79 protein-coding genes and 2 tRNA genes (1 of these 81 running past the window's edge) are annotated in these 115,343 nt (G+C 63.6%); 29 read left to right on the forward strand and 52 right to left on the reverse strand.

All coding sequences use genetic code 11. The features are described 5' to 3' along the window. From CGL56_RS18355 to CGL56_RS12335, 3 genes are all read right to left on the reverse strand, one after another. On the reverse strand, nucleotides 1–239 hold a 239-nt coding region (locus CGL56_RS18355), incomplete at its 3' end, for a hypothetical protein (protein WP_222837672.1). 284 nt (nucleotides 240–523) lie between these two features. Beyond that, nucleotides 524–1,558 (reverse strand): sugar phosphate isomerase/epimerase family protein, encoded by a 1,035-nt coding sequence (locus CGL56_RS12330; protein ID WP_099106873.1) that lies wholly within the window; start codon nucleotides 1,556–1,558, stop codon nucleotides 524–526. Nucleotides 1,559–1,589: 31 nt separating this feature from the next. Next, nucleotides 1,590–4,469: a PQQ-dependent sugar dehydrogenase gene (locus tag CGL56_RS12335; protein ID WP_099106874.1), complete on the reverse strand. Its 2,880-nt coding sequence runs from the start codon at nucleotides 4,467–4,469 to the stop codon at nucleotides 1,590–1,592. A 262-nt stretch (nucleotides 4,470–4,731) separates the two neighbouring features. Between CGL56_RS12335 and CGL56_RS12340 the strand changes: the two genes are divergently transcribed. The 3 genes from CGL56_RS12340 to CGL56_RS18085 all read left to right on the forward strand — a co-directional run bounded on the left by CGL56_RS12340 (nucleotide 4,732) and on the right by CGL56_RS18085 (nucleotide 11,818). Beyond that, nucleotides 4,732–5,478, forward strand: coding sequence for a hypothetical protein (locus tag CGL56_RS12340; RefSeq protein WP_099106875.1), 747 nt, complete (start codon nucleotides 4,732–4,734; stop codon nucleotides 5,476–5,478). A 310-nt stretch (nucleotides 5,479–5,788) separates the two neighbouring features. Beyond that, nucleotides 5,789–7,822 (forward strand): sulfatase-like hydrolase/transferase, encoded by a 2,034-nt coding sequence (locus tag CGL56_RS12345; protein WP_099106876.1) that lies wholly within the window; start codon nucleotides 5,789–5,791, stop codon nucleotides 7,820–7,822. A 15-nt stretch (nucleotides 7,823–7,837) separates the two neighbouring features. After that, a complete protein-coding gene (locus CGL56_RS18085; protein ID WP_143470707.1) occupies nucleotides 7,838–11,818 on the forward strand; it encodes a sulfatase-like hydrolase/transferase in 3,981 nt (1,326 codons plus the stop codon). A gap of 50 nt (nucleotides 11,819–11,868) precedes the next feature. Here CGL56_RS18085 and CGL56_RS12355 read toward each other — a convergent pair whose 3' ends face one another. The 18 genes from CGL56_RS12355 to CGL56_RS12440 form a co-directional block, all read right to left on the reverse strand. After that, entirely contained in the window at nucleotides 11,869–15,783 is a 3,915-nt protein-coding gene (locus CGL56_RS12355; RefSeq protein WP_099106877.1) for a hybrid sensor histidine kinase/response regulator transcription factor, read from the reverse strand. 139 nt (nucleotides 15,784–15,922) lie between these two features. Beyond that, nucleotides 15,923–17,350: an arylsulfatase gene (locus CGL56_RS12360; RefSeq protein WP_209280323.1), complete on the reverse strand. Its 1,428-nt coding sequence runs from the start codon at nucleotides 17,348–17,350 to the stop codon at nucleotides 15,923–15,925. Between the two features lie 90 nt (nucleotides 17,351–17,440). Next, nucleotides 17,441–18,913, reverse strand: a complete 1,473-nt coding sequence (locus CGL56_RS12365; RefSeq protein ID WP_099106879.1) for an arylsulfatase — start codon at nucleotides 18,911–18,913, stop codon at nucleotides 17,441–17,443. A 147-nt stretch (nucleotides 18,914–19,060) separates the two neighbouring features. Next, nucleotides 19,061–20,623: a RagB/SusD family nutrient uptake outer membrane protein gene (locus CGL56_RS12370; protein WP_099106880.1), complete on the reverse strand. Its 1,563-nt coding sequence runs from the start codon at nucleotides 20,621–20,623 to the stop codon at nucleotides 19,061–19,063. 19 nt (nucleotides 20,624–20,642) lie between these two features. Continuing rightward, the gene (locus CGL56_RS12375; RefSeq protein ID WP_099106881.1) at nucleotides 20,643–23,678 is read right to left on the reverse strand and encodes a SusC/RagA family TonB-linked outer membrane protein; all 3,036 of its coding nucleotides are present in this window, start codon (nucleotides 23,676–23,678) and stop codon (nucleotides 20,643–20,645) included. Nucleotides 23,679–23,927: 249 nt separating this feature from the next. Further along, complete coding sequence (gene mfd, locus CGL56_RS12380; RefSeq protein WP_099106882.1) at nucleotides 23,928–27,338, reverse strand: transcription-repair coupling factor; 3,411 nt, start codon at nucleotides 27,336–27,338, stop codon at nucleotides 23,928–23,930. A gap of 166 nt (nucleotides 27,339–27,504) precedes the next feature. After that, entirely contained in the window at nucleotides 27,505–28,410 is a 906-nt protein-coding gene (gene porN / locus CGL56_RS12385; protein ID WP_099106883.1) for a type IX secretion system ring subunit PorN/GldN, read from the reverse strand. A 150-nt stretch (nucleotides 28,411–28,560) separates the two neighbouring features. Beyond that, nucleotides 28,561–30,228, reverse strand: a complete 1,668-nt coding sequence (gene porM / locus CGL56_RS12390; protein ID WP_099106884.1) for a type IX secretion system motor protein PorM/GldM — start codon at nucleotides 30,226–30,228, stop codon at nucleotides 28,561–28,563. 58 nt (nucleotides 30,229–30,286) lie between these two features. Continuing rightward, entirely contained in the window at nucleotides 30,287–30,904 is a 618-nt protein-coding gene (locus CGL56_RS12395) for a GldL-related protein (protein WP_099106885.1), read from the reverse strand. 105 nt (nucleotides 30,905–31,009) lie between these two features. Continuing rightward, on the reverse strand, nucleotides 31,010–31,510 hold the full coding sequence (locus CGL56_RS12400; protein WP_099106886.1) for a peptide-methionine (S)-S-oxide reductase: 501 nt from the start codon (nucleotides 31,508–31,510) through the stop codon (nucleotides 31,010–31,012). Between the two features lie 33 nt (nucleotides 31,511–31,543). Next, nucleotides 31,544–32,281 carry a hypothetical protein gene (locus tag CGL56_RS12405; protein WP_099106887.1) on the reverse strand — a complete coding sequence of 246 codons (738 nt, stop codon included), beginning with the start codon at nucleotides 32,279–32,281 and terminating at the stop codon, nucleotides 31,544–31,546. Between the two features lie 113 nt (nucleotides 32,282–32,394). Next, nucleotides 32,395–32,901 carry a pyridoxamine 5'-phosphate oxidase family protein gene (locus CGL56_RS12410; protein WP_167641591.1) on the reverse strand — a complete coding sequence of 169 codons (507 nt, stop codon included), beginning with the start codon at nucleotides 32,899–32,901 and terminating at the stop codon, nucleotides 32,395–32,397. Between the two features lie 82 nt (nucleotides 32,902–32,983). Next, nucleotides 32,984–33,940, reverse strand: coding sequence for a DUF3089 domain-containing protein (locus CGL56_RS12415; RefSeq protein ID WP_167641590.1), 957 nt, complete (start codon nucleotides 33,938–33,940; stop codon nucleotides 32,984–32,986). Between the two features lie 194 nt (nucleotides 33,941–34,134). Continuing rightward, nucleotides 34,135–35,373 (reverse strand): kynureninase, encoded by a 1,239-nt coding sequence (gene kynU, locus CGL56_RS12420; RefSeq protein WP_099106890.1) that lies wholly within the window; start codon nucleotides 35,371–35,373, stop codon nucleotides 34,135–34,137. A 5-nt stretch (nucleotides 35,374–35,378) separates the two neighbouring features. Next, nucleotides 35,379–36,617, reverse strand: a complete 1,239-nt coding sequence (locus CGL56_RS12425; protein WP_167641589.1) for an NAD(P)/FAD-dependent oxidoreductase — start codon at nucleotides 36,615–36,617, stop codon at nucleotides 35,379–35,381. 32 nt (nucleotides 36,618–36,649) lie between these two features. Beyond that, nucleotides 36,650–37,435, reverse strand: a complete 786-nt coding sequence (locus tag CGL56_RS12430) for a glycosyltransferase family 2 protein (protein ID WP_099106892.1) — start codon at nucleotides 37,433–37,435, stop codon at nucleotides 36,650–36,652. Continuing rightward, nucleotides 37,435–38,226, reverse strand: a complete 792-nt coding sequence (gene cysQ, locus CGL56_RS12435) for a 3'(2'),5'-bisphosphate nucleotidase CysQ (RefSeq protein WP_099106893.1) — start codon at nucleotides 38,224–38,226, stop codon at nucleotides 37,435–37,437. Before cysQ ends, CGL56_RS12430 begins: the two co-directional genes overlap by 1 nt. Nucleotides 38,227–38,265: 39 nt before the next feature. Continuing rightward, complete coding sequence (locus CGL56_RS12440; protein WP_099106894.1) at nucleotides 38,266–39,108, reverse strand: alpha/beta hydrolase; 843 nt, start codon at nucleotides 39,106–39,108, stop codon at nucleotides 38,266–38,268. A gap of 62 nt (nucleotides 39,109–39,170) precedes the next feature. Between CGL56_RS12440 and CGL56_RS12445 the strand changes: the two genes are divergently transcribed. Then, nucleotides 39,171–39,872, forward strand: coding sequence for an alpha/beta hydrolase-fold protein (locus tag CGL56_RS12445; RefSeq protein WP_099106895.1), 702 nt, complete (start codon nucleotides 39,171–39,173; stop codon nucleotides 39,870–39,872). A 48-nt stretch (nucleotides 39,873–39,920) separates the two neighbouring features. Further along, nucleotides 39,921–40,472, forward strand: a complete 552-nt coding sequence (locus CGL56_RS12450; protein WP_099106896.1) for a DinB family protein — start codon at nucleotides 39,921–39,923, stop codon at nucleotides 40,470–40,472. Nucleotides 40,473–40,479: 7 nt separating this feature from the next. Here the strand turns inward: CGL56_RS12450 and CGL56_RS12455 are convergent, their stop codons facing one another. Continuing rightward, a complete protein-coding gene (locus CGL56_RS12455; protein ID WP_245184059.1) occupies nucleotides 40,480–41,268 on the reverse strand; it encodes an SAM hydrolase/SAM-dependent halogenase family protein in 789 nt (262 codons plus the stop codon). Between the two features lie 203 nt (nucleotides 41,269–41,471). Here CGL56_RS12455 and CGL56_RS12460 point away from each other — a divergent pair, with 203 nt between their 5' ends. Then, complete coding sequence (locus CGL56_RS12460; RefSeq protein ID WP_099106897.1) at nucleotides 41,472–42,518, forward strand: hypothetical protein; 1,047 nt, start codon at nucleotides 41,472–41,474, stop codon at nucleotides 42,516–42,518. 58 nt (nucleotides 42,519–42,576) lie between these two features. Here the strand turns inward: CGL56_RS12460 and CGL56_RS12465 are convergent, their stop codons facing one another. Beyond that, on the reverse strand, nucleotides 42,577–44,190 hold the full coding sequence (locus tag CGL56_RS12465) for a T9SS type A sorting domain-containing protein (RefSeq protein WP_099106898.1): 1,614 nt from the start codon (nucleotides 44,188–44,190) through the stop codon (nucleotides 42,577–42,579). 26 nt (nucleotides 44,191–44,216) lie between these two features. Beyond that, nucleotides 44,217–47,015: a TonB-dependent receptor domain-containing protein gene (locus CGL56_RS12470; protein WP_099106899.1), complete on the reverse strand. Its 2,799-nt coding sequence runs from the start codon at nucleotides 47,013–47,015 to the stop codon at nucleotides 44,217–44,219. 180 nt (nucleotides 47,016–47,195) lie between these two features. Between CGL56_RS12470 and CGL56_RS12475 the strand changes: the two genes are divergently transcribed. The 6 genes from CGL56_RS12475 (at nucleotide 47,196) to CGL56_RS12500 (ending at nucleotide 56,556) form a co-directional block, all read left to right on the forward strand. Next, nucleotides 47,196–47,954, forward strand: a complete 759-nt coding sequence (locus CGL56_RS12475; protein WP_099106900.1) for an isoprenyl transferase — start codon at nucleotides 47,196–47,198, stop codon at nucleotides 47,952–47,954. A 58-nt stretch (nucleotides 47,955–48,012) separates the two neighbouring features. Continuing rightward, nucleotides 48,013–50,553: an outer membrane protein assembly factor BamA gene (gene bamA, locus CGL56_RS12480; protein ID WP_099106901.1), complete on the forward strand. Its 2,541-nt coding sequence runs from the start codon at nucleotides 48,013–48,015 to the stop codon at nucleotides 50,551–50,553. Nucleotides 50,554–50,739: 186 nt separating this feature from the next. Beyond that, nucleotides 50,740–51,867 carry a 4-hydroxyphenylpyruvate dioxygenase gene (hppD, locus tag CGL56_RS12485; protein ID WP_099106902.1) on the forward strand — a complete coding sequence of 376 codons (1,128 nt, stop codon included), beginning with the start codon at nucleotides 50,740–50,742 and terminating at the stop codon, nucleotides 51,865–51,867. Nucleotides 51,868–52,281: 414 nt separating this feature from the next. Next, nucleotides 52,282–53,016, forward strand: coding sequence for a DNA repair protein RecO (recO, locus tag CGL56_RS12490; RefSeq protein ID WP_099106903.1), 735 nt, complete (start codon nucleotides 52,282–52,284; stop codon nucleotides 53,014–53,016). Between the two features lie 16 nt (nucleotides 53,017–53,032). After that, the gene (gene lnt, locus CGL56_RS12495; protein ID WP_099106904.1) at nucleotides 53,033–54,796 is read left to right on the forward strand and encodes an apolipoprotein N-acyltransferase; all 1,764 of its coding nucleotides are present in this window, start codon (nucleotides 53,033–53,035) and stop codon (nucleotides 54,794–54,796) included. Then, entirely contained in the window at nucleotides 54,796–56,556 is a 1,761-nt protein-coding gene (locus CGL56_RS12500) for a BamA/TamA family outer membrane protein (protein WP_099106905.1), read from the forward strand. The genes lnt and CGL56_RS12500 overlap by 1 nt, the downstream gene beginning before the upstream one ends. A 2-nt stretch (nucleotides 56,557–56,558) precedes the next feature. Here CGL56_RS12500 and CGL56_RS12505 read toward each other — a convergent pair whose 3' ends face one another. Next, complete coding sequence (locus tag CGL56_RS12505; protein ID WP_099106906.1) at nucleotides 56,559–57,917, reverse strand: Gfo/Idh/MocA family protein; 1,359 nt, start codon at nucleotides 57,915–57,917, stop codon at nucleotides 56,559–56,561. Nucleotides 57,918–58,112: 195 nt separating this feature from the next. Beyond that, nucleotides 58,113–59,891 carry a signal peptide peptidase SppA gene (sppA, locus tag CGL56_RS12510; RefSeq protein WP_099106907.1) on the reverse strand — a complete coding sequence of 593 codons (1,779 nt, stop codon included), beginning with the start codon at nucleotides 59,889–59,891 and terminating at the stop codon, nucleotides 58,113–58,115. A gap of 163 nt (nucleotides 59,892–60,054) precedes the next feature. On the opposite strand from sppA, the gene CGL56_RS12515 reads away from it, so the two are divergent. After that, nucleotides 60,055–61,299 (forward strand): S-adenosylmethionine:tRNA ribosyltransferase-isomerase, encoded by a 1,245-nt coding sequence (locus tag CGL56_RS12515; protein ID WP_099106908.1) that lies wholly within the window; start codon nucleotides 60,055–60,057, stop codon nucleotides 61,297–61,299. Here CGL56_RS12515 and CGL56_RS12520 read toward each other — a convergent pair. Together CGL56_RS12520 and nhaD are read right to left on the reverse strand one after the other, a co-directional pair. Next, nucleotides 61,267–61,665 carry a lipocalin-like domain-containing protein gene (locus CGL56_RS12520; protein ID WP_099106909.1) on the reverse strand — a complete coding sequence of 133 codons (399 nt, stop codon included), beginning with the start codon at nucleotides 61,663–61,665 and terminating at the stop codon, nucleotides 61,267–61,269. The two genes, CGL56_RS12515 and CGL56_RS12520, sit on opposite strands and share 33 nt — an antisense overlap. Continuing rightward, nucleotides 61,665–63,089, reverse strand: coding sequence for a sodium:proton antiporter NhaD (gene nhaD, locus CGL56_RS12525; RefSeq protein ID WP_099106910.1), 1,425 nt, complete (start codon nucleotides 63,087–63,089; stop codon nucleotides 61,665–61,667). The genes CGL56_RS12520 and nhaD overlap by 1 nt, the downstream gene beginning before the upstream one ends. A gap of 91 nt (nucleotides 63,090–63,180) precedes the next feature. Here nhaD and CGL56_RS12530 point away from each other — a divergent pair, with 91 nt between their 5' ends. The 3 genes from CGL56_RS12530 to CGL56_RS12540 all read left to right on the forward strand — a co-directional run bounded on the left by CGL56_RS12530 (nucleotide 63,181) and on the right by CGL56_RS12540 (nucleotide 64,257). Further along, nucleotides 63,181–63,903, forward strand: a complete 723-nt coding sequence (locus tag CGL56_RS12530; protein ID WP_099106911.1) for a hypothetical protein — start codon at nucleotides 63,181–63,183, stop codon at nucleotides 63,901–63,903. A 126-nt stretch (nucleotides 63,904–64,029) separates the two neighbouring features. Further along, a tRNA-Glu gene (locus CGL56_RS12535) sits at nucleotides 64,030–64,101 on the forward strand. A gap of 84 nt (nucleotides 64,102–64,185) precedes the next feature. After that, nucleotides 64,186–64,257, forward strand: a tRNA-Glu gene (locus tag CGL56_RS12540). A 258-nt stretch (nucleotides 64,258–64,515) separates the two neighbouring features. On the opposite strand, the gene CGL56_RS12545 is transcribed toward CGL56_RS12540, so the two are convergent. Continuing rightward, complete coding sequence (locus tag CGL56_RS12545; RefSeq protein ID WP_099106912.1) at nucleotides 64,516–65,367, reverse strand: histidinol-phosphatase; 852 nt, start codon at nucleotides 65,365–65,367, stop codon at nucleotides 64,516–64,518. Nucleotides 65,368–65,563: 196 nt separating this feature from the next. Between CGL56_RS12545 and CGL56_RS18090 the strand changes: the two genes are divergently transcribed. Then, on the forward strand, nucleotides 65,564–67,213 hold the full coding sequence (locus CGL56_RS18090; protein ID WP_143470709.1) for a M43 family zinc metalloprotease: 1,650 nt from the start codon (nucleotides 65,564–65,566) through the stop codon (nucleotides 67,211–67,213). Nucleotides 67,214–67,299: 86 nt separating this feature from the next. On the opposite strand, the gene CGL56_RS12555 is transcribed toward CGL56_RS18090, so the two are convergent. Both CGL56_RS12555 and CGL56_RS12560 read right to left on the reverse strand, forming a co-directional pair. Then, nucleotides 67,300–69,498, reverse strand: a complete 2,199-nt coding sequence (locus CGL56_RS12555) for a molybdopterin cofactor-binding domain-containing protein (protein WP_099106913.1) — start codon at nucleotides 69,496–69,498, stop codon at nucleotides 67,300–67,302. Between the two features lies 1 nt (nucleotide 69,499). Beyond that, the gene (locus CGL56_RS12560) at nucleotides 69,500–69,961 is read right to left on the reverse strand and encodes a (2Fe-2S)-binding protein (protein WP_099106914.1); all 462 of its coding nucleotides are present in this window, start codon (nucleotides 69,959–69,961) and stop codon (nucleotides 69,500–69,502) included. Between the two features lie 108 nt (nucleotides 69,962–70,069). Between CGL56_RS12560 and CGL56_RS12565 the strand changes: the two genes are divergently transcribed. Beyond that, entirely contained in the window at nucleotides 70,070–71,218 is a 1,149-nt protein-coding gene (locus tag CGL56_RS12565; protein WP_099106915.1) for a M23 family metallopeptidase, read from the forward strand. A gap of 157 nt (nucleotides 71,219–71,375) precedes the next feature. Here CGL56_RS12565 and CGL56_RS12570 read toward each other — a convergent pair whose 3' ends face one another. The 4 genes from CGL56_RS12570 to CGL56_RS12585 form a co-directional block, all read right to left on the reverse strand. Next, the gene (locus CGL56_RS12570; protein WP_099106916.1) at nucleotides 71,376–71,954 is read right to left on the reverse strand and encodes a Crp/Fnr family transcriptional regulator; all 579 of its coding nucleotides are present in this window, start codon (nucleotides 71,952–71,954) and stop codon (nucleotides 71,376–71,378) included. 36 nt (nucleotides 71,955–71,990) lie between these two features. Beyond that, nucleotides 71,991–73,430 carry a 23S rRNA (uracil(1939)-C(5))-methyltransferase RlmD gene (rlmD, locus tag CGL56_RS12575; RefSeq protein WP_099106917.1) on the reverse strand — a complete coding sequence of 480 codons (1,440 nt, stop codon included), beginning with the start codon at nucleotides 73,428–73,430 and terminating at the stop codon, nucleotides 71,991–71,993. A 113-nt stretch (nucleotides 73,431–73,543) separates the two neighbouring features. Beyond that, nucleotides 73,544–74,458, reverse strand: coding sequence for a sugar phosphate isomerase/epimerase family protein (locus tag CGL56_RS12580; protein WP_099106918.1), 915 nt, complete (start codon nucleotides 74,456–74,458; stop codon nucleotides 73,544–73,546). A gap of 5 nt (nucleotides 74,459–74,463) precedes the next feature. Continuing rightward, nucleotides 74,464–76,962: a PIG-L family deacetylase gene (locus CGL56_RS12585; protein ID WP_099106919.1), complete on the reverse strand. Its 2,499-nt coding sequence runs from the start codon at nucleotides 76,960–76,962 to the stop codon at nucleotides 74,464–74,466. A gap of 57 nt (nucleotides 76,963–77,019) precedes the next feature. On the opposite strand from CGL56_RS12585, the gene CGL56_RS12590 reads away from it, so the two are divergent. Further along, entirely contained in the window at nucleotides 77,020–77,859 is an 840-nt protein-coding gene (locus CGL56_RS12590; protein WP_099106920.1) for an alpha/beta hydrolase, read from the forward strand. On the opposite strand, the gene CGL56_RS12595 is transcribed toward CGL56_RS12590, so the two are convergent. Continuing rightward, complete coding sequence (locus CGL56_RS12595; protein WP_099106921.1) at nucleotides 77,807–78,811, reverse strand: tetratricopeptide repeat protein; 1,005 nt, start codon at nucleotides 78,809–78,811, stop codon at nucleotides 77,807–77,809. The genes CGL56_RS12590 and CGL56_RS12595 overlap by 53 nt on opposite strands. A 46-nt stretch (nucleotides 78,812–78,857) precedes the next feature. Here CGL56_RS12595 and ftcD point away from each other — a divergent pair, with 46 nt between their 5' ends. Then, nucleotides 78,858–79,868: a glutamate formimidoyltransferase gene (ftcD, locus tag CGL56_RS12600; protein WP_099106922.1), complete on the forward strand. Its 1,011-nt coding sequence runs from the start codon at nucleotides 78,858–78,860 to the stop codon at nucleotides 79,866–79,868. Here the strand turns inward: ftcD and CGL56_RS12605 are convergent. Together CGL56_RS12605 and CGL56_RS12610 are read right to left on the reverse strand one after the other, a co-directional pair. Beyond that, entirely contained in the window at nucleotides 79,798–80,292 is a 495-nt protein-coding gene (locus tag CGL56_RS12605; RefSeq protein WP_099106923.1) for a hypothetical protein, read from the reverse strand. The two genes, ftcD and CGL56_RS12605, sit on opposite strands and share 71 nt — an antisense overlap. 83 nt (nucleotides 80,293–80,375) lie before the next feature. Further along, nucleotides 80,376–81,785, reverse strand: a complete 1,410-nt coding sequence (locus CGL56_RS12610) for a T9SS type A sorting domain-containing protein (protein WP_143470711.1) — start codon at nucleotides 81,783–81,785, stop codon at nucleotides 80,376–80,378. A gap of 178 nt (nucleotides 81,786–81,963) precedes the next feature. On the opposite strand from CGL56_RS12610, the gene CGL56_RS12615 reads away from it, so the two are divergent. After that, nucleotides 81,964–83,097 carry a glycoside hydrolase family 130 protein gene (locus tag CGL56_RS12615; protein ID WP_099106925.1) on the forward strand — a complete coding sequence of 378 codons (1,134 nt, stop codon included), beginning with the start codon at nucleotides 81,964–81,966 and terminating at the stop codon, nucleotides 83,095–83,097. On the opposite strand, the gene CGL56_RS12620 is transcribed toward CGL56_RS12615, so the two are convergent. The 8 genes from CGL56_RS12620 to CGL56_RS12655 form a co-directional block, all read right to left on the reverse strand. Beyond that, a complete protein-coding gene (locus CGL56_RS12620; RefSeq protein ID WP_099106926.1) occupies nucleotides 83,094–83,363 on the reverse strand; it encodes a KTSC domain-containing protein in 270 nt (89 codons plus the stop codon). The genes CGL56_RS12615 and CGL56_RS12620 overlap by 4 nt on opposite strands. Nucleotides 83,364–83,459: 96 nt before the next feature. Next, on the reverse strand, nucleotides 83,460–84,611 hold the full coding sequence (locus CGL56_RS12625) for a DegT/DnrJ/EryC1/StrS family aminotransferase (RefSeq protein ID WP_099106927.1): 1,152 nt from the start codon (nucleotides 84,609–84,611) through the stop codon (nucleotides 83,460–83,462). A gap of 156 nt (nucleotides 84,612–84,767) precedes the next feature. Beyond that, nucleotides 84,768–85,538: a DUF4412 domain-containing protein gene (locus tag CGL56_RS12630; protein ID WP_167641588.1), complete on the reverse strand. Its 771-nt coding sequence runs from the start codon at nucleotides 85,536–85,538 to the stop codon at nucleotides 84,768–84,770. A gap of 294 nt (nucleotides 85,539–85,832) precedes the next feature. After that, nucleotides 85,833–86,741: a site-specific tyrosine recombinase XerD gene (gene xerD / locus CGL56_RS12635; protein ID WP_099106929.1), complete on the reverse strand. Its 909-nt coding sequence runs from the start codon at nucleotides 86,739–86,741 to the stop codon at nucleotides 85,833–85,835. 63 nt (nucleotides 86,742–86,804) lie between these two features. Continuing rightward, complete coding sequence (locus CGL56_RS12640) at nucleotides 86,805–87,491, reverse strand: HAD family hydrolase (RefSeq protein WP_099106930.1); 687 nt, start codon at nucleotides 87,489–87,491, stop codon at nucleotides 86,805–86,807. A gap of 185 nt (nucleotides 87,492–87,676) precedes the next feature. Continuing rightward, nucleotides 87,677–88,426, reverse strand: coding sequence for a glycosyltransferase family 2 protein (locus CGL56_RS12645; protein WP_099106931.1), 750 nt, complete (start codon nucleotides 88,424–88,426; stop codon nucleotides 87,677–87,679). Nucleotides 88,427–88,451: 25 nt separating this feature from the next. Continuing rightward, nucleotides 88,452–89,195, reverse strand: a complete 744-nt coding sequence (locus CGL56_RS12650; protein WP_099106932.1) for an SDR family oxidoreductase — start codon at nucleotides 89,193–89,195, stop codon at nucleotides 88,452–88,454. A gap of 78 nt (nucleotides 89,196–89,273) precedes the next feature. Beyond that, complete coding sequence (locus tag CGL56_RS12655) at nucleotides 89,274–89,876, reverse strand: hypothetical protein (protein ID WP_099106933.1); 603 nt, start codon at nucleotides 89,874–89,876, stop codon at nucleotides 89,274–89,276. Between the two features lie 80 nt (nucleotides 89,877–89,956). Here CGL56_RS12655 and mtaB point away from each other — a divergent pair, with 80 nt between their 5' ends. Together mtaB and CGL56_RS12665 are read left to right on the forward strand one after the other, a co-directional pair. Then, complete coding sequence (gene mtaB, locus CGL56_RS12660; RefSeq protein WP_099106934.1) at nucleotides 89,957–91,315, forward strand: tRNA (N(6)-L-threonylcarbamoyladenosine(37)-C(2))-methylthiotransferase MtaB; 1,359 nt, start codon at nucleotides 89,957–89,959, stop codon at nucleotides 91,313–91,315. 660 nt (nucleotides 91,316–91,975) lie between these two features. Next, nucleotides 91,976–92,716, forward strand: a complete 741-nt coding sequence (locus CGL56_RS12665) for a DUF6503 family protein (RefSeq protein ID WP_099106935.1) — start codon at nucleotides 91,976–91,978, stop codon at nucleotides 92,714–92,716. Nucleotide 92,717: 1 nt separating this feature from the next. Here the strand turns inward: CGL56_RS12665 and CGL56_RS12670 are convergent, their stop codons facing one another. The 6 genes from CGL56_RS12670 to CGL56_RS12695 all read right to left on the reverse strand — a co-directional run bounded on the left by CGL56_RS12670 (nucleotide 92,718) and on the right by CGL56_RS12695 (nucleotide 104,870). Then, a complete protein-coding gene (locus CGL56_RS12670) occupies nucleotides 92,718–93,257 on the reverse strand; it encodes a hypothetical protein (RefSeq protein ID WP_099106936.1) in 540 nt (179 codons plus the stop codon). A 205-nt stretch (nucleotides 93,258–93,462) separates the two neighbouring features. After that, on the reverse strand, nucleotides 93,463–95,730 hold the full coding sequence (locus tag CGL56_RS12675) for an aconitate hydratase (RefSeq protein ID WP_099106937.1): 2,268 nt from the start codon (nucleotides 95,728–95,730) through the stop codon (nucleotides 93,463–93,465). A 214-nt stretch (nucleotides 95,731–95,944) separates the two neighbouring features. After that, nucleotides 95,945–96,613 (reverse strand): 4'-phosphopantetheinyl transferase family protein, encoded by a 669-nt coding sequence (locus tag CGL56_RS12680; RefSeq protein WP_099106938.1) that lies wholly within the window; start codon nucleotides 96,611–96,613, stop codon nucleotides 95,945–95,947. Further along, complete coding sequence (locus CGL56_RS12685; protein ID WP_099106939.1) at nucleotides 96,610–99,015, reverse strand: condensation domain-containing protein; 2,406 nt, start codon at nucleotides 99,013–99,015, stop codon at nucleotides 96,610–96,612. Before CGL56_RS12685 ends, CGL56_RS12680 begins: the two co-directional genes overlap by 4 nt. A 2-nt stretch (nucleotides 99,016–99,017) precedes the next feature. Then, on the reverse strand, nucleotides 99,018–103,574 hold the full coding sequence (locus CGL56_RS12690; protein ID WP_099106940.1) for a non-ribosomal peptide synthetase: 4,557 nt from the start codon (nucleotides 103,572–103,574) through the stop codon (nucleotides 99,018–99,020). A gap of 9 nt (nucleotides 103,575–103,583) precedes the next feature. Beyond that, nucleotides 103,584–104,870, reverse strand: a complete 1,287-nt coding sequence (locus tag CGL56_RS12695; RefSeq protein ID WP_099106941.1) for a HupE/UreJ family protein — start codon at nucleotides 104,868–104,870, stop codon at nucleotides 103,584–103,586. 240 nt (nucleotides 104,871–105,110) lie between these two features. On the opposite strand from CGL56_RS12695, the gene CGL56_RS12700 reads away from it, so the two are divergent. The 6 genes in view from CGL56_RS12700 to CGL56_RS12725 are tightly spaced (at most 6 nt apart) and all read left to right on the forward strand, a layout consistent with a single transcriptional unit that may run on beyond the window. Further along, the gene (locus tag CGL56_RS12700; protein WP_143470713.1) at nucleotides 105,111–106,229 is read left to right on the forward strand and encodes an ornithine cyclodeaminase family protein; all 1,119 of its coding nucleotides are present in this window, start codon (nucleotides 105,111–105,113) and stop codon (nucleotides 106,227–106,229) included. Then, a complete protein-coding gene (locus CGL56_RS12705; RefSeq protein WP_099106943.1) occupies nucleotides 106,213–107,388 on the forward strand; it encodes an acyl-CoA dehydrogenase family protein in 1,176 nt (391 codons plus the stop codon). The genes CGL56_RS12700 and CGL56_RS12705 overlap by 17 nt, the downstream gene beginning before the upstream one ends. Nucleotides 107,389–107,394: 6 nt before the next feature. Beyond that, nucleotides 107,395–108,960: an amino acid adenylation domain-containing protein gene (locus CGL56_RS12710; protein ID WP_099106944.1), complete on the forward strand. Its 1,566-nt coding sequence runs from the start codon at nucleotides 107,395–107,397 to the stop codon at nucleotides 108,958–108,960. Nucleotides 108,961–108,963: 3 nt separating this feature from the next. Beyond that, nucleotides 108,964–109,212 (forward strand): acyl carrier protein, encoded by a 249-nt coding sequence (locus CGL56_RS12715; RefSeq protein WP_099106945.1) that lies wholly within the window; start codon nucleotides 108,964–108,966, stop codon nucleotides 109,210–109,212. Beyond that, nucleotides 109,209–113,366 carry a non-ribosomal peptide synthetase gene (locus tag CGL56_RS12720; RefSeq protein WP_099106946.1) on the forward strand — a complete coding sequence of 1,386 codons (4,158 nt, stop codon included), beginning with the start codon at nucleotides 109,209–109,211 and terminating at the stop codon, nucleotides 113,364–113,366. The genes CGL56_RS12715 and CGL56_RS12720 overlap by 4 nt, the downstream gene beginning before the upstream one ends. Beyond that, nucleotides 113,363–115,343: the 5' portion of a TonB-dependent receptor gene (locus CGL56_RS12725; protein ID WP_099106947.1), read on the forward strand. Its footprint extends 236 nt past the window's final position; 1,981 of the gene's 2,217 nt are visible here — the first part of the coding sequence; its start codon is at nucleotides 113,363–113,365; its stop codon lies beyond the right edge, outside the window. Before CGL56_RS12720 ends, CGL56_RS12725 begins: the two co-directional genes overlap by 4 nt.

The raw sequence follows: 115,343 nt of genomic DNA on the forward strand, positions 1-115,343 counted from the left end.
GCTCCACCCGTTAGGTCATTCAACTGCAGGGCACCTCCGGACTGTCCCTGGCCGGGTGCAAAAGAGGCACCGGAATTAAGGGTCGCATTGTAATTCCCAGCCCTATCATTCGCGGTCGTACCTGAGGTTTCGTCAAATTTCCAGTAGGCGATGAGTCCATCGGTGGAAGGGGCCTGGGCCAGAACGGCCAGGGGGAGAGCCCACAAAAGCAGGCTCACACGGATTGCGTGAATGTTCATGTATGTGTCTTATAACCTGTGAAAAACCATAACACTTGCCCGCTGCCCCGCATCAAGTGGGGCAAGAGCAATTAGTAGCTGCCCGCCAAGCGGCGGAACAACTCCTCTCCCCCAACCGCTACTTAGCCTCATAACCGCCGGGGACACCACTATAACCTGTGTAACAACCTAAAATTTTCCGTTAAGAAAATTTTTTTCAGGTTTCCCACAATAAAAAACACCCCGCTCCAAGTACAGGAGCGGGGTGTTGCTCCGGCCATGCCGGATGAAGTTGGTAATCCAGCCTACGCCAGGCTCTTGCGGCAGTACTCCAGGCAGCGGGCCACTTCCTGTACGGCGTTGGACCCGGCAGGAATGTCGTACTCGAGTTCGATGGTGGCGGGGAAGTTCATCCGGCTGCGGCTCATCATCGACAGCACTTCCGCGATGGGCGTATCGCCCTCGCCCCACACCAGGTTCTTCTGGCCGTTGGCGGGGGTGGTGCGGTCCTTGGTGTGCATGCTGGCAATACTGGCGTGTTTGCTGCGAATAATTTCCCGGGGGTCATAGCCCGCCGCCACGTAGTGACCGATGTCGAGGTTCAGGGCGTTACCGGCACTTTGTCGCAGGGCGGTATCCCAGAAGTCAGGGGTTTGCTGGGTATGGCCGTGGTAGGCTACCCGGACGCCGTGCTTGCGGCCCATCTCTCCCAGTTTTGCCGTGTGGGCGTCGTCACCGGGGTGTTCCAGGGTGACGTGGTTTGCGCCGAGGGCCTTGGCGGCTTCCATGCCCCAGTTGATTTCCGCGTCGGTGTTGTCCTGGCCAAAGGCCGCGGGTTTGAAGGCGTAAATGTCGACGCCAGCATCTTCATACATCCGCCGCAGCTGGCGGAACTTCTCCATGCCGACCTTGCCACGCCAATCGGCGATTTCCTTGCGGTAGCTCTGCAGCTGGGCCTGCAGGTCGGCCAGCTCCCCTTCCTCGTCGGCGGTCAGGGTTTCATTACGCTGTTTCCCCCGCAGGGTCCACATCTTGCGCATGCTGACCGGGTTGGCCGGGGCGCCGGCGAAGGTTTCGGCGGGGTCGCCCATCAGCTCCACGGCACTGATGCCGGCGTCGGTGATGTAGCCCAAGGTAGCTTCGGCGCTCTGGTCGGGCATGGTGCGGAAGGAATAGGTAATGGTACCGATCTGCACCCCGTTGATGCGGGAATCGGGCTTGTTGTACCGCCGCAGGATGGCGGGGGCCGCCTGCACGGCCGGGCCGGCGAGGAGGAGTCCGCCGGCGAGGGCGGTGGAAGTCCGCAGGAAGTTGCGGCGGTTGAGTGCTTTGTCTTGCATGACTGAAGGGTTGGTGCCGAAACGGTAGCGGTTACCGCGACAGGCGATTGGAATTCTTGAATTCGATGCTTTGGAGCTGGACCAGGATCTGGCCGGGTTTCACTTCCGGGTTACGGACGACGAAATACAGGTCGTGCAGGCCACCCTGTCCGTCGATCGGTACGGTATACCGCGGCTGGAACTTCTCGCGTACGGTACCCCAGCCGGGTTCCGGGCCCTTCTTGCCGCCGGCTTCCCATTCGGCCTTCAGCTTGCCCAGTTCCGCCCCGAAATCGATGTTCTGGACAGTGATTTGCCCGGTGGAGCCGATCAGCTCACCTTCCGGTCCGCCGGAGCGCACTTCGATGACGCCGCCCGCCGCGCCGGAGCGACCGCTGGCCTCGGCCTTGATTTCAATTTCGGAAATGCCGGTCAGGTCCAGCTTGCGGTAGGCCACGTAGCCGCCGTCTTCCACCACGTTGAAGGAGCGGCCCGGGGTGGTGAGCAGCTGGGTGCCTTCGGTTTCGTCCGACTTCTCGACGTCCAGCACCGGATTGCGCAGGGCGATGATCTTCTCGGCCGTCAGCGGCTTCAGCTTGCCGGTGCCCCGGTCGGTGTAGGCCGCGCGCAGCAGGTAACCGCCCTTGCCGTTTTGCCGTTCGGGCACCTCGGTCACGTAGGTACCGGCCAGGGGTACGGTCCGCGCATCGGGGGCGGGGTTGTTCAGGCTCAGGATGTAATCCACCATCATGCCGGCGTCCCGCTCCGACAGGTCGGGGTGGGCGCTCATGGCGTGGTCGCCCCATAGGCCGACGCTGCCTTCAATGATGCGCTTAACGATGACGGGCTTCATGCTGGGGTCGCCGGCGTACTTCTCAGCCACGGCCTGGTAGCTGGGCCCGACGGAGGATACGTCCACCCGGTGGCAGGAGAGACAGTCGCTTTCGTTGATCAGCTCCTTGCCGCGGGCGTAGATCACCCACTCGTCGCTGCTCACGTGGTTCTGGGCAATCTCGATGGGATCATAGCCTTCGGGGGCGTAGTCGAAGTTTACGGCTACGGCCTCGGCGGGAATCTGTCCGCCCTCCAGCGACCCATCCTCCGGGTCCGCCACGCGGATGTCGTACTTCAGTTTGCTGCCGGGAAAGAAGAAGGAGCGGTTGCCCTCCTCGATGACGATGTCCACTTCGGGCGGGGCGTTACCGGCCAGGATTTCAAAGCTCTGTTGGTCGGAATTGCCCGCCGCGTCGGTGACCGACAGGGTAGCCGTATAGGTTCCTTCCTTGTCCAGGGTAACGGTGGGGTTCGCTTCGTCGAAGGATTCGGAGTAGCCGTTGTCGGAGGTGACCGTCCACCGGTATTCCAGCTCATCCTCGTCGTAGTCCACCGTCCCGTCGGCGGAGAGCTGCACCGTCAGCGGCAGGGCGCCGGCGGTCTGGTCGGCGCTGGCGGCTACTACGGGCGGACGGTTGCCGCCGTTGTACTCGATGCGCTTGATCTGAGCGTTTTCGTTGCCCCGGAACCAGGCCGAGCCGTATTCCAGTACGTACAACCGCCCGTCGGGGCTGAACTGCATATCGATCGCACTGGAAAAGTTCTCTTCGGGCAGGAAGGGTTCCATGCCTGCGTAGTTGCCGTCCTCGTCCATTTCGATGGCCATGATCCAGCCGCGCATGAACTCCACGGCCAGCCACTTGCCCTCGTAGTAGCTGGGGAAGCGGTAGTCGGAGGCCGGGAAGTCGGCCTGGCGGTAGACGGGTCCGCCGGTGGCGCTGCGGCCCGAGCTGCCCATCAGGGGGAATTCCTCGGAGTAGCTGTAGGGGTACCAGATGAAGGCCGGTACGGGTTCCGGCAGTTCGGTCAGTCCCGTGTTGTTCGGGGAGTTGTTGACGACATGGTTGACGTCGAAGTTTCCGCTGACCGAATCGGTGGCGTAGTCGTAGTCGCCGTAGGGCTTGTTATCGCCGATGAAGTAGGGCCAGCCGTGGAAGCCGGCGGATTTGGCCTGGTTGAACTCGTCGTAGCCGCGCGGGCCGTAACGGGTATCTTCGGAGGCGTCGGGGCCCACTTCGCCCCAGTAGATGTAGCCGGTCTTGCTGTCCACGCTCACCCGCCAGGGGTTGCGGTGGCCCATGGTGTAGATCTCGGGGCGGGCGCCCTCGGTGCCTTCGGGGAAGAGGTTCCCCTCCGGGATGGTGTAGCTGCCGTCGGCTTCGGGGTGGATGCGCAGGATCTTGCCGCGCAGGTCGTTGGTGTTGCCGGCGGTGCGCTGGTCGTCGGAGGTTTCGTGACCGGGGCGCTCGTCCAGGTTGGAGGTGCCGATGGGCGGATTGGCCGTGTTGTTGCCGGTGGTCAGGTAAAGGTTGCCGGCCGCGTCAAAGGTGATGCCGCCGCCGGTGTGGCAGCAGACTTCCCGCTGGGCGGGGTACTCCAGGACGACCTTCTCGGAGCCCATCAACAGGGAATCCCCATTGAACTCGTAGCGCGACAGCACGTGCTTGGGCTCGGCGGGGTCAGCGTAGAGCATATATACCCAACTGTTTTCCGCGAAATTGGGGTCGGCGGCTACGCCCATCAGTCCCTCCTCGGCGGGGCGCGACTGCCCCTCCTTGTTGGTGTACATGATGTTGACGGGTACGTGGCCCACGGTCCGCATCTCCCGCTCGGCCACGTTAAAGGTCTTCACGCCACCCTTGCGCTCCACGACCATTACTTCCTCCTCGCTCAGAAAAGTAAAGGCCATCGGCTCATCGAGCGACCCCGGATCGGTCAGCACCGTGGTGGTGAAGCGGTTTTCTTCGGGCTTGCTGCCGTCGTCGGTGGCGGCAGCCGGACCATCGGCATCACAGGAAAAAAGGCCGGCCGCCAACAGGGTGGCAACGAGCAGCCCGCGCAACGGTACGCCTTGGCAATGGATTGCGGAAAAAGTCATAATAGCTGGATCAACGGTTATTGGGGAGGGGGGCGACGGGCGCCGTACAGCCGACCAAGATACTCATTGACGCCCGATTGTCACCGCTTTCCCCCGGCACCCGCGCGCCGCCGTCCCAAAAAGTAAATTAAATAATCCTTAAAGCTTGTCATAACAACTATGCTTAGTTGCGCCGTATGCCCAATACCGGTATCTTAGGAAGGAACACGGCACCGGCTTTCCACCCCGGCGTCTCTTGCCTTAAACCTTCAATCGATCTGCTATGAACGCGTATACTTTTACTCCCTGCTTCGTCCTGTTTCTTCTACTCTGCGGCGGCTGGCCGGGGGCGGTATTCGCCCAGACCGACCTACCAGACATGACCATGGACCTGGAGGAAGAGGAGCAAATGAAGCTGAAACAGGGGGCCCTGCTGAGCTTCCAGTTCATCAAACCCGACGAGGAGCCTTCCTTCCAGGACCTGCAGCCCACCGACAACAGCCAGGTGCACTACCTGAAGGGCGAGCGGGGCGTCCACGAGAAGCGTGACCTGCTGCTCCGCCTGAGCTACGACACCTCGGCCACCTTCAATCCTTCCGACCGGGTGGATGAGGAAATCTCGGCCGACTACGTCATCATCGAAACCGGCAAACCCATCCAGGACAACTGGTTGAAGCCGGGTACCATCTTCGGCTTTCACCACATCCTGCTGAAGCCCGAAGTGGACCGGGAAGAATTCGAGGAGTTCATCCACGAGATCTGGTCCCCCACCCGCTCCGACGCCCTGCCCGATTCAAAGCTCATCTTCCTGAAGGCCGTCAGCGGCGCCCGGGAGGGGGAGTACGGCTACATCTGGCTGATCGATTCGGAGGAAACCCGCGACTTCTACTTTCCCGAATCCGAGGTACCCTCCAAGATGTACACCGAATTCGAAAAGGGGTGGAACTGGATCAACGACGACGAAAACCTGGGCCGCTTCCTGGCCGGACCCGAAGACCAGGAGTTCACCGATTACCTGGTGATCAAGTAGGCCCTCACCTTCCGCGACGGCACCACCGGATTGCAGCAGTACCCACGGGACTGACGCCCTCCGCGTGCCCTGACCCGACCGCGGGAGGGACCAAAGCTCTCAATCAGGGTAGAGGCAGGGTTCAATGTAGGATATACGCTTGATCGGCAGCGGCCCGGGGATTATCCTTATCCCATCGTGGGTTGCTCACCTGTGCCCTGCCGGGGGGCAACCCGCGACGATTATTCTACTAGTTTTTCCATGTGAACCGCATGGCCAGCACCGGTGAACAGTCCGCGGGATTGGGCACCGGTGTTTTCACCTCCCCTGCATGCTCCTCCGCCACCGTTTCTGGTTCTTCGTTCTCTTCCTGATCAGCGGCCGCGCCCTGACCGCCCAGCAGGTTCCGCCCAACATCATCTTCATCCTGACCGACGACCTCGGCTACGGAGACCTGGGGAGCTTTTACCAGCGAGAACGTGGCGGCGCGCGCCGGTTCCATACCCCCCGGCTGGACCAACTGGCGGCAACCGGCATGATGCTGACCGACCACTACGTCAGCGGCCCGGTTTGTGCCCCGTCGCGGGCCTCCTTCCTGCTGGGGCTGCACCAGGGCCACGCCCCGATCCGGAACAACCAGTTTGACAAGGCGCTCCCCGCCGGACTCAACGTAGCCTCCTTGCTGCGCCGCGCCGGCTACCGGACCATCCACGTCGGGAAGTACGGACTGGCGGGGAAGCGTGGATCGGAACTGCCGGGGCACCCCCTGCGCCGCGGGTTTACCGACTTCTACGGCTTCCTCCACCACGTAGACGGCCACGAGCACTACCCCCGCAACGGAACGACGGAGAAGCATTCCCTGGTGGTAGACGGCTATGACCCCATCACCACAGGCACGGAAAAGACCTACACCACCGACCTCTTCACCGCCCGCGCCAAAGCCTACCTGATCGAGCAGCGGCAGAACCATCCCGACCAGCCACTCTTCCTCTACCTGGCCTACGACACCCCCCACAGCAAGTTGCAGTTGCCCACCGGCCCCTACCCCGCCGGCTACGGGCTGGAGGGCGGACTCGTGTACACCGGCCCCGACGATCCCCGCACGCCCCACGTGAATACGGCCCGGGGGGAGATCGACAGCTACGTACACCCCGATTACCGGGACCAGGACTGGCCCCACGAAGAGAAGGTGTTTGCCACCATGGTGCGCCGGATCGACACCGCGGTGGGCGACCTGATGCAGCTGCTGGTGGACCTCGACATAGACGAGAATACCCTGGTGGTCTTCAGCTCCGATAACGGCCCCCACAACGTCAATGGGCAGGATCCGACCTGGTTCCGCTCCTATGGCCCCTTCACGGGGATCAAGCGCGACCTGTACGAGGGCGGCATTCGGGTACCGACCATCGCCCGCTGGCCCGGCCACATTGCGCCGGGGTCGGTATCCGCCGCACCGGTGGGCAACTGGGACTGGCTGTCCACCTTCGCCGAAGTGGCCGGAGCGGCGGTACCGGCGTACACCGATGGCGCGTCCCTGCTGCCCATCCTTTCCGGTGAGGGGGCGGGCCTGGGCCGGGAATACCTCTACTGGGAGTACTTCCACGGGGGCAAGACGCCGGACTATGCGGATTTCGCGCCCCCGGCCCGCGACCGGCGGAGGGGAGAGATGCAGTCGGTCCGCATCGGCAACTTCAAGGGCGTACGCTTCAACGTTACCGAGGCCGATGCCCCCTTTGAAATTTACCACCTGGGCGCCGACTCCACGGAAGCCACCGATCTGGCCCGGCAAAAACCGGCCCTCCAGGCCTGGATGCAGGCCATCAGCCGCCGTTCCCGCATCGCCGACCCCGCGGCTGCGCGCCCCTACGACGCCGCGCTGGTACCGGCCCTGCCCCCGCCTCCGGGCCTGCTAGCCGGGGCCACCCGCCGGGAATACGACACCAGCGGTTACTGGATACCCGGGCAGCCAGCCTACACGAAGCAGGGCCACCTCCCCAGTGCCGGCCCCACGGAGGATGCCCGGGCCGGGCTGCCAGTTGACCGGGGGCAGGAGTGGGCCGCCTACCTCCGCGTCCCGGAGGACGGCACCTACACCTTCGAGCTGACCGCAAACGGTTCCACTTACGTGCGGCTGCACGACATCCACCTGCTGCACCAGGCGGAGGCGTCCCGGTCGCGCCGCGACACCGCCACCGTACACCTCGCGGCGGGCCTCCACCCGATCACCATCCGCCACGAAGCGCCCCCGGGCGGACAGCCGGTACTGGATTTACGCTGGACCCTCCCTGACGGACATTCGGAGCCCTTGCCCGGTGAGCGCCTGTACCGTACGCCCGACCTGATTGACCCCCGACATTTTCGCTGATTGAACCCCAAACCCATGTATTTGCTGCGCCTTTGTCTCTCCCTGTTCGTATGTGCCCTCCTGACGGGCTGTGTGCCCCGGGTCACCGGCAGTGCTCCGCCTCCCGCCGCCCGGGCAACTCCACCGAACGTAGTGCTCATCGTGGCTGATGACCTGGGCTGGGCTGACCTCGGGTTCATGGGAAACGATCTTTACCACACGCCTAACCTGGACCGCCTGAGCGAACAAAGCGTGGCCTTCACCGACGCCTACGCCGCAGCATCAAACTGCGCACCGAGCCGGGCCGCCATGATGACGGGGCGCTACGCCGTCTATAACGGAGTGTACACCGTGAGTCCCTCGGACCGGGGCGACGAGCGTACCCGGCGGCTCATCCCGGTGACCAATCAGGACTTTCCGGCCGACTCCCTGGAACTGCTGCCCGCCTACCTGAAGCGCCACGGCTACCGCACGGCCAACCTCGGCAAGTGGCACCTGGGGCAGGACCCTACTACCCAGGGTTTCGACGTCAACGTGGCGGGCGGAGCCATGGGCAACCCCCAGGGTTCTTACTTCAGCCCCTATCGCCTGCCCTCCATTGAGCAGGGGCCCGAAGGGGAGTACCTCACCAACCGGCTGGGGGACGAGGCCATCCGGTTCCTCCGAGAGAGCAGCACTGCCCCCTTCTTCCTGTACCTCCCCTTCTACTCCGTCCATACCCCCATCCAGGCCCCGGACACCACCGTGGCCCGTTACCTGGCCCGGGGTGACCTGGCGGACAAACAGCAGGCGACCTACGCCGCCATGGTGGAGACGCTGGACCGTAACGTGGGCCACCTCCTCGACGAGATCGACCGACTCGGGGTAGCCGAAAATACCATTGTGATCTTCACCTCCGACAATGGGGGGGTAGACAAGATCAGCGACCAGGCCCCGCTGCGGGCGGGCAAGGGCGCCTACTACGAGGGAGGCACCCGGGTGCCCCTGCTGGTCCGCTGGCCGGGCAAGATTCAACCGCGAAGGGACACCACCCCGGTAGTGAACCTCGACTTCTACCCCACCCTGGCTTCCCTCACCGGCCTGCCCCAACCACGGCAGCGGCTCGACGGCAGCGACCTGAGCGACCTGCTGCTGCACGGCAAGCCCCTGGCCGACCGTACCCTCTACTGGCACTTCCCGATCTACCTGCAGCGCTACCGGAAAACGGGGGCCGAAAGTCGCGACCCGCTGTTCCGGACACGGCCGGGTACTACCCTGCGGCGGGGCAAGTGGAAGCTCCACGAATACTTTGAGGACGGCGGAGTGGAGCTGTACGACCTTGAAGCCGATCCCGGGGAGGCCCATAACCTCGCCGGACAACAGCCCGAGGTGACGGAACGGCTATTGGCGGATATGCGCGACTGGCGCCGCCGCACGGCCGCACCGGTACCCCGGCAGGCGAACGCGGCCTACGATCCGGCCTACGAGCGGGAAGCCTTGCGGGAATCGACGGAGGTCACCGTGGCCATCAATACCGACCGGGGCCACGCGCTGGATCGGGGCAGCAGCGGATTCAACGTCCGCATTGCCGACAAGGTCTGGAGCTACACCCACCCCGACTTCCGCGAGGCGGTACGGCAGATGCAGCCCGGCTGGCTGCGGTTCTTCAGCGGCACCATGGGCGACGCCTTCAACGCCGCCACCGGCTTGTACGACAAGGATTACGCCCTGATGATGGACAAACAGAAGCAGTACTTCACGGGCTACACCTACACCGCCATGAAGGGACCCCACCTGATCTCCGACCTGAACGACCTGCTGGGGGAAAGCGGCGCCAAACTGGTGGTGACGATCAATGGCTTTACCGAAAGCCCGGAGGTGACGCGGGAACTGGCCCGATTCTGCAAGAACCACCACATCGAGGTGGTCGCCTGGCAATTCTGCAACGAACCCTACTTCTACGTGCCGGCCCGCGACCGCTACTGGTGGAACGACGGCTACGACTACGCCCGCAAGATGAAGCCCCACGCCGACGCCATCCGCGAGGTATTTCCCGAGGCCCAGATCGCCCTGAATTTCACCTGGGACGGTATCTGGGATTTCGCCAAGCAGATCAACCGCTACCAGCGCGAGCACGGTGCCTACTGGAACGTCTTCAGCAAACACTCCTACGCCCCCCACGTCGGCAAAACGGAAGACTTCCCCGCCGCCTACCGCCGCGCGAACACCGTGCTGCCCAAAGTTACCTCCCCCGCGGCAATGCAGGAGATCGAAGCCTATACCGAACCCGGCATCCCCCTGCTCATCACCGAATTCGGCGTGTGGAACCGGGGACTGGGCGGCGTACAGTCCGCCGTCTACGTGGCGGAATACACCCTGCGACAGCTCGCCCACCCCAACGCCTGGTACATAGGCAGCCACGAAATCAGCAGCCGCGCCCGCCCCGCCAACGACCGCAAGGAAGAATTGCTGGCCGCCTGGGCCGCCGGCCGCGCCATCGAAACCGATTCCCTGCGCACCGGGGTACACCTTACGCCCCACGGGAAAGCCCTGCGGCTGGTCCACGAAGCCACCAACCGGACGGACTTCACCTGGGAAACCGCCCTGGACAACGCTCCCGTCGTGCCGGGCATGGACGGAACTACCGAAACCGGATCCTTCGCGCGGGCCTTCCGCGGTACCGGCGACCTTGATTTCGTGCTGGTCACCAACCGCTCCTCCGACCGCCGCCCCCTGACCATACTGATCGACGGCCGACCCCTTTCGGGTACCGTGCAGCGCCGGTACTTCAGCAGCCAGGAGGCGTCTGCGAACGACATCTCGGTAGTGGATGATCAACTCCCCGCGGCGGAGCTCGACCTCCTGCCCAACAGCGTAGCCCTGATTTCGTGGTCAAACGACCGGGCTACTCCCCCACCCCCGACCCGCATCTACCGGATCGCGCACGGAAAAGGACAGGTGGAGCTGTCCTGGGCCCCGGTAGAGGAAGCCACCGCCTACCGGATCACCTATGGTCCGGCCGGCGGTGAGCCCACCACGGTAGAGGCGGCCGCTCCCCGCACCACCCTTACCCTGGATGGCCTGGAAGCGGACAAAAGCTACACTTTCACCGCGACCGCCCGGAATGCGCACGGCACGGCACCCGCGTCCCCGCCCGCCACCAACCGCCAGGAACGGCCGGGGCAACCCTCCTTCTTCCTGACGACTACCCGGGATACGACCATCACCCTGCAGTGGCGCAGCGTGGCCAACGCCGACGGGTACCGGGTAGACATCACCGACTTGGACACCGGCACCACCGAATCCGTGGACGCCGGACGGGCATTCGGCTACCGCTTCGATCGCGGGGTGTACGACCGGGCCTACCGCATCACCGTAACCGCCTACAACGGCTGGGGCGCCGGAAAGGCCTCCGCGCCGGTAACGCTCACCCCCTGCCGCGACCTGCCGCTGCCCGCCCGCAACATCTCGGCTACCGAGCGGGCGGACGGCTCGGTACTCCTGCGCTGGATCAGTCAGGACACCAACGCCCGCTTTCGGGTGTACCGGGGCCAACAACCCTACGATTACCAACCGCTGGCCGAGGGAATCACCGACACCACCTACGTGGACCGGTCCCGGGAACCCGGGCGGGAATACTTCTACACCGTGAAGGCCTACAACCAGGCCGGTGAATCCAACCATTTCCCCAACGTAGCCACCGTGATCGAGTACAACACCGAGGTGAACCTGTCGGTAGCGGAAGTGCAGGAGTCAGACAGCGGAGCCACCACCCTGACCGTGGCGGTGGAGGGCCTCGTCATCGACGGGAAGTCACCCGCCGGAGTGGCCCTGAGCGACGTCTCCTACCTCAACGTGGAAGAAACACTCTTCCCGGCCACCACCCGCCAACCGGAGCGGGGGCAGTTTACCGTCCAGCTCCCGGCCGCCAGCCTCAAGCCGGGTAAAACCTACGCCCTGCGCGCCTACATCGACGGCCCCAACGGGCGGGTGTACAGCGATCCGCCCTACCGCACCCTTACGGTGGGCCGGCGATAGGCAAATTTTGGGGCGCGTACGCGGGTGCCGAGGGGGAAGCCTGAGAGCCCCTACCCCGCCACCTGGTCCAGCCCGGCTACGTACTGGGAGGGGGTATGGCCGAACTCCTTCTGGAAACACTTCGAAAAGTATTTCGGGGTGTTGAAGCCGGTCATGTAAGCCACTTCCGACACCTGGAACTTGCGCTGCTGGAGGAGCAGGGCCGCCTTCTTGAGCCGGAAGCGCTTGATGAAGTTGGCGGGCGCTTCCTGCAGCAACCGTTCCATATGGCGGTAGAGGGTGGGCCGGCTCATGGACAACTCCGCGGCCAGGAACTCAACGCTCAGGTCACTGGAGGCGTAGTGCTCCTCCATCAGCTGGTTGAGGCGCTGGAGAAACTGCTCGTCGGCGGAGAGGCAGTCGTCCGGCTCGCTGGGTTCGATGGTGTAGACCCGCGGCTGATCGTCGGTCAAGGCAGCGAGCTTCCGGCGTTCGGCGACGAGGCTTTTGATCCGCCACCGGAGCAACTCGCCGCTGAAGGGCTTTTCAATGATGTCGGTTACTCCCGCCTGCAGGGCATCCAGCCGCAGGTTCACGCTGGTGCGGCCAGTCAGGATCAGGAAGGGGGTGGTACCCGTCCGGGCATCTCCGCGTACGGCGGTGAGCAACTCCAGTCCGCTGAGTCCCGGCATATGGAGGTCGCTCAGGATCAGATCGGGCTGGGCTTCGAGGGCGAGTTCCAGGCCCCGCTGCCCGTTGGGGGCTTCCAATACCTGAAAGGACTCGCAGAGGGTTTCCCGGATCAGCTCCCGTATCCCGGCATTGTCCTCCACCACCAGCACGGTACCCAGCGGTTCGCGGTCGGATCCGGTGGGCGCCGCGACCAGGGATTCCACGGGGGAAATGCCGTCGAGGTGCCCCATGGAGGCGTAAAACTGCCTACCGACGGGCAGGGCCACGCTCACCTCGGTGAATTTCCCTTCCTCGCTTTCCAGTTGGATGGTGCCGTGGTGCAGGTTCACCAGCCGGGCCACCAGTTCCAACCCGATGCCGGTCCCTTCGATGGACGAAGCATTGGCGTGCTCGGATCGGTAGAAGCGGTCGAAAATCCGTTGCAGTTCCTCCCGGGCGATGCCGATGCCTGAATCCCGGACGGACAACAGAAGCTTGGGGGCGACTTCGGTCGACAGGCCGACCTTCAGCTCCACGGAACCCCCTTCGGGGGTATACTTGATGGCGTTGTTGAGCAGGTTCAACAGGATGATTTCGAGCACATTGCTATCGAAGTAGATTTCACCCGTGCCTTCCGGGAAATGCCGGCGCAGGTCGATGCCCCGGATCTGGGCCAGGTCGTGCACCCGGTCGAAGACACTCTCAAGGAAGGGCCCGGGGGCGTGTGCCCTGACCCAAAGCTGGAACCCGCCGTCCTCGGTGCGCCGCATTTTCATCACCCGGTCGGACAGCTGCTTGAGGCGGACCGCATTCTGGTAGATCCGCTGGACGGCCACCTGGTCCACCTCCTTACCCTGCATCACCCTTTCCAGGGGCCCGAGGATGAGGGTGAGCCGGTTGCGCATCTCGTGGGAGATGTCCGACAGGTAGATCATCTGCCGGTTCTGCCGGCGGATGGTGGCGAGGTTGCGGGCCAGCTTGCGCCGCAGCCGCATCCAGTTGTTCCAGATCAGCCAGCCGGCCACGAGCAGCAACAGGACTACGGCGGCATACACCGTGAGCGCGGTCTGGGTCAGCAGGGGGTGACTGAGCACGCGGAAGGAGAAGCGGGCGGGCTCGTCGTTCCAGTAGCCATCGGCGTCGCTGTTGCGGACCTCGAGGACATAATCCCCCGCGGGCAATTGGTGGTAGGTGATCGTCCGGATTCCGGGATCGCCGATGTTCCAGTCGTCTTCCAGGCCGGCGATGCGGTAGGCAAAGCGGATCTGGTCGGGTGCGGCCAGGTCCAGGGAGGTGACCGCAACCTCAAATCCGTTGTGGCGGTGGTCGAGGCGGGCGGGAAAGTGGCTGAGGACCTCCGTTTCCTCCTCCGGGTCGCCGATCGACCGGAAGCCGGCCAGCCGCACGGGGTTGAAGGCGCGGGCCTCGGCGGTGGGCCCGGAGCTCACCTCGGTGATGCCTACCTGGTTGCCGAAGAACAGGTGCCCCCGGCCATCGGTGCCTACACTCTGGAAGGAGAATTCCCGGTTGATGAACTGGTCTTCCGAGCTGTAGGCCCAGAAGGGGACCAGCTCGCCGGGCAGGTGATGGGCCAGGCCGGAGCTGGTGCTGAGCCACAGTTCCCCGTTCCCGGTTTCGCCGATGGAGCAAACCGTCAGGTCCGGAAGGCCGGATTCCCTTCCGTAGGACAAAAACCGGTCATTCTCTTCGTCGAAGCGGGCTACGCCGCCGCCCCGGGTGGCCGCCCAGATGACGCCGTTGCGGTCTTCGTAGAGTTGCAGGATCCCATCCGAGCGCAGTCCTGACCCCCGGCGCTTGTCGTAGGTTACAATGGGTCCCGCGGGTAAGGTTACCCGCTTGATACCCCCGCCCCGGGTGCCGATCCAGATGCGGTTGCCGCGGTCCCGGATCATACTGAAAATGGGGTCCCTGCCCAGCTCCTGCGTGAGTTGCTCGAAGGCGGGCGGGGAGGCCGAAGCCCCTGGGGCAGAGATCCGGTGCAGCCCGTCCTGCCAGGTCCCCACCCACCATTCCCCGTCGGTCACCTCTACCATGGAGGTCGCGTAGGACCCCACGCGCAACCATTCCCGCAGGGAATCTCCGAGCAGTTCCCCCCTTTCCAGGTCAAGGGAAACCACGGCGTTGCTCGCGGCCACCCATAGTGCGGTATCGGCCGTCCGGAGCCCGAGGATAGTGGTGGTGGGCAACTGCCCCGGGAACGTTTGCCGCTCGAAGCTTCCCGCCGCGGGGTTGAAGGCAAAAAGCCCGCCATTGTTGGTGGTAACCCACAGGGGTTGCCCCCCGCCGGCGGACCGGATGGCGGTAACCTGATTGGATTCCGGGCCGCCCGGAGTGGCGGCAATCATGTGGTGGCCGAACCGCCCCCGGGGGCTGGTAATCTTCCCTACGCCCCGCAGGCTGCCTACCCACAGGCACCCCTGCCGGTCGGCCAGGAGGGCGGTGAGCTGGTTGTTCTCGAAAAATTCGTGGCCGGGGCGGAAGGCCGCGAATTCCGCTTTGCTTCCCCTGCCCCGGTGGTAGAGGCGTTGGGCCGTGGCTACCCATTCCTCCCCGGATTTCCCTTTCACCGCCGCGATCACCGGGGCGCCCTCCATCCGCTGCGGCGTGGGCGATTGGCGCTCGCCCCCCCCGCCCCGGGACAACAGTTGCAGGCTTTCCCGGTCGAAGGTGGCGGTCGCGTTCCCGGTGAGGATCACCCGGTCGTCAAGGGTATCAAACCCGATGGAAACGGACTGGGGATCGGCAAATCCGAGAAAGCCGATATCGATGGGGGCCACCGCCTCCGGCAGGCTGTCGAAAGGGGCGTCGCCGGGGAAATGCAGCAGTCCCAGGGTACCGATCACCGCCCAGGCGCGGCCCCGCTCGTCGAAGGAAACTTTGCGGACATAGTTGCGGTGAAAGAAGGACCGGAAGACCCCGGTCAGCGGATCGAAAAGGGAAATGCCGCTTTCGGTAGTGACCCAGATCCTGCCGCGTGGCCCCTCCGCGATGCTGCTGATGGTGTTGTTGATCAGGGCCGTGGAGTCGGTCTGGTCGGCTACGTAGTGGACGGCCTCGTAGCCGTCGTAGCGGAACAAGCCGCTGCGGGTCCCGACCCAGAGGTAGCCCTGCTGGTCCTGGTGCAGGGCCGTCACGACCTGTTTTGGCAGCTCCGGAACCGCCGTAATAGTGGCCGTCGGCTGGGCGGCCAGGGTAACGGTCAGAATGGCGGCTACCGCACCCAGCAGCCACTGCCGCCAGTTTCGCCCGCTCCAACCGCGTGGACTATCGCCAGACTCCCGGGAATTATGCATTCAGATCGACATTCAATTGGCCCCCTGCTCCGGGCAGACCCCGCTGACAGCGTGGGACGGTAACAGGCTAAAGATAAAAAACCATTAGCCGGGGAGAAACCCCAGGGCGTACCAAACAGCCTTCCGTCGCGGTTTCCGACTACGGCTTGAGCGGCCAGAGGGGGTGGAGGGTGCGGGCTTCGCGCATGATGTCCTCCATTTCCGCTACTACGGCGGGGTGTTGGGCACTCACGTCTTCCGACTCTCCTAGATCATCGGGCAGGTGGTAGAGTTCTACTGGGCCTTCCGGTTTCATCCGTACGGCCTTCCATTCCCCCTTGCGCACGGCCTGGTTCGAGCTTTCCCGCTCGTGGAATTCCCAGTACAGGAAATCGTGCTTCTGCTGATTGCTGGTATCGCCGGTCAGCAGGGGGGCCAGGGAGAGTCCGTCGGTGGAATAGTCTCCGAGGTCGGCATCCGCCAGGTCGGCCACCGTGGGCAGAATGTCCCAGAAAGAAGACAAGTGATCGCTCACCGCCGGCTGCCGGATGCCCCGGGGCCAGTAGGCGATAAAGGGCACACGGATCCCCCCTTCGTAGAGGTCGCGCTTCTGCCCCCGCAGTGGTCCGGCGCTGGCAAATCGCTCGGGTACCGCGCCGCCCTCGGCGTGGGGGCCGTTGTCGCTGCTGAAGAGGATGAGGGTGTTCTCCGCCAGCCCCCGCGCTTCGAGGGCCTCGCGGATGCGGCGGACGTCGCGGTCCATGCGGACCACCATACTTGCGTAGGCGGCAAAGGGGTGTTCCTGGCTGGCGTAGGCGCCGTAGCCGGGCCCGTATTCGGCCGAGTAGCCGCCCCCCTGGGTGCCCTTCGTAAAGGGGCTTTTCTCAAATTGGCCGGCAAACCGCTGGAACAGGCTGTCCTCCGGCACCAGCATTTCCGCGTGGGGGGTGGTGTAGGCCAGATAAACAAAGAAAGGTTCGTCGTCCGCGGAATTGGTGATGAACCTGATGGCCTCCTCGGTATAGAGGTCCCCGCTGAAGGCCCCGCGGGCACCCCCCTGGTTGCCGGGTACGGCCGTCCGGCGACCGTTGACGTATACGCTATCGGGGTACTGGTAGTGGGCGTAGGCTTGGTTGAGCACTCCGTAGCTGTAGTCGAAGCCCTTTTTGAGGGGCTCCCCCGTGGTTCCGTCCATTCCCATGCCCCACTTGCCGATGGCTGCCGTGCGGTAACCGGCGCCCTGGAGTACCTCCCCGAGGGTGAGGTCATCGGGGCGCAAAGGTAGTTCAGCCCCGAAGCCCCGCGGTCCGGTTTCGTAGTTGCCGCGGACGTAAGAGGTGCCCGTATGGCGGCCGGTCATGAGGGATACCCGCGACGGCGCGCAGACCGTACTGCCGGCGTAGTGCTGGGTAAACCGGATGCCGCCCGCTGCCAGTTCGTCCAGGGTAGGCGTTTGAAAGTGGGTCTGCCCGTAGCTGCTCAGGTCACCGTAGCCCAGGTCATCCGCCAGGATGTACATGATATTCGGTGGCGTGGCGGCGGGCGGGGCATCCGAAGTAGCATGACAGCCCGCCAGCAGCAATACCACGGGTAAAAAGTAAAAACAACGCCGGAACGGGAGGGGGAGGAAAGTCACGAAATCTGCGGTTGGGGTGAAAGCTGGACGGACGATCGCCCCTTATTTGCCCTGGTAAGCCTCCTGGGCGAAGGTGAACACGGAGGAGGGGTAGCGGGCCTCGCGCAGGCGCTCCTTCATGTCCGCGACTACCTCGGGGTGCTGGCTGGCCAGGTCGGTAGTCTCCCCGGGGTCCACCGACAGGTCATACAGTTCCACCGGTCCATCCATACCCATCTCATTTACGTTATACCGCACGGCCTTCCACTTGCCACTACGGATGGCCTGACGGCCGTTGCGCTCGTGGAATTCCCAGTAGAGTTGCTCATGTTGGGGCTGTTCCCCCTCCCCGAGTAGGGTCGGCACCATGGAAATGCCATCGGTCTGCAGCGGGCGGGGCGCGCCGGTGAGCTCGGAGAAGGTTGGGAAGAAATCCCAGAAAGCGGATACGTGGTCGTTGTCGACTCCGGCGGCGATGTGGCCCGGCCAGACGGCGATCATGGGTACCCGGATACCGCCTTCGTAGAGGTCGCGCTTGTACCCGCGCAGGGGTCCGTTGCTGTCGAAGAAGTCGGGGTCAGCCCCGCCTTCCCGGTGGGGTCCGTTGTCGGAGGTGAAAATGATGATGGTGTTTTCGGCGATGCCCAGCTCTTCCACCTTACGGGTAATTTCTCCCACCTGGCGGTCGAGGATATCCATCATGGCCACGAAGGCGGCGTGGGGAGTTTCCTGGGAGGAATAGGGCCCCTCGCGGTAGGCCTCGTCGCCGGGCTCCGCGCCTTCGTAGGGCTCGGACTCCTCGATCTGTCCCCGGAACCTGGCCAGGATGGAATCGGGAGCGATGAGCTCCGCGTGGGGGATGATGCTGGGGACGAAAAGGAAGAAAGAGGTATCGGCGTGGTCTTCCAGGAAGGCCATGGTCTGGTCATGGATCAGGTCCGGGGCGTAGCTGCCCTCCATTTCGCCCGCATTCTGAGGCAGGGCAATGGTGTCCCGGTTGTGCCACAGGTGGCGGGGATAGTAGTTGTGGCCGAGCCGCTGGCAGTTGTACCCCATGAATTCATTGAACCCCTGGAAGACCGGGTCGCCCTCGGATCCGGGGAAACCAAGTCCCCACTTGCCGAAAGCCCCGGTCACGTACGCCGCCTGCTGGAGGGATTCTGCCAGGGTGAAGATGCTGTCGGGCAGGGGGTACTGCCCCTCGGGCTTTATTTCGTGGTTCCCGCGGATGAAGGTGTGGCCGGTATGCTGCCCCGTCATCAGGGCCGACCGGGAAGGGGCGCAGACCGTCGCTCCCGAATAGTGCTGGGTGAACCGCATGCCCCGCGCCGCCAGCCGGTCGATATTGGGGGTGGAGAAGTGCTGTTGTCCGTAGCTGCTCAGGTCGCCGTAGCCCAGGTCGTCGGCCAGGATGAAGATGATGTTGGGGCGCTGGGGCTTATTCGCCGCGGCGGCCGATGGGCCACCGTCGCGGCCGCAGCCCATCCCCAGCATCAGGATGAGGGTAGCAAGGCAGACGTGTTGTAGCAGGGTCATAATTGGTCTTTTCATAGGACAGGCCGGGGCCATGCGGACCCACCGCCGTAGCGGCCCCGGGCGGCGGCAGCGACAGCTGCTCACCGGCCAGGGCCCGGGCGGAAAGGTCGTTTATTGGGGCGTATTGGGAAAATCAGCTCAGGTTCCCTAGCGGTAACCGTTGTTGGTGGGGTCGGTTTCCAGCAGGTTGGGGTTCAGCTGGATTTCCTCCAGGGGGATGGGCAGGAGGACGTGTTTCGGCATGATGTTGTCGCCCGGGTTGTTCCAGGGGCGGTGTTCGGTGGACTTGACGGTCTCCAGCAGGATGCCCCAGCGGATGAGGTCCATGCGGCGGTGACCTTCGGCGGCCAGTTCCCACTTGCGCTCGTCGTACATGGCCTTGCGGAACTCATCCTGGCTCATGCCGCTCCATGGCTTGTCGGGCTCGAAGGCCCGGGCGCGCACGGCGTTGACGTACTCGTAGGCGCCTTCCGGACCGTTGAGTTCGTTCTCGGCTTCGGCGGCCATCAGGTAGATGTCGGCCAGGCGGAAGACGATGTAGTTCTCGGGGTGGTTGCCCCGGGGGGAGTTCTCCTGGTCGAGGTTCCAGTTCTTGCGGTAGTAGGGGAAGCTCAGTTCGTATCCCCGGTACTCGGTAACGATGGTGGCAGTGTACCGCATATCACCCTCCTCCCAGTTCGTGGAGTCGGCGATTTCGGGCAGGGGGACGGCCCAGCCGTAGCCGGTCATGCCCTCGCCGTAGGAGGCCAGCAGGTCGCTGTACAGCTCCACGCGGGTGGGCGTTCCGGGGCCATCGGGGCGGTCGTTGCGGTTGGCGGGTTCATCCCGGATCCGGGGGTTGTAGTCGTCGGTACGGGAGGTATTGCCGTCGCCGAATACCGGATCCTTGGTGAAGTCGACAGCGAAGATGTGCTCATCGTTGTACTGGTTGGCGGGGTCGCTCTGGTCAAATACGTCAGCGAAGTTGTCCAGCAGCCGGTGGGGGGAATTCTCGATGATGTCGCGCGATTCCTCCAGGGCGGCCTGCCACTCCTGGTCAAAGAGGTGGTACTTGGCCTTCAGGGCCGCGGCGGCCCACTTGCTGGCGCGGCCCAGGTCGCCCCCGGAGTAGGAGGCGGGCAGCAACCCGTAGGCCCGCTCCAGGTCGGCCTTCATCTCGCTGCGGATCAGCTCGCGGTCGGTGCGGGTAATGGCGGACAGCTCCTCGGTGGAGGGCAGCTCGCGGAAGTAGGGCACGTCACCCCACAGGTTGGTCAGGTGATAGTAGGCCAGGGCACGCAGGAACAGCAGTTCCCCCAGGGCCTGGTCGCGGGCTCCCTCCGTCAGGTTCTCGCTGCTTTCGATGCTGTTGATGAACAGCGCCGTGTTGCGGGCCATCTCGTAGAGGGAGTTCCAGGTGTCCTGCCCGTCGGCTACCCCCTCGTCGATGAGGTAGTTGTGGATCAGGCCGTTGACGTTCCGGCTGGGCCCTACCACGTCCGCGCCGTTTACGTAGTAGTTGTCCAGGCCACGGGTACGGTACAGGCTTGTCCGGTAGAGGATGCGGTACACCCCGTTTACGGCCAGCTCCGCTTCGGCGTCGTTGTTGAAGAAATTATCGGTGGTGATGCCGTCGCGGAATTCCTCGTTGAGGAACTCGGTGCAGCCGGCCAGCGGGATCAGGATAACCGCCAGCAACAGGGAAAGGGAAAAGGGGATATGACGTTTCATGATTTTCTGTTGTCTTGGGTTAGAAGGAGGTGTTCAGGCCGACGGTGAAGGACCGGGCGTAGGGGTATTCTCCGGTGGAGACGCCCTGCTCCAGTCCCGAGCCGTAGTTGCTCACCTCGGGATCGCCGAACGACCAGTTCGTGATCAGGAAGAGGTTGTTGCCGGTCACGTACACCTTGAGGTCGCGGACCACGCTGCCGATGCCCATATCGGCTACGGGAAGGTCGTAGGTCAGGCTTACCGTTTTTAACCGCAGGAAGGAGGCATCCTCGATTCCCAGGGTATTGTTGGGGTTGAACAGGCTGGTGGAGGTGCCGGCCCGCGGAATGTCGCTGTCTTCGTTCACCCCTTCGCGCCAGCGATTGACCACCGCGGGAAGGAGGGTCTGGTCGCCCCGCCCGAACAGGCCGGTCTGGGCCACGCCGTTGTAGCCGTCGTTGCCGTAGGAACCCTGGAAGAAGACGTCCAGGGTAAGGTCGTTGAACTGGAAGGTATTCCGGATGCCGCCGTAGAAGTCGGGCTGGGGATTACCGATCACCACGTAGTCGAGGTCGTTGATCACGCCGTTGCCGTCCTGGTCCAGGTAGCGGGGACCGCCGATGAAGGCGCGCCCCTCGAAGCCGTCGGCCGCGATGGTTTCCGCGTCCTTGTAGGTGCCCAGGTAAACGGCGCCCACGTAAACGGGGGCGGGCTGCCCGGGAATGAGGCGAATACCCGCTCCGCCCTGGTTGGTGGGCTGCCGCAGGTTGATGAACTCATCGCCCCCCAGGTCAAGCACCTCGTTGCGGTTGGCTGATAGGGAAAGCTGAGTTTCCCAACTGAAGTTGCGGTTGGAGACGTTGAAGCTGCGCACCGCCAGTTCTACCCCCCGGTTGCGGATGGAGCCGACGTTCTGCAGCTGGCTGCCGCCGGCCGTACCGGGCAGGTCGCGATTCAGCAGCAGGTCCTCGGTGGTCTTGTTGTAGTAGTCCGCTTCCACGAACACCCGGTCTTCCCACAGGCCCAGCTCAAAGCCGAGGTCGAACTGACGGGTGGTCTCCCAGGTCAGGTTCCGGCTCGGCAGGCTGCCGATCAGGACCCCGTTGACCAGGGTCTCGTTGAAGTAGGCGTTGACGTTGTTGAAGCGGGCGATGGAGTTGTAGATGGGTACCCCCTGCTCGCCCACCTCGCCGAAGCTGCCGCGGATTTTCAGCCGCGAGACGAGGTTCGATTCACTCAGGAAATCTTCGTTGTGGACGTTCCAGGCCGCGCCCACCGAGGGGAAAAAGGCGTACTTGTTGCCCGGCTCGAAGACCGACGAGCCGTCGCGGCGGCCGGTCAGCGAGATCAGGTACTTGCTGCTAAAGCTGTAGTTCAGGCGGGCGAAATAGGACACGAAGGTGCGCCGCGAATAGCCGGAGCTCAGCTGGTAGGTGGCCGGGTCGGAGCCGAACGACAGGTTGTTGAACTGCACAACGTCGTTGGGGAAGCGCTCGGCGCTGGCGTTGAAGCCCTCGCTTTCGTTGCGCTGCAGGGAGAAGCCACCCAGCAGGTTGAAGCCGTGGTTGCCGACGTCGAAGGAGTAGGTAGCCGTGTTCTCATTCAGCAGGTCGTTGCTCTGCACCGTATTGATGCTGGCGTAGCCGCCTCGGTTGTCGATGAGTCGCTCCGGCAGGGCGCCGGGCAGGTAGAAGTTGCGCTTGTAGGAGCTGATCTCGGCCCCCAGGCTCGTCTTCAGCAGCAGTCCCTCCAGGGGCTCCACCTGCAGGTAGGCGTTGGCCAGGAGGTCGTTGTCGTAGCGGCCGTCAACGCGCAGTTCCTGGTCCGCTACGGGGTTGCGCTGCAGGGAGGCACTAACGGGGTTGACGGCGGTGTACTCCCCGTTCTCGTCGTACACCTCCCGCGTGGGCAGCACGTGGCCGACAATGTCCGAGTAGTTGATCTTGTTGTTGTCGCGGTTGGTGCGCGAGAGGTTCACCCGCACCCCGGTGGTGAATTTCTCGCCGATGCTGAAGTCGAGGTTCGTGCGCAGGGAGTAGCGCTGGAAGCCTGAGCTTTTGATGACGCCGTCCTGGTCAAAGCGGTTCATCGACACGTAGTAGTTCGTCTTGCCGGTATTGCCGCGGATCGACAGGTCGGTGTTCACGATCTGCCCGGGCTGGGTCACCAGGCCCAGCCAGTCGGTGCTGGGCGCGCTGGCCGGATCGTCGAAGATCAACGGCAGGGTCGGGTCGGTCGCTCCGAAGCCGTCGGGCCCGGGAACGAACTGGGCGGCTTCGTTGACGTAGTTGGCGTACTCCTCACCGGTGAGCAGCTCGACCTGGTTGGTCACGTGCTGGGAGGTGTAGTACTGGTTTACGGATACCACTGGCCGCTCCGTTTGCAGGCCGGCTCCGGTCTTGGTCGTCACCAGCACAACGCCGGAGGCACCCCGCGTTCCGTAGATCGCCAGAGCGGTGGCGTCCTTGAGCACCTCGATGGAGGCAATGTCGTTGACGTTCAGTGTATTCAAATCGAAGTCCGACCCGGCAATGAAGCCGTCGATCACGAAGAGGGGGTTGTTGTTGCCGTTCACCGAGTTCGTACCCCGGATGCGGATGGTAGTCCCGTTGCCCGGAGCTCCGTTATTGGAGGTAATGGCCACCCCCGTAGCCCGCCCCTGCAGGGCCTGGTCGAGGCGGGAGACGGGCTGGTTCTCCAGGATGTCCCCCTTGATCTGGGAAACGGAAGACACGAGGTCCCGCTTTTTGGTTACCCCGTAGCCAACGACGACCACCTCATCGATCAGTTGGGCGTTTTCCGACATCGTTACGTCGATGCGCGTCTGGTTGCCTACGGGAATCCGCTGGGTGGAGAATCCGAGAAAGGAAAACACCAGGGTATCCCCGGACGTGGCGTTTACCGAAAATTCGCCGTCCAGGCCGGTAACGGTTCCGTCGCCCCCGGGGGACACGGTGACGTATACGCCCGTCAGGGGGAAGTTGTCGGTGTCCTCCACCACCCCGCTGATGGTTTGCTGGCCGTAGACGCAGGCCGCCGCGCACACCAGTGCCGTAAGGAATTTGAGTTTCAACATGACCGAAAGTTTGACTAAGTTTTATACCGAGAGCGAATGAAATTCTGACATTTCATCGTCTGGCAAAACTAACGGTCGGTTTCAGCCACAGCGGTTCCGTTCATCTCTATGAGGGGGCACAAATCGTTCACCGCGAAAAGACCCCGCTTTCCTGGCCCCTGGGGGACGGCAGCAGGGGATTCTACTGTCTCATTCGGGGGGCCGGGAGGATTCACGCGCCGTACACGGCACCCGCGGACCCCGCCGCCCTTACATGGCCTTCTCCAGTTCCTTCTCGGCCTTGACTTCGTCTACCCGCTTGGCCAGGGCTTCGAGTACGTCCTGGGCCTGGGTGAGGTTGAAGACCCGCTCCTTGATGAGGGAGAGCCGGCGCGGTGTCTGCTTCAATTGCAGTCCGCGCAGCTTGCCCTCCTCGGCGATGATGCTGCTGAGGGCGCGGAAGATGGCCGAATCGTAGTAGAGCGACTGGGCGTCCTCCACGAAGAAGCACATGAGCTTGTCGTTTTTAAGTACCACGCGGTCGAAGCCGAGCTGCCGGCACAGCCACCGGAGCCGCAGTCCGTCGAAGAGCTCGTTGACCTGGTCGGGGATGGGTCCGAAGCGGTCCTTGAGGCCGTTGGCGTAGGCCTCCAGTCCGGCCTCATCCTCCAGGTTATCGAGGTCCTGGTACAGCCGCAGCCGTTCCTGGGTAGATTCCACGTAGTCCGTCGGGATGTGCATCTCGGTGTCCGTCTCAATGGTCACCTCCCGCACGAAGTCGCTGCCTTCGGTCATGGTATCGGCGAATACGTCGCGGAATTCCCCCTGCTTCAGCTCGCGCACGGCTTCCTCCAGGATGCGCTGGTAGGTTTCGTAGCCGATGTCGGCGATGAAGCCCGACTGCTCGCCACCCAGCAGGTTGCCGGCGCCCCGGATGTCGAGGTCCTTCATGGCGATGTTGAAGCCGCTGCCCAGGTCGCTGAACTCTTCCAGGGTACGCAGCCGCTTGCGGGCGTCGGGGGTCAGGACGCTGAGCGCGGGTGCAATGAGGTAGCAGTAGGCCTTCTTGTTCGAGCGTCCTACCCGACCCCGGAGCTGGTGGAGGTCACTAAGGCCAAACTGGTGGGCGTTGTTGATGATGATGGTGTTCGCATTGGCGATGTCCAGCCCGGTTTCGATGATGTTGGTGGACACCAGCACGTCGTACTTGCGGTCGATGAACTCGATCAGCGTTTGTTCCAGTTCCTTGGGGTCCATCTGCCCGTGGGCGGCGGCAAACTGCACGTCGGGGCACAGTCGGCGGAGCATGGTAACGATGTCGGTGAGGCTCTTCACGCGGTTGTGGACGAAGAAGACCTGTCCGCCGCGGTACACCTCATTCTCGATGGCCTCCTTGATCACGTCTTCATTGAACTGCCGCACCTCGGTGTGGATGGGCTGGCGGTTCGGCGGGGGGGTGCGGATCACCGACAGGTCGCGGGCGTTCATGAGGCTGAACTGCATGGTCCGCGGGATGGGCGTGGCGGTGAGGGTGAGGGTGTCTACGTTGACCTGGATGGCCCGCAGTTTCTCCTTGGCCTTCACGCCGAACTTCTGCTCCTCGTCGATGATGAGCAGTCCGAGGTCCTTGAACTCGGCCCGCTTGCTCAGGATAGCGTGGGTGCCAATGAGTACGTCGAGCTTGCCCTCCTTGAGGCGCTTGAAGATCTCCGTTTTCTGTTTGGCGGTGCGGAAGCGGTTGATGTAGTCGACGGAGACGCCGAATTCGTCGAGGCGTTCCTTGAAGGTGCGGAAGTGCTGGAGGGCCAGGATGGTGGTGGGCACGAGTACCGCCACCTGCTTGCCATCGGCGGCGGCCTTGAAGGTGGCGCGCAGGGCGATTTCCGTCTTGCCGAAGCCCACGTCGCCGCAAATCAGCCGGTCCATCGGGTGGGGCTTCATCATATCGCCCTTCACGTCGTTGGTGGCCTTGAGCTGGTCGGGAGTATCCTCGTAGATGAAGCTGGCTTCCAGCTCGTTCTGCAGGTAGCCGTCGGGGGGAAAGGCGTGGCCGGGGGTGGCCTTGCGCTTGGCGTAGAGCTTGATGAGCTCGCCGGCCATGTCCTTCATTTTCTTTTTGGTCCGCGACTTCAGGTTCTTCCAGTGGTCGCCGCCGATCTTGTCCAGCCGCGGCAGCTGTCCGTCCTTGCCGCTGTACTTCGAGAGCTTGTGGAGGGAGTTGATGCCGACGTAGAGTATGTCGTTGTTCTTGTACACCATGCGTACCGACTCCTGCACCTTGCCGTTGATCTCCAGCTTTTCCAGTCCGGAGAAGCGGCCGACCCCGTGGTCGATGTGTACCACCAGGTCGCCGGGCGTCAGGTCGCGGAGCAGGCGCAGGTTCAGGGCCTGGTCGCGGGTGAAGCCGCGGCGCAGCTTGTAGCGGTGGAAACGCTCGAAGATCTGATGGTCGGTATAGCAGGCCGCCTCCAGTTCGGAGTCGATGAAGCCGGCGTGGATGGACACCGGCACCGGCTCGAAGCGCACGTCGGCGTTCAGGTCGCGGAAGATCGAGTAGAAGCGCTCGATCTGCTTGGGGTTGTCGGTGAAGATGTAGTTGGTCAGTCCGGAGGAGGTATTCTCCAGCAGGTTGCGGATCAGCAGTTCGAAGTTCTTGTTGAAGCTGGGTTGCGGCTTGGCGCGGCAGTCAATGGCGTGGTCGATCTTGACCGGCTGCTTGTAGTCGCTGAAGAAGACGATGGGCTTGCCGCTCACGTCGTCCATGACCTCGCCTGGGCGGATGAAGGCGCGGTCGTCGAAGAGCTGCTTGAGCTCCTCATCATCGATCAGGGTGAGGTTCTTGCCAAACTCCTCGGCCTTGCGGAAGGCCTCCCCTAGGCGGTCGAGCAGCAGCTGGAAATCCTTGAGCCAGATGGTGGTATTCTCCGGCAGAACGTTAAAAATGCTCGTCTTCTGGTTGCGCTCGAACTTGGTGTTGATGTTCGGGACGATGCTCACGTAGCTGACGCTCTCCACCGAAAGCTGGTGGAGGGGGTCGAAGGTGCGAATGCTCTCTACCTCGTCGTCGAAGAGCTCGATTCGGTAGGGGTACTCGTTGCCGTAGCTGAAGATGTCGATGATGCCCCCCCGGATGCTGAACTGTCCGGGCTCGTAGACGAACTCCTCCCGCTTGAAGCCGTACTCCACCAGCACCTCGATGATGGTGTCGACGTCGATGTCCTCCCCCTTGGTGATTTCAATGCGGCTGGCGGTGAGCACGTTTGGTGCCACCACCTGCTCGAAGAGGGCTTCGGGGTAGGTGACCACGATCTCCCCCTTCGACTGGCTGTGGGTGAGGTAGTTGATGGTCTCCGTCCGCATGAGGACGTTGGTGGTGTCCAGCACGTCGAAGTAGAGGGGCCGCCGGAAGCTGTCGGGCAGCAGGCGGACCTGCTTTTTGGGCAGCAGGGCGGCGATGGAGTTCTGGATGTAGGCGGCTTCCTCCTTGTCGGTGGCTACCACCAGGAAGTGGCCGCCCGCCTTGTGGTAGCAACCCGCCAGCAGGAAGCTTTCCAGGGCTCCGGCCAGGCCGCGCAGCTGGACACGCGGGGCATCATCGCCGTTGGGCCGGGTAAAGGAAAGGATCTTCGCTACCCGGTCGCTTTCGGCGTAACGCTGCACTAACTGCTCGGTCGGATTCAAAAGAAAAGGAGTTTGGGAAAGGTACACCCCATTAACCGCCGCGGGCGGACCTGGGTTTTACGGAATTCAGAGCCGGGGGGCCAAACGCAGGCGTGGCAGACCGGATTGCTCCGATCTGCCACGCCTGAATTGCCGGGCGGTTGTCCCGCCGGGGAAAGGACCGGGCCTAGTAGCTCCAGAGGTCCTGCTCGTAGTTGAAGATCTCCTGCTTGATGCGCTCGGATTCGATCAGCTGCTCGCGGCCGCTGCGCTCGGGGCGGTCGATCCGCTCGTCGAGGACGTTGCTGGCCTTGGTGATGTAGCTGTTGAAGAAGCGGTATTCGAAGACGTCCTCCCAGCTGCGGTTGGCCGCGTCGTTGCCGTAGGCGAAGGCGCTTTCGTTGGCCAGCAGCTGGCGGGCTTCGGGGTAGTAGACCCAGAACATGGGCCGCTCGATGGTGCGGCTGTTCTCGGTGGTTTCCTGGATCATCGGGGCGATGCCGAGGATGCGCACCTTCATGGTGCTGCTCTCCTTGTCGAAGAACCACATTTCCTGGATGCGGTACCGCATTACGCTGGTGGGGTCGAAGAGGCGCTCCTCGTACACCTCCACCTGCTCGTAGGTGTTGGGGTCGGTGACCAGTACGGTATCGATACCGCCGGCCATCTGCTGCAGGGTCTGCTGGTCCATCAGCATGGAGAAGTTGTCTCCGCCAATGGGGTCAAACACCCGCAGATCGCCGTTCTGGGCGGCTTCCAGCAGGATGGTGATCAGGGGCCGCTGGGGGTTGATGAAGGGCAGGTTGATCTTTTCCTGGACGTCGATGACGCGCCAGATGCGCCGCTTCCACATGATGTCGGCCTCACGCAGGTTCTCGTAGGGCAGTACGCGGCGCTCGCGGATGGAGGTGCCGTCGACGATGTCGTTGAGGGGCGGTTTGAACTCTTCCCCTTGCATAAGGACATTGTCGTCACCGGCGCCGGGGAGCGTAAAGGTGCTGGGCTGCTGCTCGGGGTTATTGGGGGTCTGGGCGGAAGCCACGGCGGAAACCGCGACGAGGAGCAACAGAACCATCTTATAAGCTGCCTTCATGTGGGAGGAGGTAGTTTGAAAATTAATCATACTGACTTATGCACAACGTTGTTCGCCGGGGCTATGGTATGCCGTCTACCAAAAACGGGCCGGTAACAGCAAGAACTGCTACCGGCCCGCCGGGGTTGGTCGGCCAGGGGCCGAAAGGGGTTACCGGATCGTGAACGACATGGTACCGAGGTCGCGGGGAGCGCTGTCGCCCGGGCACTTGGCCTTGATGTTCTTGAACAGGTAGTTGTCTCCGGGCTTGGCACGGCCTACGAGGGCGGCGGCCTGTCCGGCAAAGGCTCCTCCGGGGTTGGAGGCTACCAGGGCGTCTTCCCGGGCGGGAACGTACAGCATCTGGAAGCCGGCAATCTCACAGCGGGCGTCAAAGTCGAAGTTCTTCAGCTCCGCGAAGAGGCCCCGCTGGGCCCGGAAGGTAGAGTTGGCAATGTCGCCACCCTGCTCGCCACCCATGGTGGGTACCGGATCGGGGATGGGCTTGACGCGGAAGGGGAAGGTACCCAGCGTCTGGCCGTTGGCGGTTACCGTTACGTTGGTCGTACCGTTGCCGGTGGGGCGTACCCCGCGGACCACGTAGCTGTTGCCCGATCCGGTGCCGGTGATGGCGTCGCCGAAGCTCACGCGGACGTCGTTGGAGGCCACGCCGGCGGCGGCTACGGTGAGGGGGTTATCTACGCCCATGTAGAAGACGTTCATCTTGTCGGCGGATACCGCTACGGAGCGGGTACCGATCTCGTAGGTGAACTCACCGTCCTGCTCCACGACCTCACCAGTGAGGGGGTTCTTGACGGCTACGTAGGTACGGATGGTCTTGGGACCGGGGGCGCCACTGGCCACCAGGCTGAAGTCGGCCGTACCGTCGGCCTTGATCGGCAGGTTCTGGCCGTTCACCCGCAGGGTGATGTTCTCGGGCTGGAGGGAGCTGGAGTAGCTGCCTACGGACACCTTGGCGTTCAGGCGCTCACCGCCGATGACGTAGCTCTTGTCGGCCTGGAAGACGGGGAAGAACTTGTCGAAGACGATCTGCTTGCCGCCGGCCATCTGCACGATGTCGTTGACGAGGTTGGCTTCGGACACCTTCAGGTCGGACTGGATCTGCGACATCAGGGGCAGTACCGCGGCCAGGGGCATGTGACCAAACTTGTGGTCGGCCCAACTTACCTTCTTGTTGTTGGAGGTGCGCCAGGTATCGTCGTCGATGCTGAAGGGCATATTCTCGGCCACGCTGGCGATGCGGGCCTGCCGCTGCGCCTCGTTGAGCTGCAGGGTCTCCCCGTGCTCGTTGAGCAGGTTGCTGTAGATATCGATCAGCCGCTGACGGGTTTCGATGATGCGCTGCTTCAGCTCTTCACCGGCACCGACGCCTTCCCGGATCTGCCCGTCGGGGCCCTGCACCAGCAGGCGGGTGGTCACGTCCTTGTTCTTCTTGCCCTTGGGGGCCAGGACGCCGTGGCTTTCGATGTAGTCGCCCTCGGTGGTGACTTCTCCGTCGTTGTTGCCGGAAACGTCGATGAGGGTGTCGCGCAGGTCGCCAACGTAGGTGTTGAAGGAAGCTACCTCCCGGCGGATGTCCTCGATGGCGGGTTGAAGCACCCGGTACTTGGCCTTCGATTCGTCCTTGAGGAGGTCGTTGAGGCTGGCGACGGTTTCTTCGATCTGTTCGTCTACGGTGGCGATACTGTTCTTGTTGCCCTGGTCGAGGGTCTGAAAGGCATCCATCACCTCAGCGGAGACGTTGAGGGCCAGCAGTGCCATCAATACCAAGTACATGATATTGATCATCAACTGCCGGGGTTCCTTTGGAATTGACATACAATGTGTTGATTGGGACCGCCGAGGCGGGGGCGGTCAGGGGTTTAGAATGTTGGGATTATACTTTGGCCGTCGGGGCGCGCATGGCACTGATCATGTTCCCGTACACATTGTTCAGGGTGGTCAGGTTGCCGTTGAGCTCCTGGAGGTTCTTCTTGTAGACCTTGGTCTCGTCGGAAGTAGCGGCCAGGTCGGCCATGGCCTCGTTCAGCTTGGCGTAAAAGTTACCCATCTGCTTGATCTGGGCGGAGGTACCGCTGAAGTCGGCGTCCTGCAGGGCCTTCAGGCTGCTCATGCTCTTCGACATGGTCTGCAGTTCCACCAGCATTCCACCGAGCTGCTCTTCCACGACTTCGCCGTTCAGGGCGGCCACCTGGGGGGTGGTGGTGGTTACGGCACCGGGGGTGAGGGGCTGTACGTCGCCGTCGTAGCTCGACAGGCCGGGGTAGAGTTTGTCCCAGTAGTAGTCGGGGTCGGGCCCCAGGATTCCGATCAGGAGGAAGAGACCGGCTTCTACCCCTAGTCCCAGGGTCAGCAGGTCAATGGTTACGCCACCGATGGTAGGCATTTCCCAGGACTGGATTTTGTAAAGCGCTCCAAGCATGACGACGGCCGCGCCGACACCGATGATGAAGTTCTTGATGTACTTGAACGTGGGGGATTTAAAAAAGCCCATAGGAGTAGTATGGATTAGGAATAACGGGAGAGAAAAGGGAGGCGAGCCGACTGCGGCAGCCGCACCAGTGTAATTAACGGGGTTTTAACAGCGTGAACATAGCCCTTATTGCTTAGGCGTTAAAAAAAGGTACGGCCGGTCAGCCCGCAGCCGTTCGAGCTTCGGGGCGATGTACCGCCGGCAAAAGGGGCGCCCGGGATCACTGCGGTAATAGTCCCGGTATTCAGGGGCCGAAGCCCGGAAGCCGGCAAAGGGCAGCACCCGAGTCACCAGCGGCCGCTCGTACGTCCGGCCCAGTTCCCCGAGCACCATTGTACAGAGGTCAAACTGCGCGGTATTGAAGGAATACACCGCCGAACGGTACCGCCCCCGCAATCCGTGATCGCTGGTCGCGGCGTGGGTAGTCAGGTGTACCGCAAGCAGTTCCGCCAGGGCAATCCGCCCCGGATCGAAGTGGACAATCACCGCCTCCGAGAAGGCAGCGTGGGGCGGGCGGGAAGCGATCCACCCCTGTTCCACGCCCACCACGCCGGCCAGGGAGACGAAGACGCCCTCCGTACACCAGTGGCAGCCGCCACCCAGGCCAATGCGTTGTAGATCAGACACCCCGGGTAAACACCCTCGGGGAAAGTATGGATGTCAGGCCACCGCCTTTTGCCGGCTCTTCCAGATGAGTCTTTTGCCCTCGCGTCGTACGGCCGACGCCGACCGGCCAAACAGGATGGCCAGCCGCTCGGCGTCGTTGGTGTAGCACATGGCCTCGATGAGCAGGGCCCGCTCCTCCCCCATCCACGGCTCAAAGGCCCGGGGCAGCCGCTGCCGGGCGCGCTGGATGTACGCCGGCAGCTTTTCCGTGGCCTTGCGGAGCCCAAGGGCGGCGACTTCCGCGCCCAGTTCCTCGGCTTTCCCGGCTTCCAGCTTGTCAAAGGGGTCGGTGTCGAAGAAATCCTCCTCCTCCCAGCCGCTTTCTCCCGCCGCCCGCAGCTCGGTTGCCCGGACAGGTTCGGCTTCGGCCTGTTCCTGCAAGGCGGCCACGATGGCCCGCCGGGGAAACACTCCCCGGTATTTGCGGAAGGCGGGAAGACAACGGATACGGGGATCGACGATGCTCGCACTGCCGATGAGCACCTTGGAAAGCTGGGCCACCGTCGGCTCGTAGCCCAGGTCCCGCAGGTCGTCGCGGAGGCTGGCTACCTCGGCGGGGGTGATGACCGACGTCGCTGATTCCCGGTCGGCCAGGCTGCGCAGCATGTGCCCAAGCGCCCGGCGCACGTCCGGGTCGTAAAGGCAACTGCCATTGGGAGCAGGAAGGTTGGTTCCGGGGTCCACCCCGCTGTACAGGGCGTGAAGGTGGGTAGTGAGTTCGGTTCTGTTCATGACGCAAGTGATTTGGGTTCGTCCCAAACTTGCCGCCATCCTTCCGGTATACTCGTCCTTTATCCGTTTACTTGCGATTATATGCGTTTAAAAACGGCTACGTTTGGTCTTGGTCAGGGTTTTATGGTGCCCTGCACCCCGTCGTCCATCGTTTTACCCACGACCACCGAGGCGGCCATCTTGGCGAAAGCGACCACCTTGCCGTGCTGGGTATCCCAGTAGTAGCCCTCCCGGGGCTTGAAGTGGATCAGGCTCAGGTTGGGGTCCAGCGGTCCTTCCTGGAACCACACCTTGGAGAGGGGCGACCATAGTTCTTCCGCTTTCTGCCGGTCGTAGAGGACCACGGCCTCCCCGAAGAGGCTGAGATACTCCTCGTTGTTCTGGCTGCTGTAGATCAACTGGGCGGCGGAGTCGCGCTGCAGGTCGGCGTTCCGGTCGCTGTCCTTGGCGCTGTAGAACCAGATCGAGCCATCCTCCTCCACCTGCTGGGTAGCCATGGGGGTACTGCTGAAGGGCTTTTCGCCCAGGTTGGTGCAGAACATGCAGGTCCGCACGTCACCGGTAATTTTCTTGATCTTCTCGATGGCCTCGCGGCTGAAGAGGTTTTCGGTCTTGCCCATGGTGTCTTTTTGTAAGCCGAACGTAGGCGCCACAGCCGCGGTTCGGGCAACTTCTGCATCGGGGCGCGGCCGCGGGTGCCGGCTATTCGCCGAGAAATCCCTGCACCCGCGTCCGCGCATTGTTCCTCACGTTCAGCCAGAACAGGTTGTAGTCGGCCACGTGGTAATTGCGGGTGGTGAAGAGAACGTCGCCAAAGAAGCGGGGCCGGTTGGTAAAGAGGGCCGCGCCGCGGATTTCAGCTCCGACCAGATTGGGGATGGGGCCGGCATTGTAGTTATAGAGGACGCTGCCCTCGTTCAGGCTGGCCGGGGCTAGGCCCGCAGCGGTCGTCCACGTCAGCGGGTTCACCACCGCCACTTCCGGATCGTCCGTCCCGGGCGGGGGCTCGAAATCTTCCCGGTAGGTCCGCCAGCTCACGAAGCAGCCGGTCTGCTCCGGCGATGTACAGACGGGAATATCCGGGAACTCCGCCCGGCGAACGGGCATCCCTACCAGATAGGCCGCAACGAGCTGGTCGCGGAGGGGCCGGCCGACGAAGCGATCCGCCAGTAACCGAATCGCGTGCAGGGTGCCCTGGCTGTGGCCGGCGATGATGATGGGACGCCCCTGGTTGTAGTAGCGGAGGTAGTGATCGAAGGCGGCCAGTACATCTGCGTAGGCCGTGTCCAGGGCCTGCTGCTTGACTCCACTGCCCTCCCGGTAAAAGACCCCCAGGTGAGCCTGTCGGTAGCGGGGGGCATAGACCTTCGCCGCCCCGTTGAAGACGCTGGCCTGGTTCAGGATGGTGGACCCATCCACCTTCCGGTTCAGGTCCTGGTCGGACAAGCTGGCGTTCCAGTAGCGGTTGTCCCGCCGGGTAGCGGTATAAATCGTGGGGTGGACAAAAAAGACATCCGCCCGGGCGGTGGACTGCGCATCGCGGAGGCTGTCGCCGGGAGTGCGATCGGCAAAATCATCGGTAAAGGGCAGGGCCGCCCAGTGTTGGGTGAGCCGGTAATCGGGAGGGGGAGGAACGGTAAATTCACCCGCCCGGGGCAAAGCGGGTTGGGAGGCACAGGCGGAGAGTAAAAACAGCAGACCGCCCAGTGCCAGGCCGATCGTCCTTATTGACTTACGTGGCTGCCCTGCGACAGGTAGACGCCAATAAGCGCCAGAATTGCCAGGAGAAAAATGGTCATGGTTTGATTGGGATAGTTGTTGGTACAACCCTGAATTTTTACCAGAAGTTTGCACTACGACCGAATTGGGTGGAGGGCCCGTTCCAGCAGCTCGGGCACCCGGGCTACTTCCTCCGCGGTGTTGTAGAGGGGGGCGGGGGCCAGGCGGAGTACACCACCGGCGCTGCCCTCGAGATTGTCCTGACGGTAATCACAGATCAGGCCGAGGGCCGACAGCTCCCGCTCCAGGTCGGGGCGGTGTCCGGGTACGTAGACGGATACCTGGGCGCCGCGCTGCTCCGGGTCGCTGCCGGTCAGCAGCTTCACGCCGGACAGCGCCTGCAGTTCGGCGTACAGGCGGGCGGTCAGTTCCCGGCTCCGGGCCCTGAGGGCCTCCATCCCGCCGGCGCGGGCGAAGAGGGGCAGGCTGGCCAGCAGGGGCGCCAGCCCGAGGACGGGGGCGGTCGACAACTGCCAGCCCGCGGCTCCGGAAGCGGGGTGGAATTCCGGCTTCATCAGGAAGCGGTCGCTCTCCCGGTGCCCCCACCAACCGGCGAAGCGGGGCAGGTCGGGGCGGTCGGCGTAGCGCTCGTGGACGAAGAGGCCACCGGGGGCTCCGGGCCCGCCGTTGAGGTATTTATAATTGCACCAAACGGCGAAGTCGCAGTCCCAGTCGTGGAGGGAAAGGGGCACGTTCCCGGCGGCGTGAGCCAGGTCGAAGCCCACGGTGGCCCCTACCCCGCGGCCGGCGGCGGCGATGGCGGGCAGGTCGAAGAATTGTCCGGTGTAGTACTGGATGCCGCTCCACAGCACGAGGGCCAGTTCGTCGCCGGCGGACTCGATGGCGGCCACGATCTCCGCGGTATCGATGGTCGTCTGCCCGGGGCGGGGGCCCACCTCGATCAGGTCGTGTTCGGGGTCCAGCCCGTGGTAGCGCAGCTGGGAGTGTACGGCATGCTGGTCGCTGGGGAAGGCACCGCGCTCCATGATGATCTTGCGCCGCTGGCCCTGGGGGCGGAAGAAGGTCACCATCATCAGGTGGAGGTTCACCGTCAGGGCATTGGCGGCCACCACCTCATCCGGGCGGGCGCCGACGATGGCGGCAAGCCCCTCCTGCAGGCGGCGGTGGTAGCCCAGCCAGCCGCCTTCGGGGCCGCCCCACCAGCCTTCCACGCCGCGGTCGCGCCAGCTGTCGAGTTCCCGTTGCAGAAAGTCCGCCGCCGCCCGGGGCTGGAGGCCGAGGCTGTTGCCGCAGAAGTAGAGGTGGGGGTGGCCGTCGGGGCCTTCGGGGATGTGAAACTCGTGACGTAGCATGGCAATCAGGTGTGAAGGGCGCCCTCCGCGGCAAGGCGGCCGCTGCGCAGGGCCGCGTCAAGGGATCCGTTAAGTTGTTGGTCGCCGGCCAGAAAGATGCGTTCGGCGAGCCGGCTCTGGGTAGCATCGTAGCGGTAGGCTACGGGGTTCACTTCCGGCAGGGCCTGCGGAATGTCGTAGCGGCGGATGAAGCTGAGGGCATCGTTCGGCAGGCGGGTATGCCGCAGCAGGTCCTGCTCCACCTGGGCGATGGAGTCGGAATCCGGGCGTTCCTTCAGGCTCACGCTGATGAGCGAGCCGCCCTGCTGGTGCAACTTGTAGGTAGGGGCCACCTCGTCCACCACGCTGAAGGTGTTGATGGTACTGGTGGGGTCGGCCACCAGATTGATCAGCCGGTTTTCCTTCTGCCGGCGGTTGCTGTAGAAGTAGAGGTTGGTGGTCGACTTCCAGCGCTGGGGCTCTCCGGCCAGCTGGGGGAAGAGCGGGCCGGGGGGGCAGGCCACGATGATGGCCCGGGCGGTCAGGCTGCTGCCGTCGTCGAGGCGCACGCGGTCTCCTTCCACGGCGGTTACCCGGCTGTTGGTGCGGATCTCGGTGCGCTGGAGGCGGGCCGCCAGCTGGCGGGGTACCGCCTGTATGCCTTCGGCGGGCAGCACGGCGCTGCCCTGGGCAAACATCTTGAGGACGAAGCGGAACAGGGCCGCCGGCGTCTCCAGCTGCTGCTCCAGGAAGATGCCCCCGAAGAAGGGGCGGAAGAACCGCTCCACGATTTGCTCACTGAAACCGTAATCCCAGAGGTAGTCCATCGTGGGCCGGGAGGTGTGATCGGCGAAGCAGTCTTCGGCCGTGATCCGCCGTACGCTGATGCCGAGCTGGGCCAGGCGGATCTTGTCGTTCAGGGTGCCCACCGGCGAGAGCAGGGAGCGGAACAGCTGGGCGGGCTCCCGCAGGGGATCGGCAAAGCGGAAATGCTGTTGTCGGGTGTGGACGTGGCCGCCCGGACGGAAAGGCTGAACGTTCAGGGCCTCCAGGTCGAGGTAGCGCTTCACCTCCGGGTAATCGGTAAGCAGCACCTGAAAGCCGCGGTCGAGCCGGAACCCGTCTACCAGATCGGTGCGCATCCGCCCTCCCGGCTCGTCCTCGCTTTCCAGGATGAGGGGGGCGTGGCCGGCGGCTTCCAGGGTGAGCGCGGCAACGAGGCCGGCTACGCCGCCCCCGATGATGACGAATCTGGTATCGGTCAAGACTGGGTATTTTGGGGTGTAAAGATGGTAAACTATGGCGAAGGGGCACCTCTCCCCTCCCCTCCCCGCCGCTCCGCCAGCAGGTATACGTAGCGGAGGAAGACCCCGTAGGCGGCCACCGTACAGATGATGAGTCCCTCCCGTCCGTCGCGGAACCCGCCCTGGATCACGTAGTGGCGGAAGAAGCGAAAGACGGGCTTCACCAGCAGGTGGAACAGCCCCACCCGGGGCGTCGACGCCCCCTGGTCCATGGCTTTCCAGCGGGCGTACCGCCGGTTTTTGTCCAGGAAGTGGTCCACGCTCTTGAAGGTAAAGTGTTGGAAGCGCCCCCGCAGGCTGCCCACCCGCAAATTCCGGACTTCAATTTCCTCGTGGACCTGCTGCTGGTTGTAGCGGGCCCGGTCGCGGTGGAAGAAACGTACCACCCGGTCGTTGCCCCATCCGCTGTAGCGGATAGGGCGGCCCATGAAGTAGTTGTCGCGGCCTATCCAGTAGGCGTCCACCAAGTCTGGGGCGGCCAGCAGGTCATCAATCTCCCGCCGAAGCTCGGGGGTTACCACCTCGTCGGCGTCCAGCAGCAGTACCCACTCGTGGCGGGCCCGGGCGATGGCCCAGTTCTTCTGGTCGGCCGGACCGGTGTAGGCGCGCTGGGTCAGGCGGACGTCGGGGCGGGCCGCCAGCCATTCCGCCGTGCCATCGGTACTGAAGCTGTCGACCACGTGCAGGTCGTCGCTCCACCCCTCGACGCTTTCCAGGGACCGCCCGATGATGTCGATCTCATTGAAGGTCGTATAGATGATGGAAAGCGGGCGGCGCATCAGCAGCTCAACTGCCCCTCGCTCACCCGGCCATAGGCCACGAAGTGGGGGTTGCGGAGAATTTCCTTGTTGTAGACCAGCTCCTTGCCCGTGTCGTCGTTGACGAGGCGGCCGCCGGCTTCCGCCAGAATGGCGTGGGCTGCGGCGGTGTCCCACTCCATGGTCGGTGCGAGGCGGGGGTACAGGTGGGCGGCACCCCGGGCCAGTTCCAGGATCTTCAGGGAGCTGCCGCGGCTCACGATTTCCGGTTCGTTCAGTTGATCCATGAAGGCCTGGGTCTTGTCGTTCAGGTGGCTGCGGCTGGCCACCACCCGCAGGTTGGGATCCTGGAGGGTGAAGGAGGCCGCGTGGATCTGACCACTGCCGTCCTGCCAGGCGCCGCGACCCTGGGCAGCGTAGTACAGCTCGTCGGTGGCCGGTACGTAGACGGCCCCGAGTACGGGGCGGCCGTTTTCCACCAGGGCGACGTTGACGGTAAATTCGCCGTTCCGCTTGATGAATTCCTTGGTGCCGTCCAGGGGGTCCACCAGCCAGAAGCGGGTGTACTGCTGCCGCTCACTGTAGGGGATGTCCTTGCCTTCCTCGGACACGACGGGGGCTTGGAGGATCAGTTCCTTCAGCCCCTCCACGATCACTGCATTGGCGGCCTTGTCGGCCTTGGTCAATGGGCTGTCGTCGTCCTTTTGTTCGACGCCGAAATCGTTGCTGTTGTAGATCTCGAGGATGGCGGCTCCGGCGCGGCGGGTAATCTGGCCGACTTCCCCGGCCAGCTTCAAGTAGTCAATTTCCATGGCGCAAAGGTAAGGATAAGCCCCCGACGGACTACCGGATCAGCGATGCAGGGCCCAGCTCAGGAAGTCCCCCACTACTTCTCCCCAGGTTTCCGGTTCGTGGCGGCCGCCCTCCACCTCTACGTAGGCCATGTCGCGGCCCACCTCCAGCCCCTTCTCCCGCAGCAGGGCCATGAGCTGGAGGGTATCGTCGATGGAGTCGATCACGCCGTTCTGGTTGCGGTCCTCCGTCTCGTCGGCGGTGCCCGCCATGAACCAGAAGCGGTTGGAGATGGTCTTTTTCTTCCGTTTGGCCACGTAATCGTGCACGATGCGGTGGGCGTCGGGGAGCTTGGGGTTAAACGCCTTGTGGCGGTACCAGAGGGAGCCGCTGAACACCCCGGCGGTGCGGAAGTGCTGGGGATTGCGCCAGGCCAGGTCGAAGGCGTTCAGACCGCCCAGGCTGAACCCCGCGATGCTGCGCCGCTCCGGGCCGTGGTAGAGGTTGTAGTGGTCTTCGAGCCAGGGGATCAGTTCCAGGGTGATGAACTTCTCGTAGGCCGGGGCGGCGGCCCCGTTGCCCGCGTGATCGCGGCGCCCCGCGGTGCCGTACTCCTGCATCCGGTCGCCGGCGTGTACCCCCACCACCAGGGTGGCCGGCAGGTTGCCCTTGCGGTAGAGCTTGCTCAGCCGCTTCTTCAGGTTCATTTTCTCCAGGTCCTGCCCGTCGTTGAAGATCACCAGGGAAAGTAGTCGCCAGGGCGGCACGGAGGGCCGGTACACGTCCAGCCGCACCTCCCGGCCCAGGTGGGTACTGTGGAGGGTATAGGTACGCCGCAGCAGGCCCCTGCGGCGGGACAGCAGGCTGCCCGCCAGCTGCCGGAAGAAGGAAAGCGGTTTCACCCCCCAAAGGTAGCAGTATTGCCGCGGTTTGCTACCTTGAAGCCCGCCAGCCCCCGACGCCCATGCACGAAGCCTATACCGAGTTCTACAGCCACCACCTCGGCCACCACGTCAAGATGCTCACCTTCGGCACCCACGGCTACCCGCTGGTGATCTTCCCCACCACCCTGGGGAGCTACTACGAAGCCAAGGACCGCGGCCTGATCGACTCCGTGCGCTGGTTCGTGGAGCGGGGCTTCATCCAGGTGTTCTGCCCCGACAGCATCAACGATGCCAGCTGGTACGCCAACATCCACCCCCGCCACAAGCTGGAAAGGCACATACAGTACGACAGGTTCCTCTACGAGGAGTTCGTTCCCCAGATCCGCTGGAACACCCCCTCCGGGCGCATCGCCTGCGCGGGCATCAGCTTCGGGGGCTTCAGCGCCACCAACTTCGCCTTCCGCCACCCGGAGTACGTCAGCCACCTCTTCAACCTCAGCGGGGCCTTCGACATCAAGTCCTTCCTGCGGGGCTACTACGACGACAACGCCTACTTCAACAACCCGATGGACTTCATCGAGGGGGCCAGCGACCCGAACCTCTGGAACATGAAGATCATCCTCGGCACCAGCAACTGGGACATCTGCCTGGACGCCAACCTCAAGTTCTCGGAAAAACTGCGCCGCAAGCGCATCGACCACTGGCTGGACGTGCGCGGCAACGTGGAGCACGACTGGCCCCTGTGGCTGGAGATGCTGCCCCACTACGTGAGTATGATCTAGGGCACCGGAGTGCGGGTGCCGTAATCCGTCCATAAATCCCCCCTCCCCATGGACCTATCCACCCACCTGCTGGACAGCTACCGCAGCCGATTCGCCTACTACCGCCAGCTCGGGCAGGCGGCCATGGCCCAGCTCAGCTTCCCCGAACTGCAACGCGACGACGCGGCCCGCTCCAACAGCATCGCGGTGATCGTCAAGCACCTCGCCGGGAATATGCGGAGCCGGTGGACGGACTTCCTCCACACGGACGGCGAAAAACCCTGGCGGCAACGGGATACCGAGTTCGTCGACGATTTTCGGGACCGCGACGCCCTCCAGGCCGCCTGGGACGAGGGGTGGCGGGTGCTGGAAACCGCCCTGGCGGAACTGCGCCCCGAACTACTCGGGGAGGTGGTCTACATCCGCAACGAAGGGCATACGGTGATTGAAGCCCTCAACCGACAACTGGCCCACTACAGCTACCACGTGGGGCAGATCGTGCTGCTGGCCAAGCAGATCCGGGGCACGGACTGGCGGTCGCTCTCCATCCCCCGGGGTGAATCCGAGCGGTACAACGTCGAGCGGTTTGGCCGCGATGCGGAAGACGGGTCAACGGAGTAGTAAACCCTCAGGACACCCCGAAGAACTCGATCTGCACCATGTCCTCGACGTTGATGCCTAGCAGGGGGGCGGCACGGCCCAGGTTGACGGCAATTTCCAGCAGCCCATCGGAATCGAAGCGGCAGAGGGGCTCACCCTCGGGCACGTCGTGGTAGCGGAAGCTCAGGCCGTCCAGGGGGGGCATCCGCTTGACCAGCAACTGGAAGCCGCGCCCCTCCCCCACCTCCTCGAAGAGTTTGCGGGTGATGTTGGTGGTCACGTTGTCGAAGCGGTCGATGAAGACCACCGACCCCCGGATGTAGTTGGGCCCGATCACCGGCTGGAAAGCGAGCCGCTCGGTATAGCGGGTGGCGGGCACCCCGATCTCATGAAAGGGCTTGCGGCGGGCCAGGTGGCTCACCGCCCGGGCGTAAATCGTACTCAGGGAGGTATCCTTGTCGTAATCGTCGAGCACGTAGGTCTGCTCCGGCACCGCTCCGAAGATCAGGGAGAAAATGCCGTTGTCCGGAGCAATGAAGTAGTGGCCCTCGTGGTAGGCGGCCAGGAAGCGGCCCCGCGGCTGATAAAAGTCGTAGACGCTCAGCAGGTGGATGGTCCCCTTGGGGTAGTGGTCCCACACCTTGTTGAAGATGAAGGCCGCGCGGACGATGTCGTAGGTGGGGATGTCGTGGCTGATGTCCACGATCTGCAGGTCCGGCTGAACGGACAACAACTGGGCCTTGAGCCGCGGCAGGTGGAAGTCGCGGCCCCCGAAGTCAGTCGTCAGGGTAAGCAGGGTATGGTTCGCGGTGGCCAAATACGCAGGGGTTTGCCACAAAGTAAGAGCATCGGAAGGAATTGCCCCCGGTTCCGGGCCATGGTTCCGGAGCTTTGCTGCGGGTCACGCCCGGAGAATTACTTCCGCCGGATGCTCCTAGGGCAATCTCCGCGAACACACACAACTCCTGCCCCGGTTATACGCATAGTCTTTCTCCTGCTCACGAACCCGACGTCAGATCCATGCCCCACCGCCCCCCCTTCCTGCTGGCCCTGCTCCTGCTGCTGTTCACGGCACCCGCGGCCGCGCAAATTGAACTGGAACAGGGCAACCTGGAAGTCCTCACCGACGACCACCCCGTGTGGTCCCGCCCCGGCGTCCGCTACCGCAGCCAGAGCCGGGGCGTGGCGATCCGCTACGAAACCCAGCCGCAGTTCGCCTGGAAAGCCGGCGAGGGCCTGAAGGGCGGCAAGCAGACAGTGACCCACCTGGAGCAGTTCACCTTCAAGTTCAAGATCCCCCTGCTGAATACCCCCCAGAACAAACTGCTCCTGGGCTACGAATGGGATACGGAGAAGTACTTCTTCAGCGACCCCTACCGAGGTTTTGAGCGACAGCCCACCCTCTTCCAGTTGCTCGACGAACGACGCCTCAAGGCCAACAAGCTCTCGGCCTACTTCACCCACAGCTGGGACGAGCGCTTCTACACCTCCGCCCGGTTGCGGATGTCGCTGAACGGCGACTACCAGGGGCTGATCGACTTCGGCAGCATCTACCGCACCTACAGCGCTGCCGCGGTGTACGGCAAGAAGGTGAGCCCCGACGAGGAGTGGGCCGTGGGCATCACCTACAGCAACAACAAGGCCCGGCAGATCGCCCTGCCCTTTTTCGTCTATAACCGCACCTTCAACCCTCACTGGGGCATACAGACGGCCCTGCCCGGACAGGCCTACCTGCGCCGCAACGTAGGAAAGGAGCTGATGAACACCTTCCTGCTAGGCGCCACCTTCGACAGCCGCTACTACGCCCTGAATACCGAGGACCGGGGCAACTTCTCGGAGCTCGGGCAGTTCTTCCTGCGCAACAACGGCGTGCGCGCTATGCTGCAGTACGAGCACAACCTCAGCGCCTGGGTCTGGGCCTTCGGTCAGGCGGGCTACTACCTGCCCGTGAATACCCGTTTCAACCCCGCTTCGGACATCGACCTGGACCTGGAAACCACGGTGGAGGCCCGCCCCTTCTTCCGGGTCGGCGTATTCCTGGCCCCTCCCAAGGAATTCATCAAATAAAAAGAACCCCGCCGGCCGGGGCCGACGGGGTTCTCCTGAAGCGGGTGGAGTGCGGTGGTTACCGCAGCATCACCTTGCGGGCGGTGGTACCCTCGTCGAGCCTTAGCTGAACGATGTACTGACCCTTCGGAAGGTCACCCCGTTCGACGTTGTAGGAAGACTGGTTCAGCCCGGTGAATCGGGCCACGTTGCGGCCATTGATGTCGAAAACGTCGATCTGGCGGATGCGCAGGTTCTCGGCCACGCTCACCGTGAAGCCACCGGTGGTGGGATTGGGGTAGAGGTCGAGGCCTACTGCGGCGTTGCTCATCACCTCTTCGATGCTGGTAGACGCGTCACCCAGTTTCAGGCCGATGTAGGCGCGGGGCAGGAAGTGAGCCATGATGGTGTCGATCACCAGGTTAGCGGCGGCCGGATTGTTGTAGTTGGGGTTGGTCTGGGCCTCGCCAGCCACGATGACGTTCACGTCGCGGGTATCGTTGGGAAAGGCTGCGTTGTAGCCGGCGACCAGCTGGGAAAGGCGGTCGGTATTGAAGTAGTTGTACGGCGCTCCGACGACCCGGCTGTACCGGAAGGGGAACATGTTATCGCGGGAGTACTGGAAGACGTCGTTGGTCGCCGTCGGGATGGGGGACTTCACCTGCATCTGCTTGTACTGGGCGTTGATCTGGTTAATCTTCGTGGCCAGGGGGCCGAACTTGGCATCGAGGGTAAGCGCGTTGGCGGCCTCCAGGTCCGCATTCAATCCAAGGGCATTGGCCCGCCGGATGAACAGGTTGGAGCCGGCCACGTCGACTACCGGTTGGTTGGTCGTGGGCACGATAACCGTACCGGCGTAGTAGGGCGCGAAGGGGTCGGTCAGGCTGTGGTAAGCCAGGATCATGGGCTCATTTGGCTTGCCCTCCATCCAGATGCTGTCGCCAAGGGCCCCGGCGATATTTACCGCCATGGCTACGTCCGAGCTGTATCCGACATGGTTGGGGATGTTGATCTGCGCCTGGGTCGTACCCTGGGGATTGGACAGTACGGCGGGGTCCACCAGAAGGTTACCGTCCTCGTCATAGAACTGGGGGTTCGTGGCGATCTCCTCGATCCGGTCCAGGGTAGCGTGGGCCATGACGACGTATCCGCCCGAACCCGTTCCCATGTAGACAATCCGGCTGGTATCGATGCGGTAGGGGTTGCCGTCCTCCGCAACGGTTTTGCGCAGGTAGCGCGCCAGGGCGTGGGCATCCTGGGAAGCACGGTAAACCGCTTGCAGCAGGGTGCCGGTGCGTACGTCTTGGTTGTCGGCGGTGGGTAACCAGCCCTTGCGGTAATCGGCGGAGATGCCAACGTAGCCGCGGGATACCACCCGCCGCATCAGGTTAACGTTGATGGAATCCTTGGTGTCACCGTAGGCGCTGAAGTTGAGCACCTGGGGCAGGAAGTTGCCGGTGTGCCAGGTCACTACTACGGGCCGCAACTGGGCGGTATCATTCACCGGCTGGTATACGTCCATCTTCAGGTCCGTGGGGGTGGGGGTTCCCGTGAGGATCGAGATATTATTGGCGTAGGTAACGGTTTCCGGAGCACTGACGTTAAACATCGCGTCCAGGTAGCGTGTCTGGGCCTGCATGGCCAGCGTGCCACTAAGGCATAATAGGGTTAGGAGGGTAAAGTTTCTATGCATGTCGAGTTGATTAAAGCGCTATGGGATTACCGGTTGTTCCAGTCGTAGGTTGCCGTAAGGTATGCCAGGCGGCCGATATTGGGGCCTCCGTATACTTGGTAGACTTCCCGATTGAGCAAGTTACTAGCCCCGAATTTAATGTTGGTGTTAATCTTCGGGATATCGAAATTGATCTGGGCATCGAGCAGGCCGTACGATTCGATCAGGCCGGTAAACTGGGGCGATCCCTCGAAGAGGTAGCCCTCGATCCATTTGTAGGCGACACTGAAGCCTAAGCCGGGAACCGGATTACCGAACAGGTTCAGCGGCACGTCCCGGCCGCTCACGCCCACGTTGTACTTGTGCTCCGGCGTATTGAAGGCCGGAATGATGGGGTCCTCCGTGGCGGTATTGAGCTTGTTCCAGCTGTAGTTGCCATTCAGGGTGTAGAATCGGGCGAAATAGTAGTTCCCGCCGATGCTGAACCCCTGGGTGGTTACGCGGTCACGGGCGTTGGCCGATACCCGGTAGGGCTGGGCCCCGGTGATGAGGGCGCCATTCGTTTGCACGTCCACGCCAATGTTGTACCCGATGAAGTCCTCGTAAAAGCTGTAGTAATAGGTAGCGTCGAGGTAGACTTTTTCCAAGACGGTCGTCCGGTAACCGGCCTCGAAGGTGCGCACCTTTTCGGGGCGAATGGGGTCGATGTCGAAGTATTCGAGCTGGCTTTGGTCGCCGGTATTCGAAAAGTTGATCAGGCTGGGTACCGTGACCAGATCGGTGATGCCGTCGATGTTGCCGAGCAGGATCGCCCGGCCTACGTTGTAGAACAGGTACTGGTCGTTAAGCGTGGGATTTCGGATAGCGGAGCTGAAGCTCAGGCGTGCGGTGGAAGTGGGGGTAGGGGTGTAAACCAGGCTGGCGGCGGGACTGAAGAGCAGGTCGAAGTTTTGATTTTTATCGGCCCGCAGGCTGGCGCTCACTTTGTACCGGTTGTTCAGGTGCAGGGTACCGCCGCCGTAAGCACCGACTTCCCAGGTATCGATGTTGCGGCCAAAGGTGTCAAGCAGGATGGTTCCCTTGCTGTTCGGGGTATAGAGCCGGCCGTTGGCCCCGACGGTGAGTTCCAGCCGGCTGTCGGCGTTGGGCTGCCAAACGTCGGCGAAAGTTTTTTCTCCATGCAGGTGAAACAGGGCCGACTTGTCAAAGAACCGGGTGCCTCCCTCACTCGCCAGGGTGGTCGTGATGCTGTCGAAGGCCCGCTGGAAGCGCTCGGTGCCGACCTCGTAGCGGTCGTAGGTGTCGAAGCCCCGGGCCTGCTCGGCGACGGTTCGCGTTTCCGCGTGGTATTCCTGCAGCAGGTCGCGGATGTCTTCCCGGGCGAAGTACTCGGCCCGCCGGGCATCCTGCTCGGTCAGGGAACAATCCACGGGGAAGCACTGGGGAAAGTCGTCCCTCTCCCGGAAGCGCTTGACGATGGTACCCTGCCAGTAGGCGGCGTAGCTGGAGGCCCATTCCGAATCGGATTTACTAGCCTCCTGCAGCCGCAGGGCGGTGAAGTAGGGGTCATAGCTGTTGCCGGCGTCTTCGTGGGTAGCGTAGGCGCGGAGGAAGAAGTCGTCGCGGTTGCGCAGTTCGATGCGGTGCTGGAAAAACTTGATGTCGCGCAGGCTGAATCGGTTATCGCCCTGGTAGACCGTGGTGCCGGTGCTGAAGTTGCTGGCGAGCAGCAGCTCCGTGCTCTCGAGGCCGCGGGAGGGGTTCAGGCGGAAGTGGAAGGCGGCGCCGGCCTTCAGGTTTTCGGAATCGTAGTCAACGAGGTCCTCTTCCCGGTAGCCCGCCCGGCGGATGATGCCGAGGCCGGGGAGGTTACGTGCCCGGGAATAATTGAAGATGGAGTTGGCCTCGTCGCCGTAGCGGTTGACGGCGTCGTAGCCACCAGGGTTATCGGCGGGAAGATCGGTGTTGTAGACCGGATCGTAGTTGTCGGCCACCCAGTCGTCAGCGCGAAAGGCTTCCAGGTTGATCTTGTAGGCGAACCACTCCTCCCCCTCGGCATTGGCGAGGGCGTGGGCGTAGCGGAAGCCGCCCTTGATCAGGTTGCGTTCGGCCACCTTGAGCTGGGCGGAGAGCCCCTGCTGCAGGAAGGGGTCTTTCGTCTCCATGGCGATGACGCCGTTGAAGGCGTTCGGTCCGTAAAAGGCCGAAGAGGCACCCACCACGAGGTTCACGCGGTTGACGTCGAGCTCCGAGGCCCCCAGGAAGTTGCCGAGGGAGAAGTTGAGTCCCGGGCTCTGGTTGTCCACCCCGTCGATGATCTGCAGGGACCGCACCGGGTTGGTGGAGTTGAAGCCGCGGGTATTGATGATCTTGAAGCCGAGGCTGGCGGCGGTCAGGTCCACGTCCTTGAGGCTGCCGAGGCCGTCGTAGAAGTCGGCGGCCGGCGTCTCCTTGATTCCGATAGCGTCAAGGGTTTCCACGGTCAGGGCGGCCTGCTGCTGCTTTTCGCTGATCCTGCGGCCGCGCACTTCCACCACGTCGGTGGTTATCGCATTATCGCCAAGGCGAATGGTAAGGTCCTGTTCCGTGCTGCTTACTTCTATTTCGGTAGGGGCATAGCCGGTGTAGGAAAACTGCAGGATAATGGGCAGGCCGCTGACGGTGAGCTGCCAGCTGCCGTCGATGTCGGATACCGTGCCGTTGGCCGTACCCTTTACCAGTACGGTGGCACCGATGAGGGGATCTCCGTTGGAGGCATCGATAATGAGACCGTTCAGGGTGACCTGGGCAGTAAGGAAGTTGCTGATTGCCAGGCAGCAAACGGCAATTAGGGTCGTTAACCTCATCTTGGATACTTGGCTTGGGGGGGCAAATGATCGGACTAAAAGCTAAAAAGTGAACCTGGGTTCAGCATGCAATTTACGGAAATTCCACCACCGCGGGCCGTTTTCCCGTTTTCGCGGCGGCGCGCGGGTGCCAATGTCCCCGGGCAAAACTAAATCCCTTACCTTTGCGCGTCCTTAATTATGCAGGAGCTCAAGCAACAAATTGACAAGGCCCGTCTGCCCCACCACGTGGGGGTCATTATGGACGGCAACGGCCGCTGGGCCAAGGGGAAGGGTAAGCCCCGCGTGTTCGGTCACCACAGCGCCGTGGAGGCCGTGCGGGCCACCGTGGAAGGCTGCGCCGAACTGGGCGTCCGCTACCTCACCCTCTACGCCTTCAGCACCGAGAACTGGGACCGCCCCGAAATGGAGGTTGGTGCCCTGATGAAACTGCTGGTGGACACCATCGGCAGCGAGATGCAGATGATGCTCGACAACGGCATCCGCCTGGCCACCATCGGTGATACCGCAGGCCTGCCCGAGGCCACCCGCGACGCCCTGGCCTTCGGCATCGAACAGACCAGTCACGGGGAGGGCATGACCCTCATCCTGGCGCTGAACTACAGCGGCAAGTGGGACCTGGCGCGCGCCGCCCGCCAGCTGGCCCTGGAAGTGGAAGCCGGCCGCATGGAGGCCGCCGCGGTCGACGAAGCCGCCCTCAGCGCCCGCCTGAGCACCCACGCCTACCCCGACCCGGAACTCATCATCCGGACCAGCGGCGAGCACCGGCTGAGCAACTTTTTCCTCTGGCAGGCGGCCTACGCGGAATTCTACTTCAGCCCCGTATTTTGGCCCGAATTCCGCAAGCCCGACCTCTACGCCGCCATTGTCGACTTCCAGCAAAGGGAACGACGTTTCGGCAAAACCAGCGAACAATTGAAGCAGGCGACCAACCCCTGAACGTTAGTTTCTATCCTTACCCCGACGGCCGGCTCCCCCGCCGGCAAACCGTACTAGCATGAGATTTAGCCTTTTCCTTCTTTGCCTTGCCTGCTTTGGCTGTTGGTCCACCCTCGCCGCCCAGGCCGACAGCCTCGGCCAGCCCGTCTTCAACTACAGCGAGCCCCAGGAGTACGAAATCGGCGGCATCAAGATCGAAGGCGCCTTCTTCGCCGAAGAGAACGCCATCATCGGCGTGACCGGCCTCAGCGTCGGCCAGGAAATCCGCATTCCCGGGCCCGACATCCCCCGCGCCATCCGCAACCTCTGGCGGTTGCGCCTCTTCACCAACGTCTCCATCGAGGAGGAAAAGACCATCGGCGACGTCATCTTCCTCACCATCCGCGTGGAAGAGCGGCCCCGCTTCCTGCGCCACAGCTTCACCGGCGCCAAGCAGAGCAGCCACGAAGACCTCAACGAGGAAGTCAATAAATACATCGTCCGCGGCGGCATCGTCACCGAAGACGCCAAGGTGAACGCCGCCGAGGCCATCCGCGGCTACTACGTGGAAAAAGGCTACCTCGACGCCGCCGTTTCCGTAGAGGAGATCCCCGACACCACCCGGCCGAACTCCGTCCGCCTCCTCTTCGACATCAACCGCAACGAACGCGTCAAGATCGCCGACATCAACTTCATCGGCAACGAAGCCGTCAAGGACAAGAAGCTGCGCAAGCAGATGAAGGAGACCAGCGAGAAGAGCCGCCTCTTCAAGAGCTCCAAGTTCCGGCCCACCGAATACGAAACCGACAAGGAAGCCGTCATCACCTACTACAACAATATGGGCTACCGCGACGCCCGTATCGTGGACGACAGCTTGTACCGCAACGAGGACGGCGACCTGGTCATCGACATCAACCTCAACGAAGGCAACCAGTACTACTTCCGCAACATCACCTGGAAGGGCAACTCCATCTACGACGACGCCACCCTCGACCGGGTGCTCGGGATCACCCGCGGTGACGTCTACAACGAGGAGGAACTCCAGACCCGCCTGAGCTTCAGCCAGGACAACGCCGACGTCTCCTCCCTTTACATGGACAACGGCTACCTCTTCTTCAACGTCGACCCCATCGAGGTGGCCATCGAGGGCGATTCCATCGACCTGGAGATGCGCATCTTCGAAGGCCCCCAGGCCACCATCGACAAGGTGGTCATCAACGGCAACGACCGCACCCACGAGCACGTCATCCGCCGGGAACTCTTCACCCGCCCCGGACAGAAGTTCAGCCGCTCCGACATCATCCGCTCCCAACGGCAGATCATCGGTCTGGGCTACTTCAACCAGGAGACCCTGGGCATTGAAACCCCCGTCAACCCCGACCGCGGCACCGTAGACATCATTTACACCGTGGAGGAGAAACCCAGCGACCAGCTCGAACTGAGCGCCGGCTGGGGCGGCCGCCGCGGGGTCATCGGCACCCTGGGCGTCACCTTCAACAACTTCAGCCTCCGCAACGTCTTCAACCGCGAAGCCTGGCACCCCCTGCCCCAGGGCGACGGACAGCGGCTCTCGCTGCGGGCCCAGACCAACGGCCGCTTCTACCAGAGCTACAACGCCAGCCTGACCGAGCCCTGGCTCGGCGGCAAGCGGCCCACCTCGCTGTCGGTCTCCGCCTTCTACAACAAGTACGACTTCGGCACCAGCACCGTGCCGCGCAAGCTGATCATCCAGCAGGCCGCCGTCAGCCTCGGCACCCGCCTGCGCTGGCCCGACGATAACTTCGTGTTCCGCACCGGCCTGAACCTGCAGACCCTCACCCTGGACAACTGGGGCGAGCTCTTCACCACCGACCAGAACGAGCAGGTCACCACCGGCAACTACAACAACTTCAGCCTGCAGTTCTCGCTGTCGCGCAACACCGCCACCGACCCCATCTACCCCAAGCAGGGCTCGAACATCGAACTCTCCGTCCAGGCGACCCCGCCCTACCGCAACTTGGGCATCCGCGACAACCCCAACCTCCTGGAGGATGTCGAAGAGCGCTTCCGCTACGTGGAGTACCACAAGTGGCGCCTCAATACCGAATGGTACACCCCCATCACCCAGAAGCTGATCCTCAAGACCCAGGCCAAGATCGGCTACCTCGGCAGCTACGACGACGCGGTGGGCGTGAGCCCCTTCGAACGCTTCCAGCTCGGGGGCGACGGGGTGAACAACCAGCAGTTCGCCTTCGCCGGCGTCGACATCATCAGCCTGCGGGGCTACGAGATCGAGGACCTGCCCAACAACTTCATCACCACGGAAACCGGCGGCACCCGCAAGATCGCCACCCCGATCTTCAGCAAGTACACGGTGGAGCTCCGCTACCCCCTCTCGCTCAACCCCTCGAGCACGATCTTTGTCCTCGCCTTCGCCCAGGGGGGTAATGCCTGGCGCACCGCCCGCGACTTCAACCCCTTCGACCTGAAGCGCAGCGTCGGCCTCGGCGCCCGCGTCTTCCTGCCCATGTTCGGCACCCTCGGTTTCGACTGGGGCTACGGATTCGACAAGAACAAGGACCTCACCGAAAAGGGCAACCTGAGCACCTTCAACATCATCCTCGGCTTCGAACCGGAATAACCACCGGCCAGCCGTCCCCGACCCGCAGTGGGCCAGCATCCTTCCCGGAGCTGGCCCACTGTGCGTTTGAGCACCTACCACCCACAACATATACCGTTGGCAATGCCTAATTTAGGTGGATAAACCGCCGGCCAATCCTTATATTTGTGTCTGCAATAGTTGTCACAGCAACCAAAATAGACGATCATGACTCAATCCGCCCCAACCGTTACCCCCGAAACCTCCACCGATGCCTTTCCCATGAACGGCACGGACTACTTCGAGATGCTGGTCGGCAACGCCCGGCAGTCGGCCCACTTCTACCAAACCGCCATGGGTTTTCAGCCGCTGGCCTACGCCGGCCTGTCTACTGGACTGAAGGACCGTGAGTCCTACGTACTGGTTCAGGACAAGATCCGCCTGGTGCTCACCACCCCCCTGAAGCCCAACACCGACATCGGCCAGCTGATCGACCGCCACGGCGACACCGTCCGCACCGTTGCCCTCTGGGTGGACGATGCCCGCGCGGCCTACGATACCGCCATCGGACGCGGCGCCGAATCCCACTTTGAACCCCGGGAAGAGAAGGACGAGCAGGGCCACGTGATCCGCTCGGCCGTGAAGAGCTACGGCCACGTCGTCCACGTATTCGTCGAGCGCTCGGCCTACGACGGGGTATTCCTACCCGGCTTCGTGGCCTGGGAGCCCGACTACCGCCCCGAACCCGTCGGCCTCAAGTTCGTGGACCACATGGTGGCCAACGTGGACGAGGGACAGATGAACAAGTGGGTACAGTGGTACGCCGACGTCCTCGGCTTCAAGCAGCTGATCAGCTTCGACGACAAGGACATCAGCACCAAGTACACCGCCCTGATGAGCAAGGTGATGTCGAACGGCAACGGACGTATCAAGTTCCCCATCAACGAGCCCGCCCCCGGACTCAAGAAGTCGCAAATCGAGGAGTACCTCGAATTCCACGGCGGCCCCGGCATCCAGCACATCGCCGTCGCCACCGACAACATCGTGGATACCGTCACCAAGCTGCGCGACCGCGGCGTGGAATTCCTGCGGGTACCGGCCACCTACTACGACGACCTGCTGGACCGCGTCGGCAAGATCGACGAATCCGTCGACCCCCTGCGCGAACTCGGCATCCTGGTCGACCGCGACGACGAAGGCTACCTCCTGCAGATCTTCACCCGCCCCATCGGCAGCCGCCCCACGGTCTTCTACGAGATCATCCAGCGCAAAGGCGCCACCAGCTTCGGCAAGGGCAACTTCAAGGCCCTCTTTGAAGCTATTGAGCGGGAACAGGAATTGCGCGGTACGCTGTAGCGTCAAGGGGCTAAGGGGTAAAGGGGCTAAGGGGTAAAGGGTGTGGCAGTTGCCCCTTGCTTCGCTCGGGTAGGGGCGGCAAGGAGTTAAGGGGTCAAGGAGCTAAGGGGTAAAGGGGTGTGGCCGTCGCCCCTCGCTTCGCTCGGGTAGGGGCGGCAAGGAGTTGCATGCTCCTGACCCGGCCCGAGCGAAGCGAGGGATAAATGTTACGCCATTGACCCCTTGCCCCCTTAGCCCCTTTACCCCTTAGCCAGGCCCGAGCAAAGCGAGGGATTAATGTTACGCCCTTGACCCCTTGACCCCTTTACCCCTTGACCCCTTAGCCAGTCCCGAGCAAAGCGAGGGATAATTGCTACTATTGACCCCTTAACTCCCTGTCCCCTTGCCCCCCTGACACCCTTGACCCCTTGACCTATGCTCCTCAAAACCCGCGGCATCATCTTCCGGTCCACCAAGTACGGGGAGTCGTCCCTGATCCTGGAGGTATACACCGAGGAGCGCGGCATAAGGAAATACATCGTGAGCGGGGTACGCAAGGCCCGGAGTTCCACTCCCGCCAGCAAATTGCAGCTGATGAACCTGGTGGAGCTGATCGCTTACGAGCGGCCCGGCAAGGAGCTGACTCGCCTGAAGGAGGTGCGCGCGGCCCACATCTACACCCGCATCCCCTTTGAGGTGGAGCGGGGCACCATCGGGCTCTTCATGCTGGAAGTGGCCCGCAACAGCATCCGGGAGTCGGAGGAGAACCCCATTCTCTTTGACTTTCTCTACGACGCCTTCGTCTTTCTGGACACCACGCCGGGCCCTACCGTCCACCTTCACCTTCACTTCCTGCTGGAGCTGACCGCCCACCTGGGCTTCCTGCCCTCGGGGGAATACTCCGCGGATACTCCCCTCTTCGACCTCAAGGAAGGGCAGTTCATTGGCGGCTTCCCTGGACACCCGGAGTACCTGGACGAAAAGCGGGCCGCCCTCATGTACCGCCTCCTCCACGCCGACCGGGCGGGGCTGGCCGACATCCGCACCACCCGCGAGGAGCGTTCCGGGCTGTTGACCGACCTGCTGCGCTACTACCGCCACCACATCGAGGGCATGCGGGAAATCAACTCCCTGGGTATCCTGCGCGACGTGATGGCCACCCGCAAGTAAGTTTATCTTTGCCGCCATGCGGAATCGTCTACCCTACGCCATCGGCTGTTTTGTGCTTGCGGCCCTTACGGCCTGGCTGATGTACACCCGCGCCGCCAGCGAGGAGCTCTGGGGGTACCTTCCCCTGCTGCTGTACCTCCTGACCTGGGCCGGTACGGTGTTGGTGGCCAGCCGGTCGGCCACGGCACCCGCGCGCCGCCGCCTGCTGCTCTCTACGGCCACGGGCCTGCTGCTCGGCCTCGGCTTCCCGGGCTACCTGCCCGCCCCCGTCCTGCTTTTCGTAGCCTGGGTGCCCCTGCTGTTGCTGCAGCGGGAGACCGAAAGTACGCGGACGGTGTTCTGGCACGGCTACAATGCCTTCCTGCTCTACAACATCATAGCCACCTTCTGGGTGACCAATACCGCCTTCTTTGCCGGACTGTTCGCCGTCACCGTCAACAGCCTGCTGATGTGCATACCCTGGCTGCTGTTCCACTGGACCAGCCGCGTTTCCCCAAGGGTGAGCTACCTGGCCCTGATCGCGGCCTGGGTGAGCTTTGAGCACTTCCACTACAACTGGTCGCTGAACTGGCCCTGGCTCACCCTCGGCAACGGGTTCGCCCAATTCCCCAGCCTAGTGCAGTGGTACGAGATCACCGGCGTCCTGGGCGGCACCGTTTGGATCCTGGTCGTCAACTGGCTGGTCCTGCGCTTCTACCTTTCCCGCCCGCCGCGCCCCGTGCCCGTCAGCCTTCTGCTGGCCCTCGTCCTGCCCATCGCGGCCTCCCTGTGGCGGTACCAAACCTACGAAACCCCGGCCGGCGGGGGCTCGATCACCGTCAGTGCCATCCAGCCCAACTTCGAGCCCCACTACGAAAAGTTCAGTGGCTCGGCGGAGGAGCAGTTGGGGGTACTGCTCGACCTGAGCACCCGGGCGATCGCCGAAGTGGACGGTCCCGTGGATTATCTCCTCCTCCCCGAGACGACCTTCAGCCGCGTCGAGGAGGGCGATCCCCTGGCGGAACCCACCCTGGCTACCTTTCTGCGCGACCTGCCCCCGAACAGGGTCCGCCACCTCGTCACGGGCGTCAGCGCCTACCACCGCTTCGCTCCCGGGGAGGCGGTCACCGACGCCGTACGTTACTACCCGGCGGCCGGCGGCGGGGAGATCGCCCTGGAAGCCCTGAACGGGGCCGTGCAGGTGGAACTGCCCGACCGCGACGTACAGACCTACCGCAAGGGCGTCTTCGTGCCCGGCGCGGAAAGTTTTCCCTTCCGCAAGGTGCTGTTCTTCCTGGAGCCCCTGGTGAACAGCCTCGGCGGCAGCGTGGCGGGGCTGGGCACCCAGACTGACCGCACCCCTTTCACCGGAGAATCGGCCGCGGTGGCCCCGGTGATTTGCTACGAAAGCGTTTTCGGCGAGTACTTCACCGGCTACGTCCGGGAGGGAGCCCAGGCCGCCTTCGTCATGACCAACGACGGTTGGTGGGACGACACCCCCGGTCACCTCCAGCACCTGTGGTTCTCCAGCCTCCGCGCCATCGAAACCCGTCGGGCGGTGGTACGCTCCGCCAACCTCGGGGCCTGCGCCTTCATCGACCCCCGGGGCAAGATCATGAGCCGCACCTACTACGACGAGCGCGGCTACCTGAATGGCACCCTGCCGCTGAACGATGCCCTGACGCCCTACGTCCGCTACGGCGACATCCTGGCCCGGGTAGCCGCCCTGCTGGCCGTCATGGCCCTGCTTTCCAACCTGGCCCGTACGCTAAGGCGGCGCGGCGGAGCGTTGCAGCCCTGATGCGCGTGCTCCTCCTGACGGCTGTCCTGTTTGCTTTGCTGCCCACCCGGGCGCGGACGCAGGTGCCGCCAGCCTGGACCTTGAAGGTTCACACTACCGATTTCACCTTCAGCGACCGGCTGCCCTCCTCCTTTCCCGATTCCGCCGCCATCGTCGATTACCTGGGAGAATGGCAGCAGCAACAGCTGGAGAGCGCCCGCTGGGAAGCCTCCGTCGACAGCCTCTATCCCACCGCCCCCGGCCGGCTCACCGCCGTACTACATCGTGGGCCAGAGTACCGCTGGTCCGTACTGCGACTACCTGAGGACCCCGACGTGGAACGCTGGGCCCGCCGCGCCGGCTACCGCCCGCGCCGCTTCGCCGGGGGGCAGCCCCTTTCGCCCCGCGGGTGGGGCGCGGTGCGGGACACCCTCATCGCCCGGGCCGCCGCCGAGGGCTATCCCTTTACCTCGGTGGGGCTGACCGACATCGAATGGGTGGCCCCCGGGGCCCTGTCCGCCACCCTGGACGTGCGCCCCGGCCCCCTGATCCGGGTGGGTGATGTGCGCATCCCCGAAGGCGTCAGGGTGCGCAGCGTATTCCTGGAGCGCTACCTCGGATTGGTGCCCGGCGAAGTGTACAGTCAGCGGCGGGTGCGCCGCCTGAAGAGTCGCCTGGCCCAACTGCCCTACCTCACGGTAGCCGGTACGCCCACCGTCAGCTTTCGCGACAGCCTGGCCTACATCGACCTGCCCCTGGACCGCCGGCCCGCCAGCCGCTTCGATTTCGTGATCGGCGTGCTGCCCAACAGCAACCAGACCGGCCGGTTGCTCATCACCGGCGAACTCAACGGCGAACTCTACAACGGCTTCGGACAGGGCGAACGCATCGCCGCCCGCTTTGAACAACTCAAGCCCCAGACCCAGGAACTCCAACTGGCCGTCGATTACCCTTTCCTGCTCGGTCTGCCCTTCGGGGTAGAGGGCGAGCTGGACCTTTACCGCCGCGACACTTCCTTCCTCAACCTGGGCTGGCACCTGGCCGCCACCTACCTGCGGGAGGGCAACGACCGGCTGTCGGCCTTCTGGGAGCAGCGGCGCACCCTGGTGCCCGGCCTCGACAGCGCCAAGTTGGTGAATGGACAATTGCCCGACACCCTGGGCGTGAGCCGCTCCTTCTTCGGCCTCCAGTTGCGGCGCAACCGCACCGACCGCCGCTTCAGTCCCCGCAACGGCTATACGGTGGACGTGAGCGCCGCGGCGGGGTTCCGGCGGTTGCGGGACGTAAACTTCGCGCCCGGGGAAGCCACCGACAGCCTCACCGCCCGCAGTACCCAGTACCAGCTGGGCGCCGCCCTCGATTACTACTTCACTCCCCTCACCGGCACCGTCGCCTACCTGGGCTTCCGGGGGCGGGCCCTGGTTACCAACCGGTCGGTGCTGGCCAACGAGCAGTTCCGCATCGGGGGGGCGCGGCTGTTGCGGGGCTTCGATGAGCAGCAACTGTTCGCTACCGATTACCAGGTCCTCACCGCGGAGTTCCGGCTGCTGCTCGGGGAGCGCGCCTATCTGTTCGCCTTCGCTGACGCGGCCCGCCTCAATCCGCGGACAGCCGCCCGCCCCCGGCTGCCGACCGATTATCCCCTGGGATTCGGCACGGGGGTCACCTTCGACACCCGGGCCGGGCTGTTTGCGCTTAGCCTGGCCCTGGGGCGCCGCAACGGGGTACCCGTCGATCTTGGTGCTCCAAAGGTGCACCTGGGGTACGTCAGTTTATTCTAGGCTCAGTACGCGTCGGTAATCCAATTATAGGGCTCACGGCTCACCCAGCGGCCGCGGGTGAAGTCCGGGAAATCCTGTGGCTCACCGTTGTTCTCGATGGACATTTCCGACAGCGGCGTCACGGCACTCCAGGCCGCCGCATCGTAGACGTCCATGGGGGGAGCGACGTTCTGTTTGGCGGACTCAACGAAGGCGTTGAGGACAAAGAAGTCGATCCCGCCGTGTCCGGCCTCGCTGGCGTAGTCGCCGTACTTCTTCCACAGGGGGTGGTCATACTTCTCGAGCCAGGGCTTCATATCCTCCCAGCCATGGCCTTCGGTGGTGCCTTCAACGTGGATCCGCTGGGTGTGGTAATCGAAGTCGGCTACCCCCTGGGCGCCCTGCACCCGGAAATCGAGGGAGTAGGGCCGCGGGGTATTCACGTTGTGAGTTACCAGGATGGTTTCTCCGTTCGCCGTATCAATGGTGGAGGTGATGACGTCCCCCTGCTTGAACTTGAGCTTGGCGTTGGGGTGGTCTTTCCCGCCGGTATCGACGATGTATTTGTGCAGGCCAACCCCCTTGGTAGCGTGGGAGGTCAGCGACATGAAGCGGTTGCCACGATTGATGTCCGTCATGGCGGCAATAGGCCCCAGTCCGTGGGTGGGGTAAACGTCGGCGTTGCGGTAGAGGGAGTGCTGCGTCCGCCACTTGGCTTCCGAGATGCCCTTGTCGCCGAATTCCGCTCCCTTGCCATAGGCCGTTTTCCCGTCGTTGAACATCACGTGTCGCAGGTCGTGCTGGTAGCCGCAGCGGAAGTGAAGCAGCTCGCCGAAAACGTTCTGCCGTACCATGTTGAGGACGGCCAGCACGTCGCGGCGGTAGTTGACGTTTTCCAGAATCATCAGGTGACTGCCGGTTTCCTCATGGGTATTCACCAGGTCCCAGCACTCTTCGAGGGTATTGGCGGCCGATACTTCCAGTCCGGTGAACTTGCCCGACTTCATGGAGTCGACCGCCATGCGGGTGTGCCAGAGCCAGGGGGTGGCGATCACTACGGCGTCCAGGTCTTGCAGCTCCAGCATATTGCGGTAGTCGTAATCGCTGCTGCCGAACACCTTCACCGCCGGTCGGCCGGCGTCGGCGATGGCCTTTTGGGCAATGGTGATCCGCGCGGGGTCCACGTCACAGATGGCGGTAACGTTCACGTCGTCCCGCCGCAGCAGGTTGTTCAGGTGGCCGGTACCGCGCAATCCGACGCCGATCAGCCCGACGTTCACCTTATCGGCCGCGGCCGTAGCACCAAAGGATACACCCGGGGCCAGCAGTATGCCCATGCTACCGATTGCGGTGGTCTGCAAAAATTTTCTTCTGTCCGTCATGCAAGCTCTTCGTTAATGATTCTGGACCTCCGCCCCCGGTCGGGACAAAGGGAAGCGGAAGATAGGAAAATGACGAAGGAAAGGGACGGGGAAGCATCCACTTCCCGCCCGGCCAGGTGGTCACCAAAAGAAAAGCAGGCAGGCGACCGTTCGGGTGCGCACTGCCTGCTTCGTTATTCAGGGGTTACCGGGTGATCAGAAGGTCACGACCAGGGGCAAGCGGGCCTGGGGTTCCCGCAGTTGGGTCAGGTCGCGGATCAGTTCGAAGTGGCGGTAGGAGTTGGCCCCGAGGCGGTCCTTGAGCACCTTGCTCACTACGCGGTTGTCGTCGGATTCGCCCATCAGTTCCTCGATCAGGGTTTCCCAGTAGGGCTTCATCTTGGGGTAGTGGGCGATGGAGTAATCGTCTTCCATACCGGCCAGGTTGGCGGCCGAAGCGATGGCCTCCTCCAGCCCGCCGAGGCGGTCGACCAGTCCGATCTCCAGGGCACGGGTACCGGAGTAGACGCGGCCACCGGCGATCTCCCGCACGCGTTCCTCGGGAATATTCCGGCCCTCGGCAACGCGGTTCAGGAAGGTCTGATAGATAGCCTGGGTGCGCTGGTTGAGCAGCCGGCGCTCGTCCTCGCCCATTTCACGGAAGGGGCTGAAGGCGTTGGCGTTGGCGGCCGTATTCACGGTATCGAAGCTGATGCCGATCTTGTCTTCCATCAGTTCGCGGATCACCGGGAAGGTGAGGAATACCCCGATGGAACCGGTAATGGTGGTGGGTTCGGCGAATACGCTGTCGGCCGCGGCACTGATGTAGTATCCTCCGCTGGCGGCGTAGTCGCCCATGCTCACCACGACGGGTTTGCCGGCCGCCTTCAATTTTTCCACGGCGTACCAGATGTTTTCGGAGCTGCTGGCGCTGCCGCCGCCGCTGTTGACGCGCAGGACCACGGCGCGGACATCGTCGTCCTCGGCCAGTTTTTCGATCTCGTTCACGTACTTCCGGTCGCCGATGCTGCCCAGATCGCCGTCGCCGTCGACGATGCCGCCCTCGGCCACCAGGATGGCCACCTCGTCGTCGCCTCCGTCGAGCCGCTCCAGCCGGGCAGAGTAATAATCGGAGAGGTCAATGAGGTTCAATTTCTCGTCGTACTCGAAGCCGACCTTGTCGTGCAGCAGCTCGTCGATTTCCGTGCGGTGGCGGATGCCATCAATCAGTCCGGCCGTGACGGCTTCCTCTCCCTTCCAGCCGGTCATGTTGCCGGCGGCGGCGTGGAGGCTGGCGGTCGATACCTGGCGGGAATCGCTGATGTCGGCCAGCATCACCGAGAACAGATCGTTCAGAAATTCCTTCGTCTGTTCGCGGTTCTCCGGGCTGATCTCGGTGCGGCGCAGGGGCTCGGTGGCGCTCTTGTAGTCGCCGGCGTAGAAGATCTCGAACTTGATGCCGGCCTGGTCCAGGGCGTTCTTGAAGAAGGGAATGTCGGCACCCAGCCCCCGGAAATCGACCACGCCGAGGGGACCGAGGTAGACTTCGTCCGCTACGCTACCCAGGTAGTAGGCGCTCTGGGTGTAGTAGGGGGAGTAGGCCACGACGAACTTGCCCGAATCCTTGAAGTCGCGGATCGCCTCCCTCAGGGTACGCAGAGTGGTGAAGGGCACGCCGCTGGGCTCCTTGCCCAGGTAGATTCCCTTGATATCGTCGTCCTCGGCGGCGTGCTCGATGGCCCGGATGATGTCGTGAAGGCCCAGCTTCTCCTCTCCGTTCAGGGAAGCAAAGATGTCGCTTTCGGCCACGTTTCCGGTAAGTTCCGGTAGCCCGTCCAGCTCGATGGTCAGGATGGAGTTCTGTTCGACGGTCGGTTTGTCCTGGCTGTTGGCGGCCAGGCTGCCCACAACGGCCGAGCCCACGAGGACGAGCGCCACGAGGGCCAGCAAGGTACCCAGGCAAGAACCGAGGAGGAGCTTCAGAAAATTAGGCATACCAGGGAATTAAAGGTTATTCGGGGGGTTAATGCTGCAATAAACGAAAGGGAGCCCGGCCGGCCCGTTGCTTTTCGATTAACGGACCGATAAAGTGGACGGAGCGCGACCATCCCGCTCCCCTACCCCGACAAAAAGTCGCCCTACTGCTACCTTTGCGGCCATGACCCCGGACGCCCGCGCCCTGCGCATCGACGATTACGACTACGCCCTGCCCGACGAACGCATCGCCCGCTACCCCCTGCCCGACCGGGCCCGGGCCAAGCTGCTGCACTACCGGGCGGGCGAGATGGAATCCCTCCACTTCGCGGACCTGCCCGACCTCCTCCCCGCGGGCACCCTGGTGATCGGCAACCAGACGCGGGTCATCCACGCGCGGCTCCACTTCACCCTGGCCGACGAGCGCCCCCTGGAGATCTTCTGCCTTGAGCCCCTGGAACCGGCCGACTACGCACTCAGCCTCGGCAGCACCACCGGGGTGAGCTGGAAGTGCCTCGTGGGCGGCAACCGCCGCTGGAAGTCCGGCGAGATCGACGCCCGAGTCAACGTGGGCGGTACCGACTGTCGACTCACCGCCCGCCGGGGGAAACGGCTCGATAACGCCTTCCGCATCGAATTCTCCTGGCAGGCCGACCGCCCCCTCAGCTTCGGTGAGGTGCTGGAAGCCGCCGGTTCCATCCCCCTGCCCCCCTACCTGGGCCGCCCGGCGGAAGCGGAGGACCGCGACCGCTACCAGACGGTCTTCGCCGAACGGGAAGGATCGGTAGCCGCCCCCACCGCGGGACTACACTTTACCCCCGGAGTCATGGAACGGCTGCGTGAGCGGGGCTCCGACTTCCGCACCCTCACCCTCCACGTGGGGGCGGGCACCTTCAAGCCGGTCACTTCCGACACCCTCGGCGACCACGTCATGCACCGGGAATACTTCAGCGTCGACCGGGAACTGGTGAGGGCCCTCCACGCCCAGAAGGCCGCGGGTCGGCCGGTGGTCAGCGTGGGTACCACCAGCATGCGGTGCCTGGAAAGCCTGTACTACTTCGGCGCTCGCCTGCTGGCTGGAGACCCGGCGGGAGATTCCCTCGACCAATGGGTGGGCAGTGATCCCCGCCTCACGTCGGCCACCGTGGCACCCGCGCTCGCCGCCCTCCTGCAATGGATGGAGGTAGAGGGCCGCGAAAACTTCAGCGGCTACACCCAGCTGCTGCTCACGCCCGCGGTACGGCCCCGGGTGGTCGACGGCCTCATCACCAACTTCCACCAGCCGCGGTCTACCCTGCTGCTGCTGGTGGCCTCCCTGGTGGGCGAAGACTGGCGGCGGATCTACGATTTTGCCCTGGGGGGCGATTTCCGTTTTCTGAGCTACGGCGACAGCAGCCTACTGTGGCGGCGGGGCGCTGGTGCGGAGTAAGGTAACGAGCCGCTCGGCTGAGTCGGCCTTCATGCGCAGGATGAGGGTATCCAGCGTCAGCTTCTCCACGGCCACCACCCGTTCCGGATTGGTGGGTTGGGTGGTATCCTGTGCGAACAGATAGCCATCGTCGTACCGCCACGTACCCGCCTCCTGGTAGCGCAGGGTGGAGGTGAACTCGTAGCGCTTGTCGGGGCGGAAGTCGAAGGTGATCTCCCGGGGGTCGAGTTTCAGGCTGTCGCCGTCCTCGGTGACCAGGCTCCCGCGCCATTCGCCGTACAGCAGGTCATCTTCCCGTTCGCAGTGGAGGAAAAGCAGGGATAACAGGAAGAGAAAGGACAGTCGCAGCAAGCGGAGGGGGGGCATTAGTGGGTCACGCCGATGTTGAACATCGACTCAATTACGATAAAGGCGACGGCTCCGGCGGCGAAACCGATCAGGGCCAGCCAGGCAATTTTCTTGAAGTACCAGATGAAGTCGATCCGCTCCATGCCCATCGCAGCCACGCCGGCGGCGGAACCGATGATGAGCATACTGCCGCCGGTACCGGCGCTGTAGGCGATGAAGTGCCAAAGGCGGGCGTCCATGGGGTAGTTTTGCAGGTCGTACATGCCCATAGAGGCGGCAACCAGCGGTACGTTGTCGATGATGGCCGAGAGGAAGCCAAGGATGATAATGACCACGTCCTCACTGGGGATCACGGCGCGCAGGCTTTCGGCTACGGCCCGCAGGGCACCTACTCCGTTGACCACCACGGTTTCCAGGGCGGCAACGGCCATGAGGATACCGAGGAAGAACAGGATGGAAGACATCTCGATCCGGCTCAGGGCCTTGTGGGCCGAGTACTGCACCTTGCGCTCTTCGGTAAAGTCTTCCTCGGGGTGGATGTACTCCGATACCAGCCAGACGACGCCGAGGCTGAGCATCATACCCAGGTAGGGAGGCAGGTGGGTGATGGTCTTGAAGATGGGGACGAAAACGATCATGCCCAGACCGAGGAAAAGCATCGTTTTGCTGGACAGCAGGCGGCCTTTTTCCTCATCATCTTCGTCCAGCTCCACCATGTTGATCTCACCCTGGAAGGGTTTCATGAAGCTGGCCACGGCGAACGGCAGTACAAAGCAAATCAGCGAGGGCACGATGAGGAACTCCATCAGTCCGGCCGTACTCACCCGCTTGCCGATCCACAGCATGGTGGTCGTCACGTCGCCGATGGGCGACCAGGCGCCGCCGGCGTTGGCGGCGATCACGATGAGGGCTACGTACCAGATGCGTTGCTCGCGGTCCGGCACCAGCTTCCGCAGCAGGGTAACCAGTACGATGGTGGCGGTCAGGTTGTCGATGATGGCCGAGAGGATGAAACCCAGTCCGCCGACGATCCACAGCAGGCGGCGCTTGGAGCGGGTTTTCACCCAGCCTTTAAGGATGTCGAAGCCCCTGTGGAGGTCGACGATCTCCACGATGGTCATGGCGCCAATCAGGAAGATGAGGATCTCAGCGGTTTTACCGAGGTGGTGCAGCAGGGCCCCTACGAATCCTTCCTCCGCTTCCTCGTGGGCTCCGGCGTGGCCCACCTCCATGGCGTCCCCACTGATGCTGTTAAACATGCTGAAGACCTCCCCTTCGGTATTGACGATGTCGAGAGCGCCGGCGTTGAAGCCAAGGCTGAGCAGGGCCCAGCAGATGGCACCCATCAGCAGGGCGGGAACCGTTTTGTCAAGGCGGAGGGGATGTTCGAAGACGATTACGATGTAACCGATGACAAAACAGGCGACTACTGCTGCGATCATGGTGGGGGTACTTTACGGTAGGATGTTCTCTCCTGCGGGCAATTATACGAATAGTACACAACTACCACCCCCGAAAAACAGTTTGTAGAACATGAAACCGGAACAAGGGAATGACCTGACGCGCCTGCTGCTCCTGGGCGGAGCGATGCTCCTGGGCTTGCTTTTACTGCTCCGAATTTATCCGCCCATGGCATTTATGGCCTTCGCCATCGGGGTCACCATCGGTTTCTTCCTACTGGGCCAACAAGTCACTACCCTCTTCCGCCGCCGGGGCGGAGCCGACGGGGACGAATCCGATTTCGCCCGCCGTGTATCGGAACGGCTGGCCGACTGCCGCCGCCGGGAGGAGAATTTCCGCGACGAAGGGGAGCGCATCCTTAAAAGCATTGCCACCCTGAGGGACGACCTCGCCCGCAATCCCGGCGCGGACGAAGCCGAGGTAGCCAAGGCCCAGGCCATCATCAAGGAACTGGAAGCCGAGTTCAGCCTCCGCCACGCCAAGGCCAGCTTCTTCTCCGAATGCGCCGCCCGGCTGCGGGAGCTGCTCGACCGCCACCGGCTGGTGGAAAGCATGGCCGCCCGCCGCCGCGAACTGCGGGAACTGCGGCGCACCAACTTCGACGACGAAGCCGTAGTGGAGGAAACCCGCTTCAGCATCGAGCAGGACAGCATCCAATTGGATACCATCGTGGAACTGAGCAACAGCGCCTCCGGCAGCAGCAAAACCGAGCAGGCCGAAGCCCTCCGGGAGCGGCTGGAACGGCTGCGCAGCACCCTGGGCCGCCGGGAATCACCGCAGGGAGAAGGGTCTTGATTGATTTTTCTGTGAAATTTCTTGGGATTTTCCCGCGACTAAGTATCTTTGCCACCGCAAAAGCCGGAACGCCGGTATAACCGCACGCAGGGCTTCCCCTTACGTCGGTCAATTGCAAACCTTTATGGCCCGTTCGTCTATCGGCTAGGACGCCAGGTTTTCATCCTGGTAAGAGGGGTTCGATTCCCCTACGGGCTACTTTGATCTATTGTTTACCTTCTGCGGATGCACCGCCGGCCCCCGAGGTCGCTTAAGTGGCATCCCGCAATCGGCAACTTTTCCGGCCCGTTCGTCTATCGGTTAGGACGCCAGGTTTTCATCCTGGTAAGAGGGGTTCGATTCCCCTACGGGCTACTAGTAATTTACCATTTACGGATTTACCACTTACCATTTTGCCGTCCATCCCGGAGCTACCTCCCGCGACCGCAAATCGCACTTTGTAAATGGTACCTGGTAAATTGTAAATCCCCTCCCCCCAGCGCCTTTCGGCGCTCTACCGGGATCCTCTCCACTACGATTTTAAGGATTTACCATTTAGCCGTCGCCCCGGAGCCACCTCCCACGACCGCAAATCGCACATTGTAAATGGTACCTGGTAAATTGTAAATCCTCCTAGTCCCATTCCGGCAAAGGTATCGGCCGGAAGCCGTGGGATCCGTATATCCACACTTCGCCCGCCCCGATTTGCTGCAGGGCCGCGTAGGTCTTGGCAAATCCCCCGGTGATATGCTCCGGCCGGTGGGCATCGGAATTGACCTGCAGGCGGATGCCCCGGCGCAGGGCCCGCTCCACGATCCACCCGCTCGGGTAAGTATCCTCCCACTCCCCCAGGTACAGGCCGCGGGTATTCACTTCCAGGATGCAGCCCGCTCCCTGTATGGCTTCGAGGGTTTCCTCCACGGCCCGCTCGTACCAGGGTTCCCGCTCGCTCCAGTAGGCTTCCCCCACGTTCCGCTTCTTGATGCGGTCCAGGTGGGCCACGATGTCCGGCGGATGGGTGGCCACCATCTCCCGCACCAGGCCATAGTACCGCTCCACCATCCTGCGGGCGTCGCCGCCGAATATCGTGCGGATCCCCTCGGCGAAGACGGGCTCCGGCCGCTGAAAGCTCCAGGGCGTCCCGTCGGGCAGGTAGTCCACGTAATGCACCGCTCCTACCGTAAAGTCCAGCCCGGCCGCCCGGATGTGGGGGCTGTTCACGTTCATCACCCCGGGGATGTAATCTACTTCCAGGCTTTTGTACAGTTGAATGCGACCGGCGTACTCCCGCTGCAGGCCGGCGATGACGGAACTGTAGTCAGCCAGATCCTCCATCAGCATACACCCGGCCGCCGCCAGGGGGATCGGCGCGTGGTCACTGAAGGTATAGGCGGAGACGCCCTGTTGGACGGCTTCCCGTACGTAGTCGAGCGGCTCCCCGATGCCATCGCTGAAGCGGGTATGGGCGTGGTGGTTGGTTGTCATGGGTCAGAAAAGAGAGGTTAACAAAAGGCTATAGGGCAATGCCAATTTTAGTTCCGCGTTCGGCTATCAAGGTTAATTTATATTTCATAAACGCTGCCCTGCGACGTAAAAACCGCCAGCCTGAACCCGTGCGACGGAATTCAGACCGTACATTGTGAATTCGCGATGTGCAAATCCACCAACTTAAAAGCCCTGTATGAAGATCAGACATCTACTCCTTTTGCTTTGTTTTGCCGCTTCCACCATTGCTTCCGCCCAGCGGAACTGTGGATCGATGGAGTACCTCGAAGAACAGATCCGGCAGAACCCCGCCCGTGAGCTGCAACTGCAGCAACTCGAGCGGTTCACCGAAAACTACGATCCCGTACGGGCCAAGGCCATGGCGGGGGGCGTTCTGACCATCCCGGTGATTGTCCACGTGGTGTACGAAAACAGCACCGAAAACATCTCCGACGCCCAGATCGCCAGCCAGATCACCGTGCTGAACGACGACTTCCGCCGCCTCAACGGCGACCGTACCAACACGCCGGCGGACTTCGCGGACGTGGCGGCCGACACCGAAATCGAATTCTGCCTGACCAACGTCATCCGCAAGTCCACCACCCGGTCCAGCTTCGGCACCAACGACGACGTGAAATCCTCCAGCACCGGAGGCTCTGACGCCATCACCCCCCGCCAGGCGCTGAACATCTGGATCTGCGAGATCGGCGGTGGCATCCTGGGTTACGCCCAGTTCCCCGGCGGCGCCGAGGCCACCGACGGCGTGGTACTGGACTACCGCTACGTAGGCACCACCGGAACCGCTACGGCTCCCTTCAACCTTGGCCGGACGGCCACCCACGAAGTGGGCCACTGGCTGAACCTGCGCCACATCTGGGGCGACGGCGGCTGTAACGTGGACGATTTCGTCGAGGATACCCCCCTGGCCGGCGGCCCCAACTACACCGGTGGGGCCTGCACCTACCCCGGCCCGAACAGCTGCTCCCCCCGCGGCAAGAAGGGATCGACGGAGGACCTGCCCGACATGTTCCAGAATTATATGGACTACTCCGACGACGGTTGTATGAACCTCTTCACCATTGGACAGAAGGACCGCATGTGGGCTGCCGTGAACGCCTCCCGCCCGGAACTGCTGTCGGCCGCCTGCGACGGCACCCCTCCGCCCCCCACCCCCCAGGAGATCTGCGACAACGGCATCGACGATGATGGCGACGGGCTCACCGACTGTGAAGACCCCGATTGCTCGGCCTACGCCGCCTGTGCCCCGCCGGCCGGTGAATGCCTGCCCCCCACCGGCCTGACAAGCCGCAGTGGAAAGGGAGGCCGCGAACTGACCATGTCCTGGACCGCCGCCACCGAAGCACTGAGCTACTACGTGGAGGTATACGAAAACGGTGTACTCTACGCTTCGGGCACCATCAACGGGACCTCTGCCACGGTAAGCACCGACAAGAGCCGGTCCTACACCTGGAAGGTGCGCTCGAACTGCGCCAACGGAGTAGTTTCCGCCTTCGCCGAAGCGAACGCCAGTGCCCGCCTCACCGCCAGCAGCCTGACCCGGGAACTGAGCGTCTACCCCAACCCGAGCGCCCGGGGCACCGTAACGGTCACCTGGGACCTCAACCCCGCCGCTACCCTCCTCACTCCGGCCACCCTGGTGGAAACCCAGTCGCAAGCGGTGGAGGTGCAACTGCGGGACCTGACGGGCCGCGTGCTCCGCCAGCTGACGGTCACCGACCAGGGCCGTACCGACCTCGACGTCTCTGACCTGAGCGCCGGCGTTTACCTGATCAACGTCCGGAACGCCGAGGGATATTCCGTCAGCACTAAACTGGTAAAACAGTAGGCTGAGGCAAATTCCCTCAACCGAAAAGCCCGGTGGTGCAGCTGCACCACCGGGCTTTCTTATTGTCGGCAAGGCGAAAAGTCTTCCTATCCGCGGAGTTCACGGCGCTGGACGAAAGGCTGGTCGTAGACCCGCTCGCCGGTCACCCGGTAGATGGCGTTGGCCAGGGCACCGATCACCGGGGGCAGGGAGGGCTCTCCGAGACCGGTGGGGGCGGTATCGCTTTCCACGAAGTGGGTGTGGATGGCCCGGGGCGCCTCGATGTGGCGGATCAGGCGATAGGTATCGAAGTTCTGCTGGTCGGGCTTTCCATCCGTGAAGGTAAGCGCACCGAAGAGGGCGTGGCCGACCCCATCGATGATGCCTCCCTCGATCTGGTTGTGGGCACCTTCCGGGTTGACGACAATGCCGCAGTCTACGGCGCAGTGGACCTCGTTCACCCGTGGCTCACCCGCTTCCAGCCGGGCCTCCAGCACCTGGGCCACGTAGGAGTTGTGGCAGTAGTAGGCGGCAACCCCCCGGGGGTCGTTGCCCGTTTTCCAGCCGGACTTGTCGCGGACCAGCTTCAGCACGCCGGCGTAGCGCTCGGGGTCGTAGTCGTTGTCTTCCCCGACCGGGTCGTTGATGGCGCGGTCGAAAAGCTCCAGGCGGAATTCGATGGGATCCTTGCCCGCCGCCTCGGCCACCTCATCCAGGAAGGCCTGCTCGGCCCCGGCGATGAAGTTGGAGCGGGGCGCGCGCCAGGCGCCGGTGGATACGTTGGACTCGGTGGAGATGTTCTCGGCGAGGTAGTTGTCTACCGTGCCCGCCGGGTAGCGGTTGGCAAAAACGGGGCTTTCCCCGGCTCCGGTGCCCCGCACGTGGAAGGCGATCAGGCGGCCTTCCTCGTCGAGGCCGGCGCGGTAGCGCACCAGGTATTCGGGGCGGTAGGTGCCCTGGGTCATGTCGTCTTCCCGGCTGTAGACCAGCTTCACGGGTACGCCGCCGGCGGCCCGGCTGATCAGGGCCGCTTCCACGCCGAAGTTGCCGTACAGCCGCCGGCCGAAGCCGCCGCCCATGCGGGTCATCATGATGTCAATGTTGTCCTCGGGCATGTCGAGTACGGCGCTGACCGTCTTGCGCAGGAATTCCGGCGTCTGGATGGGCCCCACTAGTTCGGCGCGCTCGTCGGTGACGTGGGCGAAGAAATTCATCGGTTCCATCGTGTTGTGGGGCAGGAAGGGCGCCGAATAGGTTCGGTCTATGATGGTAGCCGCCCGGGCAAAGGCCGCTTCCGGGTTGCCGTCGCGGCGCGCCTCCTCCGCCTTGCCGTCCATCAGTGCCAAGCGCATGCTCTCCTGTTGGTCGGCCGTGGATTCCGGGGGGCTGGTCTGCTCCCATTCGATGTTGAGTTTCTTCTTGGCGTCGAGTACCCGCCAGGAGTTGTCGCCGACCACGGCCACGAGTTGGGGGAAGGCGTTGACGTCGGACCACTGCAGTTCCACCCCTTCGGGGGCGGCGTTGATGGTCACTACGTCGTGGATGCCGGGCAGGGCGCGCACGGCGGCGTCATCGACCGACTTCAGTTTCATACCAAAGGCCGGGGGGTGAACGATGGCGGCGTACTTCATCCCCTCCCGTTGCAGGTCGAGGCCGAAGAGGGGCTGTCCGGTGACGATCTTGCGGGCGTCCACGTTCTTGGTGGCGTGGCCGATGATCTTGAAGTCGGCGGGATCCTTCAGGGTGACTTCCTCGGGCAGGGGCAGGGTGGCGGCCAGGGAGGCCACTTCGCCGTAGCCGACCTTGCGGTCGCTGTCGTCGTGGTAGATCACTCCGTTTTCGGTGCGCAGGCTGGCCGCGTCCACGTCCAGCTGCTGGGCCGCGGCCTGCAGCAGCAGGTAGCGGGCCGTGGCGCCGGTCTTGCGGAGGGGCTCCCAGCCGTGGCGGATGGACTGGCTGCCGCCGGCGAGTTGCCGCTGGTAGTTGTCGGTATCCAGGCCGGCCTGTTCCACCACTACGTTCTTCCAGTCGACGTCCAGCTCCTCGGCCACCAGCATGGGCATGGAGGTCTTGACGTTCTGGCCGATCTCCGGGTTGGGCGACATGATGGTCACTACCCCGTTGTCGCCGATCTTGAGGAAGGCATTAACGGTGACCCATTTCTCGGGCATCTGCAGTTCCGGGCTGGCCTTGCGGGCCTTTTCGTTCTCGCAGGAGGTCAGCCAGCTGAAACCGAGCAGCATACCACCACCGGCGGCGGCGGAGACTTTCAGGAAGGAGCGGCGGGAGGGTTTATTCCGGGACATCTTAGCTTAATTTTTGGGCGGCGGATTTCACCGCGGCGTGGATACGGGTATAGGTACCGCAGCGACAGATGTTGCCGCTCATCCCGGCGCGGATCTCCGCGTCGTCGGGGTTGGGAATTCCGTCCAGCAGGGCGGCGGCGCTCATGATCTGTCCCGCCTGACAGTAACCGCACTGGGGGACGTCGTGCTCCAGCCAGGCCAGCTGTACGGGGTGGTCACCGTCGGCGCTGAGGCCTTCGATGGTGGTGATGGACTGTCCGTCGATCTGACCCACCGGCAAGGAGCAGGAACGCATCGCCGCGCCATCCACGTGGACGGTGCAGGCACCACAGGCCGCGATGCCGCAGCCGTACTTGGTTCCGACCAGTCCGAGTTCATCGCGAAGTACCCACAGCAGGGGCATTTCGGGCTCGGCTTCCACGGTGCGGGTCTGCCCGTTGACGGTAAGGTTGAAAGTTGCCATGATAGAGATTTTGTAACCGATTAAAGGTAAGGGAAAAATAGCAGCCTGTCTTCCGCTCACCACCGGGCACCGATCCGGGGGGCGGCGTGTCTTGTTCAACCACTATCAATGCCCGCCACCCGCCACCACACCCGTTCCCTCTGGCGCTTGCTGCTGCCCCTCCTCCTGCTGCTGTTATACCTCAGTGGCGGCTGCTCCCGCCTGCGGGAGCAGCTGGAATTCTGGGTGGAACGCACCTTTACGGAGGCCAGTCCCCGGGAGGCCTTTCTCCGCAGCCGGCCCTTCGACTCAGCTACCCTGGCCCGGTGGGACTCCGCTTACCAGCGCGTCTTCCGGGATACCTTAAGGATTGAATTACCCCACCGGGAAGTCTTCCGGGCCACCGGGGACCCGGGCCTTTCCGCCCATGCACTGCACCTGCGCCTGCCGCCCGGAAGAAGACTCACCGTCCGCACCGAAGGCGGCATACCCTTCGGAGAACTGTTCCGAATGCCTCCCGCGGAAGAACCCCATTGGCTCGCCGGTTGGGATACGCTTTCCGGCTACCTGTCCTACGAAACCGCCGGCCCCGCAGCGGAAGATCTCCTCCTGGTGGTGCAGTCGCTTCCCAAGGCTACCGAACCCTTTACCCTGACCCTGGAGAGTGAGCCCGCCCTCCTGTTTCCGGTGGCGGGCCGCGACGCGGACAACATTGGCAGTTTCTGGGGCGACCGCCGCGACGGGGGGCGGCGGCGCCACGAAGGGAACGACATTTTCGCTCCCCGGGGCACCCCCGTGGTGGCGGCAGCCAAGGGGCGGGTAGCGCGGGTGCAGGACGGCGGACTGGGGGGCAAGACCATCTGGCTGCGGGACCGGGACCGGCGCCTCAACTATTATTACGCCCACCTCGACACCCAACTGGTCCGCCGCGGGCAGCGCGTAAGCCGGGGTGACACCATCGCGCGGGTAGGCAACACTGGCAACGCCCGCACTACCCCACCCCACCTCCACTTCGGGATCTACGGGAACGGCGCTTACGACCCTTTCCCCTACCTCGGACCGTCGGATGCTTCACCCGCTGATCCCCGCAGATTACCCGGCACGGTCACTGAGGTGCCCCGGCGGGGTACCCACTACCTGCGCCTTACCCCCTCCCGCAACGGGACGGTGATCCGGCAACTCGATGGCGGTGAATCAATTACGGAAGTGGCGACGACGGGGGCCTTCCACCGGGTGGTTACCGTGGCGGGAGAAACGGGCTACGTGAACTTTGACTAAAAAAAATACGCCCACCCCCGGTGGGGATGGGCGTACAAGTATAAAACCGAGATTTGTTCAAAGTGTCAAAATGTAGCCTATAAAATCTAACGCAAAGAACGGGGATATTCTTTGATAGTTAGTTCACATTGGTTAAAAAAGGGTCGAAAAGGGACATTTATTTCAAAGTTTGTTTGATTCTGCTGAGGGATTGGGGCCTTACCCCGATGTAGTTGGCTACGATTCCGGAGGGGATCCGCTTAATCAGCTCCGGGTACCGTTCCCTAAAAAAGAGGTACCGGTCCGTCGCCTTGAGGGGGAGCATCAGGGATTTTTCCTGCATCATTTCGATGAGCCGGCTGATGAACAGGCCCTGCATCAGGAGGCGGTTTTTGTCTTTTTGTTTGATTTCCCGCATCACGTGTTGGTCGATGACGCCGACCCGGCAATCCGTGATGCATTCACAGGTGAAATGGGACAACTGATCGTAGAGGGTGGCGTAGACGCAGGCCACGAACTCCCCCGGCCCAGCCACCAGGCGGGTAGAGATGTTGCCTTCCTCGTCGGTGACGTACAACCTCAGGTAGCCCGACAGCACGAAGAGGATCGGGGGCAGGTTGTCGCCCTCGCCGAAAATGGTGGTCTTTGCCGGGTAGCTCTGCTGGCCGCAAAAACTGACGAACTTATCTGCGGATGCCGGGTCAACCCCATTGCGTACCAGGGTATCGACGATCGGTCTGAGGGATTCCGATTGCATGTGAGTGTCTCCTAATCTGTCCAGCGATAGCTGGACCTAGCCTTTAACGGCATCCAAGTTACGCAATGACAGCAACACCACATTCTCCACGTGGCTGGTATGGGGGAACATATCCACCGGGCGGGCCCGCAGGATCTCGTAGCGCTCATCCAGCAGGGCCAGGTCACGGGCCTGGGTGGCGGGGTTGCAGCTCACGTATACAATCCGGGGTACTTCCATCTCCAGCAGCATATTCACCACTTTGGGGTGCATACCGGCCCGGGGCGGGTCGGTGATGAGCACGTCGGGCTTGCCATGGTCGGCGGCGAAGGCGTCGGTAAGGATGTCCTGCACCTGGCCGGCGTAGAAGGTCGCATTACCGACATTATTCAGTCGGGCGTTTTCGCGGGCATCGTCGATGGCGGCGGCAATTTCCTCGATTCCGACCACCTTGCGGCAGCGATCGGCCACGTACAAAGCGATGGACCCCAGGCCGGTATAGAGGTCGTAAACGTTCTCCTCCCCGGTCAGGCCGGCGAAGTCGCGGGCGATGGCGTAGAGGCGCTCGGCCTGGCGGGTGTTGGTCTGGAAAAACGACTTGGGCCCGATGCGGAAAGCCACGTGGTCCAGCCGTTCGGTGATGTACTCCTGCCCCGCGTAGTGGACCATTTCCAGGTCCATGAGGTATTCGTTCACCTTCGGATTGATGCAGTAGAACAGGCTAGTGATCTCGCTGCCGAAGCGCTCCAGGGCCGCGTCGAGGAAGCGGCGGATGGTGGGTTGGTCGTCGGAGAAGAAGGCGATCACTACCATGCACTCGTCGGTGGTGGTGGTGCGGACCATCATCTGTCGGAGCAGGCCGTGGCGTTCGCGCATGTCGAAGAAGGGCACTGCGAGCTCGGTGGCCAGAGCCCGCAAGCCGTTCCTCAGTTCGTTGCTGGGCCCGTGCTGGAGGTGGCATTCCTCGATCTGGATGAGCTTGTCGTAGGCCCCGGCCTTGTGGAAGCCGATCACGGGCTCCTCGTTGTCGATGTCGGTACCGATCTCTTCCGTGGTCAGCCAGCGGCGGTTGGCGCAGCCGAATTCCAGCTTGTTGCGGTAGAAGCGGATGTCCTCGCTGCCGAGGATGGGCTCCCACTCCTTCACCTCTACCTTGCCCAGGCGGCGGAAGGCGTCGTGCACCATCCGCTCCTTCTCCCGCAGCTGGCCCGCATAGGCGAAGTGTTGCCATTTGCACCCGCCGCATACCCCAAAGTGCTGGCAGAAGGGTTCCACCCGTTCACTGCTCCGCTGGTGAAAGTGGAGGGGGGCGGCGAACAGCACCTTTTTCTTTTTCCGGAAAGGGCGGACGTCCACCACGTCGCCCGGGGCCACGTCTTCCACGAAGACGGTGAGCCCCTCCTCGGTTTTGCCCACGCAGAATCCCTTATCGGCCAGGCCGGTGATGGTGACCTGATCAATGCGGGCGGGGAAACGGTTCTTTCTGCGACGTGCCATAGGGGAAGGGTTGGTAAGGGGCACTGCCACCCGCCGGAAGGCGCACCACCCGCGTGCCGGACGGGGAGGATGGGTTTTTGGGCGGGCAAAGGTACGCCCTCCCGCAGCATTCCCTAAACAATGAACTGCCGCAGGTAATCGTGGCTCTGCCGCAGGGAGCGCAGCCGCAGTTCCTCACTGCCTTCGTAGGCCCGGTCCTCCACTTCCACGCAGACGGGCCCGTGGTAGCCGGCGTCGGTGAGGTGACCGAAAAACTGGCCCCAGTCCACGTCGCCCAGGCCGGGCAGTTTCGGGGTGTGCCACTGCCCAGGGTGGGAGAATACCCCGTGGCGGTCCAGTTTGTCGCGGTCGATGCGCAGGTCCTTTGCGTGGACGTGCACCATGCGCTCGGGGTAGTCGCGGAACGGCCGGGTGTAGTCCATCTGCATCAGCACCAGGTGGCTCGGGTCGTAATTGAGTCCCCAGGCCGGGCTGGGGATATCGGTCCACATCCGCTCCCAAACGGCCGGGCTGACGGCGAGGTTGTTGCCGCCGGGCCATTCGTCGGCCGTGAAGCGCATCGGGCAGTTTTCGATGCCGATGCGGACGTCCTTTTCGGCGGCGTGGTCCACCAGGGGGCGCCAGGTGGCCAGGAAGTCGTCCCACTGGGCTTCGATGGTGCGGTCCTTGTCGCGGCCCACGAAGGTCGTAACGGTATTGATCCCCAGGGCCGCACTGGCGTCAATGAGGCGGTGGAGGTGGTCCACGGCGGCCTGCCGGCTTTCGGGGGCTCCGCCCAGGGGGTTGGGGTAATAGCCCAGGGAGGAGATGAACACCCCGTACTTCTCCTGAAGGGCCCGGACCTCGGCGATGCCTGCTTCATCCAGGCGGGACACGTCGACGTGGGTGACGCCGGCGTAGCGGCGCTCGGCCTTGCCCGGGGGCCAGCACATGGCTTCCACGCAATCGTAGCCGATATCGGCGGCGGTGCGCAGTACTTCTTCGAGGGTATAATCGGGCAGGATGGCGGTTACAAAACCCAGTTGCATAGTTACTATTTCGTTTGACCGAGGGCAACCAAGTTAGCAAAAAGGCGGTAGGCCCCGGGCACGCCGGCCGGCAGCTCGCGGAAGAAACTGTAGCCGGTGTAGACGTAGTGACCGGAACCGTAATTGGCCACCAGCAACCCGCCCTTGCGCTCGGGTTCGTCGGGGTCGTGGCAGCTGATCAGGGGGGTATACTCCGGGGCCCATTCGTCGGGGAAATACAGCCCGCGCTCCTGCACCCAGCCTTCAAAGTCGGCCGCGGTGATCTTGTTGGGGAAATTCAGGGCAGGGTGGTCCGGGGCGAGGATGCGCACGGGGGCATCTTCTACCGTGACCCGGTCGCGGCTCAGCTGCAGGGGATAGGGGCCGAGGTCCTTTTCGTCGATCTTCAGGCGGCGGTTGGTATTGTACTGCACGATGAGGGTACCACCCTGGCGGACGTAGTTCAGCAACCGGGGCTGATATACCGGCATCCGGTCGAGGGTATTGTAGGCCCGCACCCCTACTACGATGGCGTCATAGCGGCTCAGGTCGCCCATGGATGCCTCGGCGTCGTCGATGATGTTAACGTCCAGCCCGATGGCGTTCAGCGCTTCCGGGATGGCGTCGCCGGCCCCGGGAAGGTAACCCACCGTGCGCCCGGCGGTAGCCAGCTCCACGCGGGCCACGGCCGCGCCGCCGTCCAGGGCGGCCCGCTGGGTGGGGATGTGGGCGTGATCGATGGTGACCAACCGTCGGGAATACGACTGACCGGGAAACTGGTCCAGCGACAGCCGGGGCGTCACCCGCCCCTGCGACTGTCCGGCCGGGGGGGTGAGCCGGAAGGTGTAGAAGCGTTCCTGCCCCCGGCGGTCCAGCTTCACGTCGTGGGCACTGGGTTCGGTGGACCAGCCCTCGGGCACCTGCAGCCGCAGCTGGCCGGTCAGGGTGGGCGCCGCGGCGGTCACCTTCACCGTCACCGGTGCGGATTCGTCGCTGGAAAAGAGGTAGCTGGACTCCCCCACTTGCACGAAGGCGGGGGGCAGCAACTCGAAAGGCTGGAATTGCTCTCCGTCAACCGGGTCGGTGTAATGGTGACGGACGGGCCGGGTGACGGAGATTTCCTGACCACCAATCTCCAGGGTGAAGGTCACCTCCAGGGCATCATCCGATTCCGGCTTGCCGCGCTGCTGCTGGTCCTTTACGGTGTACATGCCCAGTTCCCATTCCTCGTCCAGCCAGTAGGGGCTGCTGGTCCGCCCCTCAGGCACGACGTAGTGGAGGGTGGTGGTGAAGGGCTCGGCCCGCGCCAGGGAAGCGGCCACCGTGGTATCTCCGGCGGCGGACCGCAGCGTGCGCAGGGTGACGGCCACCTCGCTGCGGTTCGTCGCTTCCACGGCAATGGCCACGCTGTCGCCGGCCGCCGCGTAGGGCTCCTCCGTGGTGGGACTGAGGTAGAGCCCCAGGGCGCCCACGATGATGTTGTCAAGTTCGGCAAGCTTCTTGGCTTTCCAGTAGTCGTCCTCCAGTCCCCGGATGGCGCTGCGGACCTTCAGCAGCTGGGGGATGGAGGCGGCCGGGTTATCGAAGTCAAACCCGGCTTCCAGGGTTTCGATCTCCCGGGCCACGGCCTGTCCGCCGCGGATGCGGTCCCAGCCGGTGTCGATCCCTTCGAAGGGGTTGTTTTCCTTGCCGGTGGCGTTGCCCTTCAGCAGTTCGAGCTTCTCCTGTTGGTTGTCGCGGCTGCCGGCGCTGCCGAATCCCTGGCTCTTGTGCTGGCTGCGGCTGCGGGCGGCGATTTCGGCGACGCTTTCCCCCCGCTTGGGCAGGTAGGTGCCGATGTTGACGGTAATAACGTCAGTGCTGTCGACGTAGTCGGGCAACTCAGTATCCCCCCAGCTGTAGGCATTCCAGTAGAGCCGGCGGGGCTGCCAGGGCTCCACGTACTCCAGTTGTTCGGGGAAGGCGGAGGGGTCGCCGGCCAGGTCGAAGGCTTCGCGGCCGATGAGGGCCGAGGCCGTGTGGTGGCCGTGGGTGGAGCCCGGGGCGCGGGGGTCGAAGCGCAGGATGATGACGTCGGGGCGCCACTTGCGGATCACCCAGACGGCGTCGGAGAGTACCTGTTGCTTGTCCCAGATCGTAAAGGTTTCGTCGGGGTGCTTGGAGTAGCCGAAATCGTTGGCGCGGCTGAAGAACTGCTGTCCCCCGTCGATGCGGCGGGCGGCCAGTAGTTCCTGGGTACGGGTGAGGCCGAGCAGCTCACTAATGTCCGGCGCGATGAGGTTCTGGCCGCCGTCGCCGCGGGTGAGGCTGAGGTAGGCCGTTTCCACCTGGTTGACGTTCGCCAGGTAGGCGATCATGCGGGTATTCTCGTCGTCGGGGTGGGCGGCGATGTAGAGGGCCGAACCCAGCACCCCGAGTTTCTGAATGGCGGCGTGGAGCTCGCCGGAGGCGGGGCGGGGCGGGGCCTGGGCGAACAGGGGGCCCAGGCTAAACAGGGCGGCGGCCAGTAGGATTACAATTCTCACGCGGCGGGGGGATTGGACAGGAAAACAATAAAGACAGCTATACGGTAAAGGTAGTTGATGCTGCACCAATTCTACCGAGCCCTGAACGACGGCCGCGGCTTGCCGGAATACTGGCGACGGAGTGCCGCCAGCCGGCGGGCCATGGACTGCCAGATCAGCCGCCACGCCTACGGCAGCCACCGCCGGCAGTACCTGCTGCTGCTCGAGCCTCCCGGCACCCAACCCGCCGACCCCCTGCCCTGGGCCTTCTATTTCCACGGTGGCGGCTGGACCTTCGGTACCCCGGAATCCTTTTCCCCCGCCGCCCGCCCCTGGCTGGCGGCCGGTTACCGGGTGGTACTGCCGAGCTACCGGCGTCCACCCCGCCACTGGCTGTCCGACATTGCCGCGGATTGCCGGGACGCCCTGGCCTTCACCGCCGACCTGGCCCGGCGCAGCGGCCGCCCCCTTTCCACCCCCCAGGTTGGAGGCATCAGTGCCGGTGGCCACCTCGCCGCCCTGCTGGCCCTGCACCCCGACTGGTGGACGCAGGCCGGTTGGAGCACCGGACCGGAAAAAGCCTTGCTGTGCGCCGCGCCGCTGGACCTGGGGCTGCTACGCCCCGCCATGCTTTTCCGCCGATACAATACTCTGAGCCCCCTCGGCAACCTCACGGCCGCCGCCCGCACCCGGTGGCTGTTGCTGCACGGCACCCACGATGGACTGGTGGCCTACCGGCATTCGGAGCGGTTCGAAGCAGCCCTGACGGCAGCGGGGGCAGAGGCGCGCCTGTTTACCCTGGAAAAAGGAGGCCACCTCGATGCCGGGCGGTGGACCTACGACGACCGCCACCCTACCGCGGAGCTTATTGCGGGCTTTGTCCGTCCAGCCGGTTCAGTCCCTCCCGGGCCAGGGTGAAGTCGGGCGCCATCCGCAGCGCGGTTTCGTAGTCGCGGCGGGCGGCGTCAAGGTTTCCGAGGCGTTCACTGGCGTAGCCCCGGTAGAAGAAGGCGCGGATGTGAATCGGGTCGTTCTTGATGGTGATGTTGAACTCATCGTAGGCCCGCTCCACGCTGTCAAGTTCCATGAGCAGCAGCCCGGCGTTGAAGTTGCCAGCCACGTACTGCCGGTCGATGGTACTGGCGCGGCGGTATTCGGCGATGGCCCGCGGCAGGTCGCCCCGGTCGCGGTAGAAGTCGGCCCTGGCGTGGATGGCGATCACGTCCCGCGGGTCGATGGCCACGGCGGCGTCGAAGTAGGCCTCGGCGCGCGGACTTTCCCGGGCGGCCATCAGTTCCCCCAGCAGCAGGTAGGCGTCGGTCATGTCGGGGTCGATCTGGGTGGCTTCCTCGGCGGCGTTGATCGCCCGGAGGGTATCGCCGGTTTCCTCGAATACCTGGCTGAGCAGGTAGTAGGCTTCCGGGTTGCGGGGGTCGAGGCGGACGGCCTCATTCAGGGAGGCCAGGGCGTCGTCGTATTGCTTGAGGATCAGCTGGGTTTCCGCCAGCCGCAGTTGGGTTTCCAGCCGGTCGGGGTCGAGGCGGGCGGCCCGTTCCAGGGTGCGCAGGGCCAGCCGGCTACGGTAGTAGTCGAGGTAGATGTCCGCCAGCTCGTAATGGTAGTCGACGTTGGTGCTGTCCAGGGTAAGGGCCCGGGTGAGGTCGTCGATGGCTCCGTCGTAGTTCTCCAGGTCGTAGAACATGCTGGCGCGCTGGCGGTACAGCTCCGGATCGTCGGGCTGGCGGGCAATGGCGGCCGAGAGCCGTTCGATGCCGGGATCACCGTTCGGGGGCGCCGCAGCTTCCTCGGGGGTTTCCGGTCCGCAGGCGAGCAGTCCGAGGAACAGCAGGGGAAGGCAGTAACGCAACATTGGTTTTCTTTGTGGGGGCTATAACGCCTCAGTTCCCGAATATCCTATGCCGGAGCCCACTCCCCTCATTGAATGCGTCGTCAACGTCAGTGAAGGCCGCAATGCCGCCACCCTCGAAGCCATCGCCACCGCCATCTCCGCCGTGGAGGATTGCTACCTGCTGCACCGCGACGTAGGTCCGGGGGCCCACCGCACCGTATTCACCTTTGCCGGTCCGCCGGAGGCCGTGTTTGCCGGTGCCCTGGCCGTGTACGAAGTAGCCGCGGCACGTATCGATATGCGGGAGCACCGGGGTACCCATCCCCGCAGCGGGGCGGTTGACGTTTGCCCCTTCGTCCCGATTTCGGGGATAAGCCTGGAGGAGGTGGCGGCGCGGACGCGGGTGCTGGGGCAGTTACTGGCCGAACGCTTCGACTTGCCCGTATTCCTGTACGCCGCGAGCGCCACGTCCCCCGACCGCTTCGGTCTGGAGCAGGTCCGCCGGGGGGAGTACGAAGGCCTCGCCGCCAAATTGCAGTTGCCGGAGTGGCAGCCCGACTTCGGGCCGTCGATTCCTCATCCGCGCCTCGGCGCCACGGTCATGGGAGCGCGGCCCTTCCTGATCGCCTGGAACATCAACCTGGCGCCGGAAGCCACCCTGGCCCAGGCCCGGCAACTGGCGGGGAGACTGCGCGGCAGCGGAACCAAGGGGCGGCCCGGACTTTTCCCCGGGCTGAAGGCCATCGGCTGGCACATCGAGGAGTACGGCCGGTGTCAGGTGAGTTGCAATGTAGTGGACCCCGATAACACGGCCTTGGCCCGGGTGTACCTCACGGCCGTCAGCCTGGCCGACGGGATGAGGATCCGGGTAACCGGCTCGGAGCTCATCGGGCTCATTCCGGAACGGCACCTGCGCGCCGCCGCCCGCGGATTCTGTTTCGAAGGCGGGTACGAAGAGGAAATGGAAACGGCCGTAACGGTACTTGGACTCGACGACCTGGGCCCATTTAACTGGCGGAAGCGTGTGTTGGAAGCGGTATATCGTGACGCTGCTCAAACAGACCGTCGGAGCCAATAAAGTAGGACCGGCCGTCGCGCATGCGGATGCACAGGCCCCGGCGACCGCCGAAATCAATGCACTGGAAGCGGGAGCTGGGGTCAACCAGGGCTCCAGACCACCGCGCCGAAGGCGTAACGTCGACGAAGGAGCAGTCCGCCATTTCCTTGGTGGGCAACTTCAGGCGGCTACCGACCAGGCCACGCGTCCGCACCTTGAGGTGCTTCTTGCTGACCTTGATGCGCAGCCGTGAGCTGTACACGCCGTACCACCCCAGGGCCACGAACAGGGCGATGAGGCCGGTAACGGTGGTGTCGTAAACGGTAACCCCATTGAAAATAGTGACGACCACCCGGTAAAGGACGAGGGAGGACATCAGCAGGAGGAGGGCAATGATGCCGGGGTTGCGGAAGCGCTGCTCTTCTTTGAAATAGGTTTTGGCCATGGTGAGATTAGGTCTGGTAGACAGACATAACGTCACCGGATAAACTTTAGTTTACCTCAGGTTTACAATGAGTTAACATTGGGCTAATTTTTCACCACCCGCTGTTGTTCAGATCCCCACTGGATCAAATATACGCCAATAGGCAGGGAGTCCGCTTCCACTACGGCCTGCCGCCCCTCCACGGTAATGCGGAGCTGCTGGCTCACTTCCCGTCCCTGGAGGTCGAACATCCGGGGTTGTCCAGGCAGGTCGGCGGATGTGCGGACGGTGAGCCGGGAGGTGAAAGGATTGGGGAAGGTGAGTAGCTCACTTTCGGGGGCTTCCCAAAGGGCGGTGACGACGGCGGAATAGTCGACCGTGCCGTCAAAATCGACCTGGGCGAGGCGGTAGAAGTTCGTCCCGGCAGCGGGCGTCGCATCCAGGTAACTGAAAGCGGCGTAGCGGTTGCTGGTACCATTGCCGGCCACTTCGTCCAGCGCTTCCCATTCCGTTCCATCTACGGACCGCTCCACGCGGAAGTAGTCGTTCTCGGTTTCCGAGGCTACTTCCCACTGCAGTTCCACGCCGGTAACGCGGGCGACGGCGCGGAAGTCGAGCCAGTCGACGGGGGCGGCGGCGTCGGAAACAACCAGGAAGAGGCTGTTCTGACTGAGCTGCAAACAGTTACCCGTCTGGATGCCGGAGAGGGTACTGCCGGGGAAGGTGGTGGGGTCGACCGTAGTCGTTTCGTAATCCACCCCGTACACCTCGTAGTCGCCAGCGTTTAGCGTGCGAAAATCGGCGGTAGGCGACTGGGCCACGATGTCGTCGGTAGCAGCCGTAGTGGCCAGGTAGGTATAGGCGTGGTTGGTGGCCAGGGGGGTACCCTGATAAAGGACGGGACCGGCCGGATCCACCGTAAGCGTATAGCTTAGGCCTCCTGAGGCAATACTGGAGTTGGGGATAGCCACAAAAATGAAATACTTCTGGCCGCCGGTCACCTCAAAAGTGATGGTGGGCCGGTTGGCACCAGTGGTCGTCCCACTCGAGGCAACCCAGTTATCGCAAATGGCCTGGGTAATCGACGTACCCCGGAAGATGGAGAAGGTGTAGGTATTCTGGGGTATGGAGGGAGGATTTGACAGATTGGTCTTGCTGAGGGTGACCGCTCCACTCTGCGCCGGCTGGAAAGTATACAGGTCATACTTCACGTTGGTGTTCATTGCCGCACAGGTTTCCGGCGTCTCGGGACCTGCCGAATTATCGGCCCGGAAATTTTTGGTAGTAGGGTCGCTGCTTTGCAAAACTCCACTGAATGAGGTCACCTCATTTCCCGTGAGCGGGTACACCGGCAGCTGGGCTTCCGGGGTGCCGGCTTCGGCCGCAAGGATTATTTCCTCGGAACCAACGTTGTTGGTGACCGTTTGGCAAGCTCCACCCTGGGCGGAAATGAGGAAAGGAAGGAAGAGGGCACCAGCCATTAGTAGCCGGCGCAGGTTGTGTCGTTTGTTCATAGTAGAGTAAAGGCAAGTCACATACGTGCCGCGCAATAGCGGACACCCATCCCACCGCACACCGGGTACGCGATGGGGCTACAAATTACACATTAGTACACTTATTTCCGACCGGGGTTTGGCGGGCAAACGTTAAAGACTGCCAATGGCATACTCAAAAACAGCTACCTTCCCCCCTATGCGCATCATTTTCCACCTTGTTTTCCTGGCCACCCTCACCCTCCACGGCTGTCGGCAGTCCGCTCCCCTGCCCGACACTTCCGTCGTTTCCGGTGACGGCAGCCCCTGGCTCACCGGCTTTGAGAAGCCGGCCACCAACCCGATCATGCGGGCCGACAGCAGCTATGCATTCGAGGATCCCCTGACCGGGAAAACGGTCAAATGGCAGCGGGCCGACGTATTCAACCCGGGTGCCGTGGTAAGGGGCGACAGCGTCTATCTCTTCTTTCGCGCCGAGGACAACCCCCGGGCCATTCTCGGACGCCGCACCAGTCGCATCGGCCTGGCCGCCAGCGCCGACGGCATCAACTTCACCCGCTACCCAGACCCGGTCCTCTACCCCGCCCCCGACAACAACCGCGAATTCGAAGACCCGGGTGGCTGCGAAGATCCCCGCGTGGTGGCCCTGGAAGACGGCCACTACCTCATGCTCTACACCGGCTGGAACCAGGAAGTGGCCCGCCTCTGCTCGGCTACCTCCACCGACCTGGTGAACTGGACCAAGCACGGGCCGGTCTTCCAGGACGCCTATGGCGGCAAGTTCCACGACACCTGGTCGAAATCCGGCTCGGTCGTCTGTAAACTGAATGAAGAGGGGCAACTCGAGGCCGTGCCCATCAACGGAAAATACTGGATGTACTGGGGCGACGCAGTGGTGGGACTGGCCTACAGCGACGATCTGCTCGACTGGACGCCCGTACTTAACGCCGACAGCACCCTCTACGACCCCCTCCCGCGGCGTCCGGGCACCTTCGATAGCGGACTCAGCGAACCCGGCCCGCCGGCCCTGCTCACCGACGCGGGTATCCTGGTCCTCTACAACGGGAAGAACGAGGAGGTGGACTCCCTGCGCTCAATGGACATGGGCCCGGGGGCCTACTGCGGCGGTCAGGCCCTCTTCAGCGCCGAAGACCCGACGAAATTGCTGGACCGTATGGATGAGCCCTTCATTTGTCCTTCCATGCCCCACGAGATGACCGGACAGTACTCCTCCGGCACCACCTTCATCGAGGGACTGGTGTACTTCAAGGGCAAGTGGTACCTGTACTACGGCACGGCGGACTCCATGGTCGGCGTGGCCGTCCGCGACTAGGCCGCTTCCGCGGTCGCGGAGCTGGTGGCCTTCTCGCCTTCCGAAATGCGGGCCGCGGCGTACTTCTTGAAGATGTGGCGCTGCATGTAGCGGCCGATGCTGGCTACGGCACGCAGGCGCTGCCAGTGCTCGGAAGGGACGCCGAAGTAGGCGTAGACCGCCCCGTTGTTCCGAAACTTGACGAAGAGGGTATTGGCGGCCCGCAGGTAGCCCATCTCCGAGAGCATCTGGGAGTCGACCTTTTGCATTACGATGGGAAGTGCCATAACCGGATGATTTTCAGCTTACTGTTGTAAGTTGAAAACACCCAAGGCTAGCAAAAAGTTGTTGTTTTAAAACTTTTTGTTGGTTTTAAACCAAGCTTATTTGCTCCCGAAAAAGCTCCGTACCCGGTCGCAGATGTACTGCTGGGTGGCTTCGTCGAGTTCGCTGTGCATGGGCAGGGAGATGACCTCCTTGCAGAGGGTATCGGTGACGGGCAGAAAGTCGATCTTGTTGGCCGCCGTTCCCCGGAAGGCGCCCTGGTCGTAGAGGGGCACGGGGTAGTAGATCATGCTGGGGATGCCGGCTTCCTGGAGGTACTGCTGGAGGGCATCGCGGCGCCCGTCGGTCACGCGCAGGGTATACTGGTGGTAAACGTGGGTGCTGCTCGGCAGACGGGCGGGGGGGAGCAGGCCCTCGATTCCGGCGAGTTGCTGGTCGTAGTAGCGGGCGGCGCTCTGGCGGCTGGCGTTGTAGTCGTCGAGGCGGGGCAGCTTGCAGTTCAGGATGGCGGCCTGTACGGAGTCGAGTCGGCTGTTGCAGCCCACGACGTCGTGGTAGTAGCGGCGGTTTTGTCCGTGGTTGGCTACGGTGCGCAGGCGGGCCGCCAGTGCATCGTCGTCGGTATTGATGGCGCCCCCATCGCCGTAGGCTCCCAGGTTCTTGCTGGGGTAGAAGCTGGTACACCCGATGTCGCCGAGGGTACCCGTGCGCCCCACCCTTCCGTCGGAGAAGGTGTAGGCCGCCCCGATGGCCTGGGCGTTGTCTTCCACGATTCGCAGGTCGTGCCGTTCGGCCAACCGGCGGATGGGCTCCATATCACAGCTCTGTCCGAAGAGATGGACGGGGATGATGGCGCGGGTCCGCGGCGTGATGGCCGGCTCGATGAGTTCCGCGGTCACGTTGAAGGTGAAGGGATCAACGTCTACCATCACCGGGCTGAGTCCCAGCAGCGCGATCACCTCAGCGGAAGCCACGTAGGTGAAGGCCGGTACGATCACCTCGTCGCCGGGTTTCAGGCCGAGGGCCATCAGCGCGATCTGCAGGGCGTCGGTTCCGTTGGCACACGGGATGACGTGCTTGCAGCCGAGGTAGTTCTCCAAACCCGATTGGAAATCCTTCACCGCCGGTCCGTTGATAAAGGCTCCTCCGCGAATCACCTCCAACACTGCCTGGTCAACTTCTTCCTGCATCGCTTCGTACTGGGTCCGGAGATCGACCATTTGGATGTTGGTGGGGGGAGTGGAAGTCATCTGGGAGAGGGGAGTTGGTTCTTTAGGGGGGGAATAGTTCTTTAGGCCGCCGTTAGTTCTTTAGGCGGCCCGGGGGGGGCGAACTGTCTCTATTAACTCCTATCAAGGCCTACGGTTTTACCGGGACCGACCACCTTGCCATCTCCCTGGGAATCGCTAGAAGCCCATTTCGACAATCTCCACGCCTTCGGTATCGAAGAGGGAGTGGTCGATGTTGTTGCCCGATTTGATGTCGGTGAAGTGGGTCTCGTAGGTGGTCTTGCCGTCCTCGGTGGTGGACTGGATGGGGAATCCATCGGCCAGGTCCTGGAGGCCGGGGGGTACCGACATCTTCTTGGCGCCCGGGCCTCCCATGACACTGGAGATGCGGCCGAATACATCCTCGGTACTCAGGTCGAGGTCCTTGGTGACCCAGGACCGGGTGGTGGTGTTTTCCTTGGTGTTTTCCACAATGACGAGTTCGCAGTCGTAGCCGTCGATGGTGCGGCGCTCACCGGTTCTTTCGATGCGCAGGTGGTCGGTGGATTCGTCGACGGATTTGGCGAAGAGGCTACCCAGTTTCGGAACCTTCATCCGGTAGGCCTGGGTTTCTCCCTTCTTGTCGGTGGTGATCATGGTGGTCTTGCCGTCGGAACCGTCGAAGATCATGCGGACGGGCCCCTCACCCGTGTCCGCCATGCGCATGGCCACCTTGTCGCCGGTTGCGCCGAGTTCCACGCTGTTCTCCTCCGACTTGTTGCGCTTCTGCTCGGTGACGACCATCGTCAGGCTGAAGGCGGTACCGGTCTGCACCGGCGCAGTAAGTAGACGGGTGGATTCCGGGGCGGCGGGGAGGTCAGGGGCGGCGTAGGCCAGGGTCGGTTGACCAGCCGCGGGGGCGGACAGGATTCCTAATAAAAGGGCGGATAAAATTAGGCGGTTCATCATGGCGTTTCGTGGTTGGTTGGTGCGCCGCTTAATGCGATCACTTTCCATCCCGTTACACGGCACGCCTGCTTTCTGGAATCGGGTGGGCTATTCCCGGACGCCCCGCCCGCCAAACTTCCAATCCGAAGCGAGGGTTATACCCGTAGGTATTGTATTCTTCTCTATTTACCCCAATGAAAACCCCATGAAACAGTCCGCTGCCCTGAAGGGAGAGCTTTCCCGCATCCTCTTCCTGGTTTTTCTCAGCCTGGTCTTTCTGGCCCTGTTTTTCCTGCCCAGCCTGGCCCAGCTTTTCTAGCCCCGGTTGGCCGGGTGGAAGGATAAAATCGTTTCCCGCAGGAAATCCGTATCCAGGTGGGTATAGATTTCGGTGGTGAGGATCGACTCATGGCCGAGTAATTCCTGCACCGCCCGCAGGTCCGCCCCGCCCTCAATGAGGTGGGTAGCGAAGGAGTGGCGGAAGGTATGGGGGCTCACCCGCTTGTCGATCCCCGCTTCCGCCGCGTATTTCTTCACCGCCGTAAAGACCGACACCCGGCTCAGCGCTCCGCCCCGACGGTTCAAAAAGACGGTATTTTCGTCTTTGATTTCGGGCAGCTGATCCCGCACGTGCCGCATATAGATCTCCAGGTGTTTCACCGCTGCGGGCCCGATCGGCACCAGTCGCTCCTTGTTCCCCTTACCCGTTACCCGCAGAAATTCCTGGTCCAGGTAGAGGTCGGAGAGCCGCAGGCCGGTGGCTTCGCTTACCCGCAATCCACAGGCGTAAAGCGTTTCCAGCAGGGCGCGGTCGCGCAGTCCGTGGTCGGTGCTCAGGTCGATGGCGGCGAGCAGGGCGCGGATCTCCTCGTAGGACAGCACTTCGGGAATCTTACGGCCGAGTTTCGGGGCGCGCAGCAATTCGGTGGGGTCGCGGTCGATCACCCGCTCGTCCAACAGGAAGGCGAAGAAGGTTTTCAGGGCCGACACCAGCCGGGCCTGGGAGCGGGGGGCCAGTCCGAGTTCCGCCAGGTGCTGCAGGAAGCCGTCGAGGTGCAGGCACTCAATCTCCCCCACTCCCGGGCTCCATCCGCGCAGGTCGAGGTAGGCGGGCAGTTTCTCCAGGTCGCTGCGGTAGGCCTTCAGGGTGTGTTCGCTGTAGCCGCGGGTGAGCTTCAGGTAGGCTTCGAAGGAGCGGAAGAGGGGCAACCAGCGGTTCTGCATAAGTAATTCTTGGGGGCGGCGGCGCGCGGGTTCCGGGGAAGGACTTGGCACCCGCGTCCGCGCCTACTGGGCCAGCAGAAAGCCGCCTTCGGGCTGCCGTTCAATGATGAGGCCACGGAAATCCTCGCGGAAGGCGGCTACCTCCAGTCCCTCGAATTCCTCCCGCGCGTGGGTGGTCGTGAGCACCACCACGGGGCAGCCCGCGTTGTTGGCCGCCCGGGCACCGGTGACGCTGTCCTCGAAGATGAGGCACTCGCTCAGCGGCACCCCGATGCCTTCCGCGGCCTGGTGGAAGACTTCCGGATCGGGCTTGCCGTTCTTCACCATGCCCGAATGCACCACGTGACCGAAGAGGGAGCGGAGCCCCAGGCCGTCGATGACGAAGAAGGCGTTCTCCTCCGGCCCCGCGGTGCCCACCGCCATAGGCACATCCTGGGCGTAGGCGTGCTTGATGAACTCCAGGGCGCCACCGACCGTGTTGGCCTCCAACTCGGGCGCGAAGATTTCCCGGTAGGCGGCCTCCTTGTCACGGGAAATGGCCAGCCGCTCGTCGGGGGAATAGCGGTCCCCGAAGAGGCGCTCCAGGATCTCGGTGTTCACCCCGTGGATCTCCTCCTTCACCCGCTCGATGGTGTAGTCGAGTCCCAGCTCCCCCAGCTTGCGCTGCCAGGCCCGGTGGTGGACCATCATATTGTCCACCAGGGTACCGTCGAGGTCAAAGAGAATGCCGGAGAAAGGGATGGGGGTCATATGGATTTACGATTTTTGATTGCGATTGGCTGTTGCCCGCTGGCGGGTACATTTTCCCAGAGCGAGCAAAATTACGCTGTTTTGGGCGGGACCCGGGTTGCCCAGGGCGAGGCGCTGCGCGCCGAGGGAATTTACCAAGCAGAAGGCGCCATGTACCATTTGCGGAGCAGCGCAACGGGAAGCATTCAGCCCTTCCGGGCGTACATGGCCGGCCGGACCAATCCCCAGCGGGCGAGGCGGTGGACGATGGATACGCGGAGGACGCCCAGGCCGTACTTGCTGCTGCGCAGGAAGTTGATGCTGCTCGCCTCTTCGAAGTACTTGGTGGGGCAGGTAACCTCGGCGATGGGGAAGCGGTGGAAGATGATCTGTGAGAGCATCTCGTTGTCGAAGACGAAGTCGTCGTCGTTGGCTTCGAAATTGATGGTCTCAAGCACCTCGCGGCTGAAGGCCCGGTAGCCGGTGTGGTATTCGCTGAGCTTGTAGTTGACCAGGAAATTCTGGACGGCCGTCAGGAAGCGGTTGGCGACGTATTTGTACAGGGGCATGCCCCCACGCAGGGCGCCCATGCCCAGAATACGGGAGCCGAGTACCACGGGGTAGACGCCCTCGCCGATGATGTTACACATGGCGGGGATGAGCTTGGGGGTGTACTGGTAATCGGGGTGCAGCATCACCACGATGTCGGCGCCCACCTCCAGGGCCTTGCGGTAGAGGCTTTTCTGGTTGCCGCCGTAGCCGCGGTTGCGGGGGTGGGTGATCACGTACTCCACGCCCAGCTGCCGGGCCAGGGCGGAGGTTTCGTCGGCGCTGGCGTCGTCGCAGAGGATGACCTCGTCGACCAGGTCGCGGGGCACCTCCCGGTAGGTGCGTTCCAGGGTGAGGGCGGCGTTATAGGCCGGCATCACCACTACTACCTTCTTGTCCTTGTACATGGGGCCCAAAAGTAGGCAACATCCCCTACCCCTGGGAGGTCGGCCTCACCTGCAGTTCGTTGATGTGGACGCTGTCGGGCTGGCTGATAGCGTAGTGGATGGCGTTGGCGATGTCTTCGCTGGCGAGGAACTTCAGGTCCTTGAAGAACCCCTGGATGTCGTTCATGAGCTCGTCGTCGGTGATGGTCTCCGTCAGTTCGGTTTCCACCGCGCCGGGCTCGATGCAGGTCACGCGTATCCCGTGCTTGGGGGCGAGTTCCTGCCGCAGTCCGTCGCTTAGGGCCCGCACGGCGAATTTAGTGGCGGAGTAAACGGCGCTGCCCACCATGACCTCCCGACCGGCCACGCTGGAGATGTTGACGATGTGGCCCTGCTTGCGCTCCACCATGTCGGGGAGGGTTTCGGCCAGGCAGTGGAGTACGCCGTTTACGTTGACGTCGACCATCTTGAGCCACTCGTCCACGTGGAGGTTCTTCATGTAGCTGAGGGGCATGATGCCGGCGTTGTTGACCAGGATGTCGCAGGGGCCGAAGGTGGCCCTGGTCTGCTCTACCAGCTGCTTGACGTCCTTGGCCTTGGTGACGTCGGTTTCCACAACGAGGGCTTCGCCGCCGGCCTTTTCAATTTCCCGCTTCAGTTCGTTGAGGCGGGAGGCCCGGCGGGCTGCCAGCACGACCTTTACGCCGTCTGCGGCCAGTTTCTTCGCGGTGGCTTCCCCGATGCCGCTGCTGGCCCCAGTGATGATGGCTACTTTTCCCTGTAATTGCATAGTTCCTTTTTCGGTGCAACTCCGAAAATGGGGATACGGTTCCGGAAATCGACCGGATTCACCCACCGCGTAGGCGGCCTACCCCTTTGGGGTGCGGAGATGGGCGGGACGGTCCACGATGACGATCTCGCTAATCCGGGTGGTCGGGGGCACCGCGGCGGTATCGATCCGCGCCCCCCCGGCGGAGAAATCCCTCAGACCAAAGGCCTTATTGGTCGAGTAGGCGTAGGTCATGCCTCCGGCTTCGGCGCCCCGAACCTCCAGCTTGGGGTAGGCCAGCAACAGTCGGTCGAAAGTATGCCCCACTCGAATCCCCCCTTCGGTGGCCGCCGCGGCGTTGGAGACGTGAATGTCCCCTACCCGGCTGGAATCATCCTCCGCTACTTCGAGGTAGCCCAGCCGCTCCCCCCGGCGGCCACGGATGTAGTAGACGGTGGCGGCCCCGGCGGTAGTTTCCCGGGTACCCCGCTCCAGCCGGTCGGCGGCCTCGCTGAGGGGCATGCCGGGGGTGATGCCGTAGATGGTGGACTTCCGGATGCCGTAGCGCGGCGGGTCCAGCGGCACGGAATCGGTCAGCACGGCGACGGTTTCCGTCCCTGGTCCGTTCAGGGGGTCCGGGTCGGTACAGCCCGCAAGCAGCAGGAGAAGCCACAGAGCGGTGAGTGCAAACGGCTTGCGCATGGTTACCCGGGTATTGAGCCAACGTACAACCCCTGGCAGCCATTTAGTGTTTATCCGTCTTCCTTCGTAATTTTGCCCCCATGTCCACCATCGGTACCGTTTCCTTCTACACCCTGGGTTGCAAGCTCAACTACAGTGAGACTTCCGCCATCGGCCGGCAGTTCGAGGGGGTGGGCTACCGCGAGGTACCCTTCGCGGAGGGGGCCGACGTGGTGGTGATCAATACCTGCTCGGTGACGGAGTTCGCCGACCGCAAGTGCCGCAACGTCGTCCGCCGGGCCCTGAAGAAGAACGCCGACGCCAAGGTGGTGGTAGTAGGCTGCTACGCCCAACTGAAACCCGAAGAGATCGCCGACATCGAGGGCGTCGACCTGGTACTCGGGGCGGCGGAGAAGTTCCGCATCCTCGATTTCATCGACGGCATCGGGATGGGCAGCGGCAAGGGCATGGTCCGGGCCGGCGAGGTGAAGGAGGCCGACAGTTTCATCTCCAGTTTCAGCTTCGGCGACCGCACCCGCTCCTTTCTGAAGGTGCAGGACGGCTGCGACTACAAGTGTACCTTCTGCACCATCCCCCTGGCCCGGGGCGCCAGCCGCAGCAGCACCGTGGAGCAGATCGTGGGCGACGCCGAGGCCATCGCCGCCCGCGGCGTCAAGGAGATCGTCCTCACGGGCGTCAACATCGGCGACTTCGGCAACGGCACCCAGGTGATCGAAGGCAAGCGGCCCCGCAAGGAAGCACTGTTCGTCGACCTGGCCCGCGCCCTGGATGAGGTGGAGGGCATCAGCCGCTTCCGCATCTCCAGCATCGAGCCCAACCTGTGCACCGACGAGGTGATCGACTTCGTCGCCAACAGCCAACGCTTCGCGCCCCACTTCCACATGCCCCTGCAGAGCGGCAACAACAAGCAACTGGCCCAGATGCGTCGCCGCTACCGCCGCGAGCTCTTCGCCGAGCGGGTGGCCCACATCCGCAGCGTCATGCCCCACTGCTGCATCGGCGTCGACCTCATCGTCGGCTTCCCCGGGGAAACGGAGGAGGACTTCCTGGAAACCTACCGCTTCGTACAGGAACTGGACGTTACTTACCTCCACGTCTTCACCTACAGCGAGCGGGCCAATACCCCGGCCGCGGACATGGAAGGGGCCGTGCCCCTGGCCGAACGCCGCCGCCGCAACAAGATGCTGCAGATCCTGAGCGACAAGAAGCGCCGCGCCTTCTACGAGCGCCACCTCGGACAAACCCGCCCCGTACTGCTGGAAAAGGGCAAGGAGGAAGGACTCCTCCAGGGCTTCACCGACAACTACATCAAGGTTTCCTTCCCGGCCGACGACAGCTGGATCAACCACCTCGTCGACCTCGAACTCGACCCCAACTCCCCACCCGAAGGCAGCGGTACCGAAATGACCCTGCCCGGGCGCCTGCTGGTGGAAGGCTAGGGCAGCTGGCGGGCGCCAGCCTGAAAACCTCATACTAGTTGTCGGACGAACCCTGCGCAAGCTGCGGGCATTCGTCCGACGAAGGGCGCCAACCAGCCAACCAGCAACCAGCAACCCATAAAACCAGCAACCAGAACAGCATCTCCACTCGGCGAGTGGAGGGTCCGCCCAACCAGCAACCAGCTAACCAGAAACCAGCCACCAGCAACCAAAAAACCCCAGACCAGTCGTCGGACGAACCCGGCGCAAGCTGCGGGAATTCGTCAGACGACGGGCGGCAACCAGCACCCAGCCTACCAGAACATCATCTCCACTCGGCGAGTGGAGGGTCCGCCTAACCAGCAACCGGCCAACCAGCAACCCATAAAACCAGCAACCAGAACAGCCTCTCCACTCGGCGAGTGGAGGGTCCGCCCAACCAGCAACCAGAAAACCGAAAACCTCAGACCAGTCGTCGGACGAACCCGGCGCAAGCTGCGGGAATTCGTCAGACGACGGGCAGCACCCAGCCAACCAGCAACCGGCCAACCAGCAACCCATAAAACCAGCAAACAGAACAGCCTCTCCACTCGGCGAGTGGAGGGTCCGCCCAACCAGAAACCAGCAACCAAAATCAACCCTTCCCCCCAAACCCTTACCTTCATCGCAACCGCCCGCGCCATGAAGCCCCTGCTCCTTGCCCTGTTCCTTTGCACCTGCGCCCCCGCCCTACTCAGCGGACAGCGCGCCGCGGAGCTCATCGAGCAAGTGGCAAACGCAGTAGGCCTGGAGGCGATGCAGACGCTGAAGGACGTAGAATATTCCTACCACGCCGGCAATACCGAGAGCCTGGAACGCTACATCTTCGACGGAGAGGTGAGCTACGGACGTACGCGAACCGACGACGGACGGACGGTAGAGCAATACCACAATGGACGCACGACCACCGTGATCGTGGACGGGCAGCTTACGCGGGAACCTGCGGAAGTGAGCCAGGCGCTCTTCCGCCGCAAGACCAACTATTACTGGCTGATGATGATGCACAAGCTCCGCGACCCGGGCGTGGAGCATGATTACATCGGCACCCGGGTCATCGAGGGGATCCCTTATGAGTTGGTGGACATGACCTTCGGGGAAGGGGTGGGCTTGGCGCAGGACCGCTACCGGCTGTTCGTGAATCCCTACACCTACCTGGTCGACCGCTTTCTGTACACCGTCGCGGCCGCCGACCGCCTGACGCCGACGCTGATGCAGGTGACCTACGACTGCTTCCCGGAGGGCGTAAGGCTGCCGGTGGTGAGCCGGAGTCATCCCGTCCGCGACTGGGAGGGGGAACCGACCACGGAGGGGGAATGGCGGGTAAGCCACCGCAAGGGCTTCCGCTTCAACAACGGGTTTACGCCGGAGACCATCCGGCAGTAGGCTAGCGCACCAGCTGCAACATGAAGTCGCCCTGCGTCCGCATGCTTATGCCGTAGTCGGCGTCGGATTCCGTGACGTCCATTTCGGTGAGCAGGCTGATTTGCCGCTGCTGGACGAAATCGAGTACCAGGCACGATTGGGGGTCAGTGAAGTAGCCAGTGCCATTGGGATTGCGCAGGCCGGAGAGCAGCAGCGAGCCGTCGCGGTAGCTCCACTTCCCGCTGCCAATGCCTTGGTCGCGGTACTGCTGGCGGTCGGAATCGGTCTCTACGGTCATGGTGTAGGCCCCACTGGAGGTCCACCGGCCGTCGTCTTCCAGGAAGATCATGAGGTCGCTGTCGGAAATGGCACTGATGCCCTTTTCGTTGATGGGGTTGCCGGAAAAGGTTCCGGTGACGCGAAAGTCACCGCTGAATTCCCGCACGTCCCAGCTGCCGACGAAGTCGGACTCGGTCAGTACGTATTCACCGGGTTCGTCCTTCTCGCAGGCCGACAGGCCGAGCAGGGAGAGGAGAAAGAGAAGGGGTAGACTTTTACTCATATACACACGGTTGGGGTCAGCCGGGGCCCTGCGGGTCAACGAGGGTCGGCTAAATGCTCTGGTGTGGTGTTCTTAGTGTGAAAAATGGGTACGCCCGCCGTAATAACTTTTTCCGGCTTATCTGTGGTATCTGACGGCAAGAAAAAGCCCCCGTCACATTTATTTGTAACGGGGGCTTCGTCGATCGGTTCGGTTATGACGATCCTCAGGCGGTCAGCTCCTGGCGGATTTTGTTGAGGGCGCTGCCGGCGCGTACCCAGTCGATCTGGGCCTGGTTGTAGGTGTGGGCTACCTCGAAGGAATCCTTCGTTCCATCGGCGTGCTCCAGTACTACGGTCAGGTTGCGGTTGGGGGCCATGGCGGCGAAGTCGGTGATGCTCACCTTGTCGTCCTGCCGGACCTTCTCGTAGTCGTCGGGGTTGACGAAGGTCAGGGCCAGCATGCCCTGCTTCTTGAGGTTGGTCTCGTGGATGCGGGCGAAGCTCTTCACCAGCACGGCGTGGACGCCCAGGAAGCGGGGTTCCATGGCGGCGTGTTCGCGGCTGGAGCCCTCGCCGTAGTTCTCTTCTCCAACCACGATCTGGCCGATACCATTATCGCGGTAGGTGGTGGCGCTGTCGGGCACGGCCATGTACTCGTCGGTGACGTAGTTGAGCACCGAGTTGGTCTTCTCATTGTAGGCGTTGATGGCGCCGATGAGGCAGTTCTGGCTGATGTTCTCCAGGTGACCGCGGTAGGTGAGCCAGGGGCCGGCCATGGAGATGTGGTCGGTGGTACACTTGCCCTTGGCCTTGATGAGTACGCGCATGTCCTGGACCTGCTCCGTACGGATGGGCTTGAAGGGTTCGAGCAGTTGCAGGCGATCGCTGCTGGGGTCGACGCTCACCTCGATGCCGCTGCCGTCGGCGGCGGGTTCCTGGTAGCCGGCGTCTTCCACGGCGAAGCCCTTGGGGGGCAGCTCCACGCCGGTGGGCGGGTCGAGCTTCACCTCTTCGCCCCGCTCGTTGGTCAGGGTATCGGTGAGGGGGTTGAACTTCATGCTGCCGCTGATGGACATGGCGGTGACGATCTCCGGACTGGCCACGAAGCCGCGGGTCTGGGGGTTGCCGTCGTTGCGCTTGGCGAAGTTGCGGTTAAAGCTGGTGATGATGGAGTTGGCGCGGTTGGGATCGTCGGTGTGGCGGGCCCACTGACCGATGCAGGGTCCACAGGCGTTGGCCAGCACTACGCCGCCGATCTCCTCGAAGGCGTCGAGGATGCCGTCGCGCTGTACGGTGAAGCGGATCTGCTCCGAGCCGGGGGTAACGGTGAATTCAGACTTCACCTTCAGTCCCTTTTGCTTGGCCTGGCGGGCCAGGCTGGCGGCGCGGTCCAGGTCTTCGTAGCTGGAGTTGGTACAGCTGCCGATGAGGCCGACCTCGAGGACGGGGGGGAATTCAAACTTGTCGACGGCCGCGGCGAACTCACTGATCGGGAAGGCGCGGTCCGGGGTGTAGGGTCCGTTGATGTGGGGCTCCAGGGTGTTCAGGTCGATCTCGATCACCCGGTCGAAGTACTGCTCGGGGTTGGCGTACACCTCGGCGTCGCCGGTGAGGTGCTCGGCCACCTGGTCGGCCAGGGCGGCCACGTCGGCGCGGTCGGTGGCCTTCAGGTAGCGGCTCATACTCTCGTCGTAGCCGAAGGTGGAGGTGGTGGCGCCAATCTCGGCACCCATGTTGCAGATGGTGCCCTTACCGGTACAGCTCATGCTGCGGGCGCCCTCGCCGAAGTATTCGACGATGGCTCCGGTACCGCCCTTGACGGTCAGGATACCGGCCACCTTCAGGATGACGTCCTTGGGGCTGGTCCAGCCGCTGAGCTTGCCGGTCAGCTTCACGCCGATCACCTTGGGCATCTTGAGCTCCCAGGGCATGCCGGCCATGACGTCGACGGCGTCGGCACCACCTACGCCGATGGCTACCATTCCGAGTCCGCCGGCGTTGGGGGTGTGGCTGTCGGTACCGATCATCATGCCGCCGGGGAAGGCGTAGTTCTCCAGTACAATCTGGTGGATGATGCCGGCGCCGGGCTTCCAGAAGCCAATGCCGTACTTGTCGGAAACGGTGGAGAGGAAGTCGTATACCTCCTTGTTCTGGTCGTTGGCGCGGGCCAGGTCCTCCTCGGCGCCGGTCTCGGCCAGGATGAGGTGGTCACAGTGGACGGTGGAGGGCACGGCTACCTTGTCGCGGCCGGCCATCATGAACTGCAGCAGGGCCATCTGGGCCGTAGCGTCCTGCATGGCTACCCGGTCGGGCTGGAAAAAGACGTAGTCCTTGCCCCGGCCGTACTGCTGCAGGGGGCTCTCGGGGTGCAGGTGGGTGTAGAGGATCTTTTCGGTGAGCGTCAGGGGCTTGCCCAGCTTGGTCCGGGCCTCGGCGACCTTACCGGGCAGGTCTTCGTATACTTTTTTGATCAGGTCAATATCAAATGCCATAGTCAGCTGTAGTTTTTAGATTCGACTTCGTCTTTTCGTACTTACTGGGTGAACGCCTCACCGCCGGAAAAAGTCGACAAATGTAAGGGGATTACGCCAACTAGTACATCGGGCAGCCACAGTTGCCGGTCCGGCACCCGGCCAGCAGCAACAAGCAGATCAACCAAAAGAGTACGGTAGCCAGGCGCATGGGTTCACTTTTGTGCCCAAAATACTACTCCGGGCGCGGACGCGGGTGCCGGGGAAACCGTACCTCCCCCACGACTACCTCGTCCACGTCGCTCGCGGCCAGGTGAGCGGCGTAGCCCGCCCCCAGGTCGAGCTCCCGCACGGCATAACAGTTTCCATCCACCCCGATGCGGTCGGGCAGGCAATCGATGCCCGCCGGGTCCAGGGAGAACCCCCGCCCGTCGGCCTTCATCACGGCTTCCTTGCGGGTCCAAAGGCGAAAGAAGGTGGCGGTCGCATCCGGCAGTCCTGACAGGAGGGCGTACTCCTCTTCCGTAAAGACCCGGCGGAACTCCGCGAGCTGGATCTCTCCTACCCGCTCCACGTCCACGCCCAGGCGGCCCATTCCGGCGGCGGCGGCACAAACGACCAGCCCTGCAGTGTGGGAGATGTTGAAGTCAAGGTCGGGCCGGCCGGCCAGAAACGGCCGGCGGTAGGCGTCGGTCACCAGCGTCGACTGATCCGGTGGTTCTCCCATTACTTCCCGGACGGTGTAGTTCATCAGCAGTTTACCCAGCAGCCCCGCTTGCCGGTCCTGCCAGCGGCGATACCGCCGCAGGTCATCCCGCATCTCCGGCGGCAGGGAGCGACAGAGCCGTTCATATTCCTTTTCCGACAGCCGTTCCTCGTTCCGCGCGTAGGCGAGGGAGATCATGGGGTGGAATTACTGGAGACCAGTCCGGGCGGCGTAGCAACAGTGCCTGAATGGTTGGCGATGTACGCTTCGATGAGCCGGGCGGTTTCGGCCACCGCCGGCTCCTGGAATATTTCGGCGTGCCCGGCGGGAACGTCCTGAATGGTCAGCTGGTCACCGGAAATGCGCCGCCAGCTTTCGATGACGAAGGAATGGCTGGACCATTGCCGCAGCTCCTGGCTCCGCAACAAGCAGATGGGGTGGCCGTATTCGGGCGCCCGGTAGCGCCGGAATGCGGCAACCAGCCCGTCCTTGAGCCGGCGCGCCCGCAATCGCAGCCGCAGGTTTTCACTGAGCAGCTGCTCCGTCAGCAACTCCATGGCCAGCTGCTCCCCGACGTCCGTCCACCGCCCGAGCCGAAGGTGGCCCCAGTACCAGCGCAGCGACCCGGGTTGGCGCCATTTCCATTTTCCTTTTTGATCCAGGACGCCGGGGGGATCGATGTCGGCGCCAATTATGATGGGTGCCGGTCGGCCGGCCTCCACCAGAAGTCGCCCAATAGCCACGCAGATGACCCCGCTGTAACAGTACCCTAGGAGAATGAGCGGATCCGGGGCGCCCACCTTGTCAATTTCAGCCAGGTAGTGGGCCGCCATTTCCTCGATGCTGCCGTCGAGCTCGGAGCGGCCATCGATGCCATTGGGCTGCAGGGCATAGACCGGCCGCTGAGGATGCAGGTGGTGGGTCAGCGACTGGTACATCAGCACGTATCCCAATCCGCCGTGAAAGCAAAATAGGGGCGGCAGGTTTCCGCTCACCCGCTGGGGTACGAGGTTGTTCCATTCGGAGGCTGCTTCACCGTCGTCGAGGAAGCGCGCCAATTGACGGATGGTCGGGTGCAGGAGCAAGCTGGCGGGTGAAATGTTTTTGCCGGTAGCCCGCTCCAGCCGGGCAAAGAGCCGCAGGGCCGCCAGGGAAGTGCCGCCACAGTGGAAGAAATTGTCGTCGATCCCTACAGTATCAACGGGGAGGAGTTGTTCCCAGAGACCCGCCAGCCGCAGCTGGGTCCCGTTAGTTGGGGCGGCGTAGGGTGGGCGTACCACGTCGTCGGGTGCGGGCACCGTGGGGTCGGTTGGCGGCGGGGGCAACTCCCCTACGGGGGGCAGGCTTTGGTCGGTCTGTCTGGCCACCCAGCTGATCAGGGACAGGTATCCTTCCAGCAACCACTGGGGCAGGGCCTCCGCTATCCCTTCCCGGTAGCGGATCGTAACCTCCCAGGCTTCACGCGGCAGCACCATGCAGGTAACGGGGTAAAGCGAAGTGAGGTCGCCGGCGAATTCCGTTACCCGCAGTCCCCCGCCGCTCAGTTCGGTCCAGGGGTAATTCTGCACGGCCAGCAGGGAATTGAAGGGCAATCCGTCCGTCCCGCTCCACTCCGCGATCTCGTCCAGACCAACGTACTGCTCAGCGGTGTCCCGCGCGCTTTCTTCCTGGATGCGTTGGAAGAAATTAGCCTGATTCAAGTCAACCACCTTCGGCAGGATGCGGGCGAACATGCCGGCCACCTGGTCCATGTCGGCGACCTCCGGCGGGCGGCCGTTGACCGAGATCCCGAAGCATACGTGGCCGGTCTGCAGGTAGCGGCCGAGCAGCATCGCCCACAGCCCCTGCAACACGGCGTTTTGGGTGACCTGTTGCCGTTTGCAGTATGCTACGAACCCTTGCTGAAAATCCGGATCAAGGCTTCTGGAGAGGCTACGTTGCTGACCCTCCGCAGCCGGCAGCAGGCTGGGCTTATCCAGCAGGGAGAGGCGCTCCCGCCAGTATTGCTCGCGGAGACCCTCATCCCGTGACTGCAGGTGCCGGAAATAGGGCTTATGGTCCGGAATGGGCGGCAACCGGGCTGTAGTTCCGCCGGTAGCAGCCTCGTAGTGCGCCAGAAAGTCCCGGAGGATTACCCCGGAAGACCAGCCATCGAGGAGGAGGTGGTGGCTGGTCCAACAGCAGAAATGGGCTTCCGGCCCCAGCCTGGCGAGCAGCAGGCGGGAGGTAGGCGTTTGGGTGAGGTCCATGCCACGGCGGCGGTCTTCGGCCAGGTAGTCGGTCATGTGCTGCCGCTGCCGGGATTCGGGCAGCCCGCTCCAGTCGAGGTGGTTGATCGATCCTTCTACTGCCGGATGAACCACCCACACCGGTTTGGATACCTTCTCCCAGTGTACCGAAGCCCGCAGGGCCTGGTGACGGTCCAGCGTTGCCCGCCAGGCTGCGGCGAAGGCCTCCGGGTTGAGGGGGCCCGCCAACCGGAAGCGGGTCTGGATCAGCCCCTGGTCGGCATTAGGGGCCGACAGGTGATGAAACAGCAGGGCACGCTGCAGGTGTTGCAGGGGATAAATCGCCTCAATCTTCGCCTTGGCGGTTTGCATGCTTACAGGTTTAGCTCTCCGAGCAGCCCTTCCAGATCGGTATCGCTCAGGCCCGCATCCGGAAAATCGGAGGGCGTCAGCACCGGCTCGTTGATGGACCCGCAGTGATGGATCAGCTCGGACAGCGACTGCCCGAGGAAGGCCAGTAAAGTAACGATGGTTTGCGGGTCGTGGAGGTCGCGACTGTAGGACCATTGGATATGCAGCCGCCCGTCTTCGACCACGCTGTTGATCTCCCAAACCCGATTGACTTCCCCCGCGGGGTGCCGCAGCCCCTGGCTGAGGAATTCCGCGCGGCCCGCCGGACCGCCAGCATCGGAAGATCGCTGCCCCAGGTAGTTGCAGAAAACGGCGGGCGATTGTTCCAGACCCTCCTTACGGGCCAGGTACCTCAGCACCCCGTAGCCGATGCCGTTGCCCGGTACCGCCCGGAGTTGCTCCTTGGCAGTGACGATGGCCTCACGGTGGCCGCCTCCTTCGGCCAGCGCAAAAGTGAGGGGGTAGGATGCCGTAAACCACCCCGTCGTTTCCTGTATCGGCAGGCCGCTGTCCAGGGGCTCCCGCCCGTGGCGTTCCAGGTTCACGCAGTGCTGCCCACTTCCCGTGTACTCCCGGAGCGTCAGCAGCAGCGCGGCCAGGAGGAGTTCTTCGGGGCGGGTGCCGTAAGCCGCGTTGGCCGACTGCAGGAAGGCCCGGGTAACAGGCTCGTCCAGTACGGCCGCCTCAGTAGCGATGGTGGCCTGGCGGACGGGCAGTGTCCCGGGGTGATCCACGGGCAGTTGAGTATCCACTTGCTGCTGCCAGAACGCCAGCCCCCGGTCGAATTTACCCTCCGCAGCCCAATCTTCCAGTTGTCGCGGCCACCGGTGAAAGGCAGCTCCGCGAGATCGGGGAAGCTTGTCTGAAGTCACCAGTCCATCGGCCAGGTCCTTCAGGATGGCCTCCCACGACACCATATCAATGACCAGGTGGTGGGCCAGCAAGACCAGTGATGGCGGGCCGCCCTGCTCCCCCGCCAGCCAGAAGACGCGAAAGAGCAGGTCGTCCTCCAGGTTCCACTCCGCCTGTACCCCGGACAGACTTGCCCAGGCTTCCTCCTCCGTTCCGGAGAGATTGCTGAACACCCTCCCCCGGCGATGGGGCCGGATGACGCTGCGCCACTCCCCGCCTTCGCGAATGAAATTCTGGCGGAGGGCTTCATTGTGCTCCACGATCGCTTCCGCCACGGCGATCACGGCATCGGGGAGCACCCCGGGATCCAGCGGCAACCGCCAGGCGTGATTCCAGTGGTGGGGGGCGGTCCGGTGCTCCTCGAAGAACCAGTACTGAATGGGGGTGAGCGGCAGCGCCCCGGTGAAGGTGGGTGCTTCCGGTTCCGGAGGGCCATCCGCGGTGTGCCGGGCCACGGCCGCCAGTTCCCGCACGGTTTGCCGGTCGAAGATGGCGGTGGGCGGAAATTCCAGTCCCGCTCGCCGGGCCCGCGACAGCAACTGGATGCTCAGGATCGAATCGCCCCCGAGGGAAAAGAAATTGTCGGTTACTCCAATGGCGGGCGTGCCCAACACCTCTTTCCAGATGTCCAGCAGCCGCCGCTCCGCTTCCGTTTCCGGCGGGCTGGTGCCGGGGTCGTTCGCGAGGAGCTCTCCCGGATCGCCGGTCGTCAACGCCTGCAGGTCCACCTTGCCATTCGGCAGGCGGGGGAAGGCTTCGAGGCGGAAAAAGCGGGTGGGCACCATATAGGAAGGCATCCGCTGTTGGAGGTTCCGTTGAAGGGTGCTGGCGTCCAGGTCGGCTTCGGCCAGGAGGTAGGCCACCAGCCTTCTTCCGTCGGCCACGGCAACTTCCGCGTCGCGGATGCCGGCCTCCCGGAGCAGTTGGCTGCGGATTTCCCCCAGTTCAACGCGGTAGCCGCGGACCTTTACCTGTTGGTCCTGTCGGCCCTGGAACAGCAGCCTCCCGTCCGCCCGCCAGGTGGCGCGGTCGCCGGTGCGGTATACCCGTACCGAGGTTCCGTCCGGCAGTACCAATGCACTGAATTTTTCGTCCGTAAGGGCGGGGCGCCGCCAGTACCCGGCCGCTACCCCCTCGCCGGCAATGCAGAGTTCTCCGGCTACGCCAAGGGGGGCCAGGCGACCGTTGGGCAGGGTCAGGAAGACCCGGGTAAACGGAATAGGCTGACCGATGGGTACGCTGCCGTGGGCATCCGCCGGCGTGAGGCGATGGGCGGTGGCCCACACCGTGGCCTCCGTGGGTCCGTACTCGTTGTACAACTCCGTGGACGGCAGGGTGGCGAAGTGGCCCTCTACCATTCCCGGGCTACACGCCTCGCCGGCCACGATAACGGTTCGCAGCTGCTGGAGTTGGTTGCCCTCCGTTTGCTCCAGCAATTGCCCGTACAGCGACGGGAGCAACAAGGTATGGGTGATGCCCTCCCCGTCGATCAGGCGCGCCAGTCCCCGCATATCCTGTTCGGCCCTTTCCGGGGCGATCACGAGCTTGCCGCCCCCCGCCAGGGTCCAGAAGATGCCCGCGACGGAGCTGTCGAATGAGAAGGAGGAAAGCAGCAAGAAGGCCGTGGGCGGTGTGCCGTACACCTCCGCGCGGGCCCCGTTGCTGAAGACCAGGTTGCGGTGGCTGATCACCACCCCTTTGGGCTGCCCTGAACTGCCGGATGTATAGATGAGGTAGGCCGGATCCTCGAAATCGGGGGTGGGGAATTCCGGAACGGAGTCTGCCGGTTCTGCGCCGGGCTCGTCCATCCGGACCAACTCTATACTGCCTACCGCATCGGGATCGGCCAGCGGCCCATGGGTCACCAGCCAGCGGGCACCACTGTCCTCCAGCATATAGCGCAGGCGATCAACGGGATAGGTGGGGTCGAGGGGAAGGTAGGCGCCCCCGGCCTTGAGGATGCCGTAGAGGCCAATCACGGTGTCCACGCTGCGAGGGGTGTGCAGCCCGACCACCTCCCCGGGCCGCAACCCGCGGCGCAGCAAGCCAGCGGCCAGTGCGGTAGCCCGGTGTACCAGCTCACCATAAGTGAGGCGTTCACTGCCACAGGTGACGGCGGTTGCGTCGGGTTGTGAAGCAGCCGCGGCGGTGATCTGCTGGTCCAGCGAAAGAAGAGATCGGGGGGCGGCCTCCGGGAAGGGATGGGCCAGCAGAAGTTCCAGCTCCGCAGGGGGGAGTAGGTCAATTTCGCTCAGCCGGAGCCCGGGCTGCTCGGTCACCTGCTGAAGAATGTAATCGAAGTGACCCAGCATCCGGTCTACCCGGTCGGCGTCAAACAGATCCGTAGCGTATTCGAAGGTGGCGGAGAAGCAATTTGCGGTGTCGGCGATGAAGAGGGTCAGGTCGAACTTCGTCACCCCGATATCCAGCGATTCGCTCACGGCCCTCGTCCGCGCCCCGAACTCCAGATCTTCCGGCAACTTGTGCAGGATGAACATTGCCTGAAAGAGGGGATTGGCCCCCGGGTGGCGGACGGGATTGACCTCCCGCACGATGGATTCGAAGGGAGCGTTCTTGTGTTGGAAGGCTTCAAGCATCGTATCCCGGACCCGCCGGACCAGCTCGGAAAAGGGCAGGTTTTCCTCCAGTATAGCCCGGACCACTACCGACTCGTTGAAGAAGCCGATCACCCGTTCCAGCTCGAGGGAGTCTCGGTTGGAAACCGGGGTACCCACCAACAGGTCTTCCTGCCCACTGTAGCGGTACAACATCAACAGGTAGGCGGCCAGCAGGTAATTGTAGGGAGTGGTTTCCAGTTCGCGGCACCTTTGCCGGATCCGCTCACTGAGTGCGGGGCTCAGCGGCGCGGTGGTGAACGCCCCCCGGTAGCTTAGTTGCCGGGGCCGGGGCCGGTCGGTCGGCAATTCCAATAGCGCGGGCGCTCCCGCCAGTTGTTCTTTCCAGTAGGCAACGGAGTCGGGGGATTCGATCGACCGTTGCCGTACCGCGTAGGTGCCGTACGACAGTTGAGGGGCCGGAGCGGCTACAACCCCCTCGGGTTCCCGGTAGGCCCGGGCCACCTCCTCCAGCAGGATGCGCATGGACCACTTGTCGGTCACGATATGGTGCTGGGTGACGATAAGCACGTGCGACTCCTCGCCCGTGCCGACCAGCAGTACCCGGGTAAGGGGACCGCCTTGCAGGTCAAAGGGTTGCCGGGCCCGCTCAATCCCCAGGGCGATCGCAGCTTCCGTATCCCCCGGCATTTCCCGGTACTCCCACGCCAGGAGGGTTTCGGAGCCTACGTATTGCCGGGGCCCCTCCCCGGCCAGGGCGAAGGTGGTGCGCATCATCCCGTGGCGGGAGGCCACCTGCCGGAAGGCGGTTTCCAGTCGGGTTGCATCCAGGGGGCCTTCGACCAGGTAGCGTTCCGCGTAGTTGTAGAAGGGATTGTCCGGGTTGGTCTGGGTCAGGAACCAGAGTCGCTCCTGTCCGCGCGACAGGGGGTAGACTCCGCCCGGATCGTCCGCTGGAGTCTTTTCCGTCACGGGAGTGGCCGCGGGTTTCTTGCGGTTGAGCCATTTATTTAGCAGGGATGGTGAGGACATAGGCAATTACTACAGTACATTTTTGACCCATTCCACCATCCAGTAAACGGGAATATTAACATCAAAGAGCCGCTCCACGAACCAGTACAGGGCAATTACGATCAGCAGCGCCGAGCCGCCATACAATAACCAGAGATACAGCCGGGTATTGCGCAGCAGGTACAGCAACGGAAATACCAGGCAAATGATCAGTACCTGGGCCAATTCCACGCCTACGTTGAACCCCAACAGCGACCAGGCCATGTATTCGCCCTGCAGCCCCACCTCGCCGAGTACGCTGGCGAAGCCGAAACCGTGGAACAGTCCGAAGACGAAGGCGATGATCATCCCGTCGTTCCGGAAGAGCGGACGAATATTGTGGGCGGCGGCCAGTCCGATCGACAGGGCGATCAGGGATTCCACCAGGTAGCCCGGCAGGTTCACGACGCCCGTTGCCGCCAGGCTCAGGGTGATGGTGTGGGCAAGGGTGAAAAAGGTGACGATCTTGATGACGTACAGGAAAGCCGGCCGGAAGGCGGGCACGGGTTCCCAGGCGCCCGCCCGCCAGGCCGGGCCATGGCCCTCGGCTTCGGCACCCGCGTCCGCGCCTCGGTTGCCCCGGCGCCGAACCACCGCGGGCAACAGCAGGGCAATGAGGAAAAGGATGTGATCCAGCCCGATGTAGATGTGGTACATCCCGCTGACGATCATGGCCCGCAGGCCTTTCCAGTAGGAAACGTCGCTCAGGTCGAGCACCTTCGGCCCCTCGTCGCCGGGCCCGAACCGCAGGCTGATCATGGCCTCGTTGTTGTGGATGCCCGCCTTCCAGTTGTACTCGATCAGGGCAAAGCTCCGGTGGGTGGGGTCCAGATCGAAGACCGGATTAAAGCGGACGTGGAGGGAGTCGGGCACCGTTGGGGTATTGTGCAGGAGAAAGCCCTGCCCCACCACGTAGCCCTCCCGCAGCTCCAGGGTGAACACCTCGTCGGTCCACTCCACCGGGTGCTCACCCAGGCGGGAGCTCACCGAGAGGCGCTCCCGCAGGTAGCTGCGGATCCGTGGCAGCAGGGGGGTGAGGGATTGGGCGGTCATGCCCGGTTCCAGGCCCAGGTCGAGGGCCTTGTTGAGGTCGTCCGCGGTAAGCTGCACCGACCCGTGGATGGAGTCCTGCAGGATGCGGAAATAGACGTAGCTCTGGTTGGCCACGTGGGCTTCCCCCACCCGCGGCAGGAGCAGCGACAGGAGGAAGACGGCGGCGACAAGCAGGTGGCGCGGGCGCGGGTGCCGGGCGGATACGGGAATGGATGCAACATTCATGCGGTGTGGTGCAGGTTACGATACGATGAAATACACTTCAAGGGATTTCAGGCCGATGCGAAACTGCATCGGGGGGCAAGGCTTGATAAATTCGGAAAAAATCGACTAACTTCCTTGCAGATATAAGACCGGGTGATTCAGTAGGTGGGCGCTGGGTATCACCCTGGAATATATTCAAATCCTTTTTGCGAAGGGGCATCTCCCCGGAATTTTCGCCGGAGGGTTGCCACCACTTTGATCATGCACACTACACCTACCACACTCATCCTGCCCGCCCGCGCGGTGGAGCTGATCGTACGCTACTACGGGGCCGACGAGATCCTGGGCCGGCTCGTGGAGCGGCTTGAAGGCACCATGTCCACCTATGCTCCGGAACGCTCGGTCACCCCCGCCCGCAGTGGATTCCACTACCTCCACCCCCGCCCCGGACTGGTGGAGTGGATGCCGATCCACGAGCTGGGTCGCGACGTCACCATCAAGGTAGTCGGCTACCACCCGGAAAATCCCGCGGCCTACCGCCTGCCCACCATCGTATCCACCATCTCGGCCTACGATACGGCTACCGGCCACCTCAGCTGCCTGATGGACGGGGTGCTGCCCACGGCCATGCGGACGGCGGCGGCCACCGTAGTGGCCTCACGCCACCTAGCCCGGCCCGACAGCCAATGCCTGGGGCTGATCGGCTGCGGAGCCCAGGCCGTAGCCCACGCGCACGCCCTGAGCCGCTACTTCCCGCTGAAGACCATCCTGGCCTATGACACCGACCCCGTCGCGGCGGCCTCCCTGGCCGACCGTTGCCGGGCCTTTGGCCTTGACGTCCCCGTTTCCACAAGTCCAATCGCCACGGTGGTCGCCCGGGCGGACATACTGGTCACGGCCACCTCCATCGATATAGGGGCCGGACCGCTTTTCGACGCTGGTCTCTGTCACCAGCCCCACCTCCACATCAACGCCATCGGCTCGGATTTCCCCGGCAAGACGGAGCTGCCTCTCCCGTGGTTGCGGCGCGCCTACGTGTGCCCCGACTTCCCCGTTCAGGCACGCATCGAGGGGGAGTGCCAGCAGTTGCGCCCGGAGGAAATCGGGGAAAACATCGTCGCGGTGTGCAAGCAGCCCGCCGCCTACACCCACCTCCGGGATGCCCTTACGGTGTACGACTCCACGGGGTGGTCGCTGCAGGACCAGGTGGTATTGCGACTCTTCGCCGAGCGCGCCGAAGCACTGGGGCTGGGGCAACGCATCGAGATCGAGAATATGGCCGGTCAGGCCAACAACCCCTACGACTTCCTGACCTCCGCCGCCCCCCCGTCCCCCGCCGTTAGTCACTCCCACCCCCACCCCCATGAACTACCAGCCTGAGGCCCTGGCTTCCTTCGCTCCGCCGCGGGACTACCTGGACTACCAGCAGGAGGTCATCGACTTCGCCCGCCGCGAGCTGGGGGGGGACGTGGTGGCCCGTGACGCAGACAGCGATTTCGCCCGCGACCTGTGGCAGAAGTGCGCCGACTTCGGCATCCAGGGCATGGCCGCACCGGCCGCCTACGGCGGTCCGAGCGCCGAGATCGACGTCTTCCGGTCGGTGGTGGCCATGGAGGGTTTGGGCTATGCCTGTCCCGATACCGGGCTGGTGCTGGCCCTGAACGCCCAGATGTGGTCCGTGCAGGTCACCATCAGCCTCTTCGGGACCGAGGCGCAGCGGGCCCGCTACCTGCCCGGACTGGTGAGCGGCGCACAGATCGGCTGCCACGGCCTGACCGAGGCGGAGAGTGGCTCCGACGTATTCGCCCTCCAGACTACCGCCGAGCGGGTGGAGGGCGGCTACCGGCTCAACGGCGGCAAGCGGCTCGTCACCCTGGCGCCGGTGGCGGACCTGGCGGTTGTCTTCGCCTCCACGGCTCCGGAGCGGGGGAAGTGGGGCATCAGCGCCTTCCTGGTCGAGCGGAATACCCCAGGCTATACGGCCAGCCCGAACCGCCGCAAGATGGGCCTGCGTACCGCCCCCTTCGGGGAGCTCACCTTTGAAGATTGCTTCGTGCCGGAGGATAACCTGATCGGGCGGGAGGGCAGCGGCTTCAGCATCTGCAACCACTCCCTGGAGTTCGACCGCTGCTGCATCCTTTCGGGCCAGCTCGGCACCATGCGGCGGCAGCTGGAGGAGGCCGTCCGGTTTGCCCGCGACCGCCGGCAATTCGGCCACCCGGTGGGGGCCTTCCAGTCGGTATCCAACCGGATCGCCGACATGCGGCTGCGCCTCGAGATCTCCCGCCTCCTGCTCTACCGCGTCGCGGCCATGAAGCAGCGGGGAGAAGCCGCCACGGCGGAATCCAGCATGCTAAAACTGTACCTGAGCGAAGCATTCGTCGCCTCCAGTATGGACGCCATCCGCATCGGAGGCGGCAATGCCTACCTTACCGACTTCGGCACCGAACGCGACCTGCGCGACGCGGTCGGTGGGGTGCTCTACGCCGGCACATCGGACATTCACCGCAACATCATCGCCAAATTATCGGGCCTCTAGCCACCTATGCACCACCTGCTGTTCCAACCGATCGACCACCACGCCCGCCAACAGCCGGAACGGATCGCCTTTCGCTGCGGTAGCGAGGCACTGAGCTACGCCGCCTTCGCCCGCCGCACCAACCAGCTGGCCAACCTGCTCATCGAGCGCGGGGTGGAAAGGGGCGAACGCGTCGGCATCTACCTCAACCGTTGCCTTGAATCCGCGGTGGCCGTCCACGGCATCCTCAAGGCGGGCGCCGCCTATGTCCCCCTGGATCCGGAAGCCCCGGCCGACCGAACGCGGCGGCTGATCCGCGATGGGGACATCCGATGCCTGATCACGGCACCCGCGCTCCGCCGCAAACTCCCCGGCCTGGTTAATGAGGCAGGCCCCCTTGAATGGCTGGTTGGCTACGCCGCAGCGGACCTGGAGGGGGTGCCCTGGACGGCGCTGGAAGCAGAGAGCGACGCCCCGCCGCAACTGCGCATCCTCGGCGACGACCTGGCCTACATCATGTATACGAGCGGAACGACCGGGGAACCCAAGGGCATCATGCATACCCACCGTTCCGGACTGGCGTACGCCCGCCTCTCGGCCCAGCTCTATGGCGTCCGCCCCGACGACGTGATCGGCAACCACTGCGCCCTGCACTACGACATCTCCACCTTCGGCTACTTCACCGCCCCCCTGACCGGTGCCACCACGGTCATCATTTCCGATGCCCACACCAAGTTTCCCACCAGCCTGCTGCAGCTCATCGAAGCGGAGAAAATCACGATCTGGTATTCGGTGCCCCTGGCGCTGCTCCAGCTCCTGCGCTCCCCCACCCTGTCCGAACGCGACCTCACGGCCCTGCGGTGGATCCTCTTCGGCGGCGAAGTCTTTGCCCCCCGCCACCTGCGCGACTTCATGCGGCACGCCCCCGGGGCCCGGGCGAGCAACGTTTACGGACCCGCGGAAGTCAACCAGTGCACCTTCTACCACCTCTACGCTCCCCCCGAAACCGACGCCCCCCTGCCCCTGGGGTGGGTGTGGCCGGACAGTGAAGCCCTGGTCGTCGACGCCCACGACCGGCCCGTGGCCACCGGCGAGATCGGGCAGCTCCTCATCCGCAGCGCCACCATGATGAAGGCGTACTGGAAGCAGCCGGAGCTTACGGAGCGCAGCTTCTATCACCGCGAGCGCATCCCCGGGAACCGGGAAACCTTCTACCGCACGGGAGACCTGGTGGTCAGCGACTCCGCCGGCCGGCTGCACTTTATGGGGCGGATGGACCGGCAGGTGAAGGTGAGGGGGCACCGGGTGGAACTGGAAGAAACCGAGGCTGCCCTGGCCGCCCTGCCGGGGGTCCACGAGGCCGCGGTGTACGCCCGCAGCATCGGCGACAACGAACTGACCGTCGAAGCACTGGTCGTACCCGACCCCGGTGCCCCGGCCACCCCCGACGGCTGGTCGGCCCAGCTGGCCAAACTACTCCCGCCCCAAGGCCTGCCCACCGCCATCAAAGTCGTGGAGGCCCTGCCCCGCAATGACGCGGGAAAAATTGACCGCCTGGCCATTCGGGCCGCCACCCAACGGATCATCGCCTGAACCATGGAAGAACGCATACTGACCTTCATCAAAAACGACCTCCTGGACGACGGGCAACTGGACCTGACGCCGGAAGACGACGTGCTCACCACCGGGCTGGTGAGCTCCCTGGCCGTCTTCCGCCTCATCGATTTTCTGGAGCAGACCTTCCGGGTGCGCATCCCCGCGGAGGAGATGACCATCGAAAATTTCATCTCCGTAGCGGCCATGAGCAATTACGTACGCAGCCGGCAAACCGAACAACAGGTATGAACCCCGCCCATCTGACCACCGCCCAACTCATGCTCTGGACCGGGCAACAGCTGGCACCCCGTTCCCCCCAGTACAATTCCGTCTTCACCTTTGAACTGCACGGGCCACTGGATACCGACCGCTTCCGGCGCAGCTTCGGGCGGCTGGTGGAGGAGTGCGACAATCTCCGCACCGTTTTCTCCACCACCGGCGGGGAGGTACGGCAGCAGGTACTGGCGGAAGCCCCTCGCCCGCTGGAGTTCATCCGGTGGTCCCAGTCCCCGGCATCCCTGGAGGCATGGGTGGCCGAGCGGGGCAGTCAACTGCTCGACCTTGCCGTCTGCTGCTACGACGCCGTGCTGGTGGAACTGGCCCCCGACCATCACCTCTTCTTCCTGAACCAGCACCACCTCATCGTCGACGCATGGGGCGTATCGGTGCAGTACCGCCGCCTGTCAGAGCTGTATGCGGCTGGCGCAGGTGCCGTGGAAGGCAATCAACCGCCCGGCTTCCGCGACTACCGCCGGGAACTGCCGGAAGGCCCCATAGCCGAGGTTCCCGACTACTGGAGCGGGCGGGGCGCGGTCGTACCGCCGCAGCTTTTCGGCCGCGACAATACCGGGGGGGAGTCCCGCAGTCCGCGGGTGTCGGTCACCCTACCCGACCACCTGATGCGGGGTCTGGATGCCCTGGCGGCCCACCCCCGCGTGCGCCACTGGACCTGGAACATGACGGCCTTCAGCGTGCTGAGCGCTCTGCTGACGGCCTACGTTTACCGGTTGACCAGGCAGCGCGAATTGGCCCTGGGTACCCCAGCCGCCCACCGGGCCACCCCGGCCGAGCGGGACTTGCCGGGCATGCTCATCGAAATGCTACCCCTCTACGGTGAAGTGCGCTCCGGCGACAGCTTCCTGCAACTTATCGAGCGGCAGAAAGAGTCGGTGAACGCCTTTCTGAGGGCCGCCCGCCCGGGGGTGATCCGCCCGGAACTCGCGGCGGGCTACAACGTCGTACTCAACTACATCACGGCCACCTTCGGCGACTTCGCCCCCGACGTAAGTTGCCGTACCCGCTGGCACTCCCCCGGACACGCCGACCCCGGCCATCACCTGCGGCTGCAGGTCCATAACTTTGACGGCGGGGAGGGGCTCACGCTGGAATTCGACCTCAACGTCGCCGTATTCACCTCCGCCGATCGCGAGCGGGTACCCGCCCAGTTCCTGCGGCTGCTGGAAGGCTGCCTGGAAGACCCTGAACGCAGCGTCGACGCGGTTGACCTCCTGGACGACGCCGAAAAAGCAGCCCTGTGCCGCCTTTCCCGGGGGGCGGAGGGTGACGCCCCAGCAGAGGATGTTCTCCACCTTTTCGAGGCCCGCGCCGCCGCGGCACCCGGGGCGATTGCCCTGGCTTACCCAGGCGGCCGCATGACCTACGGGGAACTGGACGCGGCCGCCGGAAGATTGGCCGGCTTCCTGGACCGGAAGCTGGCGGCGGAAGGACAAATCATTGCCATTCACCTGCCCCGCTGCGCCGACCTGCTGGTGGCCATTCTGGGATGCTGGAAGGCCGGTCATACCTACCTGCCCCTGCCGGCCGACATCCCGGACGGTCGCCTGGACCACATCCTGCGGGAAACGGAGGCCGCCCTCATCATCACCGACGCCGCCCACGGCCGCCGCGTGGGGGACCGGGGGGTAACGGTACTTCACCTCGACGAAGACCGCCCCTTACTGGAGCGTCACGCGCCGCTGGCACCCGCGCGCCGCCGCACCGCCCCAGCCTACGTGATGTACACCTCCGGCTCCACCGGGGTACCGAAGGGGGTGGTGATCGGCCACGCGGCCCTGGCCAATTACATCGACTACGCCCGGCGGCGCTACGTAAAGGGCCCCGCGCCGGTATTTCCGCTGTTCACCACCATCGGCTTTGACCTGACGGTCACCTCCCTCTTCACGCCCCTCGTGTGCGGGGGGCGGCTGGAAATCTATCCTGAACCTCCCCCCGGTACGCCGGACCTGGCCGTGGTGCAGGTCATGGAGGACGACCGCTGCGACGTCGTCAAGCTCACGCCCTCTCACCTGGCCCTGCTGCGGGGGCAAGACTTCCGTTCCCACCGCCTCCGCACCCTGATCGTGGGCGGGGAGCAGTTCGCCGCCGACCTGGCGCGGGAGATACGCGAGGCCATCCCCCCCGCGGCCGAAATCATCAACGAGTACGGCCCCACCGAAGCCACGGTAGGCTGTATCGTGCAGGCGCTGTCCGGCGCCACCCCCCTGACCGGAGCCGCGGTACCCATCGGCCGGCCCATCCCGAATACGGAAGCCTGGATACTGGACGGCAGCGGCGGGCTTGTGCTCCCCGGCACCCCCGGAGACTTGTACCTGGGCGGAGTCTGCCTCGCCGAAGGCTACTGGAAGCGGGAGGATCTCACCGCCGACCGCTTCCTGCCCCACCCCTTCGCGGCCCACGGAAGGCTCTACCGGACCGGCGACCGCGCCCGGTGGAACGCGGCCGGGGAGCTGGAATTTCTGGGGCGCCAGGACCGGCAGGTCAAGTGGCGGGGCTACCGCATCGAACTGGACGAAGTGGAAAACCTGCTGGCCGGCCATCCGGCAATCATGTCCGCGGCCGTGGAACTGGTGGAACCCATCGGCGACGCGGACAGTCCTCCCGACCGTTTCTGTACCCGCTGCGGACTGCCCGCCAACTACCCCAGCGCCTCCTTCGATGCCGAGGGGGTATGCCAACTCTGCCGCGGTTTTGCCGACTACGAGGAAAAAGCCAGGGCCTACTTCCGGACGCCGGAAGACTTCCGGGCGCTGTTCGCCGACCGCCCCGTGGACCGGGGAGCTCCCTACGACTGCATCATGCTGCTCAGTGGCGGCAAGGACAGTACCTATGTCTTGGGGCAACTGGTGGATATGGGCCTCACCGTACTGGCCTTCACCCTCGACAACGGGTACATTTCCGACCAGGCCATCGACAACATCCGGCGGGTAACCCACGAACTCGGGGTCGACGTCCACTTCGGAAGCACGCCGGCGATGAATGAGATATTCGTCGACAGCCTGCAGCGCCACTGTAACGTGTGCAACGGCTGCTTCAAGACCATTTACACCCTCAGCACCCAGCTGGCGCTGGAAAAGGGGATACCGTACATCGTTACCGGGCTGTCGCGGGGACAGTTCTTCGAGACCCGCCTGACCGAGGAGCTCTTCTGGCAGGATGGGATGGGTGATTCCAAGGACATCGACGCGGCCATCCTGGAGGCCCGCAAGGCCTATCACCGGGCCGACGACGCCGTGAGCCGGCTGCTGGACACCTCGGCCTTCGCCGACGACCGGGTGTTTGAGCGGGTCCAATTCCTGGACTTTTACCGCTATACCGACGTCACCCTGGAGGAGATGTACGCCTACCTCGACCGGCGGCTGCCCTGGGTACGGCCCACGGATACGGGGCGCTCCACCAACTGCCTCATCAACCAGGTGGGCATTCACGTACACAAAAAGGAAAAGGGGTACAACAACTACGCCTTCCCCTACAGCTGGGATGTGCGCATCGGTCACAAGGACCGGGCGGCGGCCCTGGAAGAGATCAATGAGGAGGTGGACGTGGCGGCCGTGGAGCGCATCATGCAGGAGATCGGTTATTTCGCCCCCGCGGACTCCTACGACCGCCACCAACTGCTGGCTTGCTATACCGCCGCGGAGCCCCTGGATCCGGAAGACCTGCGGGCCCACCTCCGGCATTTCCTGCCTGATTACAGCCTGCCGCAGCGCTTCATCCGCCTGGAAGAGATGCCCCTGACCCCTGCCGGCAAGGTGGACCGCCGGGCCCTGGCCGAAGTGGCCAGTGCCCAGGGTGCCCCCACAACTGACGTTGCCCCGCCCGAGGGAGAAATCGAAGCCCTGCTCGCCGAAATCTGGGGGGAGGTGCTTGGGCGGGAGCGGATCGGGCGCCACGAGCGGTTCATCGACCTGGGGGGACACAGCCTCACGGCCATTCGCCTGGCCGCGCGCATCAGCGACACCTTCGAACTCGAGGTACCCCTCCACCGGGTTTTTGAGCTGCCCACCATTGCGCAGCAGGCGTCCTACCTGGAAGAGACCATGCTCCGGTTGTTGGCGGAATCGGAAACCACCGCCCCGGAGCAGTCCGTAGATACCACCGCATGAGAAACTGTCTGCTCACCCTGCTGTCGACCTTTCTGGTGGCCTCCTGCTTCGGCCAGCGGGTGGCGGGTCGCGTGGTGGCGGCAGACCGGAGCCCCATTATCGGGGCCTACGTCATCCACCTCAATTCGGAGCACCACACCCACAGCAACGAGTTGGGCTACTTCGAACTCGAAGGCGTGGCGGCCGGCGATTCCCTGCGGGTAACCTTCCTGGGGTACCGGACCCGCGTCGTACCGGTGCCCGCTGACAACCGGGAACTGGAGGTGGTACTCAACGAATCGTTCTTCGACCTCAAGGCCGTCACCGTCCGGCCCGACCTGCGTTCCCTCAACGTGGCCACGGACATCGACGCCCGGCTGCGGCCGGTGAATTCCGCCCAGGACATCCTGCGCCGCGTACCCGGCCTCATCATCGGGCAGCACGCCGGCGGCGGCAAGGCGGAACAGATCTTCTTGCGCGGCTTCGACATCGACCACGGCACCGACGTGGCGCTCTCCGTGGAGGGTATGCCCGTCAATATGGTCAGCCACGCCCACGGGCAGGGGTACGCCGACCTCCACTTCCTCATCCCGGAAACCATCGAGAAAATCGACTACGGCAAGGGCCCCTACTACGCCGATCACGGCAACTTCGCCACGGCGGGCTACGTCAACTTCTCCCTGAAGGAAAAGCTGGACGGCTCGCTGCTGACGGCCGAGGCCGGATCATTCAACACCCTGCGTACGGTGGGCCTGTTCGACCTGCTGGACGGGCCCGGCAGCCACGCCTACCTGGCGACGGAGTACCTGCTCTCCGACGGGCCCTTTGTCTCCAGCCAGCACTTCAGCCGCCTGAACCTCATGGGCCGCTACACGGCCGACCTGCCCTCGGGCAGCAAGGTGTCGGTGCTGGCCTCCCACTTCGCCAGCAAATGGGACGCCTCCGGGCAGATCCCCCGGCGGGCCGTGGCCGACGGCAGCATCGGGCGCTTCGGGGCCATCGACGATACGGAGGGTGGATTTACCGGCCGCACCAACCTGGCCGGACAATTCCTGCGGGTGGTTGACCGGAATACCTTTGTCAAGACGGAAGTCTACTTCAGCCGCTATACCTTCGACCTGTACTCCAACTTCACCTTCTTCCTGATCGATCCCCTGAACGGCGACCAGATCCGGCAGTCGGAGGACCGCGCCCTTGCGGGCGTGCATTCGGAACTGCAGCACGCCTTCCGCACCGCCGCCGGCGAGGCCACCCTGAAAGCCGGACTCGGCCTGCGCTACGACGACAACAACGAGGTGGCCCTGAGCCGCACCAAAAATCGGGAAACGCTGCTCGAACGGCTGCAGTACGGCGACATCGACGAGACCAACCTCTTTGCCTACGCCGCGGCGGACTTCGAGATCGGTGACCTGCTGGTCCACCCCGCCCTGCGCCTGGACCACTTCACCTTCAACTACGTGGACAAGCTGCAGCCGACCTACGACCGGCAGGAGCAGCGCAAAACGGCGGTGAGCCCGAAACTCAACTTCCTCTACACCGTCAACGACCGCACCCAGGTCTTTCTCAAAACCGGCATCGGTTTCCACGCCAATGACAGCCGGGTGGTGCTGGACCGGGGCGCGGATGCCATCCTGCCCGCCGCTTACGGCGCCGACCTGGGCGGGATCTTCCGCCCCTCGCCACGGCTGCACCTCAATGCGGCCCTGTGGTACCTCTTCCTTGAGCAGGAGTTCGTCTACGTCGGCGACGCCGGCATCGTGGAACCCAGCGGGGAGAGCCGCCGACTGGGGCTCGACCTGGGCCTCCGCTACCAGCTCACCGACTGGTTGTTCGCCGACGCGGACCTCAACTACGCCCTGGCGCGCAGCGTCGGAGCACCCGAAGGAGCGAACTACATCCCCCTGGCCCCCAGCCTGACGGGTACCGGCGGACTGAACGTGCTGCAGGACCGTGTTTCGGGCGGCGTCCGCTACCGCTTCGTCAAGGACCGGCCGGCCA

The sequence above is a fragment of the Neolewinella marina genome (assembly GCF_002631205.1).
GTDB classification, from domain to species: Bacteria; Bacteroidota; Bacteroidia; order Chitinophagales; family Saprospiraceae; genus Neolewinella; species Neolewinella marina.

Coding starts and splice junctions, on each gene's coding strand:
- ftcD (WP_099106922.1), top strand. CDS start 78,858: ATGCCGGAGCCCACTCCCCTCATTGAATGCGTCGTCAACGTCAGTGAA.
- CGL56_RS12395 (WP_099106885.1), bottom strand. CDS start 30,904: ATGGGCTTTTTTAAATCCCCCACGTTCAAGTACATCAAGAACTTCATC.
- CGL56_RS12470 (WP_099106899.1), bottom strand. CDS start 47,015: ATGAGGTTAACGACCCTAATTGCCGTTTGCTGCCTGGCAATCAGCAAC.
- CGL56_RS12365 (WP_099106879.1), bottom strand. CDS start 18,913: ATGACCCTGCTACAACACGTCTGCCTTGCTACCCTCATCCTGATGCTG.
- CGL56_RS12460 (WP_099106897.1), top strand. CDS start 41,472: ATGCCCCACCGCCCCCCCTTCCTGCTGGCCCTGCTCCTGCTGCTGTTC.
- CGL56_RS12530 (WP_099106911.1), top strand. CDS start 63,181: ATGAAACCGGAACAAGGGAATGACCTGACGCGCCTGCTGCTCCTGGGC.
- CGL56_RS12720 (WP_099106946.1), top strand. CDS start 109,209: ATGAACCCCGCCCATCTGACCACCGCCCAACTCATGCTCTGGACCGGG.
- CGL56_RS12685 (WP_099106939.1), bottom strand. CDS start 99,015: ATGCAAACCGCCAAGGCGAAGATTGAGGCGATTTATCCCCTGCAACAC.
- CGL56_RS12580 (WP_099106918.1), bottom strand. CDS start 74,458: ATGCAACTGGGTTTTGTAACCGCCATCCTGCCCGATTATACCCTCGAA.
- CGL56_RS12645 (WP_099106931.1), bottom strand. CDS start 88,426: ATGTACAAGGACAAGAAGGTAGTAGTGGTGATGCCGGCCTATAACGCC.
- CGL56_RS12430 (WP_099106892.1), bottom strand. CDS start 37,435: ATGCGCCGCCCGCTTTCCATCATCTATACGACCTTCAATGAGATCGAC.
- CGL56_RS12370 (WP_099106880.1), bottom strand. CDS start 20,623: ATGAAACGTCATATCCCCTTTTCCCTTTCCCTGTTGCTGGCGGTTATC.
- CGL56_RS12665 (WP_099106935.1), top strand. CDS start 91,976: ATGAAGCCCCTGCTCCTTGCCCTGTTCCTTTGCACCTGCGCCCCCGCC.
- CGL56_RS12355 (WP_099106877.1), bottom strand. CDS start 15,783: ATGCATAATTCCCGGGAGTCTGGCGATAGTCCACGCGGTTGGAGCGGG.
- kynU (WP_099106890.1), bottom strand. CDS start 35,373: ATGCTACGTCACGAGTTTCACATCCCCGAAGGCCCCGACGGCCACCCC.
- CGL56_RS12500 (WP_099106905.1), top strand. CDS start 54,796: ATGCGCGTGCTCCTCCTGACGGCTGTCCTGTTTGCTTTGCTGCCCACC.
- CGL56_RS12570 (WP_099106916.1), bottom strand. CDS start 71,954: ATGCAATCGGAATCCCTCAGACCGATCGTCGATACCCTGGTACGCAAT.
- CGL56_RS18085 (WP_143470707.1), top strand. CDS start 7,838: ATGTATTTGCTGCGCCTTTGTCTCTCCCTGTTCGTATGTGCCCTCCTG.
- CGL56_RS12450 (WP_099106896.1), top strand. CDS start 39,921: ATGGACCTATCCACCCACCTGCTGGACAGCTACCGCAGCCGATTCGCC.
- CGL56_RS12565 (WP_099106915.1), top strand. CDS start 70,070: ATGCCCGCCACCCGCCACCACACCCGTTCCCTCTGGCGCTTGCTGCTG.
- CGL56_RS12405 (WP_099106887.1), bottom strand. CDS start 32,281: ATGAACAGAACCGAACTCACTACCCACCTTCACGCCCTGTACAGCGGG.
- CGL56_RS12675 (WP_099106937.1), bottom strand. CDS start 95,730: ATGGCATTTGATATTGACCTGATCAAAAAAGTATACGAAGACCTGCCC.
- CGL56_RS12700 (WP_143470713.1), top strand. CDS start 105,111: ATGCACACTACACCTACCACACTCATCCTGCCCGCCCGCGCGGTGGAG.
- nhaD (WP_099106910.1), bottom strand. CDS start 63,089: ATGATCGCAGCAGTAGTCGCCTGTTTTGTCATCGGTTACATCGTAATC.
- CGL56_RS12340 (WP_099106875.1), top strand. CDS start 4,732: ATGAACGCGTATACTTTTACTCCCTGCTTCGTCCTGTTTCTTCTACTC.
- CGL56_RS12595 (WP_099106921.1), bottom strand. CDS start 78,811: ATGTTGCGTTACTGCCTTCCCCTGCTGTTCCTCGGACTGCTCGCCTGC.
- CGL56_RS12335 (WP_099106874.1), bottom strand. CDS start 4,469: ATGACTTTTTCCGCAATCCATTGCCAAGGCGTACCGTTGCGCGGGCTG.
- CGL56_RS12625 (WP_099106927.1), bottom strand. CDS start 84,611: ATGACTTCCACTCCCCCCACCAACATCCAAATGGTCGATCTCCGGACC.
- CGL56_RS12680 (WP_099106938.1), bottom strand. CDS start 96,613: ATGATCTCCCTCGCCTACGCGCGGAACGAGGAACGGCTGTCGGAAAAG.
- CGL56_RS12620 (WP_099106926.1), bottom strand. CDS start 83,363: ATGGCACTTCCCATCGTAATGCAAAAGGTCGACTCCCAGATGCTCTCG.
- CGL56_RS12375 (WP_099106881.1), bottom strand. CDS start 23,678: ATGTTGAAACTCAAATTCCTTACGGCACTGGTGTGCGCGGCGGCCTGC.
- CGL56_RS12505 (WP_099106906.1), bottom strand. CDS start 57,917: ATGACGGACAGAAGAAAATTTTTGCAGACCACCGCAATCGGTAGCATG.
- CGL56_RS12330 (WP_099106873.1), bottom strand. CDS start 1,558: ATGCAAGACAAAGCACTCAACCGCCGCAACTTCCTGCGGACTTCCACC.
- bamA (WP_099106901.1), top strand. CDS start 48,013: ATGAGATTTAGCCTTTTCCTTCTTTGCCTTGCCTGCTTTGGCTGTTGG.
- CGL56_RS12695 (WP_099106941.1), bottom strand. CDS start 104,870: ATGAATGTTGCATCCATTCCCGTATCCGCCCGGCACCCGCGCCCGCGC.
- CGL56_RS12715 (WP_099106945.1), top strand. CDS start 108,964: ATGGAAGAACGCATACTGACCTTCATCAAAAACGACCTCCTGGACGAC.
- CGL56_RS12590 (WP_099106920.1), top strand. CDS start 77,020: ATGCTGCACCAATTCTACCGAGCCCTGAACGACGGCCGCGGCTTGCCG.
- recO (WP_099106903.1), top strand. CDS start 52,282: ATGCTCCTCAAAACCCGCGGCATCATCTTCCGGTCCACCAAGTACGGG.
- mtaB (WP_099106934.1), top strand. CDS start 89,957: ATGTCCACCATCGGTACCGTTTCCTTCTACACCCTGGGTTGCAAGCTC.
- porN (WP_099106883.1), bottom strand. CDS start 28,410: ATGAAGGCAGCTTATAAGATGGTTCTGTTGCTCCTCGTCGCGGTTTCC.
- porM (WP_099106884.1), bottom strand. CDS start 30,228: ATGTCAATTCCAAAGGAACCCCGGCAGTTGATGATCAATATCATGTAC.
- lnt (WP_099106904.1), top strand. CDS start 53,033: ATGCGGAATCGTCTACCCTACGCCATCGGCTGTTTTGTGCTTGCGGCC.
- CGL56_RS12560 (WP_099106914.1), bottom strand. CDS start 69,961: ATGGCAACTTTCAACCTTACCGTCAACGGGCAGACCCGCACCGTGGAA.
- rlmD (WP_099106917.1), bottom strand. CDS start 73,430: ATGGCACGTCGCAGAAAGAACCGTTTCCCCGCCCGCATTGATCAGGTC.
- xerD (WP_099106929.1), bottom strand. CDS start 86,741: ATGCAGAACCGCTGGTTGCCCCTCTTCCGCTCCTTCGAAGCCTACCTG.
- CGL56_RS12690 (WP_099106940.1), bottom strand. CDS start 103,574: ATGTCCTCACCATCCCTGCTAAATAAATGGCTCAACCGCAAGAAACCC.
- CGL56_RS12710 (WP_099106944.1), top strand. CDS start 107,395: ATGCACCACCTGCTGTTCCAACCGATCGACCACCACGCCCGCCAACAG.
- CGL56_RS12545 (WP_099106912.1), bottom strand. CDS start 65,367: ATGACAACCAACCACCACGCCCATACCCGCTTCAGCGATGGCATCGGG.
- CGL56_RS12515 (WP_099106908.1), top strand. CDS start 60,055: ATGACCCCGGACGCCCGCGCCCTGCGCATCGACGATTACGACTACGCC.
- hppD (WP_099106902.1), top strand. CDS start 50,740: ATGACTCAATCCGCCCCAACCGTTACCCCCGAAACCTCCACCGATGCC.
- CGL56_RS12605 (WP_099106923.1), bottom strand. CDS start 80,292: ATGGCCAAAACCTATTTCAAAGAAGAGCAGCGCTTCCGCAACCCCGGC.
- CGL56_RS12670 (WP_099106936.1), bottom strand. CDS start 93,257: ATGAGTAAAAGTCTACCCCTTCTCTTTCTCCTCTCCCTGCTCGGCCTG.
- CGL56_RS12465 (WP_099106898.1), bottom strand. CDS start 44,190: ATGCATAGAAACTTTACCCTCCTAACCCTATTATGCCTTAGTGGCACG.
- CGL56_RS12475 (WP_099106900.1), top strand. CDS start 47,196: ATGCAGGAGCTCAAGCAACAAATTGACAAGGCCCGTCTGCCCCACCAC.
- CGL56_RS12650 (WP_099106932.1), bottom strand. CDS start 89,195: ATGCAATTACAGGGAAAAGTAGCCATCATCACTGGGGCCAGCAGCGGC.
- CGL56_RS12640 (WP_099106930.1), bottom strand. CDS start 87,491: ATGACCCCCATCCCTTTCTCCGGCATTCTCTTTGACCTCGACGGTACC.
- CGL56_RS12655 (WP_099106933.1), bottom strand. CDS start 89,876: ATGCGCAAGCCGTTTGCACTCACCGCTCTGTGGCTTCTCCTGCTGCTT.
- CGL56_RS12630 (WP_167641588.1), bottom strand. CDS start 85,538: ATGATGAACCGCCTAATTTTATCCGCCCTTTTATTAGGAATCCTGTCC.
- CGL56_RS12705 (WP_099106943.1), top strand. CDS start 106,213: ATGAACTACCAGCCTGAGGCCCTGGCTTCCTTCGCTCCGCCGCGGGAC.
- CGL56_RS12610 (WP_143470711.1), bottom strand. CDS start 81,785: ATGAACAAACGACACAACCTGCGCCGGCTACTAATGGCTGGTGCCCTC.
- CGL56_RS12555 (WP_099106913.1), bottom strand. CDS start 69,498: ATGTCCCGGAATAAACCCTCCCGCCGCTCCTTCCTGAAAGTCTCCGCC.
- CGL56_RS12520 (WP_099106909.1), bottom strand. CDS start 61,665: ATGCCCCCCCTCCGCTTGCTGCGACTGTCCTTTCTCTTCCTGTTATCC.
- CGL56_RS12345 (WP_099106876.1), top strand. CDS start 5,789: ATGCTCCTCCGCCACCGTTTCTGGTTCTTCGTTCTCTTCCTGATCAGC.
- CGL56_RS12445 (WP_099106895.1), top strand. CDS start 39,171: ATGCACGAAGCCTATACCGAGTTCTACAGCCACCACCTCGGCCACCAC.
- CGL56_RS12410 (WP_167641591.1), bottom strand. CDS start 32,901: ATGGGCAAGACCGAAAACCTCTTCAGCCGCGAGGCCATCGAGAAGATC.
- cysQ (WP_099106893.1), bottom strand. CDS start 38,226: ATGGAAATTGACTACTTGAAGCTGGCCGGGGAAGTCGGCCAGATTACC.
- CGL56_RS12615 (WP_099106925.1), top strand. CDS start 81,964: ATGCGCATCATTTTCCACCTTGTTTTCCTGGCCACCCTCACCCTCCAC.
- sppA (WP_099106907.1), bottom strand. CDS start 59,891: ATGCCTAATTTTCTGAAGCTCCTCCTCGGTTCTTGCCTGGGTACCTTG.
- CGL56_RS18090 (WP_143470709.1), top strand. CDS start 65,564: ATGAAGATCAGACATCTACTCCTTTTGCTTTGTTTTGCCGCTTCCACC.